This is a genomic window from Rhodococcus sp. BP-316, from assembly GCF_019836105.1.
Taxonomy (GTDB): Bacteria; Actinomycetota; Actinomycetes; order Mycobacteriales; family Mycobacteriaceae; genus Rhodococcoides.
In genome coordinates this window covers 288,358-397,864 of sequence record NZ_JABUEE010000004.1, presented here as the reverse complement: position 1 = coordinate 397,864, position 109,507 = coordinate 288,358, and the positions used below count along the sequence as shown (strand labels likewise).

The following is a 109,507-nucleotide window of genomic DNA, read 5'->3' as shown; positions in this document are numbered from 1 at the left end:
CGAGGAGATCGGCACCACGTGCTGCTTCGCCACCCAGGACAAGGTGTGGGTGACCGGCCCCGGTGGGGAGCGCTGGGAGGTCTACACCGTCCTCGCGGACTCCGAGACCTTCGGATCGCAGCCGATCCCGGCGCCGGCACCCAGCGTTACTGCCAGTGCGACGTCGACGGCCACCTCCTCCTGCTGACGCCCGCCCGCGTCGGCTCACCCCCATCGCACGGAACCGTCCGCGCCGTGGTCGTCCGATCAACCCGTCAGGGTCGCGGTCAGGTGCCCCACCGCGTGCCGTGCGGTGCGGCCGACACCGATGAGTGTCGCCGACGCGGGCCCGGTCCAGTCGCCGTAGCCGAGAAAAACGATGGTGGGTTCGCCGGCGGCGTGCAGACCGTCCATCGCGATACCGCCGTCAGCGGTGGGCAGGTGCAACGGCTGGAGATGCCGCAGCGCCGGCCGGAATCCGGTGCACCACACCACCGCATCGACCCGTTCGACGCCGCCGTCGCCGGTGACGACGCCGTCGGCCGTGAGCGCGACGAACATCGGGTGCGCCCGCAGAGCGCCGCGATCGCGGACGTCCCGCACCGACGGAACCATGACGACGTCGCCGAGACCGGCGACACCGCCGGTGTCGTGGTCACCCGCGGCGAGTGCGCGGGCGCGGCGGGTGGCGACGTCGAACAACACACGGCCGTCGACGTCGTCGGGCAGGAACCGCGGGGGCCGGGTGGTGAACCAGAGGGTGTCGGCGACGGTGGAGATCTCGGCGAGGATCTGCGCGGCGGAGTTGCCGCCCCCGACCACCGCGACCCGTTGCCCGGTGAAGGTGTCGGGTCCGTCGTACTGCGCGGTGTGGGTCTGACAGCCCCGAAAGGTCCGCATGCCGGGGTAGGTGGGCCAGAACGGCCGAGACCAGGTGCCGGTCGCGTTGATCACCGCCTGCGCCGACCAGGATCCCGCGGTGGTCTCGACCAAGTACCCGGAACCGTTGCGGCGCACCGCGGTCACGGTGACGGGTCGCTGCACCGGCAGCTCGTACCGTTGTTCGTACGCGCTCAGGTAGTCGACGACGTGCGACCTGGGCGGGAACTCCTGCGGAGACAGGGGCATAGGCCACCCCGGCAACCGGGAGTGCGCGGCGGGGGAGAACAGATGCAACGACGGCCAATACTCCCGCCATGACCCACCAGCGGCCGGCTGGTCATCGAGAATCACATGCTCCAGGCCCGCTCGGCGAAGGTAGTACCCGGCGGCGAGACCTGCCTGCCCACCGCCGATGACCACCACCCGAATGTGGGTGGTGGTCATCAGCGGGTCCTCAGTCGATGCTGTCAATCTTGCAGGCGCGCAGCGAGTTCGTCGACGCGAGCGGCGATGTCGTCGCGCACCAGACGCATCCGCTCGATGCCCTCGATACCCCGGGTGGACGGCTCGTCGGTGTCCCAGTTCAAGTAGGTCGGTCCCTCGACCGGGTCGACGGTCGCTTCTGCGCCGAGAGTGATCACGTAGTCCATCCGGGACAACAGGTCCGGGTCGATCGGCTTGGGGTGCTCGCCGGTGAGATCGACCCCGACTTCGAGCAGCGTCTGCGCCGATAAAGTATTGACCGCGTTTCCGGGGGCGGTGCCGGCGGAATGCACCTCGACGTCGTCGCCGGCGGCTTTGCGCATCAGCCCTGCCGCCATCTGCGACTTACCGCCGTTCTTCACGCACACGAACAGCACACTCGGGGTGCTCATCGCGCTGCGTCCGCTTCTGCTGGAACGAGTTCGGTCAGGAGATCCTCGGCGCGGGCCTTGATCTGGTCGCGGATCGGGCGCACCGCCTCGAGGCCCTTGCCGGCGGGGTCGGGCAGCGCCCAGTCCCGGTAGCTGACGCCCGGGAAGACCGGGCAGGCGTCGCCGCAGCCCATGGTGATCACGACGTCGGAAGTCTCCACGGCGTCGGGGGTGAGGATCTTGGGGGACTGGTCGGAGATGTCGATGCCGATCTCGGCCATCGCCTCGACGGCGGCGGAGTTGATGGTCTCGGCGGGGGCGCTGCCGGCGGAGCGGACCTCGACGGCGCCGCCGCCGAGGTGGGCGAGGAAGCCGGCGGCCATCTGCGACCGGCCCGCGTTGTGGATGCAGACGAACAGCACGCTGGGTGTGTCGGACATGGGGGAGTGCACCTTTCGGGTGTTCAGCAGTGGTGATGTGTCAGGCGTGCGCGGGGGCGCTCAGCTTGGCGAGGAGCGTGGTGATGCGGGTGTCGAGGTCGTCGCGGATGCGGCGCACCTCGTCGAGGTTCTTGCCGTCGGGGTCGTCGAGATCCCAGTCCAGGTACCGCTTTCCGGGGTAGACAGCGCAGGCGTCGCCGCAGCCCATCGACACCACGACGTCCGCGGCGGCGACGACGTCGTCGGTGAGCGGCTTCGGATACGCATCACCCAGGTCTATGCCCAGCTCGTCCATGGCCTCGACCACGACCGGGTTGATCTCGTGCGTGGGCGCGGACCCGGCGGAGCGGACATGGACGCGCCCGGCGCCGTGGTGGGTCAGCAGTGCCGCCGCCATCTGCGAGCGGCCCGCGTTGTGCACGCAGATGAACAGCACCTCCGGCACTTCCTTCGGTGCGTCGCCGGTCGACTGCGCGAGAGCGGTCAGGCGGTCGGCGGCGAACCGTCCTGCGAGGGTGGTCAGGTGGGTGTGGATCTTCGAGGTGCGGCGCAGGGCGGTGTAGGACTCGAAGACGTACCGCTCCACCGTCTGCGGGGAGAAGATGCCGGCGTAGTTCGCCGACAGTGTCTGCGCGGTGCGGGTCAGCACCGCCTGAGGCATGAGCAGTTCCGGTTGTGCGCGGTGCTCGGACATCACGATTCCTTGCTCTGGGGTACCGGCGCGGTCGCGGACGGCGAGGAGGTGAAGCGCTTGCGGAGAGCGAGCGAGACGTAGACCAGGCCCACGAGGACGGGGACTTCGATCAGGGGTCCGACGACGCCGGCGAGGGCTTGGCCGGAGGTGGCTCCGTAGGTGGCGATCGCGACGGCGATGGCGAGTTCGAAGTTGTTGCCCGCAGCGGTGAACGCCAGCGTCGTGGTGCGGGCGTAGCCCAGGCCCATGGCAGCGCCGAGGGCGTATCCGCCGCCCCACATCACTGCGAAGTAGACGAGCAGTGGCAGTGCGATGCGGACGACGTCGAGCGGCTGGGAGGTGATGCGATCGCCCTGCAGGGCGAAGAGGATGACGATGGTGAACAGCAGGCCGTAGAGCGCCCACGGCCCGATTTTCGGGATGAACGACGACTCGTACCACTCGCGGCCCTTGGCGCGTTCGCCGAAATACCGAGAGGCGAATCCGGCGATCAACGGAATGCCGAGAAAGATCAGGACCGACTTCGCGATCTGCCAGGGGGACGCCTCGATAGTGGTCTGCTCGAGGCCCAGCCAACCGGGAAGGACGGACAGGTAGAACCAGCCCAGGACGGCGAACATGATCACCTGGAACACCGAGTTGATCGCCACGAGAACGGCGGCGGCTTCGCGGTCGCCGCAGGCGAGGTCGTTCCAGATGATGACCATCGCGATGCACCGGGCGAGGCCGACGATGATGAGCCCGGTGCGGTATTCGGGTAGGTCGGGGAGGAACAGCCAGGCCAGCGCGAACATCAGAGCTGGGCCCAGGATCCAGTTGAGGAACAACGATCCGGCGAGCAGTCGCTTGTCTCCGGTGACGGTGTCGAGCCGGTCGTAACGCACCTTGGCCAGCACCGGGTACATCATGATCAGCAGGCCGATCGCGATCGGCAGGGAGACGCCGTCGACGGAGATGGACGACAGGGCGTCGTTCATCCCGGGGATCAGTCGTCCGAGCAGGAGCCCGACGACCATCGCGACGCCGATCCACACCGGCAGGAAGCGGTCGAGGGTGGAGAGCTTGCCGACGACGGCGGGGTGGTCGCTGGTGTTCGCCGCGGTGCTCATGCCGTCACCAACGCAACACCAGCGGTGTTCGCCTCATCTGCGGTCGGATCCGTTGCGGCGAGAACGGACGACAACTGCTGCAACGCAGCGGGAATGACCCAGTAGTAGACCCAGGTTCCGCGGCGCTCGCAGTCGAGCAGGCCGGCTTCGCGCAGGACCTTGAGGTGGTGGGAAATCGTCGGCTGCGACAGGTCGAAGGACCCGGAGATGTCGCAGACGCACGCCTCGCCGCTCTCGTGACTGGCCACCAGGCTCAGCAGGCGCAGACGGACCGGGTCACCGAGTGCCTTGAACATCCGAGCCAGATCACCGGCCCAGTCGATGGTCAGAGGTTCTCGGACCAGCGGGGAGCAGCACTCGCTGTCCGACGCCGCGATGGGCACGGTGTGATTCGACATGCGTCTATATTGACGATCGACGAATCAGTGGTCAAACGAACAACGCGTGAACGATCCCGATCGGAGCGTCGGAGCGCGTCGGTGGTGCGGGGTCAAGAGGCGTTGTCGCCGGTGACACCGGGCTCGTGCCTCGCGGCGGTCTCGGTGTGGAAGGTGATCAGGTTGCCGTCGGTGTCGACGGTGGCGAACTCCGTCGATCCCCAGTCCGTTGTGACGGGGCGGCCCACGTCTGCGCGGTGGAGAACGCCCGCTCGGGACATCTCGGTGTAGAGGTCGTCGATCTCGTCCACGGCGATGCGGCAACTGGCAGTGCCCGCGAGGAACGTCTCGGCTCCACTGCACACCGGCCACGGCGCAGGGTCGGTGCGGGTGGTCCAGCTGTCGTCGTCGGCGGCCCAGAGGTGGATTTCGACGTCGTCACGGGTGAGCTTGGCGAAACTCGAGTCCGAGTACTGGGTCGTGAAGCGGAACGAGCGGGCATAGAACGCGACGGAGGACTCGATGTGTCGTACCGGCAGCGCGGGGACCACTCTCGACATGCCCATGGGCAACACTAACGCCGACGCCCGGCACGAGGAACCGGCTGACACCACACCCGCGGCGCGGCTAATGGTGGCCCGGAGCCGTGAGAATCAAGCCGGCGGCGTCGTGACCTCTGTACGGAGCGCCGCGGCCAGTCGATCGACGGTCGGACGTCCGACCGTCCATCTCAGGCAATGATCTGATCCACTTACGGGTCAGTGTGTGTAGCGGTAGCCGGGAGGTAGCCCGCTCGTCGTCAACGATCTCTCGTTTCTCGGGCAGCGTGCGTCGGGTCTGCAACACCCGCACTTCACCTGCATCGGACGGACTCGATACTCGAGACGGCACTCATCACTTATTCATGACTTTCATTTCGTTCCCACCCGGATTGTGGTGGTCCCGTGTGGTCAATCGACTCTTAATCCCTGCTGGTCAGGTAGACTTTTGTGGTTCCAATAGGATTCCTGGCATTCGGCGAGCATAGTCACTGGGTCCGGGGTTCGAGTCCCTGTGGGCGCACCACAAAGGGCCCATGATCAGCAGTTAGCTGGTCAGGGGCTCTTCTGGTTTCGGTGCCACTCACTACTTATTCATGACTGCAACTCGAAACTCGAGGTTTCGGGTCTTCTCGGCCATATCGAACGACGCATTGTGCCCGCTCAGGCGGCTGCAAAGTTGTCTGTACCGGGTCCAATGACCTGCGGTGCAGGCTGCTCGCGCCCACTGCGACGCCTGGGGTGCCACCGTCCGCTACAGAGAGTTCGGACGGCGACATCGTCCCCCGGGCGGAGTGGGGGTTGCTGTGCATCGTGGGAGCGCCCCTGCCGTACATCTACACCGTCGAACTCCGATCTCCGACTCGACCGGGGGCGACGAGCTCATCACCGCACTGTGGACCACCACCGAATGTTGCACGCCGATTAGGGTGGGCACGTCGGCGTCCCCGAATACGCCAGCGACGAGGCGGACCGATTCTTCACCCGGCACCTGAGACAAGGCCGGCCCTACCGGTCGAGGGATCGGCGACTGTGAATCGAAGATTTTCCGGGCGGGGCATAATGCAATCTCGCGTCAGAGCCCGCCGTCCGAACTTGGACGGCGGGCGAAGATCCACGGAATCTACGTGGGCTGGGAATCGAGATCGAACGCGCCCGAGCAATTCCGCAGAACCGGCCGTAGGTCCGCTAGCTCGTCATGATCAAGCCCACGGTCAGAGATCGGCCACCAGCGGTGCGACCTCCGTTCCCAGTAGCTCGATGCCGCGGAGCAGATCACTGTGAGCCAAGCGGGGATTGGTCATCTGCAGGGACAGCCGATCCACACCGCCGAGCTGTTCGCCCACTCGCGCGATCTTGTCGGCCACCGTCTGCGGGTCACCCATGAAAAAGGCACCGTTAGGTCCGGACGTGGCATCGAACTGCGCTCGGGTCGGTCGCGCGAATCCTCGCTCCCGCGAGATCTTCGTGAACATCTCGTTCCACCCGGGGTAGATGGTGTCCGCCGCCGCCTGCGTGCTCTCCGCGACGAACCCGAACACGTGCAGGCCCACCTTCAATTTCTCCGGCGCATGACCTGCCTGCGCACCCGCGCGGCGGTACAGATCGACGAGCGGCGCGAACTGGCGCGGCTCACCGCCGATGATCGCGATCATCAGCGGCAACCCCAACAGACCTGCGCGAGCGAATGATTCGGGACTGCCGCCGACACCCACCCAGATCGGCAGAGGATCCTGCATCGGACGCGGATAGATGCTCTGCCGCGTCAGCGCCGGCCGGTGCTTGCCCGACCACGTCACCTCGACGTTGTCCCGGATCTGCAGCAGCAGCTCGAGCTTCTCGATGAACAGCGAGTCGTAGTCGGCCAGGTCCAGACCGAACAGGGGGAACGACTCGGTGAACGAGCCGCGGCCCACGACCAGATCCGTCCGCCCCTTCGAGATCAAATCCAGGGTGGCGAATTCCTGGAAAACTCGCACCGGATCGTCCGCGCTGAGTACCTTGACCGCACTGCCCAGCCGGATTCGTTCCGTGCGAGCTGCCGCGGCCGCGAGGATGATCGATGGAGCGGAATCGAAGTACTCGCTGCGGTGGTGCTCGCCGATCCCGAACGAGTAAAGACCCACCCGGTCGGCGAGGGTGATCTCCTCGAGCAGGTGCTCCATTCGCTCGGCAGCGCCGATCACGCGGCCGTCGGTCGGGTCGGTCACGGAGGACACGAAGCTGTCCACACCTACATGCATTGCTGAACCTCTCGGTCGGGGCCACGACGTCGACCCTGGTTTAGTTTACAAGTCAACCATCTCGACCGAGAAACTGTTCCCAGGGCTACCCACCTCTCCGCGCCCCTGATCGGCACGGCTGCTGATCAGGGGCCCTTTGTGGTGCGCCCACAGGGACTCGCACCCCGGACCTTTACTGACACTCGACGGCTATGCCGCCCCGCAACCTGGCACCCGGGGCGGCAACTGGGACAAGAACACAACCCAGCTCGACGAGCACCGCCTCGCGCAGTACAGCCAGACACAGCTACCTCTACCGAGCCGGGAGAAACACTCCATGACCGAGCCTCTCAGCTTCGAGGTCGTGGTATCGAGACGGCGGCGATACGCCGCAGCGACGGATGGACCGTGTACAGCCCTTCTCGGGCTGAGCGCACTGATCGGTCGGTTCCCCGAGCAACGCCACAGCGAAAGACAAGTGTTCTACGCCCGCTGCGCCAGTTGGTGTTCACCTTCCACGCAGCCGCTGCACCGCTGGAAGGTCAGGTCAGATCAGGCGGTGGCGTGGTGGGACGGCCGGCAGCAGTGTCGCGAAGCCACTGCGGTACCTCTCGTCCGCTTCGCTCGCGGATGGCGATGGAGGCGCGGGCAGCGGCAGCAGCGACCCTGGGCCGCTCGGCCGGTCGGTCACTGCGTTCCTCGGTGGCGGTCATCGGGGGTCCTCCTGCTGCTCGCTCTGGCTGTCAGTGTCCTCGGTTTCGGTCGGCGGCACCAGCGCCCGCCGTGCCGCTGCACGGTCGGTGACAGCGACCAGAACGTCTTCCTCGGTCCTGGTGGTCAGCGCCGAGTCGGTGACCGTGGCGTAGATGTCCCGGCCGAGTTCGGCCTCGTCGCCGTTGTCACTGGTGTGCGTTCGAGGCACCATGTGATCCGTTGCCAGGCCTGGGTGCGCTTGTCTGTGACAGTGCATTGTTGGACGGTGAGAGGAACGCCGACGACCAATAGACGAGAATGTGGTACGTCGTCTCCGTGCACGGCGCTGGGGTCCGGTCGGACCCGAGGGTGTCGGCGTGGTCATGGTGGCGTCCTGTGTTCACTCGGCCGCGGCCCGAACGGCCTCGCTCGCAGTGCGTTTGGGTAGTCTTGCTGTTCCGTCTGTGGGCGATCGCCTTGATGATCGGAGCTGAGCTGCGAGTGATCGGCACACCGGGATGCCAGACGGCGGTCCGCCGTCCAGGGTCTGTTGTATTCGCGAGGAGAGTAGGGTTCGCGCCGCGGCTCCGTCGTGGCTCACTGCGCTGCACTCGATCGTGTCATGGTGCTCGCCACAGGGAGTCTCGATCGATGCTGTCGGGTGAGCAGTGGCCGGCGAGTGCCATGACGAGGTCGAATTCGGCAACGATATTGGCGACGACGTCGGCGGCACCGGCGGCACCGGCCAGAGCGAGTCCGTACATGTGCGGTCTGCCGATGCACACGGCGTCGGCGCCCAGGGCGAGTGCCTTGAACACATCCGACCCTGATCGGATTCCGGAGTCGAACAACACCCTCACGCGTCCGTCGACTGCGTCGACGACCCCCGGCAAAGCGTCAGCGGCTCCGATCGCTCCGTCGATCTGTCGTCCCCCGTGGTTGGACACCATGATTCCGGCGACGCCGAGATCGACGGCGCGTCGGGCGTCGTCGGGATGCAGAACGCCTTTCAAGACGATCGGCAGGGACGTGCGGTCCTGCAGTCCGGCGATATCGTTCCAGTTCAGGCTTTCTCGCGAGTAGATGTCGGTGAACGTCGTCACCGCGGTGCGCGGCTCGGGCGACAGGAGATTGGCCACGGTGCTGCCCGGTGCGTTCCGTGCGATCGAGAACAGGGTGGACAGCGCGGACAGTGCACTCGACGGGCCCGTGATGGGGAGATTCGGCTTTTCGGCGCCGGCCGCCAGGCGCTCCGCGACGATCGAACGGAACCGAGCATCCGAGGTGTATTGGCTGATGCCGATGCCACGTGAGAACGGTAGCGACCCAAGGTTGAGGTCCTGTGGTCGCCATCCCAGCAGTGTCGTGTCGAGGGTCACCGTGATCGCACTAGCACCGGAGCGCTCGGCCCGCGTGAGCAGGGAATCGACCAGGTCGTCGTCGGTCGACCAGTAGAGCTGGAACCACCGCGGGGACCCGGGCGCGATCCGGTCCATGCCGGCAGCGACCTCCTCCATCGCGACGGACCCCTGGTTGGAGAAGATGTAGGGAAGTCCCAGTGTGGCGGCGGCTTGGCCGATCAACAGATCTGCCTGTCGATGCACTGCGCCCCCGGCTCCGACCGGAGCGAACAACACGGGTGCCGGAAGCGTGAGGCCGAGGAGTTCGCTTTCGGTGGTTCTCGCAGACACGTCCCGAAGGACCCGAGGCACGATGTTCCACCGGTCGAGAGCGCGGCGGTTGTTGTCCATCGTGGTGCCGGAGCCGGCCCCACCCGCAATGTAGGCACGCGCTCGGTCGGACATCTTCGTGAGTGCACGCCGTTCCAATCCCGGGAAATCCGTGGGAACAGTCGGTGTTCGTCCGGCCACCCCCGCTGTGTAGATGTGGTTTTGGCGTTCGCGTCCGGTGGAGAGTGGCATGTGCGGATCCGTTCCCGAGTCGTGGCCCACTTGGTCGGCATTGCCGTCAACCGGTCGATGGTGCGTCGGCATGGCGGGGACGGTACACGAGCTCGGATTAGCGAGGAATGCGCAGCTCAAGGGTGTGCAGCGGCACAAATTCGGTGAGGTCTCCGTGTGCGCGGTTGCCCTTGCGTCCTCGTCCGCCTCGTCGTTCACCTACAAGGTTGTGCGCCGTCTCGTCATGAAAGCCGTTGCTCGTGCGACCGGGGTAACTGACAGCAATGATTCCCGACTGCTATTGCGGTCTGGATCGGAACCGTGATGGTCCCACATGGTCATGTGACTCTTGATCCACGCTACTGAGGTGGGATTCATGGTCCCACTGGATTACCGAGTTCGGCCGGGGACAGTCACTGGGTCCGGGGTTCGAGTCCCTTCTGGTTCAGATGCTACTCACTACTATTTTTCGAGACCGTGGACCACAGGTCTGACGGCGAGGTGCCGATGTGACGTCGACACGGCGTGCGTGTCCGGTGATGAGTTCGGCAGCGCACCCGAGTCGACACGGCATGACTACACACACGCTCGCCGTTTCCGGCGCCACCATCACCTACGACGTCCATGGTCCACTGACCTCGGATACACCCCTGTTGCTCATCGGTTCACCGATGGATGCGAGTGGGTTCACTACGCTCCGTACGCATTTCATCGATCGACCGGTCGTGACCTACGACCCACGCAACACCGGCCGCAGCGTCTGTGGCGAACCCACGGCTGCGGTCACGCCGTGGCAGCACGCCGACGATCTGGATGCGTTGATCACAGCGCTGGGGTCCGGACCTGTCGACGTGTTCGCGTCGAGCGGCGGCGCGGTCAACGCCCTCGTCTGCGTCGAACGCCGGCCGGGCGCGATCCGAACTCTCGTCGCCCACGAGCCACCCGCCGGTGGTGCACTCGCTGACCACAACCACATCTCGGCTGCCTGCACGCACATGGTGGAGTCCTACGACGCGGCGGGGACGGGGCCGGCGATGGCCGAGTTCATCCGCCTGGTGATGCACCGCGGTCCTGTCGACGACGCGTACCTCGCAGGGCCGGCGCCGGACCCGGCGCAGTTCGGACTCCCGACCGAGGACGACGGTTCTCGTACCGATCCGCTGATGTCGAACATGCGTGGACTGGGCGTCGATTACGTGCCCGACGTGGAGCGTCTGACGGCAGCGTCGACTCGCATCGTCATCGCAGTAGGCGAAGAGTCCGGTGGGCCTGAGGACGGCGAGATGGCCGGTCGTGCAGCGTATGCGGTGGCCCGTCTGTTGGGCCAGGACGCTGTCGTCTTCCCCGGCGGACACCAGGGGTTTCTCGGTGGTGAGTACGGTCAGACGGGCCGGCCCATCGAGTTTGCCGCAGCGCTCCGGACGTGGTTGGACTGTGCTGGATGAGGCGTGCCCGAGTCTGGGTGCGGCAGCAACGGCAACTGCAGCACAGTCGGATTCTCGGAGCGAAAAGCACGCGAAGTGACCCGGCAGTCGGAGAACCTGCGCACGAGGTTCGCGCTCATTGCCGAGTGATCGTTACTGCTGCGAACAATATCGTCGAAACGTTGACTCGGTCCCGATACGAGGTCGATTCTGAGTAGATGACAACCACCAACGAATCGGAGCATCTCGCGGCGGTGCAGGACCGGCTCACCGCCGCCCTGCCCGGGGTGAGCCGACACGACATCGAACAGACCGTGGCGGCCGAGTATGCCCGCTTCGAGGGACGCTCGGTGCGCGACTTCGTGCCGCTGTTCGTCGAGCGCAACGCACGAGAGGCACTGCGCTCCGTCGCACCGCACTGACACCACCTGTCGCACAGCAGTACACGGCCGCCCAGAACGTGGGCGACCGTGCACGGTGCGGACATTCACCGATCGCGTGCGCTTGCTGCAGCGCGGATCAGATCGGCCCGGGGTGTGTCAGCTGAAGAAGCTGAGTCCGTCGAGGAAGTCGCCGCTGCCGCCGAAGATGTCGGACAGGGCGCCGAGGAAGTCGACGAAGCTTGCGAGGTCGGTGATCATGGGAGCTCCCGTGGTCGAGTGGTGGTGGCAGGAATGCCTGTTCATTGGTACCGAGCATTGGTGAACTAACGGTGGATCATCGGTTGTCCCAATGGGGTTGCCGCCGTGAACGGTTCCGATCAGACCGGGGTGATCACGAGCAGCTGAGCCCAGTACGCGGCGGTGTGCTCACCGAGGTAGGGGAGCAGGGTGTCGAAGAGGATGTAGGACATCGGGGGGCTCCTCGGGTCGGGTCGTGGTGGGGCTGCGCCGAGTGAGGGGTGCCCGCTCCGCGGGTAGCCGGAGTGGCGGTGCGGTGAACAGCGGGTGTCGACTCGGCTCACCGCCGGGTGGGACGGCTCGTCGGCCGCGATGATGGTGCGATGAGCACGAGTCAGGCCGAGGGCCTTCGCGGGATGATCGAGTTCGCGCGTCGGTGGTTGCCCTACGGCGGCGGTCCTGACGAGGAGATCCTCGTGACGTTCGGTGTCCCCGGGTATCGGTTTCACGAGCGGCTCGCTCGCGTCCTCGACAGCGGAGACCCGACGGTGACGCAGGCGTTGTCGGCGCCCGAGATCGCGGCGCTACGTCTGCAGTGCCGTACCCGCTCGCTGCATCGCCACAACGTCCCCGCCTGGCAGTGATCCTCTGGTCCTCGAGACGCCTCGTCAGCTGCCGCTGATTGGTCTTCGACGACACTCACCGCGACTGCGCGAGGTGGGATGCTTCCGGCCATGACTGGTCGACACGTGGGACTCGCGTTGTTTCTGGTGGTGACGGTTGCTCTCGCGTCCTACGGCGTGCTGACCACTCCTGAGCCGAGGTCGGTCGCCGAGATCGGTTCGGCCGATCGCTTCGTCTGCGCGTTGCCACAGGACGTCGGCGGCTATCTCGCGGCCCCGCCGCTGCAGCAGAGCGTCGCTCCCCGTCCGGCGCGGGGCACGGTGCCCGAGGGGTTCGAGCCGGTGGCAGCCGTGGTGTGCGACATCGGTATCGGAGACCACGTCGAGGCCGACGGGACCGTGACCTACGTCGAACGCCGCTACGCCGGGGACTTCGGCAGCGCTGTGCGGGAGCTGAACGGGCCGCCCACCCGTCGCTTGATCTTCGACGCCGAATGTCTTGCGTCCGTGCTCGCTGCGGCGCCGGTCGACATGTGGCTCGTCGACGTGGACGGACGCGCCGTACAACCGTCGTACCCGCGTGGTGACTGCGGCCTGGACAACACGCTGGGACTCGCCGAGATTCTCGAGCTCCCGGAGGTAGAGGCCACCGAACACCGCGTCCGCCTCGATGCTGCCGGGATCGCCTACTTCTACTCGTGCTCGCCGATCGTCTCGACGCCGGTGCCGGGGTCTCGGTCGCTACTCGACCTGACGTTGACACCGTCCGGGTTCTGCCGTTTCGACACCGCCGGGCCCGATCTGATGCTCACCGGGGCGGATCGGTACGAATCCGAGCCGTACCTCGACTGGAACGCCGCCCTCATCGACGTCGAGCCCGCCGGTCCCTGCGATGAACGCGCGACGTCGCTGGCGACCACCTCGGCGCAGTCCACGATCGGGGACGAGTTGGTCATGATCGACGTCCACATCGAACTCGACGGCTGCCGGCGCATCCTGGCCGACGGCTTCACTCCGTTGTCGGCGCCCGCTTCTGTCGTCGACTCGATCGTCAGCGCAGCGTCGTGACTTGACGTCTGTCGGCCACGTCGGGTCGAGCCGTGACGGCCGTGGTTTCCGTTGATCGCCGTTCACAGAGCAGAACGTGGTTGGGGCGCACGTTTCACCACTCGACGCCTGCATGGTTGCGCGTCGACCACGACCGTGGCACCGGATCACGCCAGTCCGGCCAGCAAAGCTCTCAGTCGAAGATCCGCCGACGGACATTGGTGTCCGCGAGGTCCACGAGTTCGTCGGCTCGGCCGGACAGGATCGTCCGAATGCCGTACAGCGTGAACCCCTTTGCCTGCTCGAGGGTGATCTTGGGGGGAATGGAGAGCTCCTGTGCCGCGGTGACGACGTCGATGACGGCGGGGCCGTCGTACGCGAACGCGTCGGTCAGAGCCGCCTCCAGATCCTGCGGCTTCTCCACTCGTCGGCCGAACATCCCCAGAGCCTGTGCCACAGCAGCGAAGTCGGGGTTCTTCAAATCGGTGCCGTAGTTGACGATGCCGGCAGCCTTCATCTCGAGTTCGACGAAGTTCAACGACGAATTGTCGAAGATGATGACCTTGACCGGCAGACCGCTCTGCATCAACGTGATCAGCTCACCGAAGCCCATCGTCAACCCGCCGTCGCCGGCGAAGGCCACCACCTGCCTTCCGGGCTGAGCGGTCTGCGCACCGATCGCCAACGGGAGAGCGCAGGCCATCGATCCGTGATTGAACGACCCGAGCAATCGGCGCTTGCCGTTCATCGTCAGGTACCGGGCAGCCCACACGACAGGCGACCCCACGTCGACGGTGAAGACGGCGTCGTCGTCTGCCAGCTCGTTCGCCATGCGCGCCAGATACTCCGGCCGGATGGGTGTGCGGTGCCGGTCGTCCACAGCGAACGAATCGAGATTCTTGCGTGTCTTGCGATAGTGCTTGACCGATGTGTCCAGATGCTTGCTGTCCGTCTTGGCGTGGACACGGGGGAGCAGAGCGTCCACGGTGTCGGCGACGGTGCCCACCAAGCCGACGTCCAGGGTCGCTCTGCGGCCCAGGTTCTGGCCGCGGATGTCCACCTGGATGATCTTCGCGTCGTCGGGATAGAAGTTGCGGTACGGAAAATCGGTGCCCAGCATGAGAAGAACGTCGGCATGCGAGATCGCGCGGTACCCCGAGGCGAAGCCGAGCAGGCCCGTCATCCCCACGTCGTAGGGATTGTCGTATTCGACGTGCTCCTTGCCGCGCAGTGCGTGCACGACAGGAGCCTGCAGCGCGCCGGCGATCTCGAGCAGTTGTCGATGCGCACCCGCCACACCGGCGCCGGCCAGAATGGTGATGTTGTCGGACGAGTTCAGGATCGACGCGGCCTCGTCGAGCGAGGCATCGTCGGGACGCACGTGGGACGTGGTCGCGCGGATGGCCGGGGTGGCCTTTCTCTGTTCGGCATGCGCCAGCAGCACTTCGCCAGGGACGACGACCACTGCGACACCGCGTTCCTCGATCGCCGCCCGCATCGCCATCGCGAACACGTGTTCCGCCATCTCCGGGTCACTGACCAGTTCGCAGAAGACACTGCACTCCTGAAAGAGGTTCTGTGGGTGAGTTTCCTGGAAGTACTGCGATCCGATCTCGCTGCGCGGGATGTGCGCCGCGATCGCGAGCACGGGGACACGGCTGCGGTGCGCGTCGAACAGCCCGTTGATCAGGTGGAGATTGCCGGGACCACAACTGCCGGCGCACACCGCGAGTTCGCCGGTGATCGCCGCGTCACCGGCTGCGGCGAAGGCGGCAGTCTCCTCGTTGCGGACGTGCTGCCACGTCATGCCGTCGTTCCGGCGGATCGCGTCGGTGAAGCCGTTCAGCGAATCGCCCGGGAGACCGTAGACGTGGGTCACGCCGCTCTCGGTCAGGGTCTGCACGAAATGGTCTGCCACGGTCGCCATGGCGAACAGTATGCGCCGGATCCGCACCGGAAGCGTTGTGGAACGGGTAACCGATCGTCCTGGCTCGGACGCTCGTGGAGATCGGTGAGGACCGGCGAAAGCGCTCTGGGCGAATACTGCAGCAGGTGCCCGGGCGAGTTCTGGGGACAGCCGGGCCTATGTCGTCCCGGGGAGCGTCAGAATGGGTCCATGCTGACCGTGCCGTCGGACCACATCGTGACGAGACGTCTGACAATTCGTCGGGAGACGGCCGATGACGCTGCCGCTGTGGCCGCGTCCATCGGCCGCAATCGCGACCGACTGCTGCCGTGGCTCGGATGGGCGACCGAGGAGGCTGCCTCCGTCGAGGCGCAGACTGTTCGGATCACCCGGAGCGGTGAGCAGTGGGACGCCGGGTTGATGTTCGACTATGCGATCTTCGATCGAGCGACGGGGACATTCTGGGGCAAGATCTCGATGCACCGCCGAATCGGACCTCGCGGTGTCGAGCTGGGGTACTGGCTCGATGGCGCGGCCGAAGGGCGAGGCGTGATGACCGAAGCAGTCGCCATCATCCGGGACGAAGCACTCGGTCTCGACTGGGTGGACCGGGTCGAAATCCACTGCGACGCGGCCAACGTCAGGAGCCGAGCCATCCCACGCCGACTCGGTTTCGAACTCGACAGATCAGAGTCGCGTGTCGCGACGGCCGCATCGGAGACGGGAATGTGCACCATCTGGCTGCAGAGAAAGACGACGAGCGGAAGGCGGTGAGCTCGATGACGAACGACGCGCCGACCGATCGTGGGCCCGTGTTCGACGGTGTCCGCATCGGTAGGCCTGCGACGGGCGCGTTGATCGACGCCGGGTATCGCACGGTGCTCGACCTTCCGGCGGACCTCGCGGTGTTGTCCGCGCTGCACGGAGTGGGGCCGTCGGCGATCAGGCGGTTGGCCGAGGCGCGCGGCGATCGGCGTTGACGGGAACGATCCCTTCCACCTCCAAGGTATAGCGCACGGTGGGGCTTGCGGCAAGCCCCCGCGGTCGGCGCAGAATGGCTCGCTCGATGCCATGACCTGCACGTTTCCCCGATCGGAGCCGACCTGTGGACACCGTGTTCGCCCTGCCCCCGCACCGCCGAGCCAAGGCCGACCCCGCCTCGATCGCGGCGGATGATCGACATCTCGCCAGAATCGACGCGGCCCTGCGTCGGTCCCTCGCGGATCTCGAACGACGCCTCGCCCGGACTCGCGCCGCCCCTGGCCGATCCGGCCAGGACGCGATGGAACGCGACCTGGAGACACATCGACTCACCGCTGAGATCCGCGCAGTGCGTCGTGTCGGGCGGGACATGTGTCTCGGGCGACTCGTGCCGGCGGACGGAACGGAGCCGGTGTACGTCGGGCGGCGCGGACTCCTCGACGAGGCCGGTCATCCTCTGCTCGTCGACTGGCGCTCACCAGCAGCAGCACCGTTCTTCGCCGCGACCCCGGCACGTCCGATGGGTGCTGCCTGGCGGCGTCGTTACCGGTGGACCGGAGGACGAGTGAGCGATTACTGGGACGAGGTGTTCACCGCTGAGATCCCCGACGGCGCCGTGGCATTGGACGATCGGTCGGCCTTCGTCGCCGATCTCGGGGCGGCGCGGTCGTCCCGCATGCGCGACGTGCTGGGCACCATCGCAGCGGACCAGGATGCGATCGTCCGCGCCCCGTCCAGAGGAGTGCGTGTGGTGGACGGCGGCCCCGGAACGGGAAAGAGCGTGGTCGCGCTGCACCGTGCGGCCTACCTTCTGTATGCGGATCCGCAGGTCGGGCACCACCGCGGCGGGGTCTTGGTGATCGGACCGCACGGGCCCTACCTGTCGTACGTCGCCGACGTGCTTCCTGATCTCGGAGAGGACGGCGTCCGGGTGTGCCTGCTCGACGAGATGGTTCCCGAGGGCCGGAATGCAGTAGCGGAGGCCTCACCACGCGCCGCCGCGGTGAAAGGCTCCGCGTCGATGACGGAGATGATCGATCGCGCGATCCGCTTCTACGAGACTCCGCCCGCGAACGACATGGTCGTCGAGACCGAGTGGGGTGCAGTGCTGCTCCGGGCAGCCGACTGGGCGGAAGCCTTCACGGCACCCGACGCGGAGACTCCGCACAACGATGCGAGAGAGGAGATCTGGGCGGCGCTGAGCGACATCGTCGTCGACCGCCTCGCCGGCGACGTGTCGGCCGCCGAGCTGACGTCGTCGCTGCGGGCGATCGACGAGCTTCGCGACAGCGTCGAGTCGTCGTGGACGGTGATCGAAGCTCCCGATGTCGTCGCCGACCTCTGGGCCGTGCCGGCATACCTACGCCATTGCGCGCCCTGGTTGGACGAGGACGACAGGGCCGCGGTCCGCAGAGACCTCGGTGCGCCCTGGACGACTGCGGATCTCCCTCTTCTCGACGTCGCTCGTCGCCGCCTCGGAGACCCACGGGCGACGACAATGCGCGTGCGCCGTGCCCGGACGATCGCCTCCGAGCGTGCGCGCCGACGCGCGGTGGTCGACGATCTCGTCGAGTCCGACGATTCGGAGCTTCGTGTCATGTCGATGCTCCGCGGCGACGACTTGCAGAATATGCTGGACTACAACGAGTTTCCGACGGGCGAACCGGATCGGCTTGCTGGTCCGTTCTCCCACGTCGTCGTCGACGAGGCCCAGGAACTGACGGATGCGCAGTGGCAGATGATCCGTGCCCGCTGCCCGTCGGGCAGTCTCACGGTGGTGGGTGACCGCGCGCAGGCCCACAGCGGTTTTCCGGAATCCTGGGAGGCGCGGCTGGCGCGTGTCGGATTCACCGACGTGGCGGTGTCCACGCTCGACGTCAACTACCGCACACCGGCCGAGATCATGGCCGCGGCCGAACCGGTCATCAAAGCGGTCCTCCCCGACGCGAACGTGCCTCGTTCGGTCCGCAGCACCGGGGTGGTCGTTCGCCACGCCGGAGTGGACGACCTGGACGCGATTCTCGACGAGTGGGCCGCGGCCGGCGAGGGCGTGGCATGCGTCATCGGTATGCCGGCTCGGCCGGACACCGAGCGGATCCGTTCTCTGAGCGCACGGTCGGTCAAGGGGCTCGAGTTCGATCTTGTCGTCCTCGTCGAGGGGCCGGGTGTGGACAGCGCCGTCGACCGATACGTGGCGATGACGCGGGCGACGCGGCAACTCGTGGTGCTGAGCTGATCGACTGGTGCGGGTGGGATGGTTCCGAGACGGCATTCCTGGTGTCCCTCGTCGGTCGAGACCTCGTCTGTCTCAGAGTTGGGTCGGGGTGTTCCCGGATGTTCGGGCGAGCGGAACGTTCCTAGTGTCGATCGTGTGCAGACACCCTTGGAGACGACGCGCATGAGTATGCCTGCGGCGGTGGCCTTTCTCCTCGCTGCGGCAGCCGGGCTGCTGCATGCGGCCGCGAGCGCGTACTGGGCGGTGGGAGGTCGATGGCAGCTCGCCTCGGTGGGGGACTGGGCGGTGACCCTGGCCGACGACCGACCGGTGGCGAGCGGTCTCGCGCTCGGTGTCGTCGCTGTCGTGAAGGCCGGCGCTGCTGTCCTCCCGTGGGTGACCGAGCGGGTCCGAGGCCACCGTTATCGGCAGGTCCGCGTGTGCGGGTGGTGCGCGGGCGGTGCGCTGTTCGTGTGGGGCGCAGTGTCGACGGTGTCCGCGGTAGCGGTGCTCGTCGGCGTCATCGTGCCCGACGGCGGGTACGACCGGACCGCGATGATCGGGCATGCCGTGGTCTGGGATCCGCTGTTCACGGTCTGGGGAGCAGCGCTGCTGACCGGGTTGTGGTCCACCACGCACCGGGCCACAGCGCTGACGGGAGTACGACGATGACCGCGGCACGACGAGTCGTCGCCGTGTTTCTGGGCGCCCTGACACTGCTCGCACTGTCGATCTGCCCAGCGGCCGGTCGAGGGCACGACGAGGAGTCTTTGCAGGGCCTCGTCACTCGGTGGGCCTCGGAGATCGGTGCACCGGGCATGGCCGCACGGATCGTCGACAGCGACGGTGCACGGTCTGCGGCATTCGTGGGAGTCGACGGGGACGGTCACGACATCGACGGGTCGACCCCTTTCGTCTGGGGGTCGGTGTCGAAGCAGTTCGCGGCAGCGACAGCGAGGGGCCTCGAGCGCGAGGGTGTTCTCGACGCCACAAGCCCTGTCGTCGAGGTGGTCCCGCAGGCTCGCCGAGTGCTCTCCGACCCCGCAGTGACCGTCGACGACCTCGTTCATCACACCAGCGGGCTGCCGCACGACATCACCGTCACGGACGAGTGGACCCGAAGGGGTTCCGCGACAGACGCCGTCACCGCCCTCGACGCGCCGAAGGGGGCTGGTCCTCGTGGTGAGTTCCGGTACTCGAGTCTGAACTACCTGCTCCTGCAGGCTGTGATCGAGCAGGCGGCAGGGTCCTCCTACGCGGACGCCGTGCGCCGCGTCGTACTCGATCCCGCCGGTAGTGACGCCATCACCGACCCGCAGCTGTTCGTCGACAGTGTTCCGCGGGGACACGTTCCGTTCTTCGGTTCCACCCGCCCGGTCGACGTCGGTGTCGATTCGGCGGGGTTGGGATACGGCTACCTCGCCGGTTCCATCGATGACCTGGGACGCTATGCGTCGTGGCGACTGCGGGAAGGTCACGACGGCGAAGCCCGGTATCGCGAGGTGCCGACGGCTCAGGGTTCGACCTACGGTGACGGCCTGTTCCACGAGAGAATCGATGGCCACGATGTCTGGTGGCATGCGGGTGCGGTGCCCGGCTACTACACCTACGTCTCTCTGATTCCGTCCCTGGACACAGCAGTTGTGGTGGCGACGAACCGATACGGTGAGATCGAGGCCGATCGACTCGCGGCCGTCGGCCGGAACCTGACGACGTCGGTGACGGGTGGACGGACGAGCGAGCTTCCCGAGTCCTCGGCGTCCACCATGCTCGGAGCGCTCGCTGCGATCATCGCGACGCTGGTGGTCGGCATCGGCGTTCACGCGGTCCGCATCGTCTCGGGCAGGACGCCCCAGCGGACCAGAGCAGTCGCCGTCGTGCGTGGGGTCGTGGCGGTCGGGGTAGGGACAGCGGCCGCTGTCGCTGTCCTGTTCGGACTGTCTGCGACGACCGGCGTGGGGTTGTCGGTGGCAGGCAGGTGGGCCCCGGACGTGGCTCTGCTGGTGTGGATGTTGCTCGGGGCGATCGCTGCGGCCGCCGTGGTCGACGTGCTCGGGCAGGTCGTGGGGTGCCGACGTGTCCGTGGGGCGCAGTGAGGTCAGGCATCGGGAGTGTCGCTGGTGTGCACTCGCCGACGCCCTGTCCGGCGTTCACACGAGGTCGCGGCGGCGCAGAGCCCACGATGCGGTAGCCAGAAGTGCTGTGGCCACGATGACGAGGATGAACGCGGCGGTGAGTGGAACCGGCGCGCCGACGTCGGCGGGAAGATGCGTGTGCGGTGCTGTGTCGCGCAACCACTGGGGAGCGCCGATGAGGGTACCGAGCGGCCCCAGCAGCAGGTCGAGGACGACTGCGGCCCATCCGACTGCGATCCACCGGCTTCCGAATCCGTATGCGGCGTAGGCGATCGCGGCGACGGCAAGGGTTGCCGGCAGCTGCGACACCGCTCCGACGAGCACGTCGACGACACCGGGGCCGTCTCCGCCGACGGCAGCAGCCCCGGTGACGAGCCCGACACCTGCCAGAAGCAACACGAGGGTTGCCGTGACTGTCGCCGTGGCGGCAGCGGCGAGCAGACGAGACGCGCAGGTGCCCGACCACGGTGTCACGCCGAACTCGTGGGCGAAGGCAGCGATGAACCCGCTGCTGGTGCTGTAACCCACTGCTGCCGTGTCGGCGAGGTGTGTCCCCGCTCGAGAAGGTCGGCCGCAACGATCATTCGAGCGCGTGTCCGCCAGCATCCGTAGGTCAGTCCCGTATCGGCGGCGAATGCTCGCTGGATCGTTTTCTTACTGACTACGGCACCAACAGGAGCTTTCAGCGCTACACGAAAACGATCAACGCTTTCGCCGCGGCCATGGACAATGCCACCGTGTCGGAAGGACAGTAGAGCCGGAGTGCCCGGGCGCACCGATGCGTCACGTACGGCGTTCGCTCTGTCCGAACACACGTCGACGAACTACGGCGCCGGCGACACTACACACCACAGCGCAGACAAGGCCGCTCGCGACGGCGACGCCCGGTGCGAGGGAGGTCAATCCCGCAACGAGTGACACCCATGCGAGGACCACTGCGCCGGTCTCCAGGCGCGCCGCCAGGACTGGCCCTGTTCTCCGTCTGTGCGCCGACACCGCCTTCAGGTGCAACCCGTAGGCGGCATAGACCGTGGTGTACGCACCGATGCAGAACGCGAACACACCCACCGCGAACCACCCGGGGACGACGTCGTAGGGAGCGTCGCCGAGGGCGGACACTGCGACGACCGAGATGGGCACCACCAACGCCGTTCCGATGTACAGGAGGACGGCGAGGCCCAGCACCGAATCCTTGGGCGACGACGTCCACGACATCGCACCACTGTAACCAACTGATCGGTCTAGATCGTGCTCGCCGCTGCCGCGCATGGGCGGGTCACGGCGTGTCCGTGCGAGACCTGACCGAGAGAATCGCCGCGACCACTGCTCCGACCAGCAGGAGGAGGACCACGTCGTCGCTGCGATCGGCCGCCGACGTGCCTCCCCAGGTCGCCACGCGCACGATCACCGCAAGTAGGTAGAGGCCGATCGCGGCGGTGCGTGGATTTCCCATGACGGCACCGTATGCCTGTATCGACGCCGCATCAACGCCGAAGGCGAATGAGTGGCAGCGCACGAATGGTCTATCGCTCGACGGTGTCAGGTCCGGTGCGCTGCCCCTCTGGAGAACTTTCGGCCGAATGTGCCGATCCTGCTGCGGGTATCGGCACCGACTCTTGCGCTGCGTCGCGGGACGTGTCATTCTCGGACGCATGACAACCGGAAAGGCGGACACCGCCACCCTCGCGTGAGCGCCGCAGCAACACCCTTCGCGGTCAGGGCAAGAACCGCATCGTCATCGATTCATCAGATGGCATCCGTACCCACGTTGCGGGACACGTGGCTCGCGCTGGGTGTGTCCACTCTGCCGTCCGACAGGCCGACCGCCGAGGCCGCCGTAGCGGATCTGTACAGGCATGCAGGGTTCCGTTGTCCCGAGTTCGTGTGGGTACCGTCCCCACCGGCCGGCGCCGAACTGATTGTCTCCGAACAGTTGTCGAGTACGAACTCCCTGACGTCCGGTGCTGCCGCTCGAATCGCGTCGACCGTCTCAGGGTCACGCGAACGCATGGACAACCGCACGGGCGGGGTGTCGCGACGATGGCCTTCCGACAGTCGCTCACTCTGGGCTGCACGCACGCAGCCACTGGCGGAGTCCGCGCGGCAGGGGATCGCGCCCGACGAGTTGCTGCGAATTGCGGTGTGGGATTCATTGCGCACCAGTCTGTTCGATGGAGTGGCGGCCGCTGTGCGGTCACTCGTTCAGCGACCGACGGGAAGCGTGGCGTGGTACGGGCAGCAGGAAGCGCACCGGCTCGCGTACTACGACATCCATCGCACACTGGGCATCTCTGCCTTCCGCGGTACGGATCACGCCATCCTCGATACTCAGACAGCCCTCGCGGGGGCGACCGGCTGGTGGTGGGCATTCGACAGTGTCTGCGTCATGTCCGAGCGACCTGGAATTCTTCAGACCGAACCTCTTCCGGGAGCGGTGCACAACGAACGGCGACTGCACGGACAGAACGAGCCCGCAGTCCAGTTCGCCGACGGACGATCCGTTCATGTCGATCACGGAACCATCGTTCCCGAGTGGGTGATCACCGAACCCACCGTCGAGCGCATCGCACGCGAACGGAACATCGAGGTACGACGGTGCGCCATCGAGCGCATCGGGTGGGACGTCTACATCGACGAGGCCGGACTCGAGCTCGTCGACCGGACGGACGATCCGGGGAATGCCGGCGCCCCGCTGTCGCTCTACGCCACGCCGACCAGCTGGGTGGACGACGGCCGAATCCTGCTCGTGGTCAACGGTTCTGTCGAGCGGGACGGTCGGCGGCGACGCTACGGGTTGCCGGTTCCGAACGGCATGACGTCCGCGCTCGACGCCGCCGGATGGACCTACGGCATCACCGGCGACGACTACTCCTGTCTCGTGCGCCGCACGTGACCACATTCCGACGACCCGAGGTGACTTCGATGACCACGACCATGACTCTGTCCACACTCACGGCCCTGACCGGCCTCGACGTCTTCGACTATCTCGATCGAGACGTGTCGATACCCGTCGTCGACGGGCTTCAAGCTCAGGGCGACCTGATCGTCGTGCCGCGTCCGATGATCCTCCACGTACAGGCATTTCGGGGCACGCGGTCCGACGACGTGCCCCTCACCGGCGTCGAACTGCTTCGCAGCGCTGCCGGCGGCAACCCTCACAGTCTCGTCTGCGAGAAAGGCCACTGCATGTGGTCCACTCCGGTGTTCGATCCGAACGGCCTTGCGTTGGGCATCCTCGACACCGAGGTCACGGCGTACTTGATTCATCCCGAACACGGTGCGACAGGAATCGCGCCGGGCTCCTACGTCATCAGCAGGCAACGCGAGCGTGGAGTGGGTCGACACTTCCGATCAGCGCGGTTAGTCGCGGATTGACGCACGCGACCAGCCAGGGGCGCGGCTGACACCGCGCCCCTGGTGACGACAGGATCAGTCGGTGACGGCCACGAACTCGTTCGGAGTGACGTCGAGTTCGCTGCTGACGGTGACGTCACCGGTGGTCAGATCCACGGCGTGGATGCTGTCGGTGTCCGGTTCGGTGACGTAGGCGGTGTCGCCGGTGATGGAGATGCCGGGGTGTGCGTCCTGGTACTCGCTGGGGCCTTCCCACTCACCGATGACAGGGTAGGAAGCGGTGAACTCGCGCGTCTCGGGATCGAAGACGTGCAGGGCGCCGTCGGTTCCGATGATGTAGGCCTTGTCGTCGGGTCCACGGGAGACCCCGCGCCAGGTGTACCCGGCACCGTCGGGCATCTGGACGACGTCCAGCGTCTTCGCCACGGTGTCGATGACGGTGACCGCCTGCAGCAGTGAGCCTTCCGCGTCTGCGTCGTTCTTGTAGTCGCCGACGACCAAGGGGCTGGTCTCGCTGACGTACGCGTTGCCCGTACGCCCGTAGGGCTGGTCCGGAGCGTCGAGCTTGGTGATCTCGCCCTTGTCGTAGACCAGGACACCGTTCTCGCAGCCGAATACGACGATCTCGTTCTGTGCCGTTCCCTCGCCGTGGACGCCGGGGCACTGATCGTTGCGCGCGATGACCGCACCGGCGGCATCGCGCACCTCGATACCGGTGCGTCCGTTGGCATTACCAACGGTGGTGAGGAACGTGCCGTCCTCGAGAACGACCGAGACTCCGTGATGCGCCTCCACACCGGGAATGCTCTCCACCTCGGGGAGACCGTCGCTCGACTCCAGTGCTGCCGTGTCGAAGATCGTGGTGTCGCTGGTACCGTCGGCGTACAAGATTGTCTTGCCGCCGTGCCGGACGACATGGCCCGCCTTCTCCGCCTCGAAGACCGTGTCCGTGAGCTGTGGTGCGTCCGTGGTGCCCGCGGCGGTGTCGAGTACTTGGAAGCCCTTGCTCGTGGTCACCATGACGTTGCGCCCGTCGCCGGCGAGGTTGAGGCGTGTGTAGTCCTCGGAGTCGAAGTCCGCGACGGTCTCGAGGGTGGCGGCGTCCAGCACCTGTACGCCGCCGTCGTAGGAGACCGCGACACGAGGGCCGGCCTGCATCGCTGCGGTGGTGCTCGTGGTGGAGTCGGCGGCGGTCGTGGTTCCGGAGGAGCACGCCGCGAGAGTGACGACCGCGCCGAGCGCGAGCACAGTGGAGCCTGCCCGCCGGAAGTGATTGAGACGCATGTGAATCCTTTTCTGTGTGGGAACGATACCGATCAGGGGGAGAGGCCGGCGGCGATGCGTTCGGTGTTGACGCGCATCATCGTCAGATAGTCGGGGGCGCCGCCGTCGGGACCGGTGAGCGACTCGGTGAACAACTGCACGACGTCCACGCTGATGTCGGCTTCACTGGCGAGTGCCTGAACGAGTCGGTCGGGCGAGGACGATTCTGCGAAGACGGTGCGGACACCGGTGGAGTCGACGGCATCGACGAGATCGGACAGGTCGGACGCCGACGGTGCGGCGAGGGTGGTGCCGCCGGGAATGACCGCCCCGACGACCTCGAAATCGAAACGGTCAGCGAGGTAACCGAAGACATGGTGGTTGGTGACGAGCGCACGCCGTTCGTCGGGGATCGCGGCGAACAAGGCGGACATCTCCTCGTCGAGACTCTGCAGCTGTCCGCGGTACTCGGCCGCTCGTGTCGACATGGTGGCCGGATCCACTCCGTCGAGATCGCCGAGCACCGGTTCCAAGGCATCGACGACGGCGATCATGCGGGCAGGATCGGTCCAGAAGTGGGAGTCCGGGCTGCCCGCCGCGTCGCCCTCCCGGTAGTCGAGCACGTCGATGACGTCCCCGGCGACGAACGTCGGAACCTTCTCTGCGGCTGCGGCGTCGAGATGCTGCTGTAGTCCCTCCTCCAATCCCAGCCCGTTCGAGACGACGAGGTCCGCCGAGCGCAGACGCGCGCCCTCCTGCGCGGAGATCTCGAACGAGTGTGGGTCGGCGTTCGGCTTCATCAGCGTCACGACCTCTGCCTCGTCGCCGACGAGTTCCTCGACGACGTCGCCGAGGATGTTCGTGGAGACCATGACCACCGGACGGTCGTCGGCTGTCGCCGAACATCCAGCGAGAAGGGCCACCACAGCCACTGCCGCCGCGGCCAGGAGACTGCCCGTCCGGTGTCCTCGCATCATCAGCGTCCCGTCTCGGCCGTGAAGGCCGGTTCGGACGCGGTCTCGAACGTGCGGGAGACGCGGGCGTCGTCGGCGTAGTCGATCTCGTACAGCTTCCGTTCGGTGGGCGCGCTGAGGTAGGCGCGCTGCTGGTCGGCGATCAGAGTGGGTGTCTCACCGGCGGCCTGTGATGCGGCGACGAGCGCGCCCGTCTCGGCAACGACCGAACCGTCGGCTCCGTCCAGCACGAACACGCGGCCGTCGGCCGAGAGGCTGAGAAGATGGTCGTCGCTGTCGTCGACCGCCGACACATGCGTCAAGCGAGTGGGAGCGGGAAGGAGCGTCCACGACCTCTGGCGGGTGTCGAGTAACCAGATGCCCTGATCGCCGGCGAGGCCGGCGACGGTGGGGCGGCCCTCGCGATTGTCGAACGACGTTGCGGGAGGGGCGGACACGTCAGTCGGGTACGGGATCTTTTCCACTGCGAGTTCGTCTCCGGTGGCGGACGCGAGCAGCGCGCCGTCGGAGCAGCCGATCACGGTGCCGACACGCGTGGTGATGGTGCCGGCGGCGTCGGGGCACGACTCGACGAGACCGGTGCGCTTTCCGTCCGAGGTGTGTCCGACGACTGTCCGTGAGGGGCCGACCCCGTCGGTGACGAGGGCGAACGATCCGACGGGCACGACCATGCCGTCTCCCGGCGGGTTCTGCAGACGGAACGACTCGGAGATCTCGCCCTTCGACAACGCCGCGGTGTCGAGCAGGACGGCGTCGCCGGAGTCGGGGAAGTAGAGCCCGGTTCCGCCCGAGGTGGATTGATTCGACGTGGCCACGGTCGCGTCGCCGGCGCCCTCGACGGTGCCGAGGAGCCGGGGTTCGGCGCGGTAGTAGTGGAAGTGGTCGACGTGGTCCCAGGTCCAGACGCCACTGTCCACGATCTCGATTCCCGCGTCCGTCCCGGCGAACAGGTAGCGTCCGTCGGTGCTCATCGCCTCGGGTGCACCGATGGTGCCGAGGTCGGACACCGATTCGTCCAGTAGGTCCAGGTGCGAGATCGAGCCGGTGGGGTCGATGGTCGTGAGGCCGAGTCGTGGCTCGGCGAGTTCCGCGGCGTCGGCGATCGCTCCGTGGCCTTCGGCGGGTACCTCGTCGGCGGGGATCGTCGGAGCCTGCTCGGTGGAGCACGCGGTCAGGCCGACGACGAGGGCGAGAGCGATGGTCGTGATGTGGTGTCGCACAGTGTCCTTTCGGGTGGATCGGGTCAGCCGGTGTCAGACGGAGAGCGCCGGCGCTGATGTCGTGCGTCCGATCGACGCGGTCGCCGCCCTTGCCGCCACCGACAGGCCCGACAGCGCGATCGCCGTCGCGGCGACCGTGGCGCCGGCCGCCGTGGCCGCGTGCCACGAGATGAGCAGACCGACGAACACCGACAGCACACCGATCGAGGCGGCCGCCACCATTCGAGTCGGTATCCGAGTGGTCCACTGCCCGGCGGCGACGGCAGGTGCGAGCAGGAGTCCGACGACCAGAAGCGAGCCGACAGCCTGGTAGGAGGCCACGACAGCAAGCGTCACCAGGGCGACCAGAGCAGCCTGCGCCGCGCGGGGAGCAAGGCCCAGTACCGACGCGATGCGGGGATCGAGTGCGAGCGCCACCAACGAGCGGTGGAAGCCCGCGGCCACCGTCATGCCGACCACCACAGCGACGGCCAGGAGTGCGATGTCCACGGACGTGATGGCCAGTATGTCTCCGAACAGGATGGACGTGGCATCGGTGGCGAAGCTTCCCGAATGGGAGATGATGATGACTCCCAGTGCCAGCATCGAGACGAACAGCATGCCGATGCTCGTGTCGTAGGAGAGGGATCCGCGACGCTGGAGCGCAGCGATGCCGAGGCTCATCACGACCGCGCTGAGCGCGCCGCCCACCAGCGCGGGCGCCCCCAGGACCGTCGCCAGGGCGACCCCGGGCAACATCCCGTGCGCGAGGGCTTCTCCCAGAAAAGCCATGCCGCGGATGACGACCCACGTACCGACGACCCCGCACAGCACCGCCACGAGTGCGCCCCCGACGAGGGCACGTTGCACGAAGGCGAGCGAGAAGGGCTCGATGAGCGCCTGAAATGTCACGCTTGGGATCGTAACGATAGTGATAATGGTTTCCAAAATCGTTAAGGTGGGTCCATGAGCCAGATCGACACGACCCGACTCGCTGCTCGGCTGCGCAGTGCCCGCGTGGAGTTCGACGGACACGTGGCCATCGACGGAGTCGACCTCGATGTCGTCGCGGGAGAGGTGACGGCGATCGCAGGTCCGAACGGTGCCGGCAAATCCACACTGCTGGAGATGATCGCGGGAACGCGTGCGCTGACGTCCGGCACCCGAGTCGCGACGCGGGCACTAGGATTCGTTCCACAGCGCGCGGCGGTCCCGGACCGACTGCCGGTGACGGTGCGGGACGTCGCGACAGTCGGCGTCTGGGGCGGGAGGCGGGCGTGGCGCCGTCTCGGTGCCGAGTCTCGCCGTGTCGTCGACGACGCGCTCGATCGCCTCGGTATCAGCGAGCTCGCAGACAGGCCCTTCTCCGCGTTGTCAGGCGGTCAGAGACAGCGGGCGTTGCTCGCGCAGGGCCTTGCGCGTCGCGCTGATCTTCTGCTTCTCGACGAACCCACGACGGGTCTGGACGCGACGAGCGGGGATCGCATTCGGGACGTCATGAGGGCTGAAGCCCGGCGCGGCGTGGCAGTCGCCTGCGTGTCTCACGATCCGCTCGTGATCGACATGGCCGATCGGGTCGTGAAGCTCGAGGCGGGGCGGGTGGTCCGCTGATGGGCGTTCGAGTGTCACCGATCGACCGTGGATGCCGAACGGGTCATCGATTGTGGACTGTCGCCCCCGTCCACCGGGGTCGGAAGTCCACGACCGCTACGACTCAGGAGGGGCTCTGCTGCTTGTGGTTCCGACGGTCGACACGTGCTGCAACCCCCGCTGCGACGACGGCCGCGCACATCGCCACCACGACCGCGAGTACCGAGCGGGAACCCACGGTCCCGGGGTCGAGAACGAGAATCCGGTCGGCACTACCCGTCCATCCGAACTCGTACGGACGGTCCGGAGGAGCGGACAGTGTGACGACGGCGAGCGTGGTCGGGATCAGCAGGCCCACGGAAGTGATCGTCGGATCGGACGGTCGGGACGACAGTAGCGAATAGACGATGGCAGCAGGCAGGACCACGGCATACCCGACGGTGGACACGAGGCCGTACGGGAACAGAGCCGACGCGCAGACGAGCGCGAGGATGCAGCAGCCCACCGGAGTGGAGGGTGCCCACCGCGCTGCGAGGGCGCCGACGGTGAAGCCGGCGATCGCGAGGAGAACGAGCCACCACGCGTTCCACACCATTCCTCCGACGAAGGTGCAGGCCACGGCAAGCCCTGCGCACAAGAATGCACCGCTGTCCGCGGAACCGATGGCTGCCCCGACGATCACGACGACCGTCGCTGCCGCGGCCACTGTCCACTGACCGACGGACGCACTGTAGTCACCGAGGAGCGCGTACACGACCCACAGCAGACCGACCGCAGCGGCCATGCGCCAGTGCACAGTTCGGGGACCACGGGTCACGACGTGCGGCATCGAGATCGTGCTCGCGAGTAGCACTGCGGTCACCACGAGCACCGGGATCGGCACGACCGGCTCGGGGAAGAATGCGTCGCCCGGCAGACTCACCGACCATCGGAAGTGGTCCGGATACTGCTGCGCAACGAGTGGGGAGAAGCGGTAGGCCGATGCGGCTCCGAGAGCCAGAGCGACGAATGCGGTGCGACTGGTGTGGGCCAGTGTCACCGCCGTGACGAGGATCAGTCCGGATCCGACACCGGCCACAGTCACGGACCACGCCGTGGAGATGTCGACCGCCGCCGGCGTTGCCAGGACGGCGGTGCCCGCCGCGCCGACACCGGTGATCAAGCCCCGCCGCGAGTGAGTGAACGCCACACGGACAGCCGTCAATACCACCACGACTGCGACGACGCCGGCCCACGCGGGACTGAGGAACACAGAGCTGACAGGAGAGTCGCGCTCTGCCACCATCAGATCGGTGGGCGGGGTGGACATCACCGCGAGACACGCTGTGAAGGCGCCCGTTCCGGCGGCGGCGCTCGCCCGAGGGTCGTACTGTCGCCACTGCACGGCGACCAAACTACCGCGGTGACACACGGAGGCAGCGATGAGTACCGACCACGAGCAGCCGGACGACCCACGCGCCCACTGGCGCGTTCTGCCGCAGACGGTGTCACCGACAGACGACGGAGTGCAGACGCAGACGACGCAGGTCGATCTCGATGTGCCGCCGTCGTTCGATCCGATTCAGGGAATGGTGCGCACGTACCGCTGACGACGGCCGCTGCCGCCGGCCGACTCAGTCCCGGCGACCCACCACCGGGTTGAGCTCGGACTCCGCGAGTCCGCCGGGCTCGATGCCGGGGAGGAACTCGCGCCACGTGCCGCTGATCAGGGTCGGCGATTCCACGACACGGGTGCCGTCGGCGAAGTACGTGGTGGCGAGTGCTCGACGCGGCTGCGTCGTCCGGTTCGGGCCTGCGGTGTGGAAGCACAGCGCGGAATGGAACGACACGTCTCCCACCGCGAACGGCTCCGCTTCCACCGCGACGTCGCGCTGGAGGAAGCGTTGGGTGACGGCCTCGTCGTACGACGTGCCGACCTTGTCGAACTCCAGATCGGCGACCTCGTCCAACACGTCCCGGCCGCGGGCGAAGGACAGCGGACCCATCCGGCCCGGGATGGCCGACATCGGCATCCACGCGGTGACGGCGTCGGTGGTCTGCAGGGGGAAGTGTTCGGCGTCGTGATGCCACGGCGTGCGCCCGCAGCCGGGCTCCTTGGACAGCGCATTGTCGTGGTACAGGCGAACTCCGGGCACGTCGAGCAGTGCCGCAGCCAGACCGCCGATGCGGGGCGAGAGCGCCACGGTGCGCATCAGATCGTCGTGGAGCCACATCTGCTCGAGCGCGGTGAATCGCCCGGCGACGTCGTCACCGTGCTCCGCGCGCAGCAACTCCTCGAGTCGCTCGGCGAGGCGGCGCACCACCGCCGGCGACAGCACTGCGGGCAGTCGCACGAAAGCCTGCCGTGCGAAGGCCTCGACGGAAGCGGGATCGAGGGCGTAGGGCTCGGCCAGCTCGCGCTCGATCTGCTCGTCCGTGGCGGCCTCGACATCGGGCAGGCCGGGACCCTCGACCAGTTCGGCGGGCGCCGCATCGTTCGCGGCCAGGGTGACGTACCAGTCCCACCAGTCCTGATCGTCGCCTGCCCAGTCCTGATCGATACCGCCGTCCCGGTTCTGTTCGGGCAGGCGATCATTGGTGGTCGAGTCGTTCAGAGCCACAGCAGCGCCGCCTCGTGCGAGAAGGTGTAGGAACCGGACGCGTCGCGGCAGGAGGCCAGGTACTCGCCCAGCACCGGAGCGGCTTCCATCTCCTCCAGCGACACCGAGTCGTCGAACGCGCAGCGCTGGAGAAACCCTTCGGCGATGCCACGGTCGGAGGTACCGGTCGTGTAGGTGACGCGCTGATCGCGTACGTCCGCGCCGGCTCGTGTCAGTGCGTCGCGCACCTGCTCGGCGGTCGTGTACGGCGTCGCCTCGCGCACCCCGGCGCGGAAGGCGTCGTAGAACGCGAGGTAGTGCGAGGCCGCCGTGGCCTGTGCGATCAGGCCCAGGCCTCCGGGAGCCAGTGCGGCCACGAATCGTTCTGCCGCAGCGTTCAATTCGTCCGGCGGCAGTGCGTAGAGAGCGTGGGTGGCCCAGACGACGTCGTAGCCGGCGTGATCCGCGGGGAGGTCCTGCAGGGTCATCACCAGGTCGTGCCGGGCCGCGAACGGCGCGCCGAGCGCGCCGCGTGCCTCGGCGACGGAGAACGCGGACGGGTCGAGAAGGTCGTAGGCCAGCTCGGGAACCGCCGACAGGTCTGTGTAGCGGCGCAGCGCGGTGGGGAACTTTCCGCTGCCGCACGCCACGTCGAGCAGCGACCAGCCCTCGTGCGCGCGGTCGCCGAGGAGCGTCGGCCAGTCGGCGGCCAACGCCAGCTGCCGGTAGTCCTCGGTCGCGAGAGCGTAGAACGCCTCCATGCCCGTGCGACCGGCTTCGCTCCAGTGCTCGAGGCTGCGCTCTGCTGTGTCTCCGCTGCTCATGTCACTCCTCCTGAAAGGAGCCGACCGCAACACACCGGATGAGGCGTCGTGATTGACTCGTATCTGATGTCCAACATAGCTGCGCCACCGCCCACCGAGCTCGCCGCAGTGCTTCTCGACGGTGTGCGCGCCGTGCGGCGGGGAGCTCCGGCCCTGGCCGGCCTCGAACCCGACTCCTACGCCCGCCTGCATTCCGCTTTCGAACTGCTCTCCGATCAGCGCGATCTGATCGCCGAGCACCTTGCCGGCAGGCTGGGTACCAGGGGGGACGGACCGATCTCGGTGCTGTCCGTGGGATGCGGTGACGGCGTGCTGGACGTCCGTCTCGCCGCCGGTCTGGTGTTGGCGGTGCCAGGGCGCCCCGTGCGGTACGTCGGAATCGATCCGTGGATCGGCAGTGTCGAGCGCTTCACCGCCACGATGGCCGCGCTGGGTGCCGACGAGCTGAGTGCCGACGGCCACGTGGCGTCGTTCGGTGACTCCCCGGTGGACGACGAGACCTTCGACGTCGTGATGTTCGTGCACTCGATGTACTACGTCGCCGACGTCGGGGCGACCCTGCGCGCTGCTCTCGCGCTGCTACGTCCCGGCGGCGAACTGTGGGTGGCCGTCGCACCGTCGGCCGAGCTGAACGCGCTGGTGGGAGTTCTCGCACCGCCGCTCAAGGGTCATCGACAGTGGTTCAGCGGTGACGTCGGAGACGCCTTCGTCGACGCCGGGATCGTCGTCGACGACGTGGCCACTCTGCACGCGCTGGTCGATCTGGCGTCCGCGAGCGACGAGGTGCTCGACTTCGCGGTGCAGGCCAGGCTGACCCCCGATCTACAGGGCCCGGTGCGGGCCTACCTCGACGCGGTGTCGGTCCCCGGCGCGGACGGAGGCCTTCGAGTGCCGCATCCAGTGGACGTGTTCACCGCGTCCCGTCACTGACCCCGTCCCGCAGTGCGTCGTCGATCGTCTCGCCCACGGCAGCCGCGCCCACGGCGGTCATGATCGTGCCGGCATGATCGAGGCCGTCCAGTGCTCTGACGGACGTCAGCTCGAGAGCGTCGATGTCCTGCGGCGAGTACATCGGCGGAGACCCTGCCCCGACGCTCCACTGCGCGTGCAGGAATCGGATCGGCACCGTCAGGTCGCGGAACCGCGAGTCGCCGAAGAAGACGTCCGTGGCGTCCGCGACGACCGCATCGGTCGACAGCCGGATCGCACCGTCGGCCAGATCATGAGCGGCGTACTCCCGGAGGAGCGGATCGTCACGGTCCAGCAGCGGTAACGACGTCGACACCAGGAAGTCGAGGTAGTCGTCGAGGTCGTCCCATCGCTGCCGCGTTCGCGCGATCCTGTCCTCGAACACGGCTGCGACGGTGTCTCGGGTGAGACCGGCCGGCGGTTCCACCGGCACGCCTCCGTCGACGAGAACGAGACTCTTCGCTCTGGACGAGAACCGCGCTGCGAATTCGACAGCCGCGAATGCACCCATCGACATGCCGCACACGTGCACGGAGTCGAGTCCCAGGGCCTCGAGAACGGCGTCCAGATCGTCCGCGTGACGGGCGAGCGACGACGCGCCCGTGACGTCGACGCTGTCACCGCGGCCGCGGAGGTCCGGCGCGACGAGCGTCAGGTGTGGCGCCTCCGCGTGCAGCCAGTTCCACAGCATGCGCTGGCTGGACACCCCGTGGATCACGAGGATCGGATCGGAGCTGCCCGTGAGTGTCTCGACGGTGATGTGTCCGCCCGACACCGGTACTCGTTCGACGGTCATGGTGCAGACACTAGGAGGTCGGACCTCGTGATGACGGTGGAAGTACGTGCGCTGCACGTTTCGCTGTCCGATTCGGGTCACGGTTGTACCGTCGCAGAGTCACGAGGCCACGAGGGACGCACCTCGACGGCCACACACCGTCGAAGAAGGGGCCTCATGCCCGACACGTCACCGCGCAGGCACCACGAGATCGTCATCGTCGGCGGAGGCTTCTCCGGCCTGGGTACCGCTATCGCGCTCCGCAAGGCCGGTTTCGACGATCTTCTCATCGTCGACGACGGTGACGGTCCCGGCGGCACGTGGCAGTGGAACACCTATCCGGGCGTGGCGGTCGACATCCCGTCCTTCAGCTACCAGTTCTCGTTTGCTCAGCGATCCACCTGGTCGCGCAGCTACGCCCCCGGCCGCGAGTTGCGTGCCTACGCCGAGCAGATCGTCGACGAGTACGGCCTGGCGCCTCATCTGCAGTTCGGCACGCGCGTACACGGGGCCTCGTTCGATGCGCCGTCCGCGACGTGGTCGATCTCGACCAGCGCCGGCGACGTGACGGCACGCTGGTTGATCCACGCGGGCGGGCCGCTGAGCCAGCCCAAGCTCCCCGACATCGAGGGCATCGACACCTTCGAGGGCGCGACGATGCACACCAGCCGGTGGAACCACGAGGTCTCGCTGGCCGGTAAGCGGGTCGGCATCATCGGTACCGGCGCGACGGCGGTGCAGGTGGTCCCGGAGATCGCACCGGAGGTGGACCATCTGACGGTGTTTCAACGCACGCCCATCTGGTGCCTGCCGAAGCCGGACTTCCCGCTCGGCCGGATGGGACGCGCGAGTCTCGAGACAGTCCCCGGAGTCCGGCAGATCGCCCGCCTGGCGAGCCAGGCGTTCGTCGAGGCGACGTTCCCGGTGCTGGCGCACTTTCACAAGTGGGTTCCCGCCACCGCGGCTCTCCAGGTCGCCGCGCGTCGGTACATCGCCGCACAGGTACACGATCCGGCCACACGGGACGCCCTGACTCCGACCTACGCGCTCGGGTGCAAACGGCCGAGTTTCCACAACTCGTATCTCTCGACGTTCAACCGGGACAACGTCTCTCTGCAGACAACGTCCATCGAGGCGATCACGCCCGGCGGCATCCGCACGAGCGACGGCGTGCAGCACGAGCTCGACGTGTTGGTCCTCGCCACCGGATTCAAGGTCACCGACAGGGACGCACTGCCGACGTATCCGCTCACCTCCGCCGACGGCACCGATCTGGCGGAGCACTGGGACGCCGAGAGGTTCCACACCTATCAGGGCGTCGCGACGGCGGGCTTTCCGAACTTCTTCACCGTCTTCGGCCCCTACGGATACAACGGCGCCTCGTTCTTCACCCTGGTCGAGAACAGTGCCGCGCACATCGTGCGTGTCCTGACCGAGGCTCGTCGACGCCGGGCCACCTTCGCCGAGGTGACCTCGGCGGCGCAGGAGCAGTACATGAGCGCGATACTGGCACGTCGGTCGTGGCAGGTCTTCACCGATCCGACGTGTGCCGGCGCCAACAGCTACTACTTCACCGCGAACGGGGACGTGCCGTTCCGGGCGTCGACCACTCCCGAGGCGGCATGGCGCAGCCGCCGATTCCCCCTGGCCGACTACGCCTTCGGTGGACGGGCGGGCTGATCGCCGCCGAGGTCGAACTCAGCTCGCGCGCAGAGCCGCGACGACCGGCGCGAACATGGTGGTCTTGATCGCGCCGAGGGTGCCGCGGTCCTTGCCGGCAATGGGCGTGATCCGCTCGATCGCGGCACCGACGACCTCGTCGTCGGGGGCGATGGCGTCGACGAGTCTCGCGGCCAGTGCGTCGGCGCCGCCGTAACGGTGCCCCGTGGTCATCGCGACGACGGCGTCCTGCGGTGACAGCTTCGCCTGGATCAGCGCCGCCATGCCCGGGGTGAAAGGAATGTCGATGTCGACTTCGGGGAAGCAGTAGTAACCGCGGTCGGCTCGCATGGTGCGGAAGTCGTGCGCCAGAGCGAACATCGCGCCGGCGCCGAAGGCATGGCCGTTGACGGCGGCGACGGTGGGGAGCGGGAACGTCAGGATGCGGGCGAACAGAGCGTGCACGCGGCCGACGTACCAGTCGGCGCGCTCGCCGTTGGCCATGAGCCAGTCGAGGTCGAGTCCGTTGGAGTAGAACTTTCCGGTGCCGACGGTGACGAGTCCGCGGGCGTCGGCTTCGACCGTGTCGAGCTGGGCGCCGACGGTGTCGAGCCAGTCCGGGGAGAAGCGATTCTCGTCGTCCCCGAGGGTGAGGACGGCGATGCCGTCGCGGAGGTCGAGGGTGGCGGTCATGAGGAGGCCTTTCGTCTGGGCGGGGCGTGATCCGTGGTCGGTGGGGGCAGGGCGAGAATGCCGCGGACGGCGGCGGCGAGTCGTTCCCGGGCGGCGATGTCGGGTGATGTGTTGCCGCGCAGCAACAGTGCTGTCGGGAGCCCGACGACGCAGTCCTTGACGACGGCGACGCTCTCGCGATCGGCGCGGTTCCACAGGGCTCGGGAGAGTTGGACGAGCAGTGCGGCCAGTGTCTCGTCGAGGGTGCGCAGGTCTGCGGCGACCTCGTCGGGCAGGTCGTCGGTGCCCAACAGCTCTCGCCGCGAGACCGTCATGAGAAACCGTGCTGCGACGGGTGATTCGGCAAGGAAGGCAGCCGGTGCGTCTGCGGCTGCCACGACGGCCCGGACGGCGGAGTCACGTCCGGGTCGGTGCTCGAGTGCCGTGGTCACCGCATCGTTCTGCAGAGTGAGCATCCGACGTGCGTCACGGACCCACACTCGTCCGAGGAGGCCCGCTCGTGACCCGAACGCGTGATAGATGGCGCCGTTGGAGATCGAGGTGCGCTCCGACATCGCGCGGATCGTGACGGCGGAGGCGCCGGAGTCGACCGCCAGCGACTCGGCGGCGTCCATCAGCGCGTCGAGGTCGTGGAGGCGGGGGCGAGGCACCACCGAACCATACCAGAGCATGTGCTCTGTTACGGCACGGTGGTCGCCGGCGGGCTGCCTCAGGCGGGTGGTCGGTAGCCCGGGGGATTGGGCTCGTCGACCCAGATGTCGACTGCGAGATCGCCTCCCGGCGTGCAGTCGTATGCCGACAGGTCGGTCACGCCCGACTCCAGCAGGACGTCCTCGCACAGCAGAGTCTGTCCCGTGTAGTCGCGGGCCGGTCTGCTCAGCACCGCGTACGCCGCGTCCGCGTAGATCTCGGGCTTCCGTGCCTCGCTCATCGCCTTGTCGCCGCCGAGCAGGTTCTGCACCGCGGCGGTCGCGATGAACGTGCGAGGCCACAGCGTGTTCGATGCGATGCCGATCTCCCGCATCTCCTCCGCGATTCCCAGGGCGCACAACGTCATCCCGAACTTGGCCATCATGTAGGGGGTCGGCACGAGCCACCGTTGTTCGAGGCGCAAGGGCGGTGAGAGCGTGAGGACGTGCGGGTTGTCGCGGCCCTTCATGTGGGGCAGGCACGCCTGCGACACGGCGTACGTCCCGCGCACCTGGATGCCGTTCATCAGATCGAACTGTTTGAGAGCAACCTCGTCGATGGATCCGAGGTTGATCGCCGAGGCGTTGTTGATGCAGATGTCGATGCCACCGAACTGCTCCACGGCGGCGCCGACGGCGGCCTGCACCGCCTCGCCGTCACGAACGTCTCCGACGATGGGCAGCGCCTGCCCGCCCGCCTCCTCGATCTCCGCGGCCGCGGTGTACACGGTCCCGTCGAGCTTGGGGTGGGGTTCGGCAGTCTTGGCCAGCAGCGCGATGGTGGCGCCGTCCGCTGCGAGGCGCTTCGCGATGGCCAGCCCGATGCCGCGGCTGGCCCCGGAGATGAACACGGTCTTACCCGAGAAAGTCATGAGGCATCCGTCCTTCGTCGATGTCGCGGTGAACGGTGAGTACCGCGGACTCCTCGGACCGTAGCAGAGCGGATGCTCGGTTACTCGAACCCTGATCAGCGTCCCGACACGCGCGGGACCCGTAGGCTGGGGGTGATCACAGCCGCTCCGCAGTCGAGCGGCGGCGGACCAACCCCGCAAGTCCGTCGGAGAGGGTGGCGTGCAGCGCATCGTCGATCCCGAATCCCGCGCGGTCGAGGCCGTCCTGGCGGACGTGTGGGGAGCGCGATCGGTGTATCAGCCGATCGTCGACCTGGACTCCGGGGTGGTGGTCGGTTACGAGGCGTTGGCTCGGTGGCCCGCGGTACCCGGTGTGGATGTCGGACGGGTGTTCGACGAGGCGGCGGATCGAGGTGTGGTGCGTGAGCTCGACTGGGCATGCCGACTGGCCGCACTCTCCGGTGCCGCGGAGGCCGGTCTGAGTACCGAGTACAGCGTCTTCATCAACGTCGAACCGCACAACGGGCCCGTCATACCCGACTTCGCACGGAGAATGCTCGACAGCTTCGACCGGCCGATCAACGTCGTGATCGAACTGACCGAGAGGTCGCTGCTGTCCGATCCCGCCACGTTGCTGGCGGTGGTCGACGCTGCTCGACGACTCGGGTGCTCGGTGGCCCTCGACGACGTCGGGGCCAACGAGGCCACGGTCACCATGCTGGAGTTCGTGGCACCGGACATCATCAAGTTGGACTGCACGCTGGTGCAGTCCGATCCGAGTCCGGCACAAGCGCGTGTCATCGCTGCGGTGCGTGCGCATGCCGAGTTCACCGGCGCGACGATTCTCGCCGAGGGTGTGGAGAACGAGGAGCATCTGGCCCGTGCCAGAGCGCTCGGTGCCACCCTGGGGCAGGGCTGGTTGTTCGGCCGACCCGCGGCGTTGCCGTCCGACACGTCGCGACGCCGCGACGTTCTCGACCGGACGCCGTCGGTGGTGTCACGCAGACGGTCGTCGGCCGGTTCCGCAGTGCCGGAGGTGCCGTCCGACCTGTTCGGGGAGATCCCACCCCTGGTGGGGCGAAAAGCGTTCGTGCTGAGCATGGCTCGTGAGATCGAGGACCACGCCCGCGGCGCTGTGGACCCACTCATCGTGCTCTCGGCATTCCAACGTGCCCGGTGGTTCGCGCCGAACGTGGTCGACCGGTACGCCGATCTCGCGGCCCTGCACCCGTTCATCGCCGCGCTGGGGGTGGGCCTGCCGGACGAGCCGGCCCCCGGAGTGCGCGGTGCCGCACTGGATGCAACAGAACGATTCTCGGGCGAGTGGACGGTGACGGCGGTGGGCCGGCACTACTTCGCGGCGCTGATCGCTCGCGACCTCGGCGATGTCGACGTTCCCGACGCCGATCGGCGATTCGAGTTCATCCTCACGCACGACCGTCGTCTGGTCGTGTCGGCGGCACGGTCGCTCATGAGGCGCGTGCTGCCGACGCATCGGTGATGCTCCGGTGACCAGGCCACGCAGCACGACTCGTCGGCCACCGACGTCATGTGTGGTCACCGCTCCTCGCAGTCCGACATCGACGGCGGCCGAACCACGCCTGCTATCCGCGCGTGGTCCGCGGGGGTCAGGTCACGGTCTGTGCCGTAGACGAAGTGATCGGGTCGCACGAGGATGCCTGCGGCACCGGATCGGCGGAACTGACGTTCGAGTACCTGCTCGCTGTCGACGACGTGGCCGTCGGGCACGCGGTGAGTCGCCAGTGCCGAGGATCGCTGCAGTCGAATCTCGGACACCCCTGCCTCGGCCAGTTGCCGGGGGATGGGAGCGGACGGGAACCCCAACCACGTCCACCTGTCCGCCAGGAGGGTGTCCAGGCGCACGGGAGTGAGGTCCGACCCCACCACCCACGGCTGGGCGACGAAGGATCCGCGCAGGCTCGCCCTGCGTGCGTTCCGGGCGAAGAATCCTCGCCGTGTTCCCAATGTGTACCGAGGCTTCACGCCGAGCCTGGCGAGCCACGATCTGACACCGGGGGTCTTCGCCGCCGCGAGAAACGCCGTGTCGCGAAGGCGGGCGGTGGTGGTGTGACGCAGCATGACCGTGCGGCCGATCATCAGCGAGAAGCGGGTCAGGCTGACGACGTTCGGTCGTCGTTCCGGTTCGTACGTCTCGAGCAGTGCCGGGTCAGCGCCGTCACTCAGGACAGCGTCGATCTTCCAGCACAGGTTGGCCACGTCTCGGACCCCGGACGACACACCCTGCCCGGCGAAGGGCGGCATGATGTGCGCCGCGTCCCCCGCGAGAAAGACCCGCCCCTCGCTCCATCTCTCGGCCTGACGGATGTGGAAGGTGTAGGCCCAACTTCGGAAGACCTCGACCTCGTCGTAGTCGATTCCGCGTTCGGCGAGCAGAGATCGCAGTCCCGCCTCGGACTGCAGATGGTCGATGGTCTCGCCCTCGTTGACGCGGAATTCCACTCGGTGGTAGCCCATCGGGCAGGGGCAGTCCACGCCCGGCCTGCGGGGGTCCGAGATGAAGGTGAAGTCGAGCGGCGCATCGGACGGCAGGTGGTACCAGGCGCGGAGTTGGATGTCGAACCACTGCTCCTGAATGTGTTTGCCCGGCAGCGCGATGCCGAGCATCTTGCGGATCGAGCTGGAGCCGCCGTCGGCAGCGATCACGTAGCGAGCCCTCAGTGTCCGATCGGGTCCGCCGGCTGTGGGCCGCAGAGTCAGCGTGACCCCGTCGGGGTCCTGTGTGAGCCCCACGGCGTCCAGGCCCGCGGTCACGGTGACCAGGGGGTAACGGTCGATGCCGTCACGCAGTATTCGCTCGAGCTCGGGTTGGTGGTAGAACGCCATTCCGGGAACGCCCTGCTGGTAGCTGTCCGCCGAGTGGGTGGTGAGGAACGTGCGCTCACCGTGTTTGAGATGCACCCGTACGTCCGTGGACATGGTCGTCAGCATCTCGTCGAACAGACCGAGACCCTGCCAGACTCGGTGCGCGTCCTCGTCCGAGGCGATGGCGCGCTGGCGCGGGTAGATCTCCACGTCGCGCTCGACGACCGCCGTCCGTATTCCTCGCTGACCCAACAGGTTGGCAGCGGTGGCCCCGGTGGGACCCAGGCCCACGATCACGACGTCCACATCGTCCATCGGTACGGGTGAATCGACTCTGGTGCTCGTCATGTCCTGCTCTCCTCGCGTGTGACCCCATGTCCCGGACCGGTGAGCGACGGGGCGCTCCGGCCGTCGCGGGTCGTGGTCCGATCGTCACGTTCGAGTACCGAGCGGAGCAACCGTGTTCAGTATTGATGACATGATCAGCCTGGAGGGCGTGCGGAACCGTGATCGTGGGCGTCGATCAGGGAAGCGTCGCGGGTGCGCAGCGCGGTGCGGCGCCGAATCGTCGAGGCCGAAACTCGAGTGGGTGGGATGCGGCAGCGGTCGCGGTGGAGTCGTCGAGCCCGAACATTCGAAGCAGCCCCGCAGCGAGAGCACTCACGGTCCGCGTCACATCCAGCGAGGGGTCTGCCGCGAGCAGGTGGAGGCAGCCCAGCAGCGAGCCGGCAGTGCACGCGAGAGCGGTGTCGAGATGATCGATTCTCAACCTGCCGGACTCTGCCGCTGCTCGAAGTCCGGCAGCTGCTCGGGGCGCGAGAGCCGTGTCCTTCGCCAGGTACTCGAAGCCGAGTCGCATCACGATCTCGCTCATCTCGCGGTGGGACTCGAGAAGGTGCGCGGTCATGCGCACGCCGTGGGCGAACAGCACGACGGGGTCGTCGATACCGTCGCACGCCCCGTCGAAGAACCTGCCGAACTCGGTGAGAATCTCGGCGGTCGCGGCGTCGAACAGGGCTTCCTTGTTCGCGAAGTGGTTGTAGAAGCTTCCGACGCCGACATCGGCACGGTCGGCGAGTTGTTGGACACTCACCCGCGAGCCGATGTCGCTGGCGAGGAATGCGCACGCCGACTCCACCAGCAGCGCCCGTGTCTGCATCCGTCGTCTGTCGTGGCGGGTGACCGCCTCGTCCTCGACCATGGTGAGACCTGCTTCCGACCGGCTTCCGTGAACACCTGAGTGTATCCGCAGAGGTGATCGTGTCATCAGTACGGTGAGCCACGGCGGTCGACGTTCTCATGGTCGAGAGTCCGACGCTCCCGGCAGTACGTGCGTCACCGATCTGCGGTCTCTCAGATTTCTTGGACGGCCTCGCCTCGGTCAGTCGGCGATGCGTCGACGACTGCGTTCCACTCCGTCGACGATGGTCGCCGTCAGTTCGTCGTACGCCTCCCGGGTGTCCAAGTTTCCCGCAGCTGCTTCTGCCGAGAGTGCCTCCGCTGCACCGAGAACGGCCGTCATGGTCGACGCCGGAAGCGCTCCCTCGGCGAACGGTTCGAGGAATGATCGACACCGATCCGAGTAGGCGGCGTCCGACCGGCGCTTGTAGTCGGCCAACTCGGGTGCGCCTTCCAGGGCCGCGGCGACGCCCGCCAGTTCGCGCCCGTGGGTGACCACGCAGTCGACGTGCGCCGTGGCGATGGCGCGCGCTCGCTCGGCAAGTGAGTGCTCGACCGCGTCGAGCGCCTGCTCCAGTGCGAATGTCTGCGTCGCGTCGTACGCCTCGAACAAGGCCACCAGCAAGGCTGCGCGTGAGGGAAAGTGACTGTAGACAACAGGTTTGGTGATACCGGCCGCGTGCGCGAGTCGACCCAGCGTCAGTGCGTCGGTGCCTTCCTCGCGCACGATCGTCCAGGCGAGGGCCACCAGTTGCCCGTGGCGATCCTCTCTCGTCATTCGCACCCGTGCCATCGACACCGCCTCGTCTCTTATGTACCGTTGGTAACCTACCATCGGTAACTTACTGATGGTACATCCCGACCGAGAGGATCGTCATGACCGCGCTCGTCGTCGTCGCCCACCCCGACCCCACGTCGTTCACCCAGCGTCTCGCTCGCTCCGTCGCCGACCGACTCACCGAGGACGCCGTGTCCACCGCTGTCGCCGACCTTCATGCCGAGGGCTTCGATCCACGGTTCTCGCTCGAGGACCGCGCCGGATATCCGGCGGGTGGGACTCCTCCTGCGGATGTGCTCGCCGAGCAGCGTCGCCTGGACGGTGTCGACGACCTGGTTCTGGTCTTTCCGGTCTACTGGTGGTCGATGCCCGCGCTCCTCAAGGGGTGGGTCGATCGCGTCTTCACCGACGGGTGGGCATTCGACACCGGAGTCACGCCGACCGGACGCAGGCTCGACAACCTGACCGTGCATCTGGCCATGGTCGCGGGGGAGGACGCCGAGGGATTCGCTAAGCGCGGCTACGACACCGCCCTGTCCACCCAGATCATCACCGGCATTCTCGGATACACCGGCGCGCGAACCGGGCACACGGGAATCGTCCACGACGCGGAGACGCGCTCACGTGACTCCCTCGCCCGGGATGCGCGGGCGATCGTGGACGGCGTGGCGGCCCGGGTCCGTTCCTCGGCGGCGGAGGCTTCCGGTGCGCGGGCGTGAACTCGGTGGCTAGGCCACCGTGAAGCGAACCGTGTTGCCCGCGGGGTCGAGCAGGGTGGTGTTGAGTGGAGCGTCCGTGGTGAGGGTCAGTCCCGCTCTGCCGGAACCGATGTCGATCGCAATCTGCTCGGTCCACTTCCTGCCCGCGGGTGGGACCGTGCCGATGGCGGCCGACTCGAGATGGACCATCCAGGTCCCGCCTGTCGGCTTCGCGCCGCTGTAGGGATCCACGCGAGGTGCGTCGGTGTTGTTCATGTTCACGTAGACGGCCAGTGGGCACGCGTCGGTGACGAACGTCCTCCAGGTCAGAGTGACTACGGCGATGCCGGGCCTGTCGTGGGGTGTGTACACGTCGCCACCCACCTCGCCGGCGCACGGCAACGACATTCCCCGGCCCAGTGAGATGTTGTACGGGAAGGGTGTGAACTCCTGGTGGTGGGCCGATGCGAGGCCGGGTGATGTCGCGAGTACGCCGACGACTGCGGAACCTGTGACGGCCAGACGTCTGAACCACGAGGAAGACACGAGTGGCACGATACGGGACGAAAGGGACCAGGGTGGTGGGTGAGCGCGAGTCCGGTCGGCGTTGCGGTGTCGTTGACGCATCGTGACCGTTCACACATGCTCGGGCCCGAGCTGGCGCCACAATGCTGTCGGCCACCTCGCTACGGTGAGGCGTGCATTACCAATCCTTTACCAAAGTCTTCGCAGTTGCCGGTGCCGTCGCGGTGCTGACCGCCTGCAGTGCGGACGTCTCGGCCGACGACGCCACCGGCCGCACGGTCGACACCAGCCTGGGGGCCATCGTCGTCCCCGACGAGATCCGGTCGGTCGTGGTCATCGACGGGCGTCGGGATCTGGACATCGCCCTGTCCTTCGGCCTCCCTGTCGTCGGCATGCCCGTCGAGTCCGAGGCTCCGCCGGAGATCCCGGGGCCGTTGACGGCACCGACCCGAGACCTGCTGTCGCGGGGAGTCGCGGAGCTGTTCCCGCGCAACAGCATCGACATCGAAGCCGTGGCCGCAGCGGATCCCGACCTCATCATCGCGCGTGACGAGGTGGTCGAGGAGATCTACGACCAGTTGAGCGCCGTCGCGCCTGTGCTCCCCGTGGGATCGACCGATTCCGGGGTGTCCTGGCAGGACGACGTGACCAGGGTCGGTGCGGCACTGGGTCGCGAGGACACGGCCGCCACACTGCTCGACGAGTACTCGGACCGCGTCGACGCGCTCCGACAGCAACTCGCAGGACCTCTCGGTGACACGACGGTGCTGTCGATCGCCACCGGAGACGGCGGTGGCATCTCGATCAACAGGGAGCGAATCACCTCGCTGGTGCTGGAGGACGTCGGAGCTCGATTCGGACAGGCCTGGCAATCGGCTCGTCCCGAGGCCGACTTCGCAGCGGAGAACATCCCTGTCGCAGCGGATTCGGACGTTCTTCTCGCGGCCATCACGTCGAGTGACGATCTACGAGCACTGGAGTCGAATCGACTCTGGGCCGATCTGCCGGCTGTGCGGGACGGGCGGGTGGTGCGAACGGACAAGTTCACCAACGACGGTGGGCCTATCACAGCGCAGTGGTCACTCGACCTCGTCGAGCAGATGTACGGGTCGGCCGGCTGAGCGGTCTTCGGCGCGGACGTGCTCGGCGCAGGCGTCGTCGACCAGCTGCACGGGTCGCAGCGCACCACACCCCCTTAAGCCGGCTGAAGGGGGTGTGGGCGACGTGGAACCCGTGCGGCTTCCCTGGTGTTGAGCGACACTGCCGACCTGAAGCCCTACAGCGTCTCTCGCTGGAGGTCTTTCGCATCAGCGGCAGGCGCGTCTACCTCTGCCACGAGTCTCGCAGCAATTCGTCGGGGGTCGTCGGCGGGCAACGAGGCGATGAGGGTGCGGACGGGATGCGAGGACGGTCCTGTCACCAGGTACTTCTGGCCCGGCCGTATCCGCTCCGCCTGCTCGATCATGTCGTCGGTCACGACGGTGTTCGGGGTGGTGTCGTGGAGTGCGTCGCGCACGATGCGTCGTGGGTCGTACTGCCGTAGGTCGAGCGACTCCCACTCCGAACGGTGAAGCGACACGCCCATTTCCCGCTCCGCCGTGGCGCGCGTCGTCTCGACGAACTGCTTCAGCGTTCGAATCGCGCGGGTGAGGTGGTGTGCGTAGCCGGGCAGCCGGCTCGGTCCGAGGACGAGGCCGGCGATGACGGCGACGAAGAACAGCTTCTCGAGAGTCAGTCCGAACATGGGGTTCTCCCGATCGTGGTGGGGTTCGAGGTGAGTGCCCGCCGGTCGTGCACGGTGGTGATGGCCACGGCGGCTCCGAAGAGCGCCGACATCGGCAGTGCGACGAGAAACATCGACAGCACGTCGGCCGCCGGCGTGACGAGCGCGCTGAAGAGGGCGATGACGACGACGATGATCCGCCAACTGCTGCGTAGCCGGTGGGCGGACAGGACCCCGAGGCAGTTGAGCATCACCAGCAGTACGGGGAGGACGAACGCGACTCCGGTGGCGAGGACGATCTTCATGGTGAAGTCGACGTAGTAGGAGGCGTCGAGGATGGTGCTGTCCTGATCGGAGGAGAAGCTCGCGAGGACGGTGACCATGCGGGGGAAGATGAGGAAGCCGAAGGCGCATCCGGCGGCGAACAGTGGCACCGCCGCCGCGGTGAAGCCGAGAACGTACTTCTTCTCTCGAGCCGTGAGGCCGGGGGTGAGGTAGGCGAACAGTTCTCGCAGCCAGACCGGGCTCGACAGGATGATTCCCGAGAAGAGGCCGATCCTCATCTGCAGGTCGAAGGCCCCGGTGACGGTGTCGTAGTTCAGGCTGGCCTGACGGGACTGCGCGAGTTCCTCCACCGGTGTGCGCAGGACGTCGAGGATCTGGTCGGAGAGTACGAAGCCGAGAATCACTCCGACGACCAGCGACACCGCCGCGCGGGTCGCGCGGCGGCGTGCCTCGCTGACATGCCCGGCGAGGGGCATAGTGCCTCGCGCGGCGGTGGTCGTGGTCATGAGGCGTGTCGGTACGGCACCGGGACGCCGTCCGCGGCGGTCGTGGTCGAGTCGACGGCGTCGACGCGTCCCGTCGACGGCGTGGGGGTGTCGTCGCGGACCTCGTCCTTGAGGATGCGCATGGACTGCCCGACGCCTTTGGCGAGGGAGGGGAGCTTGGTCGAGCCGAAGACGAGAAGCAGGATGGCGAGGACGATGAGTGCGTGCCAGCCGGTCAGGTTGTGCAACATGATGATTCCTTCTGTGTGAGTGGTCAGTTGGACGGTGCGGCGGGAGGGGTCCCGCCGCCCATGGGAGGTTGTCCGCCGCCGGGCCCGCCCCCGGCGGGTGCTGCGCCGGCGGCGGGTTCGGTGGTGGTGTCGACGGCGACGGCCAGTGATCCGACGTAGCCGGAGGTGGGGTCGCCGGTGAAGGTGCCCATCTCGAGGTCGTGGCCGTCGCCGAACACGTTGTCGTTGTCGAGACTGCCGATCTGGGTGAGGTTCTCGGTCGACCCGGCGTAGGTGTCCAGCTGGTAGACGGCGTCGAGCATGTCCTGGGGGAAGGCGACCTGGGAGGTGGCAATCGCGTTGTCGGCGGTGGTGGCGGAGGCGACGTCCGGGTAGACCTCGAAGTGGATGTGCGTCCAGCGGCCGGAGTAGCAGGCCGGGACGATGGTCGTGAAGGTCACGACGCCGGCGGCATCGGCGACCTGGACGCCGCGCAGATATGTTTCGTCCTCGATGCCGTCGGAGTACATCGAGTACTTGCCGGCTGCGTCGCAGTGCCACAGGTAGACGGCGGCGCCGGTGAAGGGGTTGTTGTCGTTCGCGAGGTCGGTGACGGTGAAGGTCATCGACAACGGGACTCCGGCGGCGACGGTGCCGCCGTCCAGGCTCGAGGTGACGTCGGCGCGGACGATTCCCGATTCCTCGAGGACGTTGACGCCGTTGCTTCCGTCGGCCGGGTAGGGGCCGTTGGTCTCATCGGGGATCTCGTTCGTGGCGACTGCGGCGGTGGCGACAGCGGTGGCGGTCGTGGTGCTCGCGGTGTCGGACGACCCCGAGCACGCGGCCAGGGCCAGTGCTCCGGCTCCGGCGCCGACGACGCTGAGGACTCTGCGGCGTGTGACGAGAGTGGCGATGTCGAAACCGACTCCCTGATCGACGACGTCATCGTCGGGCCGGGGGAGTGGGCGCCCGGCGTAGGTGGGCCCGTCGGGTGTGGGGGTGGGTTCCGGAACGGTGCTCATTGCGGTGGCTCCTCGGTTGTCGCGGTGTGCGTTTCGGTGTGGAGTCGATACTTGGTGAGGTTCCGGGGAGCGGCCTGCACGCCAGCTGTGAGGCACCCGGGAGTGTGTGTGGTCCGGCCACCACTTGACCTTCACCTCGGGGCAGGGCTGATTCTCGACGCATGACCACCACAGATGCTCCCGACGTCGTTCTCCGCTACCTCGACGCCGCCGACCGCGACGACAGCGACTCACTCACGACATGCTTTGCTCCGGACGGAACTGTGACGGACGAAGGCCACACCTATCGTGGCCGCGACGAGATCCGCGCGTGGCGTGAGACCGTGGCCGGCCGCTACACCTACACCACGACTGTGACGGGGTCCGAGCTCGTCGATGCGAGGAATCATCGAGTCTCGGTTCGTATCGCCGGGAACTTCCCCGGTGGGGTGGCCGACCTCGTCTACCGATTCGAGCTCGCCGACGGCGTGATCGCACGGTTGACCATCGGTGGATGAGAGACTGGGTCCGTGGCGGCGCGGGTGACCATCGGCGAGTTCTCGACGATGACGAGACTGACGCGAAAAGCGTTGCGGCTCTATCACGATGCTGGCCTCCTGGAACCGGTCGACGTCGATCCGTCGAGCGGGTACCGCTATTACGACGTCTCCCAGGTCGCGAGTGCACAAGTGATCAAGCGACTGCGCGACCTCGACATGCCGCTTCCTGATGTGCGGTCCTACGTCGCCGCCGAGAACGACAGTGTTCGGCGCAGTGTGCTCACGCAGCACCTCGATCGCCTGGAGTCGGAATTGCGGCGGACGCACGACGCGGTGTCGTCTCTCCGCGCACTGGTGAACGAGTCGGCGACGTCGCCGTCGATCGAGATGCGGACCGACCCCCCGATCGTCGCCGTGGCCGTCAGCGGCACCGTGACGCTGTCCGGCGTCGCGGACTGGTGGAATACCGCGCACCACACCCTGATCGAGCGCCTGAGTAGTGCTGGGATCGAGGCTGTCGGGCCGCTCGGGGCCGACTTCGACAAGGAACTGTTCGCGGACGAGACGGGCTCCGCATCATTGTGGTACCCCGTCGACGCGGCGCGTGCGGCTCGGTGCGCTCTCGACGTGGTGACGGTTGCCGGAGGCCACTTCGCCGTGGCGCTGCACGACGGTCCGGACGCCCGGATCGACGAGACGTACTCTGCGCTCGGCACCCATGTCGCAGAACACGGCATCGGACGAGAAGGACCCGTGCGTGAGCGCTATCCGCGAGGCGTCGTCTTCGAGGGTGAACTGGTGACGGAGATCGGCTGGCCGGTCCGGGACCCCACCGCGCTGTGACCGCGACCGTCAGGGTCCGGTTGCGCGCGTTGCGTGATGACGATTGTGAGTGGTGGTGATGACCACGCTCGGAACGTAGAGAACGAGGACGTGTGGCCGACATTCACGGCGGACACCTGGAGATCGGTCCAGATGCGCAGTGCCGCAGCGACGACGAGGACGAGTGCTGCCGCGATCACGAGGTCACCCGACCCTCGACGGCCGAATTGTGGCGGCGTGTGATGACGACGTGGGGAAGAAAGTAGCCGATCGTCAGCACGGCCGCGCTCAGCGCGATGGGTCCCGCGAAGGAGTGTGGCCACAACGCCGGTCCGAGGTAGAAGCTGCCGAGCATCAGCGCGAAGACGCCGAACGCGCGAAGCAGGCGAATTCTCGTCGTGATCCGAGTCGCGGTGTTCTCATGTGTGAGCGACAGAACGACTCGCGGGTTCTCCCGAGCCGTGACCTCGGCACCCACTGCAGCAAGAGCGCTGCCGATGACGACGAGCGCGACGGCCGGGATCACGGTCATCTGCTTCTCCTCACGTAGCGGATCTCCTCAGCGTACCGATCGGTTCGTGCGCGGCGGCTCCTCATGGCCCGTCTGTGGGCGGACGCCGCGCGGCGTCCACCAACAGCGATGCCTCGCGTAGCCCCAGCCCGGGGTGCGTCTCCCTCAGTGCTTTCACTGCCATCACTCTGGACGGCGCCGACGCCACGGCAGTATCGACGTCGGCACGCGGAACCTCGGCTGGATCGAGGGCAGGCGTTCGCCTCGTCGACCGGGCGCTGCCACCGAGGAACCACGCCCTGACGAAAGCCGTACCGGCGTAGGCGACGAGGACGACGCACGCTGCTGCTTTCGCGACATGCCACCACGACGGCGCCGAGACGAGCTCGGAGACCGCGTCGGGGAGGACGAGCGCGGCGAAGAACACCAGGAAGAACGTGGTGCACGCTTTCTCCACAGCAGGTCGTTCGAACCACGGGCGATCTGTCATACGTCCACCATCACACACGGCATCAGGTTCGCGCGGCGGGTACGAGCCTCGGAACCAGTCGCACGTAGACCACCATGCCGAGCAGCTCGACCAGTGTCTGTGTCACCACCACGACGGCAGCGAGGTCGAGTGCCGGCGGAAGGGCGAGGGCAAGGGGGAGAACGACGAGAGAGTTACGAGTCGCACCCGAGAAGACGAGTGCCCGTGTCGACGGCACGTCCTGACCGAACACCCGACCCACGCCGATGCCAGTCGGCGCCATGACCACGAGAAACGCGACGAAGACGAGGGCCGCGACGATGAGTCGGTCGAACTCGCCTCGGACCGAATCGATCTGCGACGCGACGACCACCGCGAGCGTCGCCATCATGAGGGGAACCATCGCGGCGGCCATCACGTCCATCAGCTGCAGGCCGACCCGATGCCGTCGGGCGAGTGCTTGCGTCAGTGCGGCCACCGTCAGAGGGACGACGATGAGCAGGACGAAGGCCTCCACGAACGGTGCCACGTCGATGACGGCCACCGTCTCGGATCCGGCGAACACCCACAGCCAGAGGGGAAGCAGGGCGACCTGCAGCAGCATCAGCAGGGGAGCGGCAGCAAGAAGCCGCGTCGACGCGGCACCCGCGAGCCCACTGAACACGATCACATAGTCGATACACGGAGCCAGCAGGACGAGCACGATGCCCACGAGTACCGCCCTCTCGTCCGCGACGACCCGCGTGAGGGCGAGGACGACCACCGGGACCACCACGAAGTTGAGGACCGCGACGGCTGCGAGGAAGCGGACATCGCGGAAGGATCGACCGATCTCCGCGAACGGGACTGCCAGGAACGTCGCGTAGAGCAGGGCGACGAGTACCGGATCGATGGCGTGTTCGAAGGTCGGGGCTCTCTGCGGGAAGGTCAGCCCCACAATGGCTCCGACGGTCAGTGCCGCGAGATACAGGCCGATCTGGTGCCTGTCCCACCACTGTGCGGCGGGGCTGTTCGCCCAGTCGGTCATGCGACGACACTAGGTGACGCGCTGGTCGTGCGATGAGTCTTCCCGGCTGTGCGAGTCTGATCACCGACCACCTTCCTCGAGTCGGGAGCAGACATGACGCAGTTGTCGAGAGTGCAGAACTTCACCGTGTCCCGCGACGGGGTGGCCGCCGGCGTCGAGCAGAGCCTCGAGAACCCGTTCGGCCTGGACCATCGTGAGCTCATGTCGTGGTATCTCGGCACCGCGAGCATGCCGGGACGCCCCGGATCCGGCGGTACGCGCGGCCTCGACGACTACTTCGCTCGGGACTTCGCCAACAACATCGGTGCCGAGATCATGGGGCGCAACAAGTTCGGCCCACAACGCGGACCGTGGACCGATCACGAATGGCAGGGATGGTGGGGTGACGAGCCGCCGTTCCACACGCCGGTCTTCGTGATGACGCATCATGTGCGGCGGTCCCTCACCCTGTCCGACACCACGTTCCATTTCGTCGATGCCGGCCCGTCCGATGTCCTGACGCAGGCGAAGGCTGCGGCGAACGGTCGAGACGTCCGGATCGGTGGCGGTGTCACCACGGTCCGGGAGTTCCTCGACGCCGACCTCCTCGACACGCTGCACGTCGCGGTCGCACCCGTCGATCTCGGACCGGGCCTGGCGCTGTGGGAGTCCCCGGACGATCTGAACGATCGCTTCGAGCACGAGGTCGTTCCCAGCGCGAGCGGTGTCGTGCACCATCTGTTCTGGAGGCGCCATCAGACGTAGGGTTCCCGCCGACCCGGGATAACTTACAACTGTGTCGCTTCCTTCTCGTGCCGTGATCCGGCTCATCGGATCGCCGCGGGTGGAGAGCGACGCGGGCGTCGTCGACGTCCGGGCCTTCGGCGGACCTCGGTGTGCGACGGTGTTCTCGTATCTGGCGATGAATCACGGACGCGGTGTGGTGTACGGCGAGCTCGCCTCGGTGATCTGGTCGACCGATCGACCCACCACCTGGTCGTCGGCCGTTCGGAGCGTCCTGTCCAAGGTCCGCGAGCTGCTGGCGACGAGTGCAGCGCTGGCGGGCACCACCGTGTCCAGTCGATCAGGAGCGGTGACACTGACGCTCGGCCCCGCGGTGATCGTGGATCTGGACCTGGCGCGTCGGCACCTGGATCCCGATCACCACTCGGCGGATGCGCGTGCCGATCGCGCCGGTGAGTTGCTCGGCCTGCTCGACGCTCCACCTCTGGACGGCCTGCACGGAACCTGGGCCGACGAGGTTCGCACCGTGTTCGGCCGCATCCGTCTTCGTGCACTGGAGGTGGACGCCGCCGCCTCGCTCGAACTCGGTCGCCACGAGCACGCGCTGGCCCGGGCGCAGGAGCTGCTCGACTCGGACCCTTTCTGCGAGGCCGCCTACCGTGTCGCCATGCGTGCGCACGACGCCCTGGGAAACCGCGCTCGCGCCCTCGGTGTCGCCGAGCGGTGCCGCACCGTGCTGGCCACCGAACTCGGCGTGGAGATGTCCGCGGAGACCCAGCGAGTGTTCGTCGAGTTGCTCCGAGATCCCGACGCGATCGAGGTGACGACACCGTCGTCGTCGCAGATGGTCGTCGTCCCGGCTCGACGAGCGGAGGTGGACCGCGTCGGGGCCACTCCTCCGGGCGATTCGCCCTTGCTCGTGGGACGTACCAGGGAACTCGACGTCATCGCGTCGGCCGTCGAGGCGGCCGCGGGTGGGGCCGGTCAGCTCGTCGTCGTCTCCGGCGACGCCGGCGTCGGCAAGTCGACGGTGGTGACCGCGGCGCTGAACCGTGCCGACTCCGCCGGCACCGACGTGCTCTACGGGCGGTGCAGCATGGACACGGTCGTCCCGTTCGAACCGTTCATCGACGCACTCGGGCGCGAGAACGACCGGAACGACGATGCTCCCGCCGCCTCCGCCGTCCGCGAGATGCTGACGACCGGGTGGGTCGACACGGATCGGTGGTCGGCCGAGGGACGCGACGCGGATCATCGCGCGATGCTCTCGTCGGCGATGGAACGGTGGTTGACCGGTCCCACCCGTCGTCGGGTGACGGTGTTCGCGATCGACGATCTGCAGTGGGCGTCGCAGGCCACGCTCTCCGTGCTGCGATTCCTGGTACACGCGGCGGGGCGCCATCGCCTCTGTGTGGTCGTGACGATGCGCGGAGCGCAGCTCGACGGTCCTGCGGCGGACCTGCGGTCGGCCCTGCCGCCGTCCTCGGTGCACACGGTGTCGATCCCGGCCCTCACCGTCGAGGACGTGCAGGACTGGACGCGCCGGTGCGGCAGCACCTTGGACCCGATCTGGTTGCACGGCTGGACATCCGGATCACCGATCTTCCTCGAGGCCGTGTTCGACGCGCATCGGCGCGAGCCGGACGGACCGTCACCGGCGTCCCTGGCGGACGCCGTGCTGTGGGTCCTGCACCGCCTGACTCCGACCGCGCGGGAGATCGTGACGCTGTGTGCCGTCGCGGGAGTCAGCGCCACGCGCGTCGTCGTGCGCACCGCGCTCGCCACCCTCGACGACCGTTCCTTCGCTCGGGCGCTCGACGAACTGGCCGCCGCCGGTCTGGTGATCGAGGAACGAGCGCAGGACGTCCTGCACCTACGCCACGCGCTGATCGTCGACGTCGTCGACGCCACGCTGTCCGGAGCCGATCGCGCAGCGGCGCATTCTGCCGTCGCGGCCGCACTCATCGGCTCGGGGGCCACGTCCACCGTCGACGAGCTCGCCAGGACCGCAGGTCACCTCGAACGCGCGCTCGACGCCGACCGGTCGGCGGCAGCGGAGTATCTACGTCGTGCGGGCGAGAGGTCCTACGCCGTCGCGGCGTACGAGGACGCCGCCGAGTTCTTTCAGAGGGCGTCCGAGCGCAGCGTTCCCGGGGGCGACACCCGCGCGCGATGCGAACTGTTCATCCGGCAGGGGCGTTCGCAGCGGCGTGCACTGGACCGCGGCTACGGCGCGACCCTGCTGGACGCCGCCGAGATGGCGCGCCGACTGGGCGATCTCGATCTGCTGCTGGACGCGCTCACCGCGGACGTCATCGACGGCATCGCCCTGTTCCAGCTCTACGAACCCGACCCGAGGCGGACGGAGCACCTGCGGACAGGGCTCGATGCTCTCGAGAGGGCGGGTCGCGGTGCTTCCGGCGCTGCCTCCGAGCTCCTGACCCAGATGGTGGAGGAACTGGCATGGACCTCGACCGGATGGTCGGGTCGTGCTGCAGACCTCGCGCGCGCGGCCGACATGGCGCGCGGTGCAGGAGACGACGACGCCCTCGCCCACGCTCTGCGCGCCGTTCTCACCGGCCTGCGGCTGCCTCGCTTCCGGCAGCAGCGGGCCGAGGCGCTCGCCGAGCTGGTGCGACTGGTGGACCTCGGACCGGGGCACCTCGATCCGTCGCTCGCCGTCACCATGGCGCGGGCGCACATCGAGTCCGGCGAGCCGCGCGAGGCCGCCGCGGCTCTCGACGCCGTGTCGGCCACGCGGCTCGCACTGGACGAGGAGGCCCTCTGGACGGTGCAGTGCATGCGGGTCGGACTTCTCGTCGCGACGGGTGAGTTGCGCCGTGCCGCAGAGGTTCTCGAGGACGACGTTCGACGTCCGCCGCCGGCGCCGATGGGGCAGCACACGTGGGGCCGGGAGATGAATGCCGTCTTCCTGCTCGGGATGTTCCGAGACGGGCTCGGCGAGTTCGCGGCGATGAAGCGGGACATGGAGCCACTCTTCGAGGCTCTCCCCGCCTATCGAGCAGCCTTCGCGTTGTCCGCCGTGGACAGCGGCGACACGGACGCCGCCCGATCCCTCGTGCAGTGGTTCGAGAACGGCAGACTGGCGGCGCTCTCCGTCGACACCTTGTGGCTCATCACCGTCGTCCTGGCGGCGCGCGCGGCTGCGGCGACGGCATCCACCGCGGTGTGCGAGGACGCGCTCGCACTGCTGGCTCCCTACGCCGATCACACCGTCCTGCTGACTCCCGGTGTCCTCGGAGTCGTTCACCACCATCTCGCCGACCTCTGCGCGGCACTCGGACGGTGGGACGACGCGCACGCTCACGTCCGGCGTGCCCGCGCCGCGCACGCCGCTCGCGGCTATCGGATGTGGGAGGCCGAGAGTGTGCTCCTCGCCGCTCGCATCGCGGTGTCCCGCGGCGAGCCCGTCGACGCGGTCGACGTTCGTGCGGCCCGGTCGACGGCGCGAGAGTGCGAGGCGGCGGCGTTGCTCGACCGTTTCGAGGAGATTCCGCTCGGCCCGGGCACTCCCGACCGACGGCCCAGACAGCCCTGAGGACCACGTCGGACTTGATAGCGTGTCGCTGATCGGGCAGTCGCGCGGCGCAGTGCCGTCGTCACCTCAGGAGCAGCAGTGGCGCATCGTTACCGGGTCAGAGAGATCGCGCAACAAGCGGAGTTGAGCGAGGCCACGGTCGACCGTGTGCTCAACGATCGCCCCGGTGTCCGCCCGTCGACACGGGAGATGGTGGCGCGGGCGATCGCCGATCTCGACGGCCAACGAGAACAACTGCGGTTCAGTGGACGCAAGTACATGCTCGACGTCGTCATGTCTGCGCCCGACCGTTTCTCGAAGACCTTCAAGCGTGCGGTCGAGGCCGAACTGCCGAGTCTCGAACCCGCCACGGTGCGCGCACGGTTTCATCTGCAGGAGAGCGCCACCGCCGAGGCGGTGGTCGCGCGGCTGAACAGGCTGTCGGGCAGCGGATCTCAGGGCGTCATTCTGAAGGCGCCTGCCGTACCGGACGTCGCCGCCGCGGTCGATCGCCTCGTGGCCGCCGGGATTCCCGTGGTGACCTACGTGACCGACATTCCGGGGAGCCGACGGTCCGGGTACGTGGGAATGGACAATCGTGCAGCGGGGGAGACGGCCGCCTATCTGATCACCACGATGATGGCCGATCACCCGGGTGACGTCCTGATCACGCTGAGCAGCAACGCGTTCCACGGCGAGGAGGAGCGGGAGATGGGCTTTCGCACCGCGCTGCGACGACTACCCGGACCTGTGCGGACGGTCGTCGAGATCGCGGAGAACGACGGGCTCGACGATCGCGTGGAATCGCTGGTTCTCGACGCCCTCGATCGGCACCCCACCATCTCCGCCGTCTACTCGTGTGGCGGCGGGAACTCGGCCATCGTGCGGGCCTTCCGGACGCTGGATCGACCCTGCCGGGTGTTCGTCGCGCACGACCTCGATGCGGACAACCGGGACCTGCTGTATCGCCGACAGATCAGCGCGGTGCTCGAGCACGACATGCGCGCGGACGCCCAGCGTGCGTGTCGGATGGTGCTGCACGCGCGTGATGCCTCGACCGCGGTCCGCGGATCCTCGTCGCCCATCCGCATCGTCACCCCGTTCAACATGCCCTGATCGCGCGAGCGGGTCCCGCCTCGAGGGGAAACTGAGGGTTCGAAGCCTTGTCTCGAGGTGTCCGCGCCCGGCAGGCTCGACCATGACGACAACGGCCATCGGGACCGAGGAGCAGGTATGACCAGCAACATCAGCAGCCACTCGCACCGCGCGGATCGCCTCCGCGCGGCCGACTGCGACATCGAGGAGTTCCGGGCACTGGTGTCCGAGAGCACCCAGCTCGCCGACCACCCCCACGCGTCCGACGTGGTGCAGAACGTGCTCGTGTACGACGGACCGGAGCTCGCGCGGCGGGCGACCGACGACCAGGTGCGCGCCGACATCCAGGACGAACTGGCGAATGCACTCCTGAACGGCCCCGGCATCGTGGTGTTCCGCGGTGCCTTCACGGCCGACCACGCGGTCGCGGAGACCACCCGCACGTACCGGGACGTCATTCGTGGCCAGCGCGAGAGCGGTGTGAGCAACGGTGACCACTTCGCGAAGCCGGGAGCGAACGATCGCATCTGGTCGGCCCTGCAGAAGTTGGCGGTCGCCGAGCCCGAGCAGTTCGCTCGGTACTACGCCAACGACCTCCTGGCGCTGGTGGCGGAGGCGTGGCTCGGGCCGATGTATCAGGTCACGTCCGCCATCAACGTCGTCAATCCCGGTGGCGCCGCCCAGAATCCGCATCGTGACTACCACCTCGGGTTCATGTCGACCGACACGGCCGCGGCGTTCCGGGCGCACATCCACCGCCTGTCACCGGCGCTGACACTGCAGGGAGCGGTGGCGCACTGCGACATGCCGATCGAGAGCGGCCCGACGATGTATCTGCCGCACTCACAGAAGTTCGAGGCCGGCTACATCGCCTTCAACCTCCCCGAGTTCCGGGAGTACTTCGCCGACAACCACGTTCAGCTTCCGCTTCGGGAGGGCGACGCCGTGTTCTTCAATCCGGCGCTGTTCCACGCGGCAGGGCACAACACCTCGACCGACATCTTCAGGATGGCGAACCTGCTGCAGATCTCCTCGCCGTTCGGCCGCGCGCTCGACAGCGTCGACCGGCAGACGATCGTGTCCGCCCTGTATCCGACGCTGGTGGACTGGGCGGCGGAGGGTCGTGAGCGGGACGTCGCCAACGTGATCGCGGCGTCGGCCGAGGGCTACGCGTTCCCGTCGAACCTCGACCTCGACCAGCCGATCAGCGGTCTGGCGGGGGAGACGCACGCCGAACTGGTGCGGCGCGCGCTGGCGAGCGGGCTCGACGCCGCCGAGTTCGACGCCGCCGCCGCGGATCTGTTCGCTCGCCACCGGGCGTGACTCACACCTCGGTCGCGGTCCCGCAGATTCCGCACACCTCGAGCACGCGCCGCTTCCAGCGTGCGACGGGGATGAAGAAGACGCTGAGCTGCGTGTACTGCCGCATCCGCTCCCACTGAGTGGTGTTGTGGCAGCGGGGGCACGTCCGGGTGCTGCCGGCACCGAGCGAGGACCGTTTCGTGCCGTATCCGAAGAGGAAGAACATCGGACCAGCCTAGAGGCCACCGAACACCCATGTGTGCGCACGTGCGCACACATGGGTATGGTCGTCGGCATGGCCGTTCTGCAGATTCGATCCGAGTCCGTTCTCGCGGTCCCGGCGTTTCGCAGGCTCTTCACCGCACAGGTGGTGGCACTGGTCGGCACCGGTCTGCTCACCGTGGCGCTGGGACTTCTGGCCTACGACATCGCCGGTAGTTCCGCCGGCGCTGTCCTCGGCACGGCGCTGGCCGTCAAGATGGTCGCCTACGTCGGGGTGGCTCCGGTCATGTCCGTGCTCACCGGCCGTCTGCCACGCACGACCGTGCTGGTGTCCGCAGACGTCGTACGGCTCCTGATCGCGGTACTGCTGCCGTTCGTGACGCAGGTGTGGCAGGTGTACGTCCTCGTGTTCGTCCTGCAGGCGGCCTCGGCCACCTTCACGCCGACCTTCCAGGCCGTCGTTCCCGCGGTGATCTCCCGCGACGATCAGTACACCCGCGCGCTCTCGCTGTCCCGGCTCGCCTACGACCTCGAGTCGCTGGTGAGTCCGATGCTCGCCGCGGCGCTGCTCACCGTCGTGTCGTATCACTCGCTGTTCGTCGGCACAGCAGTAGGTTTCGCGCTGTCGGCCGTCCTCGTGGTGAACACCCGAATTCCGGACAGAGAGCCCCGGTCCGCTCCGGACGGGTCTCGGTCGTTCGGTGACCGACTCGTGGCCGGAGTGCGCCGCTTCGGCACTCGTCCGGCGCTCCGGGGGCTGCTCGCACTGAACCTCGTCGTCGCGGCCGGAACGGCGTTGGTGATCGTCAACAGCGTCGTCTACGTGCGCGACATCGTGGGTGGGCCGGCCAGCGCCCTGGCCGTGGCTCTCGGCGTCTTCGGCGGCGGGTCGATGATGGTGGCGTTCGCAGTTCCCCGCATTCTCACAGTCGTCGACGACCGTCGGCTGATGCTCGCCGGTGGTGTGGTCGTCTCTCTCGGGACGACGGGTGCTGTCGCGCTCGCCGCCCTCCGTCCGAGTGGTGCCGCGGGCTGGGCGTCACTCGCCGTCGTCTGGGCCGTGGTGGGCGCTGGAACGTCGATGATCTCCACCCCGTCTGCTCGCGTGATCACCCGAGAATCCGACGACGGTGACCGGGACGAGCTCTTCACGGCGCAGTTCTCGCTGTCTCATGCGTGCTTCCTGCTCACCTATCCGGTGGCGGGCTGGGTGGGCGCCGAGGTGAGTCAGGTCGTCGCCGCGTCGATCATCGCCGTCCTCGCTACACTTGCCGCGCTGGGTGCCGGTCGGCTCTGGACTCCGGCATCGACGGTGGGCGCGCCACCGACCGAGTAGACGGAAGCGGCGATATGACGGCATCGGACGAGAAGCGGGCTCACGCGAGTCTCGACCACGCCGACCGCCCGGACCGCGCGCGTCTCGAGGCCGCCGGCGACACGTTCCGCATGCTGTCCGATCCCACTCGGCTGCACCTGCTCTGGACGCTGAGCCACGGCCCAGCCGACGTCACGGCACTCACGGAGGAGACCGGCGCGTCCCGCACCGCGGTGAGTCAGCATCTGGCGAAGCTGCGCTTCGTCGGCATGGTCGAGACCGAACGCAGCGGCCGCAACGTCATCTACCGACTCGCCGACGGCCACCTGGCCCGGCTGGTGCGAGAGGGTCTCAACTTCGCCGACCACACCGTGACCGGCGAGCCTCCGCATCACTGATCGGGTCTAGATCCACCCGTGGCGCCGGGCGATCGCGCATGCCTCGTGGCGATTGGCGGCGCCCAGTTTGGCCGCGGCGGCCGAGAGATAGTTGCGTGCCGTTCCCGGTGAGAGATGTGCGCGCTGGGCGATCTCGGCGATCGTGGCTCCGTCCGCGGCGAATTCGAGCACGTCCGACTCGCGCGGTGTCAGCGGCGAATCGCCCGCGCCGATGGCCTCGGCCGCCAGGCTCGGATCGACGTAGCGTCCGCCGCTCACCACCGTGCGCACCACCTCGGCGAGGGTCGCCGCGGACGTGGTCTTCGGGAGGAATCCGCCGACGCCGGCAGAGAGCGCCTTCTTGAGGTATCCGGGCCGGCCGTGGCTGGTGACGATGATCGACCGGCAGTCGGGAAGCAGCGCGGCGATGCGTTGGGCCGTCTCGATACCGTCGATCCCGCCGAGCTGCAGGTCGAGCACCGCGACGTCGGGGGTGGTCCGCGCGGCCTCGGTCACCGCCGCCTCGCCCGAGTCCGCATGTCCCACGACCTCGATGTCGTCCTCCAGATCGAGCATCGTGCCCAGGGCCACCCGAATGAGGTTCTCGTCGTCTGCCAGCAGTACCCGAATCATGGTGTGCCCTTCGTGGGGGATGTCGTCGTCGGTGCGAATTCGACAGCGAGGGTGAAGGTGTCGGCTCCGGCCTCGACGGTGAGGGAACCTCCGACCGCAGCCAGACGCTCACGGAGACCGGCGAGACCGGTGCCGTCGCCCGCACGTTCCGGCGACGTCGGCCGGTCGTTGACGATGCGGAGCCGGTCGTCACCGAACTCGATACGGCAGTAGGTGGCACGCGAGTGGCGCAGGATGTTCGTGACGCCTTCCCGCACCACCCACGCAGCCTGTTCGGCTACTGCGCCGGGGATGTCGGCGACCGTCCCCGTCAGCTCGGTCCGGATACCGGCGGCGGACAACAGGGACTGGGCGCCGCGGAGTTCCGCCGCGACGTCGACGGAACGGTAGCCGCGCACCAGCTCCCGAGCGTCGGTCATCGACTCCCGGGCGAGCACACGTACCTCGTCCATCTGCGCGGCAGCTCGGTCGTCTCCTCGCCGAGCCAGCGCGGCGGCGAGCTCGCTCTTGACCGCGATGGCGGACAGCGCTCGACCGACGACGTCGTGCAGGTCCCGGGAGAAGCGCAGTCGTTCCTCGGCGACCGACAGGGCGGCGGCGGCGTCGCGGGTGGTGGCCAGCTCGGTGACGATGCGCAGCAACCACATCGACAGGCGCACCGTTGTGGCCATGGCGACGATGCAGAAGGCCAGGAGTGTGATCTCGAGGGCGGTCGAGCCCGATGCGGCGGCGACCACCGGGGCGACCACCGCGGCGCCGAGAGACCAGCGCAGGTCCACCAGTGCCGCGATCGGTGTCGTCACCAGGATGGCGACCCACAGGAGGTTCGGTGCGGCGCCCACCACGACGAGCACGGCGGCCGCTGCGATCTGTACGCACAACGGTGCCCGGACGTCCGCACTCGAAGCGCCACCGAGTGCGGGAATACGGTGCAGGACAACGAGTACAGACACCACGCACACCAGCGCGGCGGCGGTGGAGATCGCGTCACCCGCCTGCGCCGAGGCCGCCATCGAGGCCACCGCGACCGCGACGACGATCAACTGGAAGGACTGCCGGGTGTAGGTGCGGACCTTCTCGACGTCGCTGCTGCCCCGCCAGCCGAGTGTCGGGTCGAGATGATCGCGCAGTCTCATGGTCTCCAGCCTTGCAGATCGGACGGTCGGTGGCGGGACGTCAGGAGCGCGGTTCCCAGCGGAAGTGGGTCCGGGCGATCAGGATGCTGCCCGCGATCCAGGCGAGCATGACGAGAGCCGGCTGACCAGCCTCCGCGAACGTCGACGCGAAGCCCACCGAGTCGGCGCCACCGGCGGCATCACCCACCGAGGTGGTGCCGAACCACCCGAGGTTCAGGAGATCGCTGACCGCGGCCATCGGTGTCAGAGCCACCACGTCGGCGAGGGACTCGGGTACCACGTCGCGCAGGAGTGACGATCCGAGCATCGCCAGCAGGATGACGGGCAGGCTGGTGATCTGTGCTGCTTCCGCGTTGCGGGTGAAGGCGGACGTGATGAGGGCCAGTGCGGCGAAGAGCGCCGCACCACCGACCAGTGCCGCCGCGATGAGCAGGACGTTGACGGGAGTGCCGCCGCCGAGGACCACCACGACCACGCCGACGATCACTCCGAGGAGGAGGGTCAGGAGGAACGACGGTACCGCGGGTCCGAGAAGGATCTGTGCGTCCGTGCTCTCCCCGGTGCGGAGACGTTTCAGCACCAACTCGTCTCGACGCGTCGCGTAGACCGACAGGAGGTTGTAGTAGACCAGGAACACCAGCAGGAACAGGGCGAAGATCTCCAGCGCGGCCGACACGCCGGCGTCGGTGAGCCCACCGTCTCGACCCGCGAGGACCAGAAGGACGATCGGCAGGACGAGGGGCATGACCAGAGCGTTGAAGAGAAGGACGCGGTTGCGTCCGAGGAGCGTGAATTCCGCTCGGGACAGTGCGGTCATCGTACTCATGCCGTGATCACCTCGGGGTCGTCGAATGTGTCTGCGATGGAGAGGAACACGGTCTCGAGAGACGCGGCTCGCGCGTCGAGACCGTGCAGGGTGACGCCGCTGTCGCGGGCCCACACGAGCAACTCGGTCAGCGTCTCCTGTACCGAGTTCGTCGTGATCGACACCGTGTCGCCCTTCCGGTCGACGTCGGCTCCCGCGAGTTGCGGCAGTGCGGTCCGCGGGTCCTTCAGCTCGATGCGCGCCGGGTGACCGGCGACCACGTCGTCGACCGTTCCGCTGCGAACGACGCTGCCGCGGTGCATGATCGCCAACCGATCGCACAGCGATTCCGCCTCGTCGAGATAGTGCGTGGTGAGCATGATGGTCACCCCGGAGTTCTTGAGCTCCTGAATGAGCTGCCACGTGTTGCGCCGACTCTCGGGATCGAGTCCGGTGGTCGGTTCGTCCAGGAACAGGACTCGCGGTCGGCTGATGATCGCGCAGGCGAGATCGAGACGACGCTGCTCGCCGCCCGACAGGAACTTCACTCGGGTGTCCGCACGGGCTTCGAGATCGACGCGCGCCAGGACGTCGTCGACAGGCAGTGGATCGCTGCACGTGCCGGCCCACATCCGCAGGCTCTCGGCCGCGGTCAGGTCCTGCGGTAGTCCACCCTTCTGCAGCATGATGCCCAGGGCGGGCCGGACCTTTCTCCGATCCGCGACGGGGTCGAGTCCCAGGATGCGGACCGTGCCCTCGCTGGGACGCGACAGACCCTGGATGACTTCCAGAGTCGACGTCTTGCCGGCGCCGTTGGTGCCGAGCAGTCCGAACAGTTCGCCCTCCGCGATGTCGAGGTCGAGGTTGCGGACCGCGTCGTACGCTGTCTTGCCGGAGCCGTAGCGGCGGGTCATTCCCGACACCTCGATGACGGTCATGACGCTCGCCCCCAGTGCCGACGCCCGACGGCGACGCGGACGGCGAGGAACGCGGCGACGACGGCAGCCGCTGCCACGGTCGGCACCGAGACTCCGACGATCGCGATCAGCACCGCGATGAGGGCCACCGAGATGACGGCCACCACCAGTTCGCGGGCCGGGGTCGGCGCGGGTCCGATCTCCATGAGGTCGGTGAAGAGGTTTCCTTCGTCTGGTTGCTTCATGAGAACAATTCTTCGGATCGTGCGGCAGGACCGGCAGTGCCAGGACGCATCGGTCGAGATGACACCGTCACGGTCGAGCGATGACAAACGTCATGAACCGGACGGCCGAGTAGCGTGTCGACCATGAACGGATGGTTCGTCGTCGCGCTGCTCGGGGTGCTCGGTCTGGCGGCGATCGTTCTCGGCGGCGCCGACGATTCACCGGGACTCCAGTTTCTCGGTCTGATCCTCGTCGTCAGCGTGGTCGTGACGGCGGTTCGCCGTCGCCGTATCTCCTGATCGCACCCTCGCCTCGATTCTCGTCGCGAGTTCATGGTGGCACTTGTTGAACGTGTTCAACTTCGCTACGGTCGTTGTTGAACACGTTCAAGACGGGAGTCCGACAATGGTGCGAGACACGGCGACGCGGGAGCGGTTGGTGGAGGTGGCGCTTCGACTCTTCCGTGAGGACGGGTTCCAGGCGACCACGATGCGGCGCATCGCGACCGAGGCGGGCGTCTCGCTGGGCAATTCCTACTACTACTTCGCCGGCAAGGACGAGTTGGTCCACGAGCTGTATCTCGTCGTCCAACGCGAGCATCGGACGCGCGCGATACCCCTGCTCCGTGACGGCGCCTCGCTGGCGGACAACCTCTCGGCGGTGCTGCACGCCGGTCTCGACGTGATGCACCCTTACCGAAGCTTCGGCGGCTCGTTCCTCCAGTCGGCGCTTCCCCTGCAGTCGACCTCCAGTCCCTTCTCGCCCGAATCGTCCGCCGCGCGAGACATGGCCGTGGACCTCATGCGACTGACTCTGCAGAAGTCCAAGCAGCGCGGACCGGCATCGCTGGAGAGTCGTCTCCCCACGTTGCTGTGGGTCGCGTACCTGGGTGTGACCCTGCACTGGGTCACGGACGGATCCGACGACCAACGCCGCACCCGCGCGCTCGTCGACGGTCTCGTTCCCGTCGTCACGAAGACGATCAGCCTGTCCCGACTGCCGGTCGCGCGAGGACTGCTCGGCGACATCGTCGGGCTGGTGGACACCATGACATCCGAGAAGGGAAGCGGGCGATGACGAGAGACGTACGGACCGTCGTGATCTGTGGAGCGACGGGATACATCGGGCAGTACCTCGCGAGGGCGTATCGGGACCGGGGAATCGACGTGAGATCCGTGGGCCGCGGCGCCGTCAACGACGCGTCGTGGTCGGACCGTGACCGGTTGACCCGTGTCCTCGACGGAGCCGACATGGTGATCAATCTGGCGGGCCGTTCGGTGAGCTGCCGCTACACCAAGAGTACCGCCGACGTCATCTTCTCCTCGCGGGTGGAGACGACGGCCGCACTGGGCCAGGCCCTCTCGCGTGTGGACCGCGCTCCGGACGTGTGGTTCAACGCCAGCACCGGAACCATCTACCGCGATGCTCGTGACCGGCCGATGACGGAGCGGGACGGGGACGTGGGGACGGGTTTCTCCGTCGAGGTGGCCCGCGCGTGGGAGCGCGAACTGTTCGACGCGCCCACCGGCGTCCGCAAGATCGCTCTGCGCATGGCGATCGTCCTGGGTGCCGGTGGCGGCGCCGTCAACCCCCTCATCGATCTGGCGCGGCTCGGACTCGGCGGCCGGATGGGTGACGGCACACAGATGTTCAGCTGGATCCACGTCGCGGACGTGCTCCGGTCCATCGACCATCTGTACGCGCGCGAGGACATCGCGGGACCGGTGAACCTCGCGACACCGTTCGCCGTGGACAACGCCACCATGATGCGCGAGGTCCGACGTCACCTGGGACGGTCACGAGGTGTCGCGACCCCCGCATGGTTGCTGCACGCCGGCGCCGCTGTCATCCGCACCGAACCGGAACTGGTCCTGAAGAGTCGGTGGGTGGATCCCGAGGTGTTGCGGCGCAGTGATTTCGAGTTCGAGTATCCGCGCCTCGGTCCGGCGTTGGAGCAGATCGCTCGCCACACGTCCCGCGGTCTGCTGCCGGTCACCCTGGGCTGACGCGACGTCGTACGCGCCGTTTCCGCCGACGGTCCGCGGGTAGCCGACACCGACGCGATCCGTGCGACGAAGGAGCAGCGATGACGACCGTGACGGACCTACTGGCCACCCATCCCCTCGATGGTGATCGTGCACTGGTGGCGGCCTGTGTGGAGGCGTGTCTCGACTGTTCGACGGCGTGCACCGTCTGTGCCGACGCCTGCCTCGCCGAGGATTCCGTCGCGCGACTCAGGTCGTGCATTCGACTCGATCAGGACTGCGCCGACCTGTGTGCCGCGACCGCCCGGATCATCACGCGGAGCGGTGCCCGGTCCGAGACGGCACGCGCCGCGCTGATCGCCTGTGCGTCCGCGTGCGACGACTGTGCCGACGAGTGCGCCCGGCATGCGGGGATGCACGAGCACTGCGCCGCGTGTGCGGACGCATGTCGGCGATGCGCGCGGGCGTGCCGCGACCTGCTGGCCGCGCCGGGCACACCGATGTGAGGACGGCGTCCGCCGCACTCGCACGTACGGCGGGTGCGGCGGACGCGGTGTCGATCGAGTCACCGTCGATCAGCTCACTGCAAGAACAGTTTTGAGCCAGCCCTCCTCCCGACGGTCGAAACTTTCGTAGGCATCGACGGCCGTGACCGGTGTCTCGGTCTGCGTGATGAAGTTCAACGGATCGAACGACCCGCTCGCGACACGGTCGAGCAGCATCGGCACGTAGCGGCGGTGGTTGCAGTTCCCGGCCTGCACGGTGAGGTTGCGATTCAGGACGGTGCCGATGGGAAAGCCGTCGAAGGTGGGGGGATACACACCGAGGATGCCGATGGTGCCGGCCTTGGCCACGGCCTGGACGGCCCACCGCAGCGCCTGGCTGGGACCGTCACCCGGCCTCCACAGGTCGCCGTTCGGCGCAGCATCCGGTGCAGCTTGCTGCACTTCGCTCGCGAACGTCTCGCGCTGCTGTCCGGCCTCATCCGCGGCGGGACCGCTCGACGGTGTCTGCGCATCGACACCGACGGCGTCGATCACCCGGTCGGCGCCGATCCCTCCGGTGAGATCGAGAACGGCCTCGACGGGATCCTCTGCGTTGAAGTCGATCGTCTCGGCATTCTGTCGCCGGGCCGCCTCGAGTCGGGAGGCGATGCCGTCGACGACCATCACTCGTCCCGCGCCCTGTTGCTTCGCCGATGCCGCTGCGAACTGTCCCACCACGCCGGCGCCGAACACCACCACGGTGTCGCCGTTACGCACCTTGGCGAGTTCGGCACCGAACCACGCCGTCGGATAGATGTCCGAGACCAGGATGGCCTGATCGTCGCTCACTCCGTCCGGTACCCGCACCAGCGTGTTCGGCGCCCAGGGGACGCGCACCCGCTCCGCCTGGAGACCGTCGATCGAGCCCGTGGCCTCCGGACCGCCGAAGAAGCTCGTCCCCGCGAGCGGACCGCCGGGGTTCGCGTTGTCGCACTGCGCGGTGTAGCCGGCCCGGCAGTAGGAGCACCACCCGCACGACATCGTGGAACAGACCACTACGCGGTCTCCCACGGAGAAGCCGCGGACCGCCGAGCCCAGCTCTTCCACCACGCCGACGGCTTCGTGCCCCAGGACGGTGCCCGGTTTCATTCCTGGCATCGTTCCGCGCACCATGTGCAGATCGGTGCCGCAGATCGCGCTCGCGGTGACGCGCACGATCGCGTCGGTCGGATTCTGCAGGACCGGATCGTCGACGTCGTCGAGTCGGATGTCGCCGGTTCCGTGCCACACCACTGCCTTCATACGTGTCCTCTCGTCGTGCGTGTCGGCGCGTCAGCTGCCGCTGGTCGAGCTCGTCAGCTGGGCGAGGAACTCGTGGCACCGGTGTGCGCGCTGCGTGTCCTCGGCCATGACGTTCTCGAAGAACTCGGCGATGTCGTCGCGACCCGCGTTGCGTGCATCGCGGACGTACTGTCCGTAGTCGTGTCCGGCCTTGAGGGCGTGGTACTGCACCGACACGAGGTCGAACGTCACGTCGTCGAATCCGGTCTGTCCTGCAGGCATCGTCGTCTCCTTCATCCGTTTCGGTCACCTCCGGTGTTCGGTGACGCGGTCGGGCACGGGTACCGCGGTCGGACCGACCGAAACTCCCTGATCGAGGATCTGACGGCGTGTTTCGACGCGACGATCGCGGGAACACGGGCGCCGCAGCACCACCGTCGGGTGGGGCTCGGTTGTCCGGTGACCCGTGGAGGAACTCAGTGTCCGATCTTCAGCCGTTCTACGACGACGTCCAAGCTCACTACGACCTCTCGGACGAGTTCTTCAGGCTCTTCCTCGATCCGACGCAGACCTACAGCTGTGCGTACTTCGAGCGCAAGGACATGACACTCGAGGAAGCGCAGCTCGCGAAGATCGACCTGTCGCTGTCCAAGTGCGACCTCCGTCCAGGCATGCGTCTGCTCGACGTCGGCTGCGGGTGGGGCGCGACGCTTCGGCGAGCGGTGGAGAAGTACGACGTGAACGTCGTCGGTCTGACCCTGAGCAGGAACCAGTACGAGCACGTGTCGGCGATGCTGAACGGGCTCGACACGGGACGCACCACCGAGGTGCGGCTGCAGGGGTGGGAGGAGTTCGACGAGCCGGTCGATCGCATCGTCAGCATCGGCGCCTTCGAGCACTTCACCTCCCCCCGCTACGACGACTTCTTCGCCCGCGCTTACTCGATCCTGCCCGGGGACGGCCGGATGATGCTGCACACCATCGTGCAACTCGGCCGCGACATGTTCCGGCAGAAGTCGCGCGTGACGCGGGCGGACATGGACTTCGCCGACTTCATCGGCCGCGAGATCTTTCCCGGCGGCGAGCTCCCGATCCCGCAGGTGGTGATCGAGAAGGGCGAGCGAGCCGGCTTCCGCGTGGAGAAGGTCCAATCGCTGCAACAGCACTACGCTCGAACGCTCGATCTGTGGTCGGCCGCGCTGGAGGAGAGGAAGGACGAAGCCGTCGCCATCGCCGGCGAGGCGATGTACCAGACCTACATGCGGTACCTGCCCGGCTGCGCCGACTTCTTCCGGCGTGAGCTGATCGACGTCCGCCAGTTCACGATGGTGAAGTAGACGCCGTCGCCTGGTCGGGGGCGTCGATCTCCGCGATCACGACGCCGATGTCGTCGGCGCTGTAGGGAAGTCCGAGGACATCCGTCAGAGCGGCAGCTGCCCGGCTCGCGACGAGATCGCCGGCCTCCTGGAGATCCGTGCCGTAGGCGGCGATCACCGTCACCAGACCGCCCGTGCACCGGTGACCCTCGGTGTAGAGCGAGATGTCGGAGGGCTCTGTGCCCGCCACCTCGGCGACGGCGCTGCGGACGGCGATACGTACGACGACGTCACTGACCCGAAGGGTGTCCGCGCCGACGTCCACTCCCTCGACGACGCCCTCGACGACGCCCTCGTCGGGGTAGCGGGCGTCGAGGGGCCACGTCCGGACCCCGACGGCTCGCACGCGTGAGAGGGCGGCGGCACTGATGTCCACCCACCCGTGGACGGGCGCGTCGCGCAGCACGCTCGCGGCTCGACGGAGCGTCGAATCCGTCTGCGGCGGTGTCGAATCAGGCTGACCCGACGTCATCTCCACGTCTCCAATCGTGTCTCGAGTGTGGCGCGTGCACGCGTGAGGTGGCCGCGGACGGCACCGGGGGAGAGGGCCATGACCGTGCCGATCTCGGTGTGCTTCATGCCCTCGACCTCACGGAGCAACCAGCAGGCCCGCTGGCGATACGGTAGCTCAGCGAGGGCATCGTCCAACGCGGACAGGAAGTCGGCGTCGGACACGGTGCGCGACGGGTCGTCCCTCGGGTCCTGGCTCGGCCTCTCGAACACCCAGTCCTCGACGGGCGCGATGCTGCGGCGCCGCCGATGATCCGTCACCTTGTGGGAGACGACGCTGAACAACCAGGTGCGCAGCGACGAGTCGGAACGGAAGTGGCGCAGTCCGCGCCAGGCGTCGACCAACGCGTCCTGGACGATGTCCTCGGCAGCGCCTCGGTCGGACAGGAGGTGGGTTGCGTAGCGAAGCATGTCCGGTCCGAGTCGGCGCACGATCTCCTCGAACGCGCGTCGGTCGCCCATGCCCGCGGCGGCGGCGAGGGCGCGATCGCCGAGCTCGCGGTGGTCGGCGGCGAACGTCGGACGAGTGGACGTGTCGCGGTCCGCCGACGGTGCTGCGATGGACGGGAGGCTGACATCACCGGCCACGTCGGGACTACCGGGATCGGGCGCGATCGACGGACGACTGAGCACTGTTCCCCCCCGAACCGCCGTCGGAGTGACCCACCCCGAAGATTGATGAAGCAACTACTTTCCCCGACATGACGGTTCCCGCGCAGGATCACGCGCAAACCGATGTGATGCGCATCACTTGATTTCCGACGTGCGTTTTCGTGGTGAGGACCCGACTCAATGACTGTGACGAGCCGTCACAGTCCAGAGAGAGGACCTGAAGTGAACGCCCCGCAGACTGCGACAGGAAACGCCGTGAGGACGTCCGTCGCATCGACCGTCGACCACAGTGACGACCGAACCGACCGCAGAGATCGCGGCCGCACAGTCGTCGCGGACGCCGTGGTCGCCACCGTCGCCGGCATCGCCGCACGAGAGGTACCGGGCCTCCACGCCCTGGAACCGGCCGGTTCTCGTGCGCTGGACGCACTCCGGTCCGCAGTGGGCGTCGACGGGGCGAGGCACACACAGGGGGTGTCGGTCGAGGTGGACGACCGCACCGCAGTCGTCTCGCTCGATCTGGTGGCGGACTACGGAATATCCATCGCCGACGTCGCAGCGGACGTCCGCCGCAACGTCTCCAGTGCGGTGACGGCACTGACCGGACTCACCTGCAGCCGTGTCGACGTCGTCGTGCACGACGTGCAGGTCGGTGGCCACCGCACGGCCGCCTGACCACAGTCTCGTCCGACCACACGCACCGACTCGCGCTCCGCGGGCCGGTCGAAGAAGGGAACCATGATGACCACGATCGAGAAATGCACCGACGAGGTGCGCGCATGAGCGCCCGTCGGAGCCTGTCCAGCCGACTCTTCGAGGGCCTGGGCCGCGTGACGTGGGGCTACGCCAAGCGCAAGATCGACGAGCGCCGCACCCGACGAGGAGGACGACGATGACCAAGTTCACCGTCTACATCGCCGAGGCCATCGGCACCGCCGTTCTCGTGATCGGAGGTGTGGGCACCGCCGTCCTGGCGGGCGACGACGTCGGCACCACCGGAATCGCGCTCGCCTTCGGCCTGACACTGCTCGCGATGGTGTTCGTGCTCGGACCCGTGTCCGGTTGCCACATCAACCCGGCGGTCACGCTCGCGTTCCTCGTCACCGGCCGCATGACGGCCGCCCGCGCCGCCGGATACGCCGCCGCACAGGTGATCGGCGGACTCGTCGGCGCCCTGGTGGTCTACGCCATGGCGACGGGTCGACCCGGATACGACCGAACGGTCGACGGTCTCGGCGCCAACGGATACGGCGACGCCTCGGCAGGAAACTACTCGCTTCTCGCCGTCGCGATCGTGGAGATCGTGGCAACGGCAGTTCTCGTGCTGGTCGTACTCGGCGTGACAGGGCCGCATTCCGTTGCGGCAGCCGGGGTTCCGATCGGACTGACGCTCGCGTTCGTGCATCTGCTCGCCATCGGGGTCGACTCGACGTCGGTCAACCCGGCGCGCTCCATCGGGCCTGCGCTGATCGCCGGCGGAAGCGCACTCTCGCAACTGTGGGTGTTCCTGGTCTTCCCGTTGATCGGTGGTGTGGTCGGTGCACTCGCCTACAAGGCCGTGCGGCCCGCCGAGGCGGTCGCCGCGCACTGACTCTCGTGTGCGACGAGCCCGTTGCTCGCCGGGTGCACCCGGGGCATGATGCGACGGTCGGTCGTGGGGGCCGTCGCACATGGGGGTGGGTCATGAACACGGTTCGTCGTACGCCAGGTCTGCGCGCGATCCTGGACGACTATCGACGCTGGCGCGCGATCGGGCCGGGCGGGCTCCCCGACAATCCGGTCGGCTGGGTGGTCATGACCGCTCTACGCCCCCTCTGTCGAGAGACCATTCGACTGCGCGACAACGATATCCGGGCCGCCGTCGGTGCGCTCGAGTTGCCGGACCGCGGCAGTCGACCCGTCATGGCACCGTTCCCGATCCCGCACCGGCAGGTGGTGTCCGACGGCGATCCCGTCAGTGTCCGGTCGTTGCAGGATCACCTGACGATCCTGAGCTCCACCGACGGATGCCACAGCGCGCGTAGCCATCTGGAACGTCGAGGCGACGCGCTCCACGTCGATAACCCGCGCAGCGCCGCCGCTCGGCGTGCTCGCGGAGAGATCGCCCACGTGCACGACGCGCAGGGGTCGATGCACGTGGTCGCCGATCCGCGGGACGTCGCCGAGATCGTCTCGCGTGGCTGGGGAGAGCGGCATCCGCTGGCCGGACGTTCCCTCGTGGGGCTGCCGGACAGCTATCTCTACCTCTACGCACCTCGGAACGAGGCAGAGCAGCAGCAGCTGCGGCGCATCGTGGACCGGGCGATCGTCTCTGCTGGAACGTGATCGGTTCCCGGGGTCACGGGCCGTGCAGTGTCCAGACTTCGACGACACCGGCGCTCGTCGGTGGCACGCGCACCTAGTCTGAGCGCCATGAGATTCGACGAGTATCGGGCCCACGACGCGACCGGGCTCGCCCAGCTGGTCGCGTCCGGCGACGTGACGGCCGCGGAGTTGGTCGAGGTCGCGATCGCGCGAGCGCGCGAGGTGGATCCCACCCTGAACGCCCTCGTGCAGTGGCAGGAGGATGCCGCGCGAGTGCGGGCCGCGGGCGCCTTGTCCGGTCCGATGGCGGGAGTGCCGTTCCTGCTCAAGGATCTCTTCCAGGCTCAGGCCGGGATCGTCGAGACGTCGGGGTCACGCTCGGGGCCGTCGTCCAGGCCCCGGGTCACGGACACCGTGGTGCAACGGTGGCTCGACGCCGGGGTCGTCGTCCTGGGCCGCACGGCCGTACCCGAATTCGGCGCCAAGGGAGTCACCGAGCCGCAGGCGCACGGTGCGACCCGCAACCCGTGGGATCCCGCCCGCACACCCGGTGGCTCCTCCGGTGGTTCGGCCGCCGCGGTGGCGTCGGGCATCGTGCCCGTCGCCGGCGCCAGTGACGGCGGCGGCTCCATCCGCATCCCCGCGGCGTACTGCGGCCTGTTCGGACTCAAGCCTGGCCGGGCAGTCGTCCCTGCCGGGCCCCGCGCCGGGGAGATGCTCTTCGGTAGCGCCGTCACGGGTGTGCTCACCCGCTCCGTGCGCGACTCGGCCGCGTTCCTCGACATCGTGCGCGGCTCGGACGACGACGCGCCCTTCGAGTTCGCGGCCCCGTCGACGTCCCATGTGGAGGCACTCGGCCGGCCGGGTCCTCGGCTCCGGATCGGGGTCGCGGCGCGATCGGCGCTGAACGACGCACCGCACCCGGACGTCCTCGCCGCGCTCGACCGCGCCCGCGACCTGCTCGTCGAACTGGGCCACACCGTCGAGGAGGTCGCCTCGCCGTTCGACGAGGAGCAGCTGGCCCGAGACTTCCTCGTGCCGTGGTTCGTCCACCTCGCCGCCGAGGTGTCGTCCGCGTCGGCCACGGCGCGGCCCACCACGACGGAGTTCGAACTCGACACGCTGGTCCTCGCCGAGATCGGGCGCGCCACGAGAGCGGTGGATCACGATGCGGCACTGGCGCGCTGGCAGGACCACGTCCGCGCCATCGCTGCATTCCACCGCCGCTTCGATCTGCTCATGACACCCACGACGGCGGGTCCCGCGCCGCTGATCGGCGCCTTCGACACCCCGTTCGTCGAGAGGGTGGGCGCCCGGCTCGCGCTCGCGCTGCGACTCGGACCGATTCTCGGACGGCTCGGCGCGGTGCAGGACGCGGTGATGCGCAGCCTGTGCGCTGTCCCGTACACGCAATCGGCCAATCTGACCGGGCGGCCGGCGATGAGTGTTCCGCTCTCGGCGACAGTCGACGGTCTGCCAGTCGGCGTGCACTTCCTGGCGCCACCGGGTGGGGAGACTCGGCTGCTGGTGCTCGCCGCGGAGCTCGAGGTGGCGCGGCCGTGGTTCGACAGGATCCCCGCGGACGTGGTCAGTGAGCGAACCGGATGACGCCGTCGACGATCTCCACCTGCGCGGTGGTGAGCGGTACGGCGCGTCCGACGGCGGCCACCACTGCGGAGTAGGGCGGGAAACCGAAGATCACTCCCTTGGGCCCGGACACCATGGACCCGTCGGTCACGTCGAATTCCGCCCTGTGCCAGGGGCACTGGAGGCAGCCGTTCTCGGTCACCCGCCCGCGCCCGAGCTTGGCGAGTTGGTGTCGGCACGTGTTCCCGACGGCGAACGGTGTCCCGTCGGGCCGGATGCCGACCGCGAGCACCCCGTGGTCGTCGGTGCGCACCTCGGCCACGCCCCTCTCGTCCAGATCGGCGACACGCACGAGGTCTCGCCCGCGTGCCCGGATCGGCTGATCGTGGAGCACGGGTGGGAGCACGCTGCGCGGTCGCGGGGCGGGGGCGCGGTCGTCGGCCATGGGCGGGGGTTACCCGGACGGCGGCCGACTACGCGTCGTCGGTACCGGGCCTCGGGACGTCGGTCTCCCAACGCGCGCGGCGTTCGTCGTCGGACTGTTCCCACCACGGCGTGCCGCGTTCGCCGAGAGCGACCTTGGCGGCCTGTACACCGGCGCGGGACTCCGCGGCGCCGCCGGTCCGGCGGACGTCGCGTCGCCACGCCATCAGGATCGACCGCAGTTCGGCGCCGCGCTCCTCGGGAATGTCGGGATCGGTGGCGCGCCACTTCCGCTTTTCGATCACGATGTGGTGGCCGTCCTCGGTGTACTCCCGGCCGTCCGTCATGACACCGATGCTAGCGACGACTTCGGGATGTCCCGTCGGGTTCCGGCCCGAAGACGCATCGTGACGACAGTGATGGCCACGAAGGTCAGCGCCAGACCGATCGCGGTGAGGGCGGTGAACGGCTCGCCGAAGAGCAGGGCGCCCCACACGGTGGTGACGGGCGGTACGAGGAACATCAGAGCGTTCACCCTCGTCACCCCCACCCGGTCGAGCAGATACCAGTACAGCCCGTACCCACCGAACGTCGCGAACACCACCAGTCCCGCCGTCGCCGCCCAGAAGTCGAGTGTCGTCGGCGGTACCGCGGTGCCCGTCGCGACCGCGCCGGCGGTGAAGACGACGGCCGATGTGGCGCAGTGGATTCCGAGGGCGCTGAAGGGTGCCGGTCGCTGGGCGCGACGGTCGACGAAGGTCGCGGCGACCAGAGACATCATTCCCACCAGCGGAACGAGGTAGGCCCACGCCGGGGTGGTCGCGGTGGTCGCCGTGGCGTCCGCAACGGTGGCGAGCGCGACGCCGAAAGCACCGATCAGGAGCCCGATCCATTGTCGGCCCGAGGCCGCCGCGCCCAGCAGGGGGCCCGCCAGCGCTGCCGCGACGAGTGGCTGCACTCCGTCGACGAGGGCCGTGGTGCCGGTGGAGACCCCGAGGCCGATGGCCCAGTACACGGTGAGGAGGTAGCCGGACTGCGACAGAAAGCCCACGATCACCTGCCGCCGCAGGTCCGGGCCTCGAACTCGGCGAGACCCGAGGAGCCACGTCGGTGCGAGCAGCAGGGCGAGGGGGAGGAACCGCCACATCAGGACGGTGGTGACGGCAGCGTCCTCACCGCTGATCTTCGCGCCGATGAAACCGGACGACCAGCAGAGTACGAACGCCGCGCCCGCCAGTACCGACCCGACGGCAGTGCGTCGATCCACAGGTATACCGATCTGTCTACTCATGACAGCAGACTACACAGATCGGTATAGTTCGAAACATGACATCCGAGGTCGCCTGGACGCCGAAGGCGCGTGCCGTGCTGGCCGCGGCCGACGAGCTGTTCTACGAGCAGGGCATTCACGCGGTCGGCGTCGACACGATCGCGGCGCGAGCCGGCGTCACGAAGAAGACGTTGTACGACCGCTTCGAGTCCAAGGAACGGCTCGTCGTGGAGTACCTGCGGGAACGAGACCGTCAGTGGCGCGAGTTCCTCGCCGTCCGGCTGGGTGCCGTCTCCGCCGACGACGCCGGCGATCGGATCGATGCGGTGCTCGTCGCCTCGGCCGAGTGGACGGCGCAGCGAAGTGGCAAGGGATGCAGCATGGTCAACGCGCACGCGGAGATCAGCGACCCCGCCCACCCGGCCTATCCGGTGATCATCGGGCAGAAGCGCTGGATGGCCGATCTGTTCGTCGACATCCTCACGGCCGCAGGCGTGCCCGACCCGGTGGGCACGGCCGACCTGCTGATGCTCGTGCACGAGGGCGCGCTGGTGTGCGCGGGAATGGGAGTGGTCGAGCGGCCCTTCGACCGTGCGCGTGCTGCCGCGCGTCTACTCCTCGAGCCCACCGGCCGGTGACCACCCGAGCGCCGGCCCGAGCGTCGTCGCCATGTCGGTGAGAATCTGCACGTAGTCGTCGTGGTCGAAGCTGAAAGGCAGAGCGAACGCCACCTCGTCGATCTCCCGGAAGGCTGCGCGCGCCTGCAACTGCTCCACGAGCTGCTCGGTGGTGCCCACCAGATCGGGAGCGAACAGCAGGCGGGCCGGGCCGACCGGTGACAGGGTGCGGCCCAGACGGGCATCGGCGTACTCCTGGTAGCGGGCACGCTGGCTCGGTGTGGCCGAGTCGGTCGGAATCACCACCAAGCCCTGCGAGACCCGACCACCGTTCCCCGCCGAGTGTGCCGAGCGGAACGCCTCGATGTGGGAGAGCTGGATGCGGTCGAAGTCGTCGTCCTCCTCGGCCTTCACGACGCTGCTCGTCAGGAAGTTCATACCGTTCGCGCCGGCCCAGCGAGCCGACCCGAGCGACGCGCCGCCGTACCACATCCGGGACGCGAGACCGGGCGAATGAGGCTGTGCGCGTGAGGAATGCACCTCGAGACCGTCCATCCCCTCGAAGTCCGTCAGACGATCGCCTCGGATCGCGGCGAGGAGCCGCTCGACCCGGGCGTAGCTGAAGTCCTCCCGATCGGCGGTGTCGGGGTACAGCGCATCCCTGAGCCGGTCGAAGTTCATCGGCGGGCCCACGCTGACCCCGGGATTCAGGCGCCCGCCGGACAGGATGTCGACGGTGGCGAGGTCCTCGGCCAGCCGCACCGGGTTCTCCCACCCCAGCGGAGTCACGGCGGTGCCGAACTCGATCCGCGAGGTCCGCTGCGATGCGGCGGCCAGCACGGCGACGGGGGAGGAGATGCCGTATTGCAGGTGGCGATGCCGCAACCAGGCGCTGTCGAAGCCGAGACGTTCGCCCAGCTCGATGATCGCGAGTGTCGACTCGTGCCCGGCCGCGGGGTCGTCCCCGTCGAACAGTCCGATCGTGAGAAAACCCATCCTGCGCAGCGGTCTCGGGTGCATGGGTCCATGATCCCCCCGTGAGCCTTTCGCGCATCCCCGAGTACGCAAACCGCGCACGGGGGCGAAGCCCTATGATCACGCGATGACCGATCACGATCATGTTGCCGCTCGCCGAGAGATCACGTCCGCCCTACTGGCGGCCTTCGAACGTCGTCACGAGGTGCTCGACGTCATCGTCGAGGCCGAGACCCGGCCCGACGCCGTGGAGGCGATCGCCACCCTGCTCGGCACGTCACGGTTGGGCGGCGAGGCCGTCATGGGCATGTCGTTCGCCAGCCTCACCAAGGACGCCCGCCGGAGCAACGCCGCCGAGCTCGAGGACCTGGACAGTCGCCTGAACTTCACGTTGGCCGAGCGTCCCGCCAGCGCGGGAGAGACCCTGGTGCTGGAAGCGTTCTCGGACGACGACCGCGACCTGTTCGCCGCCCGCCTCGCGGACGTCGGTTCCGCGGGTGACGGATCCGGCGGAGCAGCCGGTGATCTAGACACCGAGCTGGCGGCGGCACGGGACCGCCTCGACTCCGAGCAGGCCGCGTGGTTCGTCGCACGCGAGGGCGCGGAGAAGGTGGGCATCGTCTTCGGCGAGCTCGCCGGTGGCGACATCGATCTCCGGGTGTGGATCCACCCCGGACACCGGAAGAAGGGCTACGGCACTGCGGCGCTGCGGAAGTCGCGCGCCGAGATGGCGGCGGTGTTCCCGGGGGTGCCCATGATCGTGCGCACCCCCGGGGTCCAGCCGTCCTGACACTTCTCGTGAGAGGCGATCAGGCCCGGTACTTCTCGACGTACCGGGTCATCGTCTCGAGCTGGTAGCGGGAGACGTCGTGGGCGTTCTCGTTCTCGGCGAACACACTCGACACCATGACGGTGTCGTTGTCGTAGAACCCGAGTGAGCCGAGACCGCCGAAGAACTGGTCCCAGTCGACGTCTCCGTCCCCGATCTTCAGATGCTGGTGCACCCGCACCGCGTTGCCGGGTGGGTTGGTGATGTACCGCAACCCGTGCGAGCGGTGATGATCCATCGTGTCCGCCACGTGCACCAGACGCACCATGTCCCCGGCGGCGGCCATGATCGCCGGCAGGTCGCCACCCATGTGGAACTGGTGGCACGCCACGATGACCATCCCGATGTTCGGGGAGTTGATCCCGCGGATGGTGCGGATCGCGGCGAGCCCGTCCTCGACGAAATCGTCCGGATGCGGATCGATCAGGACGTCGAGACCCTCGCGCTCGATGATGGGGACCAGTTCCTCCATCGACCGGTAGAACGCCCGCTCGGACTCCTCCGGCTTCTCCGGTCGACCGGAGAACTCGGTGTTCATCGTCGACACCCCGAGGTCGACGGTGATCTGGATGGCGCGTTTCCAGTACCGCACGGCCGCCTCGCGGGCGTCCTCGTCGGGACCGGACCACCGCAGCACCGGCAACACCGACGCGATCCCGACGCCGGCGTCCGAGCACGCCTTGCGGAACTTCGCGACCAACCCGTCGTCGGCCTTGGGATGGTTGAAGAACGGGATCATGTCCACGTGCGGGGTGAGCTGCAACCACTCGTACCCCAGATCGGCGACCACGGCGGGCAGCTCGAGCAGCGAGTGCGAATGATGAAACGGCGTCGGATCGAGCGCGATCTTCATCTCAGGCTCCGACGATGGACGAGCGCTGCACCATCTCGACGGCGACCGGGGCACCGGACTCGAGCGACTTCACGCCGGCCTCGCACACCGCGGCTGCAGCGTATCCGTCCCACGCTCCGGGGCCGTCGACGTAGTTGCCCGTCTCGGCGCCGGCCTTCACCGCGTCGACCCAGCGCTGGATCTCGGTGTCGTAGGCCTGGCCGAAGCGCTGCACGAAGCCGGGAGTGATGGTGCCGCCCCAGGTTCCGGGAGCGGACTTGCGGACGAGGCCGACGTCGAGACCGATCATCGCGCTGCCGTGCTCGGCCACGACCTCGGTGCGCACCTCGTAGGCGACGCCGGTGGTGACGAACACCTCGGCGTCGACGTGTCGACCGGACTCCGTGGTGAAGATGGCGATCTGCGGATCCCGCAGGCCCTGCGGTGCCGATGGATTGGCCGACGGGCTGATGATCTGCACCGACGTGATCTCTTCGTCGAGGAGGAAGCGCGTGACGTCCACCTCGTGCACCAGCGAGTCGCGCACGATCATCGCGCTGTCGAAGTGCGGCGGCACGGCGGGGTTGCGGTGTGCGCAGTGCACCACCAGCGGACGGCCGAGCTCGCCGGAATCGATGAGTGCCTTGAGCTGGTCGTACTCGGTGTCGAAGCGGCGCATGAATCCGACCTGGATGAGTTTCTTGCCCAGTGCGGCCTCGGCTTCCACGACGGCGAGGGACGTGGCCACATCGGTGGTCAGCGGCTTCTCGCACATGACGGGCTTGCCGTGCTCGAGACACGCGAGAAGCTGCTTTTCGTGGGTCGGGCCGGGAGTGGCCAGGACGACGGCGTCGACCTCGGGGTCGGCGATCGCGTCGAGGGGATCTTCGACGACGCGGCAGCCGGGGATGGTCGCGGCGAGTTCGTGGGCCTTCGCGCTGACGTAGTCGTTGATCACGGCGACGCGGGCGCCGGTGATCTTCGAGGTGATGCGGGCGACGTGATCGGCACCCATCATGCCGACACCCAGGACCGCGATGCGGAGTTCGGTGGTCATCGTGTCAATCCGTTTCTGTAGGTGCGAAAGTGTGGTCAGGCGAACGTGACGGCGGGAATGCCGCAGGAGCCCAGGTACTTCCGGGTGCGCTGCGCGATCGGCAGGGGAGCGTCGACGGCGCACGGGTACATGTCCTGCTCGACGATCGCGAAGATGTCCGCGGTGAGCTTGCCGTCGTCCGCGAGGCGCTCGATGGTCTTCAGGAGCGGGGGCATGTCCGGGATGCCGAGCGGCGGTTCCGTCATGGCGCCGAGCTTGACCGCCTCGCCGAACGGCAGATCCTCCGCTGCGACCCTGGCGCGGACCTCCTCGTTCACCTGCTTGAGGTGGAGGTACCCGATGCGCTCGGGCGCCCGCTCGATGATCGCGATGTTGTCACCGCCGCAGTAGCTGATGTGGCCGGTGTCGAGGCACAGGTTCACGAACTCGCTCGAGGTGCCGTCGAGGAAGCGGTACACGTTCTCCTCGGTGTCGACGTGGCTGTCGGCGTGCGGGTGGTACTGCGCCTTGACGCCGTACTGCTCGAACATGCGCTTGCCGAGCTCGTTCATGCCCTCGGTCTTCTTGCGCCACTGGTCTGCCGTGAGGTCGCGGTCCTCGAGCACCGCGCCGGTGGAGGGGTCACGCCACATCTCGGGGATGACGACGACGTGCTTGCCGCCGGCGGCGGCGGTCAGCTTGGCGACGTCCTCGATCTGAGTCCACACCGCGTCCCACGCGTCGTCCTGGTGCAGGTGTTCGAACACCGTGCCCGCCGACAGCTTGAGACCCCGAGAGCCCAACTCCGACAGCAGCTTCTGCGGATCAGTGGGCAGGTAGCCGTACGGGCCCAGTTCGATCCACTCGTAGCCCGACGCCGACACCTCGTCGAGGAAGCGGCCGTACGGGGTCTGCTGAGGATCCTCGGGGAACCACACTCCCCAGGAGTCGGGGGCGGATCCGACGCGAATCGTGCTCATGTCTCGGGGGTTCCTCTCGAAGAATGTCCGGCGCTCGTGCTGTGGCACTAACGCGCTTAAGTAACGCGCTTAAGCTACTATGAGGTGGATCACGCTTCCGTGTCAAGCCCCGTCCCAGAGGAGTGCCGGTGTCCACGCCGCCCCGCAGCCGCAAGACGACGATGAGTGACGTCGCCGCTCTGGCGGGAGTGTCCCGGACCCTGGTGTCGTTCGTCCTCAGTGGCAAACCGGGTGCGAGTGACGACACTCGCGACCGTGTCCTCGCCGCTGCGCGCGAACTCGACTATCGACCCGACAACGCCGCGCGACTCCTCGCGCGCGGGCGGAGCAGGACGTTGGGGGTCGTGATCGACGTGCGACAGCCGTTCCAGGCCGATCTCGTGACCCACATCTATCCCGTGGCCGAGGCTGCCGGGTACGAGGTGTTGCTGTCCGCGAGCGCGCCCGGCCGGGACGAGACGAAGGCGATCGAGGCGCTGCTCAGCCATCGCTGCGAAGGCGTGATCCTGCTCGGTCCGTCGTCCACACCCGAGTACGTCGCGCATCTCGAGGAGCGGGCGGTGGTGGTCATGATCGGACGGGCCCTGCCCGCCACCGACTTCGACATCGTGCGCAGCGCCGACGACCACGGAGTGCGTCAGGCGGTCGACCACCTCGTCGGTCTCGGGCACGTGGACATCCACCACGTCGACGGTGGTACCGACTCCGGTGCGACCGAGCGTCGCGCCGCCTTCCGTGCCGCGATGGACGAGCGCGGTCTTCCCGCCGTGGTGTGGCCGGGTGCGCACACCGAGGAGGCGGGCAGTGCCGCCGGAACGCGCATGGTCGCCGAGCGGCGGGTGCCCACCGCGGTGATGGCCGGCAACGATCTGTGCGCGGTGGGACTGATGGACGCGTTCCACCGTGCCGGAATCGCTGTGCCCGATGATGTCTCGGTGGTGGGCTACGACGACAGCGAGCTGGCGCACCTCTCGCGTATCGATCTCACGACCGTCCGGCAGGACGCCGAGGGTCTGGCGGCGACGGCGGTGCGGTTCGCCATCGCCCGCCTCGAGGACGAGAGCCTCGCGCCCGCCGAGCTGGTGGTCGAGCCGTCACTCGTCGTGCGCGGGAGTACCGGGCCCGTGCGCACGGTCGCGCGTCAGACGGCCCGGCGCACCTGACGCCGTTCGCGAGCGGTCGACCCGACCCGGGGTTCGACTCGAGCAGGTCGCAACTCCGCAGAGGCACCCTCGTTTCGACGCGGCCCTCGTCGGTCACTCTCTCGAAATGCAGACGTTCCTCCCCGACCCCGGCTTCGCCCGCAGCGCACAGCTGCTCGACGACAAGCGGCTCGGGAAGCAACGCGTCGAGACCTTCCAGATCCTGCGCGCCCTTGTGTGGCCCTCCTACGGGTGGAAGAACCACCCGGCGGTGGTGATGTGGCGGGGATTCACCCCGGCGCTCGTGGCCTACGGGATCGCGACCTGCCGGGAGTGGGCGGCCCGCGGGCGGGCGGAGGCCCTGGAGGCACGGCTCCTCGATTACAGCGACGGGCGTGCGTGGACGTACGACGAGTTGCGCGACGACGGCCGACTGCCGCCCTGGCTCGGTGACGACTCGGTGCACGCGAGCCATCGTCGCGCCCTGGCCGCGAAGGCGCCGCAGGCGTACCCGGCCGACTGGGCGGGGGAGATCGGGTACGTCTGGCCCGGATCCCTCTTCCCGCGCTGGCCCCTGACGGTCGGCGACACCACGCCCAGTGCCGTGGTGTCCTCGATGATCGAGATGGGCGCGCCCGCAGAGCTGTTCGACCCGGGTACGGAGGAGTGGTCCGCCCTGCGGGCCCTGCACCGTGGCCGATCCGCGCAGGTGCGGACGACGAACCCCCGTCTGCTGACGGTCGCTGCAGCGCTGGTGCGGCCGGGCCGCACTGCTCTCCTGCTGGACACCGACCCGCTCGCTCCCGACCTCCCGCTGCCCGAACCGTCCGCCGAGCCGGGCGGCACGGTGTCGGCGTCCGTCGCGCGCGAGCCGACCCCCGAGGACGTCGAGGCGATGCGGGCCGAGGGCCGCGATCCCGGGCGTCTGCGCGTGTTCCGCCGTGGCGCGACCGTGCGCGATGCCGGGGAGTACGCGCTGGTGGTCACGTCCGGTGCCGCGGTGCCGGGCGAGCTCGCGGCTGTTCCGTCGCTCCGTCTGACGACGTGAGGACTAGCGCCCTCGCCACGCGGACCAGAGTTCGGAGTACCGGCCGCCCGACTCCACCAGGTCCCGGTGCGGCCCCTGCTCGACGATGCGGCCGTGCTCGAGCACCACGACGCTGTCGGCGCTCGCCGCCTGGGTGAGGCGGTGTGCGACGACGATCGTCGTCCGTCCGCGAGTGGCGGCCCGGGCGGCCTCCTCGAGGTCGCGCGCGCCGGCGCTGCCGGCTTCGGCGGTGGCTTCGTCGAGGACGGCGACCGCCGGATCGGCCAGGACGATACGGGCCAGTGCGATCTGTTGCGCGCGAGACGGAGTCAGCTCGACGCCGCCCTCGCCGACCACCGTGTCGAGACCGTCCTCGAGGGTGCTCACCCACGAGTGCGCGCCGACCGTCCGCAGCGCGTGTTCGACCGTCTCCCGATCCGCGTCCGGTGCCGCGAGCCGCAGATCGTCGATGAGCGGTCCGGCGAACACGTGCACCTCCTGGCTGACGATCGCGACGTGCCGGCGCAGTCGATCGGAGCCGATGTCGTCGAGCGACACCCCGCCCACCCGGACCGATCCGGAGTCCGCTCGCATCGAGCCCGCCACGAGCGCGGCGATGGTGGACTTGCCGGCGCCGGTCGAGCCGACCAGCGCCACCGTCGTGCCGTCGTCGATCCGCAGATCGATCCCGTGCAGGACGTCGTCGACCCCGTCGTAGGAGTGGCGGAGGTTCGTCACGACGACGGTGCCGTCGGCGGGCTCCGCCTCGGTCCCGGGAGAGCGGTCGTCGGGCAGATCGATGACGCCCACCAGTCGTGCGAGGGAGGCCCCGGCCGACTGGATGTCGTCGAACGAGTACAGCAGCATGCCGATCGGGTTGAAGAGCCGGTGGAACAGCAGTGCCGCCGCGGTGGTCTGACCGACGGTGACGGCGTCCTCGCGCACCAGGAGGAAGCCGACGGTGAGGATGACCGAGAGGCCGACGCACTCGGCGCGGTTGCTGCGCGAGCCGAACCGGGTGAAGAGACGGAAGACGGTGACGGCGATGTCGCGAGCCTTGCTGGACGATGCGTCGATGCGCGCGAGGTGCTCACCCTCCATGCCGTACGCCCGCACGGTGCGGGCCCCCTGCATGCTGCTGACCAGAGACTGGGCGCGCTCGCCCATCGCGACGCGCTCGGCGGCGTACATCGGGGCGGACCGCGGCAGATACCAGTGCAGGGCCATCACGTACATCGGGATCGCGACCATGCCCGCGAGTCCCAGACGCCAGTCGAGCCCGAGCATCGTGATCAGACTGAGCAGGACCAGCAGCACGGCCGCGAGGATGTTCGGCACCACTTCGCCGAGCGATTTCGCCATCACCGCGATGTCGTCCCCGACGCGGGAGAGCAGGTCTCCCTTGCCGACTCGCTCCAGTGTGCTCACCGGGAGGTGGAGTGCGCGACCGAGGACGCGCTCGCGCAGCGAGGCCAACATCTTCTCGCCGAGCAGACTGACGGTGTAGGCGCCGATCCCGGTGAAGACACCGCCCGCGACCGCCGCGGCGCCGATGACCGTCACGACACCGACGATCGTGGACGTCGGTGCGCCCTCGGTCACCCGATCGACGAGCATGCCGAAGACGTACACGGGAATCAGCGCCATCGCCGCCGCGACCACGCCGATGGCGACGGTGAGCGCGACCGATCCCCGCCGCGCACGGAGTTCGCCGCGAAGGAACGCCCAGCATCGCCGTCCACTCGCGATGGGCAGCAGTGCGGTCGGTTCGGTCATCGCAGAACCGCCTCTCGGTAGCGCTCGTCCGTCTCCGCCAACCCGTGGTGGGTGCCGACGGTCGCGACGCGCCCCTCGTCGAGCACGACGACGCGGTCGGTGACCGCGAGGAGCGCGGGGCTGGTGGTGATGAGCACCGTCGTCTGGGTGCGGGCGTCGCCGTCGTGACGCAGTCCCGCGATGCCGGTGGCGATGGCGTGTTCGGTCACCGCGTCGACGGCGGTGGTCGGATCGTGGAGGACGAGTACCGGTGGCTGCGCCGCGAGTGCGCGGGCGAGGGCGACTCGTTGGCGTTGCCCACCGGACAGGCTGGCACCGCGGTCGGTCACCGGATGGTCGAGACCGCCGTCGTGCATGGCGACGATGTCGGTGACGGCGGAGGCGGTCACCGCGGCGTCGAGGTCGCTCCCGCGGTCCAGGGCGATGTTGGACCGCACCGTGCCGGCGAACAGATCCGACGTGTGCGGTTCCACCAGCACGGTGCGGCGGACCTCGGGGAGCGCGAGCTCGGTCACGTCGACGCCGCCGACCGTCAGCCGTCCGGTGACGTCGTCGGGCGACACCTGGCCGGAGAGGACGGCGGCCAGTGCATCGGCGTCCTGCGGCCGGTAGGCGACGACGCCGACGATCTCACCGCGCTCGAGATGGAGGTCGAGATGCGTCAAGGTCCCGTAGGACAGGTCGTCGAGTCCGACGGACGAGGTGTCGGGGGACCGCGTACCGGTGGAGGTGACCACCGGGTCGGCGCCGAGAACCAATGCCAACCGGTCCGCTGATCCGCGGATGACCGCGAGGAAGCCGGGAAGTCGGGAGAGCGAACTCAGCGGCTCGATGAGGAACTGCGCCAGTCCGACGACAGTGATCAGCTCGGCGACGGAGATCCGGCCCTCGAGAGCGAGGAACCCGGCCGTGCCGGCCACGGCGGCGGACAGCAGCGCGCCCACCGTCGCCGAGACACCGAGATACACGCTGTTGCCACGGGCCAGACGCATCGTCGCGGCCAGTGCACGTCGGCTCGACTGCACGAACCGCCGGGACGCGACGTCCTCGGCGCCGATACCGCGAAGGGGCCGTACGCCGCTGACGAGATCGGTGGCGAGACCCGAGACGCGGGCCACCTCCGCCTGCTGATCGGTCGCGGCGCGGGTGAGGAACGGCGCACACAACTGCAGGAGAAGGAGAAGGACAGGCGTGCCGATGACGACGGCCAGCCCGAGCGGCACATCGATGACGAGAAGTGCCACCGCAGTGACGACGAGGGCGGTGACCGCGGCGGCGACCCGGGCGATGGCGTCGAGCGCCCACGAGGTCTTCTCGGCGTCCGAGGTGCTGACCGTCAACAACTCGCCGGGGCCGAGATCGACCTGGACGCCGCGCGGGTCGAGCACGCGTCCCGCGACCTCCACGCGTAGCAGGTGTGCTTCCCGCTCGATCGCGACGACGATGATGCGGGCGCCGATGCGGTACGCGTAGGAGAGGACGACGAACAGGCCCGCCAGCCCCAGCAACGAGACGATCATCGCGGTGACGTCGCCGGTCTCGACCGCGCGGCCGATGATGAGACCGATGGCGACCGGCACCATCGTCTCGCAGAACTGGTGCACACAGAACAGGGCCGACGAACCGACGAGTCGCACACGGTGGCGCCGGGTGGTGCGGCGTAGGATGGCCCCGCCGGTCGACGGAGGTGCGTCATGCATTAGCCGACCCTAACCCACGTGGCCGACCGGTCGGGACGACGCGTACGCGTCAGTCGTGCTCGGGATTCCTGGTGCGACGGGCGGCGTCGCGCTGCTGCTGAGCGCGTTCCCGGCACCGACGCAGGAACTCCTCGTCGGACTCGGAGTTCGTCGCGACCGCGCGGCCGGGACGGACGTCGTACTCGGGGAAACGGGTCGCGCTCGGTCGGCGTCCCGCGTCGGGACCGCCCCAGATGCCGCCGCCGACGGGCCGGCCCGCCACAAGCCAGGCCACGGACCCGGCGAGAGGAAGGAACACGACGAGCAGGAGCCAGACCGTCTTCGGGAGGTGACGGATGCCACCTTCGTCGGCCGTGATGACGTCGATGAGGCAGAAGATCCAGAGCACGGCGACGATCAGGCCGAGATAGGGCACGGGCGCGTCCTCACGTAAAGCGGTTCACGTCCCGATTCACGAACCGCATGGTCTGTTGACGCGCTCACCCTAGCGCCCGACGTCGCCCTCGTCACTCCGTACGAGCCGTCGCGGGGGTAGGTGGTTCCGAATGCCCTCTGTGAGCGCCCACCGACCGGGTTTCCCCCGGCGGTCCGACGGGCATGCACGGATGTATCGACGAAAGGACAAGTCGTGGTCGCGCAGAACGAGAACGAGCAGCCGCAGGATTTCGCACGCACCACGCGTGCGCACGCCGGTGAGGCCATCACCGACAGCCGCGCATGGCCGGGCTACTTCCTGATGGCGCTGGGCTTCGTTGCGCTCGGACTGGGCCTGACCGCAGCGGGCGGCGGCTTCGAGGGATGGGTGCTAGTCGCCGGCATCGCCTGCCCGGTTCTCCTGCTCGCCGGCCTCGCCGTGGTCCTGCTCGAGCGCAAGCGCGTCAAGGCGGCCGAGGGCAAGTCCCTCACCGATCCCGGTGGTCACTGACCACGATCACGTGACGGGTTCCGATGCGTCGGAACCCGTCGTCACCGTGCCGAGAACTCGCACGCAGTACTTCCGTGCGTGGTCCGAGCTGCACGGAGGGTACGACGTGCACTCGTCGGCACTGGTGCACGGCTGGCTGACCATCACGTACGTTCTGGCCCGCCCGCTCGCGCGGGCGCGCGTCGCCCCCACCGCGGTCACCGCTGTGGGGGTTCTCTTCGCTGTCCTGGCTCTCGCCGTCGCGGGCTCCGGTCCGTGGGGCGCCGGCGCGGCGGCACTGCTTCTCGTCCTGTCGGCGCTGGTGGACAGCCTCGACGGCGCCGTCGCACTGCTCCGCGGTCGATCGACGGCATTCGGCTACGTTGCCGACTCGGTGGCCGATCGACTCTCGGACATGCTCGTCTTCGCGGTTCTCCTCGTGCTGGGAGCGCCCGCACCCCTGGTGGTCGCGGTCGCGCTGCTCACCCTGTTGCACGAGACGGCGCGGGCACGCGCGGTGTCCGCGGGGATGGCGTCGATCGGAGTCGTGACGGTGTGGGAGCGCCCGTCCCGCGTGATCGCCGTCGTGGTGACTCTCCTGGGAGCCTCGGTGGTGGACACCGGTCCGCTGTTCGGCACCATCGGCGCCGCCGTGTCCCTGATCCTCGCCGTCGTCGGCTTCAGTCAGATCAGCGTGTCGATCCATCACGCTCTGAGTGCGCTTCCCGCTCCGCGACCCGGTCGCACTCGAGAGTGAACACCCAGCCGATCAGCACGATGATGTGCAGCAGGAACAGCCACAGCACCGTGGCGACGGCCGCTCCGACGGGTTCGAGGCCGCCGAACGGGCCCGACCAGTCGATGGGTATCGCGAGAAACAGCACGTAGCCCTGCAGGAATCCCGAGACGAAGGACGCGGTGGTCAGGGCACCGATCGCGACGGCCGTACGTGAGAGGGTGGCCGGCGCGACCACCCGGTACGTCCATCCGATGGGTACGGCGAGCACCAGCCAGACGGTGACGAATCCGAGCCAGACGCGGAACGCTCCCGCACCGATGCCGCCGTTCACCGAGGCGAGTGCGTTGCCCACCACGAGAACGGGGATGGTGAGCAGCGGCGTGACGATCAGGACCGGGAGCGCCGACGCGCGACCGCGCCAGCCGACGAACGATTCGCGCACGGGCTCGTAGACGAGCAGGGCCCGTCGCATGCCCTCGCCGTAGAAGGTGGCGGGCAGGATCGCGACCAGGCCGCCCAGCCACCCGAGGTGTGTCCCGGCGTCGAACAGGGTCCGCACCGCACCCGGGGCGCCCGCCGCGCCCGGCAGCAGTCCGGCGATGGCGTCTCCGTACCCGACGACGGTCTCCTCACCCAGCAGCAGCGTGGTGAGGCGCAGACCCAACAGCAACATCGGCACGACGGCAATGCCGCCGTAGAACGTGATGCCCGCCGCCACCAGGGCCGTGTCGCGTGCCGCCAGCCGACGTCGCATTCCCGCCGCGACGGCCGTTCGTTCACGCACGATGCGTCGAGTCGTGCGGACGCCCGTCATGGGGCATGTCTACCCGGTGGCCCGTGCGCTCAACCTGCACCGTTTCGTCCGGGCGGTGCGCGGGTAAGAACGCTGGGACCCGCACGACTTCCGTGGGTGACTTCCGGTCCCTCCACGAGCTGGACCTACGACAGAGAACTGGTGCCATCAGTGACACGACAGCCTTCCACCCCCTACCCCCCGGGTGTCAGTCTTCGACCCGACGGGAGCGCGAACGTCGCGGTCTACACCGAGACGGCCGAGTCGGTGACCGTCGTCACGTACGACGAGAACGGTACCGAACTGTCGTCGACGACACTGCCCGAGTACACCGGCCACGTGTTCCACGGCATCGTCGAGAACATGTCCGTCGGAACGCGATACGGATTCCGGGTCGACGGCCCGTGGGATCCGGCCGCCGGGTTGCGCCACAACGCCGCCAAGCTCCTCCTCGACCCCTACGCGAAAGCCGTTGCGGGGTCCGTGGAATGGGACGAAGCGGTGTTCTCCCACCATCACGACGAGCCCGAGACCCGCAACGACGCCGATTCCGCGCCCTTCATGCCGCGGTCCGTGGTCGTCGACGACTCGTTCGACTGGGGAGACGACGCCGCGCCGCGAATCCCGTTGTCCGAGTCCGTCGTCTACGAGGTGCACGTCAAGGGCTTCACCCAGCTCGACGAGAACGTGGACGAGGCCGTCCGCGGGACCTACGCGGGTCTCGCGCATCCGTCCGCCATCGAGCACCTGACACGGCTGGGCATCACCGCCGTCGAACTGCTGCCCACGCATCAGTTCGTCCAGGACTCGCACCTGCTCGAGGAGGGTCGCCGGAACTACTGGGGATACAACTCGATCGGCTTCCTCGCGCCGCACAACGAGTACAGCAGTGCGGGCGACACGGGTGGGCAGGTCACCGAGTTCAAGTCGATGGTCAAGGCGCTGCACGCGGCCGGCCTCGAGGTGATCCTCGACGTGGTCTACAACCACACCGCCGAGGGCAACCACCTCGGACCCACGCTGTCCCTCAAGGGAATCGACAACGCGTCCTACTACCGGCTGGTCCCCGAGGACCACAGCTCGTACTACGACACGACGGGAACGGGCAACAGCCTGAACGTCGGCCATCCCGCCGCACTCGCCCTCATCATGGACTCGTTGCGCTACTGGGTCACCGAGATGCACGTCGACGGCTTCCGCTTCGACCTCGCGAGCACCCTGACCCGTCAGGACGAGGACCTCGACCGACACAGCGCGTTCCTCGACATGGTGCATCAGGATCCGGTGCTCGCCCCGGTGAAGCTGATCGCCGAGCCGTGGGACACCGCCGGCTATCAGGTCGGCGGCTTCCCGGCGCGGTGGTCGGAGTGGAACGGTAAGTTCCGCGACGACGTCCGCGACTTCTGGCGCGGCGAGGAGGGTAGCCTTCCCGCTCTGGCGCAACGTATCTCGGGTAGCCCCGACGTCTACGAGAACGATCGCCGGCCCACCCTCGCGAGTGTCAACTTCATCACCGCGCACGACGGCTTCACTCTCGCCGACCTCACGATGTACGACGAGAAGCACAACGAGGAGAACGGCGAGGACAGCCAGGACGGCGAGTCCGACAACCGGTCGTGGGGATGCGGCGCGGAGGGTCCGACGGACGATGCGGACGTCAACGCGCTGCGCGATCGCCAGCGCCGCAACTTCCTCGGCACGCTGCTTCTCTCGGCCGGCGTTCCGATGCTCCTGGGAGGCGACGAACTCGCGCGCTCGCAGGGCGGCAACAACAACGCCTACTGCCAGGACAACGAGATCTCGTGGTTCGACTGGGCGGTCGCCGACGACGCACTCGTCGAGTTCACCACGGCGCTGATCACACTCCGCCGCGAGCATCCGGCGCTGCGTCCGGTGTGGTTCCGCCACGGCGAGGACGACACCACCACCGACACGAGCGGCGGTCGACCCGACACGATCGACTTCCAGCGTGCGGACGGCGTCGCGATGGGTGACGACGACTGGACCACCGGATCGAACAAGTCGATCGCCGTGCTGTTCAAGTCGTCGGCCGAGGACACCGTGTTCCTGTGGCTGATGAACGCCTCCGACACCCCGGTCGAGTTCACCCTGCCCGACGAGACGTGGTCGCTCACGATCTCGAGCGACCCCGAGCAGGAGGTGGGCGAGGACCCGACGTCACTGCTGGTACGAGACAGGTCGTTCACGCTGCTGCAGGCTCAGTAGCCGGTCGCGGCACGGCAGATCCGACGCGGGCCCCGATCACCGATGTGGTGATCGGGGCCCGCCGTCGTCCACACCCAGCATCGCGGTGATCACCGCGGCGAGCCGGCGATCGTCGACGTGCCGTGACAGGTCGTCCACCACCGTGAACGCTGCTTCGACGAGAACCGACGACTGTGCCCGCGAGCGTCCCGGCATCGTCGACGCGAGGAGGTGCACCCACTCTCCGCGCTCCTGGCGAGCCATCACGGTGAGCTCGCGTGCCGTCGCCGGACCGGTCGAGAGGCCGTGGCGCCGGAGTACCCGCAGTGCCGGCGCCCGCGTCGCGAGGGCCACGCGCCGCCGCGCCAGCCCGGCCAGCGCCTGGTGCGGCGTGTCCGACCGGGCGAGCACACGCGCCGTCTCGTCCGCCGCCCGGCGCGCGGCGCCGAGGCACACCTCGTCCAGCACCACGGTCTTGCCGCCGAACCAGCGGTAGGTGCTCGACGCCGCGATGCCCACCGAGGAGGCGATGGCCGCCATCGTCACGTCGGTGGGCTCGCTCTCGTCGAACAGCGCCGCGGCCGAGCGCAGGAGTGCGTCCCGTCGCCCGACGGGCGGGACGCCGTGCGGGAGTTCCGGATCGTCGACGGCGTCCGGCAGGTCCGCCGAGAGGACCGCGGCGCACGCGGAGTCGAGAACCTCGAGCACCGCGGCGGCGGGGACGGCGAGGCGGTGCGTCCCGATGCTGGAGAGGGTGGACAGCACCGCCCGAGTCGTGACGTCGGAGTCGCGAGAGGGCCGAAGGATCGGATCGGCACGACGTGCTGCCGCGGTGACGGCATCGAGAACCGTGGTCACCGAACCGATGTCGGGGTCGTGCAGATGCGGGCGGTCGCGGCGCAGCGTGCCGAGCGAGCGGCGCACGGTGAGGGCGCCGAGAGCGAGCGCGTGGTGATCGGCGGGAGCGCCCTCCCGAGCGATGCGCCGTTCGAGGCGTTCGACCGCGGTCAGATGCAGCGTGCGGAGCAGGTCGTACTTCGAGTCGAACCACCGATACACCGACGGCCCCGAGACGCCCGCGGCCGCCGCGACGTCGTCGATGCCGACGGCCGCGTAGCCGCGGGCGCCGAACAGATCCGCTGCCGCGTCGAGCAGTCGCCGCGGCCGTGGCGACCCACCGGTCACCGCGGTGTGGGCGCGCCGGGAGCCGCGGCGTGCAGTGCCACCTCGCCGGCCTTGACGACGAAGTGGACGCGACGGCCGGGCACGAGGTCGAGTTCGGTGGCCGCCGCGACGGTGACGTCGGCGTGCAGCGCGGGCAGACCCGCGGCCGCGGTGGACGTGATGCGGACCGACGAGCCGGTGGACTCCACGTGGCCGATCTGCACGGGCAGCACGTTGCGGGGGCTGCCCCGCGGTGGGTCGACGAAGACGGAGACGGCGGTGGGATGCAGCAGGGCCACCGCCGATGAGCCCGCGTCGAGAGGATCCGGGGCGCGGCCCTGCACGGCGACACCCGACGCGGTCGTGAGCGTGTCCGGAGCGGTGATGGTGCCCTCGATCGAGTTCACTCCGACGAGGGCGGCCGCGAACCGGGTACGCGGAGCCGTCAGAACGCCGCGGACGGTGCCGTGTTCGACCACTCGTCCGGCGTCGACGACGGCCACCTCACCGGCGAGCGTCAGGGCGTCGACCCGGTCGTGGGTCACCAGCAGGGTGGTGCGCGAGGTCTCGGCGAGCACCTCGCGGAGCACGCGGCGCATGGCCGGTGCGGACTCGGCGTCGAGCGCCGCGAACGGCTCGTCGAGCAGGAGCACGTCGGGGTCCGCCGCGAGTGCGCGGGCGAGGGCGACGCGTTGGGCCTGTCCGCCGGACAGTGCGCGCGGCCGCCGATCGGCGAGGTCGGCCGCGTCGACGGCCTCGAGCCATCGGCGCGCGAGTCGCTCGGACTCGGCTCGTCCGGCACCTCGTGAGCGGGGCGCGAAGGCGACGTTCGCCAGCGCGGACAGGTGTGGGAACAGCAGCGCGTCCTGGGCGAGGAGAGCCACCCGTCGGCGATGCGGCGGGACGTCGATGCGCTGCGCGCTGTCGGTGAGGGTGCGCGCTCCGATGCGGACCACGCCGTCGTCGGGCCGGACGAGTCCGGCCACCATCGACAGCAGCGTCGACTTCCCGGCACCGTTGGGCCCGAGGATCGCCACCACACCGCCCGACGGCACCGTGAGCGTGAGGTCGGCGCCGCGTGCTCGGTGACGGACGTCGAGGACGACCGAAGTGTCGGTGGGTGTCACAGCACGCCTGCCGGACGCCGACTGCGAGTGAGGATCACGATGACGATCGCGACGACGATGAGGACCAGCGAGAGGGCCACCGCCGCATCGGGATCCGTCTCGCGCTGGAGGTAGATCTCGAGCGGGAGGGTGCGGGTGACGCCCTGGAGCGACCCGGCGAACGTGAGGGTGGCGCCGAACTCGCCGAGCGCGCGGGCGAAGGAGAGCACCGCACCCGACGCCAGCCCGGGCAGGACCAGGGGAAGGGTGACCCGCAGCAGGACGGTGCCGGGTGAGGCTCCGAGGGTCGCGGCGACGACCTCGTACCGCGTGCCCGCCGTGCGCAGTGCGCCCTCGAGACTGATCACGAGGAAGGGGAGGGCGACGAACGTCTGCGCGAGGACCACCGCGGTGGTGGTGAAGGCGATGTCGATGCCCCACGCCCGCAGGTGTTCACCCAGCAGTCCCTGCCTGCCGAACGCGTAGAGCAGGGCGAGCCCACCCACCACCGGGGGCAGGACGAGGGGGAGCAGGACGAGTGCGCGCACGACGGCGACGATCCGCCCGGTCGACCGCGCGAGGACCAGGGCCATCGGCACCCCCAGCAGGATGCAGAGGACAGTGCTGGCGGCCGCCGTGCGCAGGCTGAGCAGCAGCGCGGCCCGGGACGACTCCGAGGTGACGAGCGGAACGAAGCGAGCCACGTCGACCGAGAGCAGCATCGCCACGAGAGGGAGCACGACGAGCGCCGTGCCGAGTCCGGCAGGCACGAGGATCCAGGCGGGCGGACGCACCGCGTCGCGGTGGCCGCGCGTCCCGCCCGCGAGGCCGGAGATCACGGTGTCTCGACGATGACGGTGGTCGCCTTGACCACCGCGACGGCGACGCTGCCGGGTTCCAGTCCGAGTGTCCGCACCGATTCTGCGCTCATCAGCGACGTCACGGTGAACGCGCCGCACTGCATCTGTACCTCGGCCATCACCGTGTCGACGACCACCGAGGTGACGAGTCCGGCCAGACGGTTGCGCGCGGAGCTGACCGTGCCGCTCGGATCCGGCGGTGCGGCGGCGCGGGCCCGAGCGTGCGCCGCGAGCGAGGCGCCGTTCACGACGGTGCGTCCGGCCGAGTCCTTCGACGTCTCGACGACACCACTCTCGATCCACCGGCGGACGGTGTCGTCGCTGACACCGACCAGGGCGGCGGCGTCTCGGACACGCAGATCACTCATCGGGTCGCGCGCCGGAACGAGACGGGGCGCGGCGCAGATGCGGACGACGTGGGACCGAGGGCGCGCATCCACGTGATGCTAGCGGCCGGGAACAGACTCGGGGGTGTCGGCGTTGCACAGCTCGACGGAGTCGGATCCATGCCCCGGGTACCACCCCTTTCGCCGCTACGAGCGGCCTTCTGCCGAGAGGCGCACGGCCGACTCCGTCCTCTATGCCGCCGAGTTCACGCTCGGCGGCATCGTGCTGTCCGGGGTCGCTTGTGATGCACACCAACAGCACCCGCGATCAGTGAAACGGGACGCCCGGTTCGCATTCCCGCTGGCAGAGGCTCCGGACCGCTGGTGAGGAGCCGGGTCGATGCTCGATCGGTACTCGACCGTGACCGTGTTCCCCAGCTCCGGAGTGGTGAGAAATCCCAGGTGGATGGCATCATGTGCGTGATAGCTGATGGTTCGGGCGCAGGTGAGTGGAGTCGAGAGAATGACGATGTCGTGGGGTAGGACCCGTCGTGGGCGCTCGACTCTGGTGGCCGCGATGACGGTGCTCGCACTCTCCGCGGCCGGGTGCACGGCGGGGTCGGGTCAGACACCGACGGCGGCTCCCGCACCGATCGACTCCAACCCGCTGTCGGAGCTCATGAAGCCGAAGGTGTCGTTGCCGGCGCCCGACGCGTCCGTCGGATTCTCCCCGAGTGCTCCGGTCGCGGTGACCGTGGCGGACGGCACCCTGTCCGAGGTGACGCTCACCGACGACGCCGGCACCCCTGTCCCCGGAGCACTGTCCGAGGATCGGTCGTCCTGGACGAACAGCGAGGTGCTCGACTACAACGGCACCTACACGTTGCGTACGCGGGCCTACGGTCTGGGCGGTGAGGCGTCGTCCGTCTCGTCCTTCACCACCAGTTCGCCGGACAACGTCACCAAGCCGTACCTGCTGCCGTCCGAGAACGAGATCGTGGGCATAGGCCAACCGGTCGCCGTGCAGTTCGACGAGCCGATCCCCGACAAGATCGCCGCGCAGAACGCGATCACCGTCGTGACGGACCCGCCGGTCGAGGGTGCCTTCTACTGGGTCAACCAGAAAGAGGTGCGGTGGCGCCCGCAGAACTACTGGGCTCCCGGCACCCGCGTCACCGTGACGGTGGACGTCTTCGGTCGCGACCTCGGCGAGGGACTCTTCGGCCAGGAGAACGCGTCGTCGTCCTTCTCGATCGGTGACGCCGTCATCGCCACCGCGGACGACGCCACCAAGCAGGTGACGTTCTCCGTCAACGGAGTCGACGTCAAGACCATGCCGACGTCGATGGGCAAGGACAGCTCGCCCACCGACAACGGGGTCTACATCATCGGTGACAAGTTCGCGTCCATGGTCATGGACTCGTCGACCTACGGCGTCGCCGTGGACTCCGCGCAGGGCTACCGCACTCCGGTCGACTGGGCGACGCGAATGTCGTACAGCGGCATCTTCTTCCACTCGGCGCCGTGGTCCGTCGGATCACAGGGCTATTCGAACGTCAGCCATGGTTGCCTGAACCTGAGCCCGTCGAACGCGAAGTGGGTCTACGACAACACCAAGCGTGGTGACATCACCGTCGTGAAGAACACCGTGGGTGGAACGCTGTCGGGTACCGACGGACTGGGCGACTGGAACATCCCGTGGGACGAGTGGAAAGCCGGCAACGCCCAGTCCGTCTGAGCCGCTAGACCTTCAGGCCCAGAGCGGTGAGGTAACCGACCGGGTCCACGGCCTCGCCGCCGCGTCGCACCTCGAAGTGCAGGTGCGGGCCGTTGGAGTCGCCGGTACTGCCGACCGCGCCGATGGCCTGACCGGGAGCGATGGTGTCACCCACGGCGACATCGATGCGACTCTGGTGTCCGTAGAGGACCTCCGTGTCGCCCTTCTGGATCTTCACCAGGTTGCCGTACCCGTCGCCCGCGTCACCGGCCTGCGTGACGGTGCCGCCGGTGACCGCGTAGATCGTGGTGCCCTGCGCGGCTCCGAGGTCGATGCCCTCGTGGTTCTGCCGTCCGCCGCCGGTCGGGTTGTTGCGCCCGCCGTAACCGGACGTGACCTCGAAGGTGCCGGGCGTCAAGGGGAGTCGTGATCCGCCGACCCCCAGCGGGGCCGCCTGGAAGGGCGACGTGGCGTCCGGCGCGGCGTCGGGAGTCACCGGGGTGAGGGTGATGTCGCCGAGAACGAGCCCCGCGACCTCCTGCACCAGCACGCCCGTCGCGTCGAAGACGGCGGCGAGGATCGCCGCCTGCTGCTTGGCGCTCAGCGGAACACCGGGAATCTGGAACGCGGGCAGAGCGGGGAGCGGCGGAAGCGCGGGTGCCGCTGCGGCCGTGGGTGTCCCGGCGAAGAGCAGAGCTCCGGTGGCCGCGACGCCCACCATGGCGGCGGATCCCCAGCGACCACGGCGGCGCACCGGTGACGGCGATGCGCCCACGGTGTCCTGTGATGCGGTGTTCGAGTGTGATGTTCGGTGCACGAGCTACCTCCGTATGCGCCCACGGGCGTCGCCATTCGGTCGGCGCCGACCCGGGGGAGGAGTCCCGTCGCTGCTGCGCTGTCCACGGCGGTACGGCCGTCGACGTCCCTCTGTCCCGTACCGGTCTCACCGACCGGTACCGGACGAGCAGTCGCCCACGGCGCACCGCTCGGCGAAGTCGAATGCCCTTCCCTTGGCATTCACGTCCGTCGAGCGAACAACACGAGTAACACACGGCGCACCTTCCCCAAGAGCGCCACGGGTCACTCTACGGGACAGCAGTATCGCTCGGTAACACGAATGCTCAATTACACCAACGTAATTCGGTTGTGCCGGCCTACCTGCGAAAACACATACGTGTAATTCGGCGGTGGGGCCGTCCCGGTGCGGAGATCGGACCGTGTCCGGACTGGTACCTTGCGTTCGGGGGCGGGTTACTGCCGCGTGTGGCGCGACTGTGGGGGATGTTCTGTATGCGACGACAACGGGCGATGGCGGCTGCGCTGGCACTGGCACTGGTGGGGGGAGTGAGCCTGGTGCTCGCGCCCGTGGCGGCGGCCGAACCGTGTGGAGGACTGCCCGGTACCGGAATCGACGGAACAGGTTTTCCCGGTCAGCCACCTGCGGGACGGCAGGGTCCGGTGCCCGCCTACAACGGGCCGTCGACATCCACCGTGGGGTGGGTGACCGGTCAGGAGAGTGTGAACCGGACGTTCGATCGTTTCGGAATCTCGGGGACCGATCTCGGCATCAGTTGGGACAACGGAGCCGGTCAGACCCTCATGGCGTTCGGCGACACCTTCGGGAACTGCGCGGTCCCGGGCGGGCAGTGGCGGCACAATGTTCTGTTGCGCAGCAACGACACCGACCTGTCGGACGGCATCACGTTCGCCGACGGTGTGCCCGGTGACGTGAACTCCGGTGCGGTGGTGGCCGGGAACGATCCGCGATTCGCGACCCAACTGCTCTCGGCTCTCGGGCTCTCACCTGTCGAGTACACGATCGTTCCCACGTCGGCGATCGCCGTGAACGGCGTGCAGTATCTGCACTTCATGTCGGTCCGCGAGTGGAGCGGCTCGGTGTGGTCGACGAACTACGCGGGAATCGCGACGTCGCGCGACAACGGGCAGACGTGGTTCCCCGAGCCCGCCACCATCCGGTTCAACAGCGGCGTGGCCGTCCCCGGTACGGAGCAGTTGGACGCCCGCTTCCAGCAGGCGGCGTTCGTCCGCGGCCAGGACGGGTTCGTGTACCAGTACGGGACACCGAACGGCCGTCTCGGTGCGGCCTACCTGGCCCGCGTCGCACCCGACGCGATGCTGGACCTCACCCGGTACGAGTACTGGAACGGTGGGTCCTGGACCTCCGACCTGGCCGCCGCCGCTCCTGTGGTCGGCCAGCCGGTCGGGGAGATGTCCGTCGCGTGGAATGCGTATCTCGGTCGCTACATCATGCTGTACGGCAACGACGTCGAGGGCCGCATCATGGCGCGGACCGCGTCGGCGCCCGAGGGGCCGTGGAGCGCTCCCACCGCGCTGGTGGTGAACAACGACATCGGCAACTACCCGGGCGGTGGCCTCTACGCGCCCTACATCCACCCGAGGTCGGCGGGTGACTCGCTGTACTTCACGGCGTCGCAGTACTCGTCCTACAACGTCATCCTCATGCGGACGGACCTCGACGCGCTGCCCCGCTGAGCCCCACGCACGACGAAGGCCCCCGACTCGCGAGTCGGGGGCCTTCGTGTTCGGGGTGGACGACGGGACTCGAACCCGCGACAGCCAGGATCACAACCTGGTGCTCTACCAACTGAACTACGCCCACCATTGCTGCACACCCTGCGGCGATGCAGCGCGTTCGATACTAGCGTGACCGATACGCGGGAAGCCAATCGGTTCCCTGTGTCACGCGTCGCCACCGGTCAGCGTCGTCACGACGGCGCCGATCTCCTCGGTGGTCGGTCCCGGAGCCGCCACGAAGGCCGTCTGCCGGTAGTACTTCAGCTCCCGGATCGACTCCTCGATGTCCGCGAGTGCCCGGTGCGCGAGGCCCTTGGGAGGCTGACCGAAGTAGATGCGTGGGTACCACCGGCGGCACAACTCCTTGATGGAGCTGACGTCGATCATCCGGTAGTGCAGGTAGTCGTTCAGTTCCGGCATGTCCCGCGCGATGAAGCCGCGGTCGGTGCCGATCGAGTTGCCGGCGAGCGGCGCGGTGCCGGCGGGAACGTGCTGCCGGATGTACTCGAGCACCTTCTCCTGCGCCTGCTCCATCGTGACCGTCGACGCACGGACCTCCTCGGTGAGCCCCGACTTGGCGTGCATCTCGGTGACCACGTCCGGCATCGAGGCCAGTGCGTCGTCGTCGCAGTGGATCACGATGTCCACGCCGTCGCCGAGAACGTTGAGGTCGCTGTCGGTGACCAGGGCCGCGATCTCGATGAGCTTGTCCGAGCCCAGCTCGAGGCCCGTCATCTCGCAGTCGATCCACACCAGTTTGTCGTTCACGCACATCCTCGGTATCCGTCGTGTCCATCGGTACCGCTGCCACAGTAGACCCGCACGTGTCGGTACCGGCGATAGAGTTCAGCCCGTACCGCCGGCGACACGAGAACGGGAGCACGAGTGACGATGACGGAACCGACGGAGGGTGGCCGCGCGGCCGCGATCGCAGCGGGGTACGCCACGGAAGGTCCCGCCATCGAACTCGGCAGTGTGGTGCTGGACGGCGTCGCGGATCCGACCGCACGGGTCCGGTTACCGCTGAAGATGGTCAACCGTCACGGCCTCGTGGCCGGCGCCACGGGAACCGGCAAGACGAAGACCGTGCAGGTGATCGCCGAACAGCTCTCCGCGGCCGGTGTTCCGGTGGTGCTGGCCGACGTCAAGGGCGACCTCTCGGGACTGTCCGCTGCGGGCGCGGACTCGGACGGCCTGCGCGGCCGGGCCGGCGAGACCGGCGCGGACGGGTGGGCGCCCACGGGATTCCCGGTCGAGTTCCTCTCTCTCGGTACCGAGGGTGGCGCGGTGCCGGTACGCGCGACCATCACGGCGTTCGGCCCGATCCTGCTCAGCAAGGTGTTGCAGCTCAACGCGACTCAGGAGTCGACCCTCGGACTGATCTTCCACTGGGCGGACACGCAGGGGCTCGCGCTGCTCGATCTGAAGGATCTGCGTGCCGTCATCACGCACCTCAGGAGCGACGAGGGCAAGGCCGACCTGAAGGGCATCGGCGGCGTCTCGTCGTCCACCGCCGGTGTCATCCTGCGGGCACTGGTGAACCTGGAGGCCGACGGCGGCGACACGTTCTTCGGTGAGCCGGAGATGCGGACGGAGGACCTGATCCGCACCGCACCGGACGGACGCGGCATCGTCACCCTCTTCGAACTCGGCGCTCTCGCAGCGCGTCCCGTCATGTTCTCCACGTTCCTGATGTGGGTGCTGGCCGATCTCTTCCAGACCCTGCCGGAGGAGGGGGACCTCGACGCACCGAAGCTGGTGTTCGTGTTCGACGAGGCACATCTGCTCTTCGCCGACGCGTCGAAGGCCTTCCTCCAGCAGGTCGAGCAGACCGTGAAACTGATCCGCTCCAAGGGTGTCGGCATCTTCTTCTGCACGCAGCTGCCGTCGGACGTTCCCGGGCCGGTGCTCTCCCAGCTCGGCGCGCGGGTGCAGCACGCGCTGCGCGCCTTCACCCCGGACGACCAGAAGGCGCTGACCAAGACGGTACGGACCTATCCCAAGAGTGCGGACTACGACCTGGAGGAGGCACTCACCACCCTCGGGACCGGCGAGGCGATCGTCACGGTGCTGTCCGAGCGGGGCGCGCCGACTCCCGTGGCCTGGACCAGGATTCGTCCGCCGCAGTCGCTGATGGACACCATCGGAACGGACGCGATCACGGCCGCCGCGACCGCCAGTCCGTTGTACGCGACGTACGGCACCACCGTCGACGGCGAGTCCGCGTACGAGTTGCTGAACGCACGGATGGCCCCCGAACCGACGCCGCAGCAGCCGGAGTTCCCGCCGCTGCCGCAGACCTACGACCTGCCGCCGCTGCCCGCGCCGGAGCCGGAAGGGCCGTCGGCCGCAGAACGCATCATGGCCAACCCCGCCGTGAAGAGCTTCCTGCGGTCGGCAGCCAGTGCGGCCGGTCGCGAGATCTCACGGAGCATCTTCGGGACCGGACGCCGCCGTCGGAGGTAGAAGGTCAGGAACCGCCGAGCTTCTTGTAGAAGCTGCCGATGATCGGAGCGCTGATCGAGCGCGGACTGTACTGGCCCGCAACGGACATGCCCTTGCTGAGGATTCCGGGAACGATGCGCATCTTGTTCTTCTCGAGCCCGTCGAGAGACAGCCGTGCCGTGTACGCGCTGTCGATCCACAGGAAGTCCGGCACCAGCTTGTCGACGATGGAGGCGTCCGCGGGATCGGGCGTCTCGGTGCGGACCGGGCCGGGTGCGAGGAGCGTGCAGTGCACGCCGGTGCCGGCGAGCTCCGATCGCAACGACTCGGAGAACGTGTTCACGAACGCCTTGGTGGCGGCGTAGGTCGCATTGTTGGGGATGGCCATGTTGCCCGCGGCCGAGCCGGTGACGAGGATGCCGCCGGCGCCGCGCTCGATCATGCCGGGCAGGACCGCCAGCGTGAGATCGTGCACCGCAACAGCATTGAGCTGCACCTGGGCGCGCTCGTAGGCGGGATCCAGCGCCGACACCGGACCGAAGGTGGCAATGCCGGCGTTGTTGCAGAGCACCGAGATGTCGCGGCCGGCCAGTTCGTCCGCCAGGGTCTGGCGTTGAACGGGATCAGACAGATCGTTCACGCGGACCTCGACGGTGACGCCGTGCGCGGCGGTCAGCTTCGCCGCCAGCGCCTCGAGCAACTCGCCTCGACGGGCGACGACGATCAGCGAATGACCACGGGCGGCGAGTTCGGTGGCGAGTGCTTCTCCGATGCCGGACGACGCTCCGGTGACGACGGCACGGGACTCTGCGGTGGGTGCGGGGAGGCTCACGGTCACCGAGGCTAGCGTGACGCTTCGGAGCACGCGACGTCAGAGGGCGGCCGCGAGGCGGGTCCCTTGTTCGATCGCCCGCTTCGCGTCCACCTCCGCCGCCACGTCGGCGCCGCCGATGACGTCGACCACCGTTCCCGCAGCTGTGAGATCGTCCAGAAGATCGCGCACCGACTCCTGGCCGGCGCACACGACGATCGTGTCGACCTCCAGTGCGCGTGTCCGTCCGTCGACGGTGATGTGAAGTCCGTCGTCGTCGATCCGGTCGTACCGCACCCCCGACAACTGCGTCACGTTCCTGCTTCGCAGGGCGGCGCGATGCACCCAGCCGCTGGTCTTGCCGAGTCGCGTCCCGATCCGTCCCGCCGTCCGCTGCAGCAGGTACACCTCGCGAGCCGCGGGGGGAGCGACGGCGGTGGCCACGGCACCCGCGGCCGCCGGATCGTCGGTGACTCCCCATTCCCGGCGCCACTCCGCGGTGTCCAGAGTCGAGGAGTGTTCCGTGGTGAGGAACTCGCAGACGTCGACACCGATGCCGCCGGCCCCGATGACGGCCACGCGCCTGCCGACGTCGCGGTGGCCGAGCACCGCCTCGGCGTACGTGACGACGCTGGGGTGATCGATGCCGGGAATGGGCGGGATGCGCGGCACCACACCCGTGGCCAGGACGACGCGATCGAAGTGCACGAGGTCCGCGGCGCCGGCCGTCGTGCCGAGCCGAACGTCGACCGTCGCTGCGGCGAGTGCGTGGGTGAAGTAGCGGACCGTCTCGGCGAACTCCTCCTTGCCGGGGATGCGTTGCGCGATCGCGAACTGGCCGCCGATCTCGTCGCGCGCCTCGAAGAGGGTGACGCGATGACCACGCTGCCCCAGTGCGACCGCGGTGGCGAGTCCCGCCGGGCCGGCGCCGACGACGGCGACCGTTCTCGCGGAGCGAGTCGGGGACAGCACGAGTTCGGTCTCCCGCCCGGCCCGCGGATTGAGCAGGCAGGACGCCTTGCGATGGACGAAGACGTGGTCGAGACAGGCCTGGTTGCAGGCGATGCACGTGTTGATCTCGTCCGGTCGGCCGTTCCTCGCCTTGAGCAGCCAGTCGGGATCCGCCAGCATCGGGCGGGCCAGCGACACCAGGTGCGCGCTGCCGTCGGCGAGCAGGCGTTCGGCGACCTCCGGCATGTTGATCCGGTTCGCCGCCGCCACCGGCACCGTCACCACCTCGGTGAGGCGGCGGGTGAAGTCGATGAACGCGGCCCTCGGTACGGACGTGACGATGGTGGGCACGCGCGACTCGTGCCAGCCGAAGTCGGAGTCGAACAGATCGATCCCGGCTCCTTCGAGTTCGGTGGCGAGTGCCACGATCTCGTCCCACGTCTGACCGTTCTCGACCAGATCGGCCAGCGAGATCCGGAACGAGAGCAGGAAGTCCGGTCCGACCGCTGCTCTGATGCGACGCACGATCTCCACCGGAAGGCGGCGCCGGTTCTCGGCGGACCCGCCCCATCGATCGGTGCGACGGTTCGTCCTCGGTGCGAGGAACTGGTTGAGGAAGTAGCCCTCGCCGCCCATGATCTCGACGCCGTCATAGCCTGCGCGCTGCGCCAGGCGCGCGCACCGGACGTAGTGGCTGATCTGCCGTTCCACGCCCCGATCGGTGAGGCCGCGGGCGCGGAACGGGGTGATCGGCGACCTCCCACCCGACGCACTCACCGAGAGCGGATGGTAGGAGTAGCGGCCCGCGTGCAGGATCTGCAGCACGATCCGACCACCCTCGCGGTGCACGGCATCGGTCACGCGTCGGTGGCGACGGGCCTCGAGACGGTTGGTCAACTTGGCCGCGAACGGAAGCAGCCAGCCGGTGCGATTGGGGGAGTAGCCCCCGGTGACGACGAGTCCCACACCACCTCGGGCGCGCTCGGCGAAGTACGCGGCGAGCTTCTCTACGTCCTTCGCCCGATCCTCGAGTCCAGTGTGGATCGAGCCCATCATCACCCGGTTGGGCAACGTCGTACGACCGACCGTGATCGGCGACAGCAGAACAGGGAAGTCGGTCATCTCGGCACCCTATGCTGCGAGACATGGTGGTCGTGGGCGCGCCCGGTGTCGTGACGAAGAAGCAGGTGCTGGCGTGGGGTTTCTGGGACTGGGGCGGTGCCGCCTTCCAGGCCGTGATCCTCACGTTCGTGTTCTCGGTGTACCTGACCGACTCGGTGGGTGCCGATCTGCCCGGCGGAGTGTCCGCCACGTCGTGGTTGGGGTGGTCGCTCGGCATCGCCGGAGTTCTGGTCGCGGTCCTGGCTCCCGTCTCCGGTCAGCGCAGCGATGCCAGAGGTCGCCGCAAACGGCTCCTCTTCGTACTGTCGACCGCGACCGTCGTGTGCATGGCGGCACTGTTCTTCGTGAAGGACGACTACCACTACCTGTGGCTGGGCCTGATCCTGCTGTCCGTCGCCTCGGTGCTCTTCGAGGTGGCGCAGGTGCCCTACACCGCGATGCTGCGTCAGGTCTCGACGCCCGACAATCTGGGTCGGGTGTCCGGATTCGGCTGGGCGATGGGCTATTTCGGCGGCATCGTCCTGCTGCTGATGTGCTACTTCGGGTTCATCGCCGGCGACGGCGACGAGCGGGGCCTGCTGGGCATCACCACCGAGGACGGCCTCAACATCCGGCTCGTGGCGCTGCTCGCGGCGGTGTGGTTCCTCGTGTTCTCGCTTCCCGTGCTCTTCGCGGTTCCCGAACTCCCCGTCACCGACCCCGAGGCGGCGGCCGCGCGAGCCGGCTACCTCGAGTCGTACCGCGTGCTGTGGCGCGACGTGTCCGAGCTGTGGCGCACCGACCGCCGCACCGTGTGGTTCCTCGTCGCGAGCGCTCTGTTCCGTGACGGTCTGGCCGGGGTCTTCACCTTCGGAGCGGTGTTGGCCGTCACCGTGTACGGCATCTCCAGTGCCGACGTGCTGCTCTTCGGGGTCGCCGCCAACGTCGTCGCCGCACTCGGCGCCGTCGTCGCGGGGCGTGTCGACGACGTGCTGGGGCCCAAGCTCGTCATCGTCGTCTCGCTCGTGTCGATGATCGTCGCCGGGCTGGTCCTGCTCGCCGTCTCGGGTCCCCTGATGTTCTGGATCTTCGGACTGATCCTGTGCCTGTTCGTCGGACCCGCACAGTCGGCGTCGCGCACCTTCCTGACCCGCATAGTCCCGCCCGGCCGGGAAGGCCAGATGTTCGGCCTCTACGCCACGACGGGACGCGCGGTCTCGTTCCTCGCTCCGAGCCTCTTCGGACTCTTCGTCTTCCTCTTCGACGCGGATCGGGCCGGCATCATCGGCATCGTGCTGGTGCTGGCGGCCGGGCTACTGGCCCTGCTCCGCGTCGCGGCACCCGAGGGTGATCGGGGGAGGGACGCGGCGGCGTGAAGGTCGACCACAAGAAGGAGATCGCGACGTACAGCGCTCGACTCGGGGTGTTCGACGTGGTCGAGGTGCCGCCCCTGCAGTACCTCACGATCGACGGGGACGGTGATCCGAACACGACCGCCTGGACCGACGCGGTGTCGTCTCTGTATCCGCTCGCGTACGGCCTGAAGTTCCTCGGCAAGCGTGAACTCGGCAGAGACCACGTGGTGATGCCGCTCGAAGCGCTGTGGTGGGCGGACGACTGGGCGTCGTTCACCCGCGAGCGGGACCCGTCGCGATGGCGATGGACCGCGATGATCATGACCCCCGACTGGATCACGGCCGAGCATCTGGAGGCCGTCCGCGAACAGAAGGCGGGCCCGCGGACAGGCGACGTGCGCCTGAGACGTCTCGACGAGGGGCTGTGCGTGCAGACGCTGCACGTCGGGTCCTACGACGACGAGGCGCCGGTGCTCGCGCACATGCACGACGTCGTCGTCCCGGCGCACTCGCTCCGGATGACGGGACGTCATCACGAGATCTATCTCGGCGACCCACGGCGTGTGGTGGCCGGCAAACTGAGAACGATTCTGCGACAACCGGTCACGCGCTAACGCGCGAGGATCTCGTCCGCCAGTCGGTCCGGATCGTCCTCGGGCACCCAGTGGCTGACACTCAACTCGACGAACTCGTACGGGCCGGTGACGTGCTGGGCACACCGCTCGGCGGCGGCGCGGCCGACCGCCGTGTCCTGGTTACCCCACACGTAGGTGGTCGGCACCTCGACGGACGGGAGATCCGCGAAGTCGCGCGTCATGGCGCGGTACCACTCCAGCGCGGCGGTGAGCGTCTCACGCCGGCCGACCACCGGAAGATGCTGCGAGACGATCGTCGGATCGGCGGCACCGGAGAACATGGCGATCAACCGGCGGGCGTCGTCCTCGAGCAGCAGATCCTCCGCCTTGCCGGGCCGGCGGAAGAGAGTCATGTACTCGCTGCGCTTCTTCTGGTCCTCGTCTTCGCGGATCGCCCATCCGAAGGCGGCCGGGTGCGGGACGGACACTGCGGTGAGGGTGCGCACGCGATCCGGATGCAGCGCCGCGACGTACCAGGCGACGATCGACCCCCAGTCGTGCCCCACGAGATCGACTGCCGCGAAGCCCAGTTCATCGAGCATTCCGATGACGTCGGCGACCAGCAGGTCGATGCGGTAAGCGTCGGTACCGGTCGGACGGGCACCGGGGGAGTACCCGCGCTGGTTCGGCACGACGACGTCGCGGCCCGCGTCCGCCATGCGGATCGCCACGTCGCGCCAACTCGCGGACGTCTCGGGAAAACCGTGCAGGAGAAGGGCCGGGCGGTCGCCGGGGGTTCCGTAGCGGTCCGCGTCGAAGGTCAGGTCACCGACTGAGATCTGCATGGGGAAAGGCTATCGGGTCCTCACGCTCCGAGGGCGGCTGCCGACGTCCGTGCGCCGCGGACGTTCCGAGGCTGCCACTGGCCCATTCCCAGCATGATCACGCGCAGCTGGGACAGCGCGCGTTCGACGATGTCGCGTTCGGCCGCGCCGGCGGGCGTCACCTCGACCAGGTCCACCACCGTCGCCAGCATCGTGTTGACGATGAGGTCGGCGACCATCTCGAGATCATCGCCGGGCCACGACGACAGGGCGGAGATCCGGGACAGGTCCTGAGTGAGCTCGTGCACGATCATTCGCAGTTCGGTCTCGATCGCGCGCCGGACCTCCACCACCCCGCCGGACCGCTCGCGGATGAGGAAGCGGAACTGGACGTCGTGTTCGCGGATCTCGCCCACCAGCAGTTCGAGCGACTCGCGCGCGTTGTCCGCGGACGGGTGACGACGGACGTCGCGCAGGATCTTGCGAAGGACGCGCATGCTGTCCTCGACGACCGCGACTCCGAGGTCCTCCATCGACGCGAAGTGGCGGTAGAACGCCGTCGGCACGATTCCCGCCGCGCGCGTGACCTCCCGCAGGCTCACGCTGGAGAAACTGCGGTCCGCGATGGCGTCCAGCGTTCCGTCCACGAGTGCCCGCCGGGTGCGTTCCTTGCGTTCGGCCCTGCTGGCCGTCGTGGAACCTACGGAATTCTCGGACATTCCTCGACATTAACCGACATCGGTGTATGGGTGTGCACTTCCGCCGCGCGAGAGCCTGGCGGGTCACTGCTGCTCACGGTACGTGTCCGTCGTCACATTGGCCTTGAAAGTTGCCGGTACGGGCTGTCACACTCGGTTCCAGTGAACGAGTGTGCACTGGAGAAGTGATCCGGTCACCGGCCCGTCATTCGAGGAGGACGACTTGAGCATCGCCACCACCCCCACATCGCGCGGCCGTCGCAGTTCGCTGCTGTCCAGGTTGCGGCCCCGGTTGCTCGAGACGCTGACGACGCCGCACGCGGTCGATCGGTACCTCGAACTCGTCGACCCCATGATGACTGTCGACGACATGCGCGCCGAGGTGGTGGCCGTCCGTCACCAGACTGCCGACACCGTCACGCTGACGCTGCGCCCCACGTGGCAGTGGAAGGGGTTCTCCGCCGGCCACTTCGTGCAGATCGGTGTCGTGGTCGACGGCGTCCGGCACACGCGTTGCTACTCCCCGGCAGGTACCGCCGGAACCGACGACGACACGATCGAGCTCACCGTCAAGGCTCAGCCCGACGGCATCGTGTCCAATTACCTGGTCGCCTCGGCGAAGCCCGGTCTCGTGGTCAATCTCGCGCCGGCCACGGGCACCTTCGAGCTCCCGAGCCCGCGGCCGGACCACGTTCTGCTGATCAGTGGTGGAAGCGGCATCACCCCGGTGATGTCGATGCTGCGCACGCTGGTGCACGAGGGGTACACCGGACGCGTGGCATTCCTGCACTACGCCTACACGGAGAACGACGTCTGCTACCGCGCCGAACTCGACCGCATCGCGGCCGAGAACGACAACGTGGACGTTCTGTACGCGTACACCGATCAGCAGAACGGTGGTCATCTGCACGGATTCTTCGACACCGAGCACCTGAACGCCGCAGCACCCTGGCACGCCTCGGCGCAGACGTTCCTGTGTGGTCCGCCCGGGTTGATGAAGGGTGTCAGGTCGGTGTTCGACGACCTCGGACTCGCCGAGTCGCTGTTCTCGGAGGAGTTCGTCACCGCCGTTCCGGTCGTCGACGGGGATGCCTCGGGAACCGTGTCGTTCTCGGGTTCGTCCGTCGAGGCGGAGAACGACGGCGCCACCCTCCTGGAGCAGGCCGAGAATGCCGGGTTGACACCGGAATTCGGCTGCAGGATGGGAATCTGCTTCACCTGCACGGCAATCAAGAAGTCGGGATGCACCCGCAACGTCAAGACCGGTGAGCTCGACTCCGATCCGGACAACGAAATCCAGCTCTGCATCTCTGTCCCCGTGGGCGACGTCGACATCGACGTCTGACCCATCCACATACTCGAAGAGGAGGTCACCATGTTCGGACTCTCACTGTCCTTTCTCCCGTTCATCGGTTCCAGCTCGGCGCCCGACACCACGACGTCCGGCGTCGACGTGATGGACGAGCCGGGAACCGACGGACCTGTCGTCCTGAGCTACGAAGCCGTGGAGGAACTCGGGCGCAAGCTCGACGACCTGCGCGCCCGCACCGTCGCGGATCTGGGTCAGGAGGACCGCGACTACATCTTCAAGATCATCAAGGCGCAGCGCGGACTCGAGGTCGCCGGTCGCGGACTGATGTACTTCGGCTTCTTCCCGCCGGCCTGGATCGCCGCCGTCAGCGCCCTGAGCCTGTCGAAGATCCTCGACAACATGGAGATCGGTCACAACGTCATGCACGGCCAGTACGACTGGATGCGTGAGCCGGGCCTGAACTCCAAGGTCTTCGAGTGGGACAACACCTGCCCCGGTGACCAGTGGCGCCACTCGCACAACTACATGCACCACACGTACACCAACATCCTCGACATGGACCGCGACATCGGTTACGGCATCCTGCGGATGGACAGCGCGCAGAAGTGGAACCCGTACTACCTGGGCAACCCGATCTACGCGTTCCTGCTCATGACCTTCTTCGAGTGGGGCGTCATGATGCACGACCTGGAGGCCGAGAACGTCATCCAGGGCAAGCGCAAATGGCACGACGTCAAGCCCCTGCTCGAGGGCTGGTGGAAGAAGGCCGGACGACAGGTCCTCAAGGACTACATCGTCTTCCCCGCGCTGACCGGGCCGATGTTCGTCCCGACGCTGGTGGGCAACTTCACCGCCAACATCGTCCGCAACGTGTGGGCCTACTCGATCATCTT

The 109,507-nt window shown here is 68.1% G+C and carries 118 protein-coding genes and 1 tRNA gene (2 of these 119 running past the window's edge); 50 read left to right on the top strand and 69 right to left on the bottom strand.

From position 1 onward, the window contains the following. A protein-coding gene (locus tag HQ312_RS10485; RefSeq protein ID WP_222638545.1) for an ArsI/CadI family heavy metal resistance metalloenzyme crosses the window boundary here: on the top strand, positions 1-187 show its final stretch. It extends 260 nt beyond the left edge of the window; 187 of the gene's 447 nt are visible here — the last part of the coding sequence; its start codon lies off the left edge, out of view; the stop codon is at positions 185-187. Between the two features lie 59 nt (positions 188-246). Here the strand turns inward: HQ312_RS10485 and HQ312_RS10480 are convergent, their stop codons facing one another. The 11 genes from HQ312_RS10480 to HQ312_RS10430 all read right to left on the bottom strand — a co-directional run bounded on the left by HQ312_RS10480 (position 247) and on the right by HQ312_RS10430 (position 9,711). Beyond that, positions 247-1,305: an ArsO family NAD(P)H-dependent flavin-containing monooxygenase gene (locus tag HQ312_RS10480; RefSeq protein ID WP_222638544.1), complete on the bottom strand. Its 1,059-nt coding sequence runs from the start codon at positions 1,303-1,305 to the stop codon at positions 247-249. 23 nt (positions 1,306-1,328) lie between these two features. Then, the gene (locus tag HQ312_RS10475) at positions 1,329-1,736 is read right to left on the bottom strand and encodes a low molecular weight phosphatase family protein (RefSeq protein ID WP_222638543.1); all 408 of its coding nucleotides are present in this window, start codon (positions 1,734-1,736) and stop codon (positions 1,329-1,331) included. Beyond that, entirely contained in the window at positions 1,733-2,155 is a 423-nt protein-coding gene (locus HQ312_RS10470) for an arsenate reductase ArsC (RefSeq protein WP_222638542.1), read from the bottom strand. Before HQ312_RS10470 ends, HQ312_RS10475 begins: the two co-directional genes overlap by 4 nt. 40 nt (positions 2,156-2,195) lie before the next feature. Continuing rightward, positions 2,196-2,849 carry an arsenate reductase ArsC gene (locus HQ312_RS10465; protein WP_222638541.1) on the bottom strand — a complete coding sequence of 218 codons (654 nt, stop codon included), beginning with the start codon at positions 2,847-2,849 and terminating at the stop codon, positions 2,196-2,198. Then, positions 2,849-3,958: an ACR3 family arsenite efflux transporter gene (arsB, locus tag HQ312_RS10460; RefSeq protein WP_222638540.1), complete on the bottom strand. Its 1,110-nt coding sequence runs from the start codon at positions 3,956-3,958 to the stop codon at positions 2,849-2,851. The genes HQ312_RS10465 and arsB overlap by 1 nt, the downstream gene beginning before the upstream one ends. Next, the gene (locus tag HQ312_RS10455; protein ID WP_222638539.1) at positions 3,955-4,356 is read right to left on the bottom strand and encodes a helix-turn-helix transcriptional regulator; all 402 of its coding nucleotides are present in this window, start codon (positions 4,354-4,356) and stop codon (positions 3,955-3,957) included. Before HQ312_RS10455 ends, arsB begins: the two co-directional genes overlap by 4 nt. Positions 4,357-4,448: 92 nt before the next feature. Continuing rightward, complete coding sequence (locus HQ312_RS10450; RefSeq protein WP_222638538.1) at positions 4,449-4,901, bottom strand: VOC family protein; 453 nt, start codon at positions 4,899-4,901, stop codon at positions 4,449-4,451. A 1,187-nt stretch (positions 4,902-6,088) separates the two neighbouring features. Then, positions 6,089-7,117 (bottom strand): LLM class flavin-dependent oxidoreductase, encoded by a 1,029-nt coding sequence (locus HQ312_RS10445; protein WP_027505529.1) that lies wholly within the window; start codon positions 7,115-7,117, stop codon positions 6,089-6,091. Between the two features lie 521 nt (positions 7,118-7,638). Further along, complete coding sequence (locus HQ312_RS10440) at positions 7,639-7,809, bottom strand: hypothetical protein (RefSeq protein ID WP_155957004.1); 171 nt, start codon at positions 7,807-7,809, stop codon at positions 7,639-7,641. Further along, positions 7,806-8,021 (bottom strand): hypothetical protein, encoded by a 216-nt coding sequence (locus HQ312_RS10435; RefSeq protein WP_261769312.1) that lies wholly within the window; start codon positions 8,019-8,021, stop codon positions 7,806-7,808. Before HQ312_RS10435 ends, HQ312_RS10440 begins: the two co-directional genes overlap by 4 nt. Positions 8,022-8,409: 388 nt before the next feature. Next, entirely contained in the window at positions 8,410-9,711 is a 1,302-nt protein-coding gene (locus HQ312_RS10430; protein WP_222638537.1) for an alpha-hydroxy-acid oxidizing protein, read from the bottom strand. A 704-nt stretch (positions 9,712-10,415) separates the two neighbouring features. Between HQ312_RS10430 and HQ312_RS10425 the strand changes: the two genes are divergently transcribed. From HQ312_RS10425 to HQ312_RS10410, 4 genes are all read left to right on the top strand, one after another. Continuing rightward, positions 10,416-11,135, top strand: coding sequence for an alpha/beta fold hydrolase (locus tag HQ312_RS10425; RefSeq protein ID WP_374198291.1), 720 nt, complete (start codon positions 10,416-10,418; stop codon positions 11,133-11,135). A 197-nt stretch (positions 11,136-11,332) separates the two neighbouring features. Beyond that, positions 11,333-11,536 carry a three-helix bundle dimerization domain-containing protein gene (locus HQ312_RS10420; RefSeq protein WP_027505531.1) on the top strand — a complete coding sequence of 68 codons (204 nt, stop codon included), beginning with the start codon at positions 11,333-11,335 and terminating at the stop codon, positions 11,534-11,536. 581 nt (positions 11,537-12,117) lie between these two features. Next, a complete protein-coding gene (locus HQ312_RS10415; protein WP_222638535.1) occupies positions 12,118-12,378 on the top strand; it encodes a hypothetical protein in 261 nt (86 codons plus the stop codon). 90 nt (positions 12,379-12,468) lie between these two features. Next, the gene (locus HQ312_RS10410) at positions 12,469-13,425 is read left to right on the top strand and encodes a hypothetical protein (protein ID WP_222638534.1); all 957 of its coding nucleotides are present in this window, start codon (positions 12,469-12,471) and stop codon (positions 13,423-13,425) included. 172 nt (positions 13,426-13,597) lie between these two features. On the opposite strand, the gene poxB is transcribed toward HQ312_RS10410, so the two are convergent. Continuing rightward, entirely contained in the window at positions 13,598-15,331 is a 1,734-nt protein-coding gene (gene poxB / locus HQ312_RS10405) for a ubiquinone-dependent pyruvate dehydrogenase (RefSeq protein WP_222638533.1), read from the bottom strand. A 189-nt stretch (positions 15,332-15,520) separates the two neighbouring features. On the opposite strand from poxB, the gene HQ312_RS10400 reads away from it, so the two are divergent. The 5 genes from HQ312_RS10400 (at position 15,521) to HQ312_RS10380 (ending at position 20,602) form a co-directional block, all read left to right on the top strand. After that, positions 15,521-16,084 (top strand): GNAT family N-acetyltransferase, encoded by a 564-nt coding sequence (locus HQ312_RS10400; RefSeq protein WP_222638532.1) that lies wholly within the window; start codon positions 15,521-15,523, stop codon positions 16,082-16,084. A gap of 5 nt (positions 16,085-16,089) precedes the next feature. Further along, entirely contained in the window at positions 16,090-16,290 is a 201-nt protein-coding gene (locus tag HQ312_RS10395) for a helix-hairpin-helix domain-containing protein (protein ID WP_222638531.1), read from the top strand. A gap of 125 nt (positions 16,291-16,415) precedes the next feature. Further along, positions 16,416-18,527 carry an RNA polymerase recycling motor ATPase HelR gene (helR, locus tag HQ312_RS10390; protein ID WP_222638530.1) on the top strand — a complete coding sequence of 704 codons (2,112 nt, stop codon included), beginning with the start codon at positions 16,416-16,418 and terminating at the stop codon, positions 18,525-18,527. A gap of 162 nt (positions 18,528-18,689) precedes the next feature. Beyond that, on the top strand, positions 18,690-19,178 hold the full coding sequence (locus tag HQ312_RS10385; protein ID WP_027505536.1) for a DUF3995 domain-containing protein: 489 nt from the start codon (positions 18,690-18,692) through the stop codon (positions 19,176-19,178). Next, on the top strand, positions 19,175-20,602 hold the full coding sequence (locus HQ312_RS10380; RefSeq protein WP_222638529.1) for a serine hydrolase: 1,428 nt from the start codon (positions 19,175-19,177) through the stop codon (positions 20,600-20,602). The genes HQ312_RS10385 and HQ312_RS10380 overlap by 4 nt, the downstream gene beginning before the upstream one ends. Positions 20,603-20,656: 54 nt before the next feature. Here the strand turns inward: HQ312_RS10380 and HQ312_RS10375 are convergent, their stop codons facing one another. The 3 genes from HQ312_RS10375 to HQ312_RS10365 form a co-directional block, all read right to left on the bottom strand. Further along, a complete protein-coding gene (locus HQ312_RS10375; protein WP_222638528.1) occupies positions 20,657-21,169 on the bottom strand; it encodes a hypothetical protein in 513 nt (170 codons plus the stop codon). A gap of 255 nt (positions 21,170-21,424) precedes the next feature. Next, complete coding sequence (locus HQ312_RS10370; protein WP_222638527.1) at positions 21,425-21,856, bottom strand: hypothetical protein; 432 nt, start codon at positions 21,854-21,856, stop codon at positions 21,425-21,427. 61 nt (positions 21,857-21,917) lie between these two features. After that, the gene (locus HQ312_RS10365) at positions 21,918-22,094 is read right to left on the bottom strand and encodes a hypothetical protein (RefSeq protein ID WP_156380573.1); all 177 of its coding nucleotides are present in this window, start codon (positions 22,092-22,094) and stop codon (positions 21,918-21,920) included. Positions 22,095-22,862: 768 nt separating this feature from the next. Between HQ312_RS10365 and HQ312_RS10360 the strand changes: the two genes are divergently transcribed. Further along, a complete protein-coding gene (locus HQ312_RS10360) occupies positions 22,863-23,534 on the top strand; it encodes a DUF6745 domain-containing protein (RefSeq protein ID WP_308123864.1) in 672 nt (223 codons plus the stop codon). A 29-nt stretch (positions 23,535-23,563) separates the two neighbouring features. Further along, positions 23,564-24,016, top strand: coding sequence for a hypothetical protein (locus tag HQ312_RS10355; protein WP_222629816.1), 453 nt, complete (start codon positions 23,564-23,566; stop codon positions 24,014-24,016). 54 nt (positions 24,017-24,070) lie between these two features. Here HQ312_RS10355 and aztD read toward each other — a convergent pair whose 3' ends face one another. The 4 genes from aztD to aztB are packed head-to-tail and all read right to left on the bottom strand — an operon-like array spanning position 24,071 to position 28,343. Then, positions 24,071-25,279, bottom strand: a complete 1,209-nt coding sequence (aztD, locus tag HQ312_RS10350) for a zinc metallochaperone AztD (RefSeq protein WP_222638526.1) — start codon at positions 25,277-25,279, stop codon at positions 24,071-24,073. A gap of 32 nt (positions 25,280-25,311) precedes the next feature. After that, the gene (aztC, locus tag HQ312_RS10345) at positions 25,312-26,235 is read right to left on the bottom strand and encodes a zinc ABC transporter substrate-binding protein AztC (RefSeq protein WP_308123863.1); all 924 of its coding nucleotides are present in this window, start codon (positions 26,233-26,235) and stop codon (positions 25,312-25,314) included. After that, entirely contained in the window at positions 26,235-27,452 is a 1,218-nt protein-coding gene (locus tag HQ312_RS10340) for an ABC transporter (protein ID WP_222638525.1), read from the bottom strand. The genes aztC and HQ312_RS10340 overlap by 1 nt, the downstream gene beginning before the upstream one ends. A gap of 33 nt (positions 27,453-27,485) precedes the next feature. Continuing rightward, positions 27,486-28,343, bottom strand: a complete 858-nt coding sequence (gene aztB, locus HQ312_RS10335) for a zinc ABC transporter permease AztB (RefSeq protein ID WP_308115412.1) — start codon at positions 28,341-28,343, stop codon at positions 27,486-27,488. A gap of 54 nt (positions 28,344-28,397) precedes the next feature. Here aztB and aztA point away from each other — a divergent pair, with 54 nt between their 5' ends. Then, entirely contained in the window at positions 28,398-29,042 is a 645-nt protein-coding gene (gene aztA, locus HQ312_RS10330) for a zinc ABC transporter ATP-binding protein AztA (protein ID WP_222638524.1), read from the top strand. 103 nt (positions 29,043-29,145) lie between these two features. Here the strand turns inward: aztA and HQ312_RS10325 are convergent, their stop codons facing one another. Then, positions 29,146-30,405: a hypothetical protein gene (locus HQ312_RS10325; RefSeq protein WP_222638523.1), complete on the bottom strand. Its 1,260-nt coding sequence runs from the start codon at positions 30,403-30,405 to the stop codon at positions 29,146-29,148. A gap of 37 nt (positions 30,406-30,442) precedes the next feature. On the opposite strand from HQ312_RS10325, the gene HQ312_RS10320 reads away from it, so the two are divergent. Continuing rightward, positions 30,443-30,610: a hypothetical protein gene (locus tag HQ312_RS10320; RefSeq protein WP_222638522.1), complete on the top strand. Its 168-nt coding sequence runs from the start codon at positions 30,443-30,445 to the stop codon at positions 30,608-30,610. A gap of 24 nt (positions 30,611-30,634) precedes the next feature. Here HQ312_RS10320 and HQ312_RS10315 read toward each other — a convergent pair whose 3' ends face one another. Both HQ312_RS10315 and HQ312_RS10310 read right to left on the bottom strand, forming a co-directional pair. Continuing rightward, positions 30,635-31,621 carry a phytanoyl-CoA dioxygenase family protein gene (locus HQ312_RS10315; protein ID WP_222638521.1) on the bottom strand — a complete coding sequence of 329 codons (987 nt, stop codon included), beginning with the start codon at positions 31,619-31,621 and terminating at the stop codon, positions 30,635-30,637. Further along, positions 31,612-32,424: a class I SAM-dependent methyltransferase gene (locus tag HQ312_RS10310; protein WP_222638520.1), complete on the bottom strand. Its 813-nt coding sequence runs from the start codon at positions 32,422-32,424 to the stop codon at positions 31,612-31,614. Before HQ312_RS10310 ends, HQ312_RS10315 begins: the two co-directional genes overlap by 10 nt. 48 nt (positions 32,425-32,472) lie before the next feature. Between HQ312_RS10310 and HQ312_RS10305 the strand changes: the two genes are divergently transcribed. After that, positions 32,473-33,354 carry a bifunctional 2-polyprenyl-6-hydroxyphenol methylase/3-demethylubiquinol 3-O-methyltransferase UbiG gene (locus HQ312_RS10305; protein WP_222638519.1) on the top strand — a complete coding sequence of 294 codons (882 nt, stop codon included), beginning with the start codon at positions 32,473-32,475 and terminating at the stop codon, positions 33,352-33,354. On the opposite strand, the gene HQ312_RS10300 is transcribed toward HQ312_RS10305, so the two are convergent. Then, positions 33,335-34,189 carry an alpha/beta fold hydrolase gene (locus tag HQ312_RS10300; protein WP_222638518.1) on the bottom strand — a complete coding sequence of 285 codons (855 nt, stop codon included), beginning with the start codon at positions 34,187-34,189 and terminating at the stop codon, positions 33,335-33,337. The genes HQ312_RS10305 and HQ312_RS10300 overlap by 20 nt on opposite strands. A gap of 156 nt (positions 34,190-34,345) precedes the next feature. Here HQ312_RS10300 and HQ312_RS10295 point away from each other — a divergent pair, with 156 nt between their 5' ends. Continuing rightward, positions 34,346-35,848, top strand: coding sequence for an NAD(P)/FAD-dependent oxidoreductase (locus tag HQ312_RS10295; RefSeq protein WP_056448723.1), 1,503 nt, complete (start codon positions 34,346-34,348; stop codon positions 35,846-35,848). A gap of 18 nt (positions 35,849-35,866) precedes the next feature. On the opposite strand, the gene HQ312_RS10290 is transcribed toward HQ312_RS10295, so the two are convergent. Genes HQ312_RS10290 through HQ312_RS10280 form a run of 3 tightly spaced genes read right to left on the bottom strand, consistent with a single transcriptional unit; the run spans position 35,867 to position 38,081 of the window. Then, positions 35,867-36,520, bottom strand: coding sequence for an enoyl-CoA hydratase/isomerase family protein (locus tag HQ312_RS10290; protein ID WP_222638517.1), 654 nt, complete (start codon positions 36,518-36,520; stop codon positions 35,867-35,869). Beyond that, complete coding sequence (locus HQ312_RS10285) at positions 36,517-37,170, bottom strand: helix-turn-helix domain-containing protein (protein ID WP_308115820.1); 654 nt, start codon at positions 37,168-37,170, stop codon at positions 36,517-36,519. The genes HQ312_RS10290 and HQ312_RS10285 overlap by 4 nt, the downstream gene beginning before the upstream one ends. A gap of 59 nt (positions 37,171-37,229) precedes the next feature. Continuing rightward, on the bottom strand, positions 37,230-38,081 hold the full coding sequence (locus HQ312_RS10280) for an NAD(P)-dependent oxidoreductase (protein WP_082544688.1): 852 nt from the start codon (positions 38,079-38,081) through the stop codon (positions 37,230-37,232). 199 nt (positions 38,082-38,280) lie between these two features. Here HQ312_RS10280 and HQ312_RS10275 point away from each other — a divergent pair, with 199 nt between their 5' ends. Then, positions 38,281-39,561, top strand: coding sequence for an EAL domain-containing protein (locus HQ312_RS10275; RefSeq protein ID WP_222638515.1), 1,281 nt, complete (start codon positions 38,281-38,283; stop codon positions 39,559-39,561). A 56-nt stretch (positions 39,562-39,617) separates the two neighbouring features. Here the strand turns inward: HQ312_RS10275 and HQ312_RS10270 are convergent, their stop codons facing one another. From HQ312_RS10270 to HQ312_RS10260, 3 genes are all read right to left on the bottom strand, one after another. After that, positions 39,618-41,252 (bottom strand): FAD-dependent monooxygenase, encoded by a 1,635-nt coding sequence (locus tag HQ312_RS10270; RefSeq protein WP_222638514.1) that lies wholly within the window; start codon positions 41,250-41,252, stop codon positions 39,618-39,620. 175 nt (positions 41,253-41,427) lie between these two features. Continuing rightward, positions 41,428-42,105: a TetR/AcrR family transcriptional regulator gene (locus HQ312_RS10265; RefSeq protein ID WP_222638513.1), complete on the bottom strand. Its 678-nt coding sequence runs from the start codon at positions 42,103-42,105 to the stop codon at positions 41,428-41,430. Positions 42,106-42,285: 180 nt separating this feature from the next. Continuing rightward, complete coding sequence (locus HQ312_RS10260) at positions 42,286-42,861, bottom strand: TetR/AcrR family transcriptional regulator (protein ID WP_261782181.1); 576 nt, start codon at positions 42,859-42,861, stop codon at positions 42,286-42,288. A gap of 98 nt (positions 42,862-42,959) precedes the next feature. Between HQ312_RS10260 and HQ312_RS10255 the strand changes: the two genes are divergently transcribed. Beyond that, complete coding sequence (locus tag HQ312_RS10255; RefSeq protein ID WP_222638511.1) at positions 42,960-43,580, top strand: NAD(P)H-dependent oxidoreductase; 621 nt, start codon at positions 42,960-42,962, stop codon at positions 43,578-43,580. 9 nt (positions 43,581-43,589) lie between these two features. Here the strand turns inward: HQ312_RS10255 and HQ312_RS10250 are convergent, their stop codons facing one another. Continuing rightward, on the bottom strand, positions 43,590-44,105 hold the full coding sequence (locus HQ312_RS10250) for a hypothetical protein (protein ID WP_222629878.1): 516 nt from the start codon (positions 44,103-44,105) through the stop codon (positions 43,590-43,592). Between the two features lie 152 nt (positions 44,106-44,257). Here HQ312_RS10250 and HQ312_RS10245 point away from each other — a divergent pair, with 152 nt between their 5' ends. Further along, complete coding sequence (locus HQ312_RS10245) at positions 44,258-45,205, top strand: ABC transporter substrate-binding protein (RefSeq protein ID WP_056448699.1); 948 nt, start codon at positions 44,258-44,260, stop codon at positions 45,203-45,205. A gap of 155 nt (positions 45,206-45,360) precedes the next feature. Here the strand turns inward: HQ312_RS10245 and HQ312_RS10240 are convergent, their stop codons facing one another. Genes HQ312_RS10240 through HQ312_RS10225 form a run of 4 tightly spaced genes read right to left on the bottom strand, consistent with a single transcriptional unit; the run spans position 45,361 to position 47,829 of the window. Further along, positions 45,361-45,828 (bottom strand): preprotein translocase, encoded by a 468-nt coding sequence (locus HQ312_RS10240; protein ID WP_222638510.1) that lies wholly within the window; start codon positions 45,826-45,828, stop codon positions 45,361-45,363. After that, entirely contained in the window at positions 45,816-46,598 is a 783-nt protein-coding gene (tatC, locus tag HQ312_RS10235; RefSeq protein WP_027505560.1) for a twin-arginine translocase subunit TatC, read from the bottom strand. The genes HQ312_RS10240 and tatC overlap by 13 nt, the downstream gene beginning before the upstream one ends. Continuing rightward, complete coding sequence (locus HQ312_RS10230) at positions 46,595-46,828, bottom strand: twin-arginine translocase TatA/TatE family subunit (RefSeq protein WP_027505561.1); 234 nt, start codon at positions 46,826-46,828, stop codon at positions 46,595-46,597. Before HQ312_RS10230 ends, tatC begins: the two co-directional genes overlap by 4 nt. A 23-nt stretch (positions 46,829-46,851) precedes the next feature. Continuing rightward, the gene (locus HQ312_RS10225) at positions 46,852-47,829 is read right to left on the bottom strand and encodes an intradiol ring-cleavage dioxygenase (RefSeq protein ID WP_222638509.1); all 978 of its coding nucleotides are present in this window, start codon (positions 47,827-47,829) and stop codon (positions 46,852-46,854) included. 161 nt (positions 47,830-47,990) lie between these two features. Between HQ312_RS10225 and HQ312_RS10220 the strand changes: the two genes are divergently transcribed. After that, positions 47,991-48,326, top strand: a complete 336-nt coding sequence (locus tag HQ312_RS10220) for a nuclear transport factor 2 family protein (RefSeq protein ID WP_027505563.1) — start codon at positions 47,991-47,993, stop codon at positions 48,324-48,326. A gap of 12 nt (positions 48,327-48,338) precedes the next feature. After that, positions 48,339-49,151: a MerR family transcriptional regulator gene (locus tag HQ312_RS22205; protein ID WP_222638508.1), complete on the top strand. Its 813-nt coding sequence runs from the start codon at positions 48,339-48,341 to the stop codon at positions 49,149-49,151. A 175-nt stretch (positions 49,152-49,326) separates the two neighbouring features. Here HQ312_RS22205 and HQ312_RS10210 read toward each other — a convergent pair whose 3' ends face one another. The 3 genes from HQ312_RS10210 to HQ312_RS10200 all read right to left on the bottom strand — a co-directional run bounded on the left by HQ312_RS10210 (position 49,327) and on the right by HQ312_RS10200 (position 51,137). Further along, positions 49,327-49,662 carry a hypothetical protein gene (locus HQ312_RS10210; protein ID WP_222638507.1) on the bottom strand — a complete coding sequence of 112 codons (336 nt, stop codon included), beginning with the start codon at positions 49,660-49,662 and terminating at the stop codon, positions 49,327-49,329. Positions 49,663-49,723: 61 nt separating this feature from the next. Continuing rightward, a complete protein-coding gene (locus HQ312_RS10205) occupies positions 49,724-50,131 on the bottom strand; it encodes a hypothetical protein (protein WP_222638506.1) in 408 nt (135 codons plus the stop codon). A gap of 22 nt (positions 50,132-50,153) precedes the next feature. Next, positions 50,154-51,137 (bottom strand): arsenic resistance protein, encoded by a 984-nt coding sequence (locus HQ312_RS10200; RefSeq protein WP_222638505.1) that lies wholly within the window; start codon positions 51,135-51,137, stop codon positions 50,154-50,156. 93 nt (positions 51,138-51,230) lie between these two features. Between HQ312_RS10200 and HQ312_RS10195 the strand changes: the two genes are divergently transcribed. The 4 genes from HQ312_RS10195 to HQ312_RS10180 all read left to right on the top strand — a co-directional run bounded on the left by HQ312_RS10195 (position 51,231) and on the right by HQ312_RS10180 (position 57,816). After that, positions 51,231-51,881, top strand: coding sequence for a dihydrofolate reductase family protein (locus HQ312_RS10195; RefSeq protein WP_222638504.1), 651 nt, complete (start codon positions 51,231-51,233; stop codon positions 51,879-51,881). A gap of 31 nt (positions 51,882-51,912) precedes the next feature. Continuing rightward, on the top strand, positions 51,913-55,419 hold the full coding sequence (locus tag HQ312_RS10190) for an AAA family ATPase (protein WP_222638503.1): 3,507 nt from the start codon (positions 51,913-51,915) through the stop codon (positions 55,417-55,419). A gap of 78 nt (positions 55,420-55,497) precedes the next feature. Continuing rightward, entirely contained in the window at positions 55,498-56,514 is a 1,017-nt protein-coding gene (locus HQ312_RS10185) for a LacI family DNA-binding transcriptional regulator (RefSeq protein ID WP_027505574.1), read from the top strand. Positions 56,515-56,631: 117 nt separating this feature from the next. Continuing rightward, positions 56,632-57,816, top strand: a complete 1,185-nt coding sequence (locus HQ312_RS10180; RefSeq protein ID WP_222638502.1) for a phytanoyl-CoA dioxygenase family protein — start codon at positions 56,632-56,634, stop codon at positions 57,814-57,816. 1 nt (position 57,817) lies between these two features. Here HQ312_RS10180 and HQ312_RS10175 read toward each other — a convergent pair whose 3' ends face one another. After that, positions 57,818-58,021: a zinc-ribbon domain-containing protein gene (locus tag HQ312_RS10175; RefSeq protein WP_027505576.1), complete on the bottom strand. Its 204-nt coding sequence runs from the start codon at positions 58,019-58,021 to the stop codon at positions 57,818-57,820. Between the two features lie 69 nt (positions 58,022-58,090). Between HQ312_RS10175 and HQ312_RS10170 the strand changes: the two genes are divergently transcribed. Both HQ312_RS10170 and HQ312_RS10165 read left to right on the top strand, forming a co-directional pair. Continuing rightward, positions 58,091-59,353 carry an MFS transporter gene (locus HQ312_RS10170; protein ID WP_222638501.1) on the top strand — a complete coding sequence of 421 codons (1,263 nt, stop codon included), beginning with the start codon at positions 58,091-58,093 and terminating at the stop codon, positions 59,351-59,353. A 14-nt stretch (positions 59,354-59,367) separates the two neighbouring features. Further along, complete coding sequence (locus tag HQ312_RS10165; RefSeq protein WP_027505578.1) at positions 59,368-59,730, top strand: metalloregulator ArsR/SmtB family transcription factor; 363 nt, start codon at positions 59,368-59,370, stop codon at positions 59,728-59,730. Positions 59,731-59,736: 6 nt separating this feature from the next. Here the strand turns inward: HQ312_RS10165 and HQ312_RS10160 are convergent, their stop codons facing one another. Genes HQ312_RS10160 through HQ312_RS10140 form a run of 5 tightly spaced genes read right to left on the bottom strand, consistent with a single transcriptional unit; the run spans position 59,737 to position 63,445 of the window. Next, the gene (locus tag HQ312_RS10160; RefSeq protein ID WP_027505579.1) at positions 59,737-60,342 is read right to left on the bottom strand and encodes a response regulator transcription factor; all 606 of its coding nucleotides are present in this window, start codon (positions 60,340-60,342) and stop codon (positions 59,737-59,739) included. Continuing rightward, entirely contained in the window at positions 60,339-61,478 is a 1,140-nt protein-coding gene (locus HQ312_RS10155; RefSeq protein WP_222638500.1) for a sensor histidine kinase, read from the bottom strand. The genes HQ312_RS10160 and HQ312_RS10155 overlap by 4 nt, the downstream gene beginning before the upstream one ends. Before the next feature lie 40 nt (positions 61,479-61,518). Continuing rightward, positions 61,519-62,304 carry an ABC transporter permease gene (locus HQ312_RS10150; protein WP_222638499.1) on the bottom strand — a complete coding sequence of 262 codons (786 nt, stop codon included), beginning with the start codon at positions 62,302-62,304 and terminating at the stop codon, positions 61,519-61,521. Continuing rightward, a complete protein-coding gene (locus tag HQ312_RS10145) occupies positions 62,301-63,221 on the bottom strand; it encodes an ABC transporter ATP-binding protein (RefSeq protein ID WP_222638498.1) in 921 nt (306 codons plus the stop codon). The genes HQ312_RS10150 and HQ312_RS10145 overlap by 4 nt, the downstream gene beginning before the upstream one ends. After that, positions 63,218-63,445 (bottom strand): hypothetical protein, encoded by a 228-nt coding sequence (locus tag HQ312_RS10140; protein WP_056448660.1) that lies wholly within the window; start codon positions 63,443-63,445, stop codon positions 63,218-63,220. The genes HQ312_RS10145 and HQ312_RS10140 overlap by 4 nt, the downstream gene beginning before the upstream one ends. A 123-nt stretch (positions 63,446-63,568) precedes the next feature. Between HQ312_RS10140 and HQ312_RS10135 the strand changes: the two genes are divergently transcribed. The 4 genes from HQ312_RS10135 (at position 63,569) to HQ312_RS10120 (ending at position 65,916) form a co-directional block, all read left to right on the top strand. Further along, complete coding sequence (locus HQ312_RS10135; protein ID WP_222638497.1) at positions 63,569-63,724, top strand: hypothetical protein; 156 nt, start codon at positions 63,569-63,571, stop codon at positions 63,722-63,724. Between the two features lie 106 nt (positions 63,725-63,830). Then, the gene (locus tag HQ312_RS10130; RefSeq protein ID WP_222638496.1) at positions 63,831-64,502 is read left to right on the top strand and encodes a TetR family transcriptional regulator; all 672 of its coding nucleotides are present in this window, start codon (positions 63,831-63,833) and stop codon (positions 64,500-64,502) included. Next, a complete protein-coding gene (locus tag HQ312_RS10125; RefSeq protein WP_222638495.1) occupies positions 64,499-65,431 on the top strand; it encodes a TIGR01777 family oxidoreductase in 933 nt (310 codons plus the stop codon). The genes HQ312_RS10130 and HQ312_RS10125 overlap by 4 nt, the downstream gene beginning before the upstream one ends. 80 nt (positions 65,432-65,511) lie before the next feature. Then, complete coding sequence (locus HQ312_RS10120; RefSeq protein WP_027505583.1) at positions 65,512-65,916, top strand: four-helix bundle copper-binding protein; 405 nt, start codon at positions 65,512-65,514, stop codon at positions 65,914-65,916. A gap of 69 nt (positions 65,917-65,985) precedes the next feature. On the opposite strand, the gene HQ312_RS10115 is transcribed toward HQ312_RS10120, so the two are convergent. Next, positions 65,986-67,197, bottom strand: a complete 1,212-nt coding sequence (locus HQ312_RS10115) for an alcohol dehydrogenase catalytic domain-containing protein (RefSeq protein WP_222638494.1) — start codon at positions 67,195-67,197, stop codon at positions 65,986-65,988. A gap of 30 nt (positions 67,198-67,227) precedes the next feature. Then, a complete protein-coding gene (locus HQ312_RS10110) occupies positions 67,228-67,458 on the bottom strand; it encodes an acyl carrier protein (RefSeq protein ID WP_222629984.1) in 231 nt (76 codons plus the stop codon). A gap of 197 nt (positions 67,459-67,655) precedes the next feature. Between HQ312_RS10110 and HQ312_RS10105 the strand changes: the two genes are divergently transcribed. After that, on the top strand, positions 67,656-68,513 hold the full coding sequence (locus HQ312_RS10105; protein ID WP_222638493.1) for a cyclopropane mycolic acid synthase family methyltransferase: 858 nt from the start codon (positions 67,656-67,658) through the stop codon (positions 68,511-68,513). Here the strand turns inward: HQ312_RS10105 and HQ312_RS10100 are convergent. Further along, positions 68,497-69,030, bottom strand: a complete 534-nt coding sequence (locus HQ312_RS10100; protein WP_222638492.1) for a hypothetical protein — start codon at positions 69,028-69,030, stop codon at positions 68,497-68,499. The genes HQ312_RS10105 and HQ312_RS10100 overlap by 17 nt on opposite strands. Continuing rightward, positions 69,021-69,695, bottom strand: a complete 675-nt coding sequence (locus tag HQ312_RS10095; protein WP_231476307.1) for an RNA polymerase sigma factor — start codon at positions 69,693-69,695, stop codon at positions 69,021-69,023. The genes HQ312_RS10100 and HQ312_RS10095 overlap by 10 nt, the downstream gene beginning before the upstream one ends. Before the next feature lie 234 nt (positions 69,696-69,929). Here HQ312_RS10095 and HQ312_RS10090 point away from each other — a divergent pair, with 234 nt between their 5' ends. From HQ312_RS10090 to HQ312_RS10075, 4 genes are all read left to right on the top strand, one after another. Further along, complete coding sequence (locus tag HQ312_RS10090; protein WP_222638491.1) at positions 69,930-70,349, top strand: Asp23/Gls24 family envelope stress response protein; 420 nt, start codon at positions 69,930-69,932, stop codon at positions 70,347-70,349. 217 nt (positions 70,350-70,566) lie between these two features. Continuing rightward, positions 70,567-71,265, top strand: coding sequence for an aquaporin (locus HQ312_RS10085; RefSeq protein WP_037185699.1), 699 nt, complete (start codon positions 70,567-70,569; stop codon positions 71,263-71,265). A gap of 92 nt (positions 71,266-71,357) precedes the next feature. Continuing rightward, complete coding sequence (locus HQ312_RS10080) at positions 71,358-71,999, top strand: luciferase family protein (protein ID WP_222638490.1); 642 nt, start codon at positions 71,358-71,360, stop codon at positions 71,997-71,999. Between the two features lie 87 nt (positions 72,000-72,086). Further along, entirely contained in the window at positions 72,087-73,586 is a 1,500-nt protein-coding gene (locus tag HQ312_RS10075; RefSeq protein ID WP_222638489.1) for an amidase, read from the top strand. Here HQ312_RS10075 and HQ312_RS10070 read toward each other — a convergent pair. Genes HQ312_RS10070 through HQ312_RS10060 form a run of 3 tightly spaced genes read right to left on the bottom strand, consistent with a single transcriptional unit; the run spans position 73,567 to position 75,279 of the window. Then, a complete protein-coding gene (locus HQ312_RS10070) occupies positions 73,567-74,010 on the bottom strand; it encodes a Rieske 2Fe-2S domain-containing protein (protein ID WP_222638488.1) in 444 nt (147 codons plus the stop codon). The genes HQ312_RS10075 and HQ312_RS10070 overlap by 20 nt on opposite strands. Before the next feature lie 28 nt (positions 74,011-74,038). Further along, positions 74,039-74,335, bottom strand: coding sequence for a hypothetical protein (locus HQ312_RS10065; RefSeq protein ID WP_222638487.1), 297 nt, complete (start codon positions 74,333-74,335; stop codon positions 74,039-74,041). Next, on the bottom strand, positions 74,332-75,279 hold the full coding sequence (locus HQ312_RS10060) for a DMT family transporter (RefSeq protein WP_222638486.1): 948 nt from the start codon (positions 75,277-75,279) through the stop codon (positions 74,332-74,334). The genes HQ312_RS10065 and HQ312_RS10060 overlap by 4 nt, the downstream gene beginning before the upstream one ends. A 35-nt stretch (positions 75,280-75,314) precedes the next feature. On the opposite strand from HQ312_RS10060, the gene HQ312_RS10055 reads away from it, so the two are divergent. Then, positions 75,315-75,896 (top strand): TetR/AcrR family transcriptional regulator, encoded by a 582-nt coding sequence (locus HQ312_RS10055; RefSeq protein WP_222638485.1) that lies wholly within the window; start codon positions 75,315-75,317, stop codon positions 75,894-75,896. Here HQ312_RS10055 and HQ312_RS10050 read toward each other — a convergent pair. After that, complete coding sequence (locus HQ312_RS10050; protein ID WP_222638484.1) at positions 75,870-76,895, bottom strand: LLM class flavin-dependent oxidoreductase; 1,026 nt, start codon at positions 76,893-76,895, stop codon at positions 75,870-75,872. The two genes, HQ312_RS10055 and HQ312_RS10050, sit on opposite strands and share 27 nt — an antisense overlap. A gap of 82 nt (positions 76,896-76,977) precedes the next feature. Between HQ312_RS10050 and HQ312_RS10045 the strand changes: the two genes are divergently transcribed. Continuing rightward, positions 76,978-77,640 (top strand): GNAT family N-acetyltransferase, encoded by a 663-nt coding sequence (locus tag HQ312_RS10045; protein WP_027505591.1) that lies wholly within the window; start codon positions 76,978-76,980, stop codon positions 77,638-77,640. Positions 77,641-77,659: 19 nt separating this feature from the next. On the opposite strand, the gene HQ312_RS10040 is transcribed toward HQ312_RS10045, so the two are convergent. From HQ312_RS10040 to HQ312_RS10030, 3 genes are read right to left on the bottom strand one after another with little or no spacing between them, the layout of a single operon-like run. Further along, entirely contained in the window at positions 77,660-78,532 is an 873-nt protein-coding gene (locus HQ312_RS10040) for a sugar phosphate isomerase/epimerase family protein (protein ID WP_056448610.1), read from the bottom strand. A 1-nt stretch (position 78,533) separates the two neighbouring features. After that, positions 78,534-79,568, bottom strand: coding sequence for a Gfo/Idh/MocA family protein (locus HQ312_RS10035; protein ID WP_027505593.1), 1,035 nt, complete (start codon positions 79,566-79,568; stop codon positions 78,534-78,536). Between the two features lie 35 nt (positions 79,569-79,603). Beyond that, complete coding sequence (locus HQ312_RS10030; RefSeq protein WP_027505594.1) at positions 79,604-80,527, bottom strand: sugar phosphate isomerase/epimerase; 924 nt, start codon at positions 80,525-80,527, stop codon at positions 79,604-79,606. 161 nt (positions 80,528-80,688) lie between these two features. On the opposite strand from HQ312_RS10030, the gene HQ312_RS10025 reads away from it, so the two are divergent. Together HQ312_RS10025 and HQ312_RS10020 are read left to right on the top strand one after the other, a co-directional pair. Further along, positions 80,689-81,690, top strand: a complete 1,002-nt coding sequence (locus tag HQ312_RS10025) for a LacI family DNA-binding transcriptional regulator (RefSeq protein WP_222638599.1) — start codon at positions 80,689-80,691, stop codon at positions 81,688-81,690. Positions 81,691-81,796: 106 nt separating this feature from the next. Beyond that, positions 81,797-82,717 carry an MSMEG_6728 family protein gene (locus HQ312_RS10020; protein WP_222630068.1) on the top strand — a complete coding sequence of 307 codons (921 nt, stop codon included), beginning with the start codon at positions 81,797-81,799 and terminating at the stop codon, positions 82,715-82,717. A 3-nt stretch (positions 82,718-82,720) separates the two neighbouring features. On the opposite strand, the gene HQ312_RS10015 is transcribed toward HQ312_RS10020, so the two are convergent. Genes HQ312_RS10015 through HQ312_RS10005 form a run of 3 tightly spaced genes read right to left on the bottom strand, consistent with a single transcriptional unit; the run spans position 82,721 to position 86,587 of the window. Further along, positions 82,721-84,472, bottom strand: a complete 1,752-nt coding sequence (locus tag HQ312_RS10015; RefSeq protein ID WP_222638483.1) for an ABC transporter ATP-binding protein — start codon at positions 84,470-84,472, stop codon at positions 82,721-82,723. Beyond that, positions 84,469-86,172, bottom strand: coding sequence for an ABC transporter ATP-binding protein (locus tag HQ312_RS10010; RefSeq protein ID WP_222638482.1), 1,704 nt, complete (start codon positions 86,170-86,172; stop codon positions 84,469-84,471). Before HQ312_RS10010 ends, HQ312_RS10015 begins: the two co-directional genes overlap by 4 nt. Positions 86,173-86,221: 49 nt before the next feature. Continuing rightward, positions 86,222-86,587: a PLD nuclease N-terminal domain-containing protein gene (locus HQ312_RS10005; protein WP_056446171.1), complete on the bottom strand. Its 366-nt coding sequence runs from the start codon at positions 86,585-86,587 to the stop codon at positions 86,222-86,224. A 213-nt stretch (positions 86,588-86,800) separates the two neighbouring features. On the opposite strand from HQ312_RS10005, the gene HQ312_RS10000 reads away from it, so the two are divergent. Together HQ312_RS10000 and HQ312_RS09995 are read left to right on the top strand one after the other, a co-directional pair. Further along, entirely contained in the window at positions 86,801-87,097 is a 297-nt protein-coding gene (locus HQ312_RS10000) for a hypothetical protein (RefSeq protein ID WP_027505601.1), read from the top strand. Between the two features lie 10 nt (positions 87,098-87,107). Then, positions 87,108-87,833, top strand: a complete 726-nt coding sequence (locus tag HQ312_RS09995) for a CDP-alcohol phosphatidyltransferase family protein (protein ID WP_222630079.1) — start codon at positions 87,108-87,110, stop codon at positions 87,831-87,833. Here HQ312_RS09995 and HQ312_RS09990 read toward each other — a convergent pair. After that, positions 87,766-88,629, bottom strand: coding sequence for a YhjD/YihY/BrkB family envelope integrity protein (locus HQ312_RS09990; protein WP_222638481.1), 864 nt, complete (start codon positions 88,627-88,629; stop codon positions 87,766-87,768). The two genes, HQ312_RS09995 and HQ312_RS09990, sit on opposite strands and share 68 nt — an antisense overlap. Before the next feature lie 150 nt (positions 88,630-88,779). Here HQ312_RS09990 and glgX point away from each other — a divergent pair, with 150 nt between their 5' ends. Continuing rightward, entirely contained in the window at positions 88,780-90,834 is a 2,055-nt protein-coding gene (gene glgX / locus HQ312_RS09985) for a glycogen debranching protein GlgX (RefSeq protein WP_222638480.1), read from the top strand. A gap of 36 nt (positions 90,835-90,870) precedes the next feature. Here glgX and HQ312_RS09980 read toward each other — a convergent pair whose 3' ends face one another. Genes HQ312_RS09980 through HQ312_RS09965 form a run of 4 tightly spaced genes read right to left on the bottom strand, consistent with a single transcriptional unit; the run spans position 90,871 to position 94,311 of the window. Then, positions 90,871-91,998: a TetR family transcriptional regulator gene (locus HQ312_RS09980; RefSeq protein ID WP_222638479.1), complete on the bottom strand. Its 1,128-nt coding sequence runs from the start codon at positions 91,996-91,998 to the stop codon at positions 90,871-90,873. Beyond that, entirely contained in the window at positions 91,995-93,104 is a 1,110-nt protein-coding gene (locus HQ312_RS09975; RefSeq protein ID WP_222638478.1) for a sulfate/molybdate ABC transporter ATP-binding protein, read from the bottom strand. The genes HQ312_RS09980 and HQ312_RS09975 overlap by 4 nt, the downstream gene beginning before the upstream one ends. Further along, the gene (locus tag HQ312_RS09970) at positions 93,101-93,922 is read right to left on the bottom strand and encodes an ABC transporter permease (RefSeq protein WP_374198290.1); all 822 of its coding nucleotides are present in this window, start codon (positions 93,920-93,922) and stop codon (positions 93,101-93,103) included. The genes HQ312_RS09975 and HQ312_RS09970 overlap by 4 nt, the downstream gene beginning before the upstream one ends. Next, a complete protein-coding gene (locus HQ312_RS09965; RefSeq protein WP_027505607.1) occupies positions 93,919-94,311 on the bottom strand; it encodes a molybdopterin-binding protein in 393 nt (130 codons plus the stop codon). The genes HQ312_RS09970 and HQ312_RS09965 overlap by 4 nt, the downstream gene beginning before the upstream one ends. A gap of 481 nt (positions 94,312-94,792) precedes the next feature. Between HQ312_RS09965 and HQ312_RS09960 the strand changes: the two genes are divergently transcribed. Then, complete coding sequence (locus tag HQ312_RS09960; protein WP_261769329.1) at positions 94,793-96,007, top strand: Ig-like domain-containing protein; 1,215 nt, start codon at positions 94,793-94,795, stop codon at positions 96,005-96,007. A gap of 4 nt (positions 96,008-96,011) precedes the next feature. Here HQ312_RS09960 and HQ312_RS09955 read toward each other — a convergent pair whose 3' ends face one another. Continuing rightward, on the bottom strand, positions 96,012-96,761 hold the full coding sequence (locus HQ312_RS09955) for a M23 family metallopeptidase (protein WP_235578966.1): 750 nt from the start codon (positions 96,759-96,761) through the stop codon (positions 96,012-96,014). 515 nt (positions 96,762-97,276) lie between these two features. Between HQ312_RS09955 and HQ312_RS09950 the strand changes: the two genes are divergently transcribed. After that, complete coding sequence (locus HQ312_RS09950; RefSeq protein ID WP_261782179.1) at positions 97,277-98,500, top strand: DUF4185 domain-containing protein; 1,224 nt, start codon at positions 97,277-97,279, stop codon at positions 98,498-98,500. Between the two features lie 54 nt (positions 98,501-98,554). Here HQ312_RS09950 and HQ312_RS09945 read toward each other — a convergent pair. Together HQ312_RS09945 and orn are read right to left on the bottom strand one after the other, a co-directional pair. After that, positions 98,555-98,627, bottom strand: a tRNA-His gene (locus HQ312_RS09945). A gap of 80 nt (positions 98,628-98,707) precedes the next feature. Then, entirely contained in the window at positions 98,708-99,310 is a 603-nt protein-coding gene (gene orn, locus HQ312_RS09940) for an oligoribonuclease (RefSeq protein ID WP_222630093.1), read from the bottom strand. Positions 99,311-99,433: 123 nt separating this feature from the next. On the opposite strand from orn, the gene HQ312_RS09935 reads away from it, so the two are divergent. Then, a complete protein-coding gene (locus HQ312_RS09935) occupies positions 99,434-101,008 on the top strand; it encodes a helicase HerA-like domain-containing protein (RefSeq protein WP_222638477.1) in 1,575 nt (524 codons plus the stop codon). A 4-nt stretch (positions 101,009-101,012) separates the two neighbouring features. Here the strand turns inward: HQ312_RS09935 and cmrA are convergent, their stop codons facing one another. Both cmrA and HQ312_RS09925 read right to left on the bottom strand, forming a co-directional pair. Further along, a complete protein-coding gene (cmrA, locus tag HQ312_RS09930; RefSeq protein WP_222638476.1) occupies positions 101,013-101,819 on the bottom strand; it encodes a mycolate reductase in 807 nt (268 codons plus the stop codon). Between the two features lie 39 nt (positions 101,820-101,858). After that, complete coding sequence (locus HQ312_RS09925) at positions 101,859-103,871, bottom strand: NADPH-dependent 2,4-dienoyl-CoA reductase (RefSeq protein WP_222638475.1); 2,013 nt, start codon at positions 103,869-103,871, stop codon at positions 101,859-101,861. A 23-nt stretch (positions 103,872-103,894) separates the two neighbouring features. Between HQ312_RS09925 and HQ312_RS09920 the strand changes: the two genes are divergently transcribed. Then, positions 103,895-105,226 carry an MFS transporter gene (locus HQ312_RS09920; RefSeq protein WP_235578968.1) on the top strand — a complete coding sequence of 444 codons (1,332 nt, stop codon included), beginning with the start codon at positions 103,895-103,897 and terminating at the stop codon, positions 105,224-105,226. Continuing rightward, positions 105,223-105,819 carry a GyrI-like domain-containing protein gene (locus HQ312_RS09915; protein ID WP_222638474.1) on the top strand — a complete coding sequence of 199 codons (597 nt, stop codon included), beginning with the start codon at positions 105,223-105,225 and terminating at the stop codon, positions 105,817-105,819. The genes HQ312_RS09920 and HQ312_RS09915 overlap by 4 nt, the downstream gene beginning before the upstream one ends. Here the strand turns inward: HQ312_RS09915 and HQ312_RS09910 are convergent. Further along, a complete protein-coding gene (locus HQ312_RS09910; RefSeq protein WP_222638473.1) occupies positions 105,816-106,625 on the bottom strand; it encodes an alpha/beta fold hydrolase in 810 nt (269 codons plus the stop codon). The two genes, HQ312_RS09915 and HQ312_RS09910, sit on opposite strands and share 4 nt — an antisense overlap. Before the next feature lie 20 nt (positions 106,626-106,645). Continuing rightward, entirely contained in the window at positions 106,646-107,323 is a 678-nt protein-coding gene (locus HQ312_RS09905) for a TetR family transcriptional regulator (protein WP_222630139.1), read from the bottom strand. A 202-nt stretch (positions 107,324-107,525) separates the two neighbouring features. On the opposite strand from HQ312_RS09905, the gene HQ312_RS09900 reads away from it, so the two are divergent. Then, the gene (locus HQ312_RS09900; protein ID WP_222638472.1) at positions 107,526-108,647 is read left to right on the top strand and encodes a ferredoxin reductase; all 1,122 of its coding nucleotides are present in this window, start codon (positions 107,526-107,528) and stop codon (positions 108,645-108,647) included. A gap of 30 nt (positions 108,648-108,677) precedes the next feature. Then, positions 108,678-109,507 carry the 5' portion of an acyl-CoA desaturase gene (locus HQ312_RS09895; RefSeq protein WP_222638471.1) on the top strand. The gene runs 382 nt beyond the window's last position, so the window shows 830 of its 1,212 coding nt (coding positions 1-830); its start codon is at positions 108,678-108,680; its stop codon lies beyond the right edge, outside the window.

What these genes read in the sequence shown, in the direction of transcription:
- HQ312_RS10295 (WP_056448723.1), top strand. Translation starts at nt 34,346, where the DNA reads ATGCCCGACACGTCACCGCGCAGGCACCACGAGATCGTCATCGTCGGC.
- HQ312_RS10125 (WP_222638495.1), top strand. Translation starts at nt 64,499, where the DNA reads ATGACGAGAGACGTACGGACCGTCGTGATCTGTGGAGCGACGGGATAC.
- HQ312_RS10475 (WP_222638543.1), bottom strand. Translation starts at nt 1,736, where the DNA reads ATGAGCACCCCGAGTGTGCTGTTCGTGTGCGTGAAGAACGGCGGTAAG.
- HQ312_RS10380 (WP_222638529.1), top strand. Translation starts at nt 19,175, where the DNA reads ATGACCGCGGCACGACGAGTCGTCGCCGTGTTTCTGGGCGCCCTGACA.
- HQ312_RS10175 (WP_027505576.1), bottom strand. Translation starts at nt 58,021, where the DNA reads ATGTTCTTCCTCTTCGGATACGGCACGAAACGGTCCTCGCTCGGTGCC.
- HQ312_RS10445 (WP_027505529.1), bottom strand. Translation starts at nt 7,117, where the DNA reads ATGCATGTAGGTGTGGACAGCTTCGTGTCCTCCGTGACCGACCCGACC.
- HQ312_RS09925 (WP_222638475.1), bottom strand. Translation starts at nt 103,871, where the DNA reads ATGACCGACTTCCCTGTTCTGCTGTCGCCGATCACGGTCGGTCGTACG.
- HQ312_RS10440 (WP_155957004.1), bottom strand. Translation starts at nt 7,809, where the DNA reads ATGACCGCCACCGAGGAACGCAGTGACCGACCGGCCGAGCGGCCCAGG.
- HQ312_RS09905 (WP_222630139.1), bottom strand. Translation starts at nt 107,323, where the DNA reads ATGTCCGAGAATTCCGTAGGTTCCACGACGGCCAGCAGGGCCGAACGC.
- HQ312_RS10420 (WP_027505531.1), top strand. Translation starts at nt 11,333, where the DNA reads ATGACAACCACCAACGAATCGGAGCATCTCGCGGCGGTGCAGGACCGG.
- HQ312_RS10230 (WP_027505561.1), bottom strand. Translation starts at nt 46,828, where the DNA reads ATGTTGCACAACCTGACCGGCTGGCACGCACTCATCGTCCTCGCCATC.
- HQ312_RS10450 (WP_222638538.1), bottom strand. Translation starts at nt 4,901, where the DNA reads ATGGGCATGTCGAGAGTGGTCCCCGCGCTGCCGGTACGACACATCGAG.
- HQ312_RS10115 (WP_222638494.1), bottom strand. Translation starts at nt 67,197, where the DNA reads ATGAAGGCAGTGGTGTGGCACGGAACCGGCGACATCCGACTCGACGAC.
- HQ312_RS10470 (WP_222638542.1), bottom strand. Translation starts at nt 2,155, where the DNA reads ATGTCCGACACACCCAGCGTGCTGTTCGTCTGCATCCACAACGCGGGC.
- HQ312_RS10075 (WP_222638489.1), top strand. Translation starts at nt 72,087, where the DNA reads ATGAGATTCGACGAGTATCGGGCCCACGACGCGACCGGGCTCGCCCAG.
- HQ312_RS10160 (WP_027505579.1), bottom strand. Translation starts at nt 60,342, where the DNA reads ATGATTCGGGTACTGCTGGCAGACGACGAGAACCTCATTCGGGTGGCC.
- HQ312_RS10045 (WP_027505591.1), top strand. Translation starts at nt 76,978, where the DNA reads ATGACCGATCACGATCATGTTGCCGCTCGCCGAGAGATCACGTCCGCC.
- HQ312_RS10260 (WP_261782181.1), bottom strand. Translation starts at nt 42,861, where the DNA reads ATGACGAGAGAGGATCGCCACGGGCAACTGGTGGCCCTCGCCTGGACG.
- HQ312_RS10015 (WP_222638483.1), bottom strand. Translation starts at nt 84,472, where the DNA reads ATGACCGAACCGACCGCACTGCTGCCCATCGCGAGTGGACGGCGATGC.
- HQ312_RS10130 (WP_222638496.1), top strand. Translation starts at nt 63,831, where the DNA reads ATGGTGCGAGACACGGCGACGCGGGAGCGGTTGGTGGAGGTGGCGCTT.
- HQ312_RS10415 (WP_222638535.1), top strand. Translation starts at nt 12,118, where the DNA reads ATGAGCACGAGTCAGGCCGAGGGCCTTCGCGGGATGATCGAGTTCGCG.
- HQ312_RS10225 (WP_222638509.1), bottom strand. Translation starts at nt 47,829, where the DNA reads ATGAGCACCGTTCCGGAACCCACCCCCACACCCGACGGGCCCACCTAC.
- HQ312_RS10220 (WP_027505563.1), top strand. Translation starts at nt 47,991, where the DNA reads ATGACCACCACAGATGCTCCCGACGTCGTTCTCCGCTACCTCGACGCC.
- HQ312_RS10205 (WP_222638506.1), bottom strand. Translation starts at nt 50,131, where the DNA reads ATGACAGATCGCCCGTGGTTCGAACGACCTGCTGTGGAGAAAGCGTGC.
- HQ312_RS10385 (WP_027505536.1), top strand. Translation starts at nt 18,690, where the DNA reads ATGAGTATGCCTGCGGCGGTGGCCTTTCTCCTCGCTGCGGCAGCCGGG.
- HQ312_RS09960 (WP_261769329.1), top strand. Translation starts at nt 94,793, where the DNA reads ATGACGATGTCGTGGGGTAGGACCCGTCGTGGGCGCTCGACTCTGGTG.
- HQ312_RS10280 (WP_082544688.1), bottom strand. Translation starts at nt 38,081, where the DNA reads ATGACTTTCTCGGGTAAGACCGTGTTCATCTCCGGGGCCAGCCGCGGC.
- HQ312_RS10140 (WP_056448660.1), bottom strand. Translation starts at nt 63,445, where the DNA reads ATGAAGCAACCAGACGAAGGAAACCTCTTCACCGACCTCATGGAGATC.
- HQ312_RS10410 (WP_222638534.1), top strand. Translation starts at nt 12,469, where the DNA reads ATGACTGGTCGACACGTGGGACTCGCGTTGTTTCTGGTGGTGACGGTT.
- HQ312_RS10065 (WP_222638487.1), bottom strand. Translation starts at nt 74,335, where the DNA reads ATGACGGACGGCCGGGAGTACACCGAGGACGGCCACCACATCGTGATC.
- HQ312_RS10020 (WP_222630068.1), top strand. Translation starts at nt 81,797, where the DNA reads ATGCAGACGTTCCTCCCCGACCCCGGCTTCGCCCGCAGCGCACAGCTG.
- HQ312_RS10150 (WP_222638499.1), bottom strand. Translation starts at nt 62,304, where the DNA reads ATGAGTACGATGACCGCACTGTCCCGAGCGGAATTCACGCTCCTCGGA.
- HQ312_RS10320 (WP_222638522.1), top strand. Translation starts at nt 30,443, where the DNA reads ATGAGTACCGACCACGAGCAGCCGGACGACCCACGCGCCCACTGGCGC.
- HQ312_RS10025 (WP_222638599.1), top strand. Translation starts at nt 80,689, where the DNA reads ATGAGTGACGTCGCCGCTCTGGCGGGAGTGTCCCGGACCCTGGTGTCG.
- HQ312_RS10435 (WP_261769312.1), bottom strand. Translation starts at nt 8,021, where the DNA reads ATGGTGCCTCGAACGCACACCAGTGACAACGGCGACGAGGCCGAACTC.
- HQ312_RS09920 (WP_235578968.1), top strand. Translation starts at nt 103,895, where the DNA reads ATGGTGGTCGTGGGCGCGCCCGGTGTCGTGACGAAGAAGCAGGTGCTG.
- HQ312_RS10265 (WP_222638513.1), bottom strand. Translation starts at nt 42,105, where the DNA reads ATGGTCGAGGACGAGGCGGTCACCCGCCACGACAGACGACGGATGCAG.
- HQ312_RS10070 (WP_222638488.1), bottom strand. Translation starts at nt 74,010, where the DNA reads ATGGCCGACGACCGCGCCCCCGCCCCGCGACCGCGCAGCGTGCTCCCA.
- HQ312_RS10110 (WP_222629984.1), bottom strand. Translation starts at nt 67,458, where the DNA reads ATGCCTGCAGGACAGACCGGATTCGACGACGTGACGTTCGACCTCGTG.
- HQ312_RS09910 (WP_222638473.1), bottom strand. Translation starts at nt 106,625, where the DNA reads ATGCAGATCTCAGTCGGTGACCTGACCTTCGACGCGGACCGCTACGGA.
- HQ312_RS10080 (WP_222638490.1), top strand. Translation starts at nt 71,358, where the DNA reads ATGAACACGGTTCGTCGTACGCCAGGTCTGCGCGCGATCCTGGACGAC.
- HQ312_RS10455 (WP_222638539.1), bottom strand. Translation starts at nt 4,356, where the DNA reads ATGTCGAATCACACCGTGCCCATCGCGGCGTCGGACAGCGAGTGCTGC.
- HQ312_RS09935 (WP_222638477.1), top strand. Translation starts at nt 99,434, where the DNA reads ATGACGGAACCGACGGAGGGTGGCCGCGCGGCCGCGATCGCAGCGGGG.
- HQ312_RS10355 (WP_222629816.1), top strand. Translation starts at nt 23,564, where the DNA reads ATGACCACGACCATGACTCTGTCCACACTCACGGCCCTGACCGGCCTC.
- aztC (WP_308123863.1), bottom strand. Translation starts at nt 26,235, where the DNA reads ATGATGCGAGGACACCGGACGGGCAGTCTCCTGGCCGCGGCGGCAGTG.
- HQ312_RS10290 (WP_222638517.1), bottom strand. Translation starts at nt 36,520, where the DNA reads ATGACCGCCACCCTCGACCTCCGCGACGGCATCGCCGTCCTCACCCTC.
- HQ312_RS10030 (WP_027505594.1), bottom strand. Translation starts at nt 80,527, where the DNA reads ATGAGCACGATTCGCGTCGGATCCGCCCCCGACTCCTGGGGAGTGTGG.
- HQ312_RS10055 (WP_222638485.1), top strand. Translation starts at nt 75,315, where the DNA reads ATGACATCCGAGGTCGCCTGGACGCCGAAGGCGCGTGCCGTGCTGGCC.
- HQ312_RS10060 (WP_222638486.1), bottom strand. Translation starts at nt 75,279, where the DNA reads ATGAGTAGACAGATCGGTATACCTGTGGATCGACGCACTGCCGTCGGG.
- arsB (WP_222638540.1), bottom strand. Translation starts at nt 3,958, where the DNA reads ATGAGCACCGCGGCGAACACCAGCGACCACCCCGCCGTCGTCGGCAAG.
- HQ312_RS10240 (WP_222638510.1), bottom strand. Translation starts at nt 45,828, where the DNA reads ATGTTCGGACTGACTCTCGAGAAGCTGTTCTTCGTCGCCGTCATCGCC.
- HQ312_RS10370 (WP_222638527.1), bottom strand. Translation starts at nt 21,856, where the DNA reads ATGTCGTGGACGTCGTCGCCCAAGGATTCGGTGCTGGGCCTCGCCGTC.
- HQ312_RS09965 (WP_027505607.1), bottom strand. Translation starts at nt 94,311, where the DNA reads ATGAGTGATCTGCGTGTCCGAGACGCCGCCGCCCTGGTCGGTGTCAGC.
- HQ312_RS10050 (WP_222638484.1), bottom strand. Translation starts at nt 76,895, where the DNA reads ATGCACCCGAGACCGCTGCGCAGGATGGGTTTTCTCACGATCGGACTG.
- HQ312_RS10035 (WP_027505593.1), bottom strand. Translation starts at nt 79,568, where the DNA reads ATGACCACCGAACTCCGCATCGCGGTCCTGGGTGTCGGCATGATGGGT.
- HQ312_RS10465 (WP_222638541.1), bottom strand. Translation starts at nt 2,849, where the DNA reads ATGTCCGAGCACCGCGCACAACCGGAACTGCTCATGCCTCAGGCGGTG.
- HQ312_RS10200 (WP_222638505.1), bottom strand. Translation starts at nt 51,137, where the DNA reads ATGACCGACTGGGCGAACAGCCCCGCCGCACAGTGGTGGGACAGGCAC.
- HQ312_RS10270 (WP_222638514.1), bottom strand. Translation starts at nt 41,252, where the DNA reads ATGACGAGCACCAGAGTCGATTCACCCGTACCGATGGACGATGTGGAC.
- HQ312_RS10255 (WP_222638511.1), top strand. Translation starts at nt 42,960, where the DNA reads ATGACCGCGCTCGTCGTCGTCGCCCACCCCGACCCCACGTCGTTCACC.
- HQ312_RS10310 (WP_222638520.1), bottom strand. Translation starts at nt 32,424, where the DNA reads ATGAGCAGCGGAGACACAGCAGAGCGCAGCCTCGAGCACTGGAGCGAA.
- HQ312_RS10145 (WP_222638498.1), bottom strand. Translation starts at nt 63,221, where the DNA reads ATGACCGTCATCGAGGTGTCGGGAATGACCCGCCGCTACGGCTCCGGC.
- HQ312_RS10195 (WP_222638504.1), top strand. Translation starts at nt 51,231, where the DNA reads ATGACGCAGTTGTCGAGAGTGCAGAACTTCACCGTGTCCCGCGACGGG.
- HQ312_RS10135 (WP_222638497.1), top strand. Translation starts at nt 63,569, where the DNA reads ATGAACGGATGGTTCGTCGTCGCGCTGCTCGGGGTGCTCGGTCTGGCG.
- HQ312_RS10010 (WP_222638482.1), bottom strand. Translation starts at nt 86,172, where the DNA reads ATGCATGACGCACCTCCGTCGACCGGCGGGGCCATCCTACGCCGCACC.
- HQ312_RS10180 (WP_222638502.1), top strand. Translation starts at nt 56,632, where the DNA reads ATGACCAGCAACATCAGCAGCCACTCGCACCGCGCGGATCGCCTCCGC.
- HQ312_RS09950 (WP_261782179.1), top strand. Translation starts at nt 97,277, where the DNA reads ATGCGACGACAACGGGCGATGGCGGCTGCGCTGGCACTGGCACTGGTG.
- HQ312_RS10430 (WP_222638537.1), bottom strand. Translation starts at nt 9,711, where the DNA reads ATGCCACTCTCCACCGGACGCGAACGCCAAAACCACATCTACACAGCG.
- HQ312_RS10120 (WP_027505583.1), top strand. Translation starts at nt 65,512, where the DNA reads ATGACGACCGTGACGGACCTACTGGCCACCCATCCCCTCGATGGTGAT.
- HQ312_RS10155 (WP_222638500.1), bottom strand. Translation starts at nt 61,478, where the DNA reads ATGAGACTGCGCGATCATCTCGACCCGACACTCGGCTGGCGGGGCAGC.
- aztD (WP_222638526.1), bottom strand. Translation starts at nt 25,279, where the DNA reads ATGCGTCTCAATCACTTCCGGCGGGCAGGCTCCACTGTGCTCGCGCTC.
- HQ312_RS10165 (WP_027505578.1), top strand. Translation starts at nt 59,368, where the DNA reads ATGACGGCATCGGACGAGAAGCGGGCTCACGCGAGTCTCGACCACGCC.
- HQ312_RS09990 (WP_222638481.1), bottom strand. Translation starts at nt 88,629, where the DNA reads ATGACGGGCGTCCGCACGACTCGACGCATCGTGCGTGAACGAACGGCC.
- HQ312_RS10480 (WP_222638544.1), bottom strand. Translation starts at nt 1,305, where the DNA reads ATGACCACCACCCACATTCGGGTGGTGGTCATCGGCGGTGGGCAGGCA.
- poxB (WP_222638533.1), bottom strand. Translation starts at nt 15,331, where the DNA reads ATGGCGACCGTGGCAGACCATTTCGTGCAGACCCTGACCGAGAGCGGC.
- HQ312_RS10210 (WP_222638507.1), bottom strand. Translation starts at nt 49,662, where the DNA reads ATGACCGTGATCCCGGCCGTCGCGCTCGTCGTCATCGGCAGCGCTCTT.
- HQ312_RS10300 (WP_222638518.1), bottom strand. Translation starts at nt 34,189, where the DNA reads ATGACCGTCGAACGAGTACCGGTGTCGGGCGGACACATCACCGTCGAG.
- HQ312_RS10395 (WP_222638531.1), top strand. Translation starts at nt 16,090, where the DNA reads ATGACGAACGACGCGCCGACCGATCGTGGGCCCGTGTTCGACGGTGTC.
- HQ312_RS10400 (WP_222638532.1), top strand. Translation starts at nt 15,521, where the DNA reads ATGCTGACCGTGCCGTCGGACCACATCGTGACGAGACGTCTGACAATT.
- HQ312_RS10040 (WP_056448610.1), bottom strand. Translation starts at nt 78,532, where the DNA reads ATGAAGATCGCGCTCGATCCGACGCCGTTTCATCATTCGCACTCGCTG.
- HQ312_RS10170 (WP_222638501.1), top strand. Translation starts at nt 58,091, where the DNA reads ATGGCCGTTCTGCAGATTCGATCCGAGTCCGTTCTCGCGGTCCCGGCG.
- tatC (WP_027505560.1), bottom strand. Translation starts at nt 46,598, where the DNA reads ATGACCACGACCACCGCCGCGCGAGGCACTATGCCCCTCGCCGGGCAT.
- HQ312_RS10085 (WP_037185699.1), top strand. Translation starts at nt 70,567, where the DNA reads ATGACCAAGTTCACCGTCTACATCGCCGAGGCCATCGGCACCGCCGTT.
- aztA (WP_222638524.1), top strand. Translation starts at nt 28,398, where the DNA reads ATGAGCCAGATCGACACGACCCGACTCGCTGCTCGGCTGCGCAGTGCC.
- HQ312_RS10365 (WP_156380573.1), bottom strand. Translation starts at nt 22,094, where the DNA reads ATGGGAAATCCACGCACCGCCGCGATCGGCCTCTACCTACTTGCGGTG.